Origin of the sequence: Mesorhizobium sp. M7A.F.Ca.US.008.03.1.1 (genome assembly GCF_003997495.1) — a bacterium.
Taxonomy (GTDB): Bacteria; Pseudomonadota; Alphaproteobacteria; order Rhizobiales; family Rhizobiaceae; genus Mesorhizobium.
In genome coordinates, this window is sequence record NZ_RZRU01000010.1 from 76,588 (window position 1) to 191,930 (window position 115,343).

General features: G+C 58.1%; 77 protein-coding genes and 23 pseudogenes (1 of these 100 running past the window's edge). 60 read left to right on the plus strand and 40 right to left on the minus strand.

Going from position 1 to position 115,343, the window contains the following annotated elements; all coding sequences use genetic code 11:
- Positions 1–157 precede the first annotated feature (157 nt).
- The 3 genes and pseudogenes from EOA16_RS15820 to EOA16_RS33165 form a co-directional block, all read left to right on the plus strand.
- Positions 158–1,891, plus strand: a complete 1,734-nt coding sequence (locus EOA16_RS15820) for a CocE/NonD family hydrolase (RefSeq protein ID WP_245455948.1) — start codon at positions 158–160, stop codon at positions 1,889–1,891.
- 498 nt (positions 1,892–2,389) lie between these two features.
- Entirely contained in the window at positions 2,390–4,156 is a 1,767-nt protein-coding gene (locus EOA16_RS15825) for a CocE/NonD family hydrolase (RefSeq protein WP_245455949.1), read from the plus strand.
- 88 nt (positions 4,157–4,244) lie between these two features.
- Positions 4,245–4,582 (plus strand): annotated as a pseudogene (locus EOA16_RS33165) (IS110 family transposase); the annotation flags it as partial.
- A 44-nt stretch (positions 4,583–4,626) separates the two neighbouring features.
- On the opposite strand, the pseudogene EOA16_RS15835 reads toward EOA16_RS33165, so the two are convergent.
- The 7 genes and pseudogenes from EOA16_RS15835 to EOA16_RS15860 form a co-directional block, all read right to left on the minus strand.
- Positions 4,627–4,819 (minus strand): annotated as a pseudogene (locus EOA16_RS15835) (transposase domain-containing protein); the annotation flags it as partial.
- 28 nt (positions 4,820–4,847) lie between these two features.
- Positions 4,848–6,911 carry a recombinase family protein gene (locus EOA16_RS15840; RefSeq protein WP_063169338.1) on the minus strand — a complete coding sequence of 688 codons (2,064 nt, stop codon included), beginning with the start codon at positions 6,909–6,911 and terminating at the stop codon, positions 4,848–4,850.
- Positions 6,898–7,200: a hypothetical protein gene (locus EOA16_RS32665; RefSeq protein ID WP_063169337.1), complete on the minus strand. Its 303-nt coding sequence runs from the start codon at positions 7,198–7,200 to the stop codon at positions 6,898–6,900. Before EOA16_RS32665 ends, EOA16_RS15840 begins: the two co-directional genes overlap by 14 nt.
- Before the next feature lie 49 nt (positions 7,201–7,249).
- A pseudogene (locus EOA16_RS15845) lies at positions 7,250–8,567 on the minus strand (IS66 family transposase); the annotation flags it as partial.
- A gap of 69 nt (positions 8,568–8,636) precedes the next feature.
- Positions 8,637–8,989, minus strand: a pseudogene (gene tnpB, locus EOA16_RS15850) (IS66 family insertion sequence element accessory protein TnpB).
- Positions 8,986–9,420 carry a transposase gene (locus tag EOA16_RS15855; RefSeq protein ID WP_063169336.1) on the minus strand — a complete coding sequence of 145 codons (435 nt, stop codon included), beginning with the start codon at positions 9,418–9,420 and terminating at the stop codon, positions 8,986–8,988. Before EOA16_RS15855 ends, tnpB begins: the two are co-directional and overlap by 4 nt.
- A 365-nt stretch (positions 9,421–9,785) precedes the next feature.
- Positions 9,786–10,990, minus strand: a pseudogene (locus EOA16_RS15860) (IS110 family transposase).
- A gap of 314 nt (positions 10,991–11,304) precedes the next feature.
- Here EOA16_RS15860 and EOA16_RS33170 point away from each other — a divergent pair.
- Positions 11,305–11,439 carry an IS110 family transposase gene (locus EOA16_RS33170; RefSeq protein ID WP_224570036.1) on the plus strand — a complete coding sequence of 45 codons (135 nt, stop codon included), beginning with the start codon at positions 11,305–11,307 and terminating at the stop codon, positions 11,437–11,439.
- 48 nt (positions 11,440–11,487) lie between these two features.
- Here EOA16_RS33170 and EOA16_RS15870 read toward each other — a convergent pair.
- The 3 genes and pseudogenes from EOA16_RS15870 to EOA16_RS15880 all read right to left on the minus strand — a co-directional run.
- A pseudogene (locus EOA16_RS15870) lies at positions 11,488–11,768 on the minus strand (integrase core domain-containing protein); the annotation flags it as partial.
- Positions 11,769–11,956: 188 nt separating this feature from the next.
- Complete coding sequence (locus EOA16_RS15875; protein WP_063169333.1) at positions 11,957–12,964, minus strand: ATP-grasp domain-containing protein; 1,008 nt, start codon at positions 12,962–12,964, stop codon at positions 11,957–11,959.
- Positions 12,965–13,735: 771 nt separating this feature from the next.
- Positions 13,736–14,065, minus strand: a complete 330-nt coding sequence (locus EOA16_RS15880) for an ATP-binding protein (protein ID WP_272482847.1) — start codon at positions 14,063–14,065, stop codon at positions 13,736–13,738.
- A gap of 2 nt (positions 14,066–14,067) precedes the next feature.
- Here EOA16_RS15880 and EOA16_RS33515 point away from each other — a divergent pair, with 2 nt between their 5' ends.
- Positions 14,068–14,373, plus strand: coding sequence for a hypothetical protein (locus EOA16_RS33515; protein ID WP_164548505.1), 306 nt, complete (start codon positions 14,068–14,070; stop codon positions 14,371–14,373).
- Between the two features lie 808 nt (positions 14,374–15,181).
- On the opposite strand, the gene EOA16_RS15890 is transcribed toward EOA16_RS33515, so the two are convergent.
- From EOA16_RS15890 to EOA16_RS15900, 3 genes are all read right to left on the minus strand, one after another.
- Positions 15,182–16,615 (minus strand): amidase, encoded by a 1,434-nt coding sequence (locus EOA16_RS15890; RefSeq protein WP_063169332.1) that lies wholly within the window; start codon positions 16,613–16,615, stop codon positions 15,182–15,184.
- A 79-nt stretch (positions 16,616–16,694) separates the two neighbouring features.
- A complete protein-coding gene (locus EOA16_RS15895; RefSeq protein ID WP_063169331.1) occupies positions 16,695–17,882 on the minus strand; it encodes a M20 aminoacylase family protein in 1,188 nt (395 codons plus the stop codon).
- Between the two features lie 409 nt (positions 17,883–18,291).
- The gene (locus EOA16_RS15900; protein WP_063169330.1) at positions 18,292–18,759 is read right to left on the minus strand and encodes an Lrp/AsnC family transcriptional regulator; all 468 of its coding nucleotides are present in this window, start codon (positions 18,757–18,759) and stop codon (positions 18,292–18,294) included.
- An 844-nt stretch (positions 18,760–19,603) separates the two neighbouring features.
- Between EOA16_RS15900 and EOA16_RS15905 the strand changes: the two genes are divergently transcribed.
- From EOA16_RS15905 to EOA16_RS33530, 9 genes and pseudogenes are all read left to right on the plus strand, one after another.
- Positions 19,604–20,782, plus strand: a complete 1,179-nt coding sequence (locus tag EOA16_RS15905; RefSeq protein ID WP_063169329.1) for an aminotransferase class V-fold PLP-dependent enzyme — start codon at positions 19,604–19,606, stop codon at positions 20,780–20,782.
- Between the two features lie 36 nt (positions 20,783–20,818).
- Positions 20,819–21,967: a M20 family metallopeptidase gene (locus EOA16_RS15910; protein WP_063169328.1), complete on the plus strand. Its 1,149-nt coding sequence runs from the start codon at positions 20,819–20,821 to the stop codon at positions 21,965–21,967.
- Positions 21,968–22,368: 401 nt separating this feature from the next.
- Complete coding sequence (locus tag EOA16_RS15915; RefSeq protein ID WP_063169327.1) at positions 22,369–23,547, plus strand: Xaa-Pro peptidase family protein; 1,179 nt, start codon at positions 22,369–22,371, stop codon at positions 23,545–23,547.
- A 973-nt stretch (positions 23,548–24,520) separates the two neighbouring features.
- Positions 24,521–25,999, plus strand: a complete 1,479-nt coding sequence (locus EOA16_RS15920; RefSeq protein WP_063169326.1) for an NAD-dependent succinate-semialdehyde dehydrogenase — start codon at positions 24,521–24,523, stop codon at positions 25,997–25,999.
- Positions 26,000–26,012: 13 nt separating this feature from the next.
- On the plus strand, positions 26,013–27,416 hold the full coding sequence (locus EOA16_RS15925; RefSeq protein WP_063169325.1) for an aspartate aminotransferase family protein: 1,404 nt from the start codon (positions 26,013–26,015) through the stop codon (positions 27,414–27,416).
- Between the two features lie 145 nt (positions 27,417–27,561).
- Complete coding sequence (locus EOA16_RS15930) at positions 27,562–28,455, plus strand: polysaccharide deacetylase (protein ID WP_224570030.1); 894 nt, start codon at positions 27,562–27,564, stop codon at positions 28,453–28,455.
- Between the two features lie 739 nt (positions 28,456–29,194).
- The gene (locus EOA16_RS33520; RefSeq protein ID WP_063169323.1) at positions 29,195–29,392 is read left to right on the plus strand and encodes an SDR family oxidoreductase; all 198 of its coding nucleotides are present in this window, start codon (positions 29,195–29,197) and stop codon (positions 29,390–29,392) included.
- A 27-nt stretch (positions 29,393–29,419) separates the two neighbouring features.
- Positions 29,420–29,701, plus strand: a pseudogene (locus EOA16_RS33525) (SDR family NAD(P)-dependent oxidoreductase); the annotation flags it as partial.
- Positions 29,689–29,895: an SDR family oxidoreductase gene (locus EOA16_RS33530; RefSeq protein WP_199489648.1), complete on the plus strand. Its 207-nt coding sequence runs from the start codon at positions 29,689–29,691 to the stop codon at positions 29,893–29,895. The pseudogene EOA16_RS33525 and the gene EOA16_RS33530, both read left to right, overlap by 13 nt.
- Before the next feature lie 400 nt (positions 29,896–30,295).
- Here EOA16_RS33530 and EOA16_RS33185 read toward each other — a convergent pair.
- A pseudogene (locus EOA16_RS33185) lies at positions 30,296–30,462 on the minus strand (IS21 family transposase); the annotation flags it as partial.
- 581 nt (positions 30,463–31,043) lie between these two features.
- Here EOA16_RS33185 and EOA16_RS15945 point away from each other — a divergent pair.
- A complete protein-coding gene (locus tag EOA16_RS15945) occupies positions 31,044–32,699 on the plus strand; it encodes an MFS transporter (RefSeq protein ID WP_063169321.1) in 1,656 nt (551 codons plus the stop codon).
- 269 nt (positions 32,700–32,968) lie between these two features.
- Positions 32,969–33,355, plus strand: a pseudogene (locus tag EOA16_RS15950) (transposase); the annotation flags it as partial.
- A 505-nt stretch (positions 33,356–33,860) separates the two neighbouring features.
- Here EOA16_RS15950 and EOA16_RS15955 read toward each other — a convergent pair.
- Both EOA16_RS15955 and EOA16_RS15960 read right to left on the minus strand, forming a co-directional pair.
- The gene (locus EOA16_RS15955) at positions 33,861–35,078 is read right to left on the minus strand and encodes a serine hydrolase (protein ID WP_063169320.1); all 1,218 of its coding nucleotides are present in this window, start codon (positions 35,076–35,078) and stop codon (positions 33,861–33,863) included.
- A 354-nt stretch (positions 35,079–35,432) separates the two neighbouring features.
- A pseudogene (locus EOA16_RS15960) lies at positions 35,433–35,810 on the minus strand (alanine dehydrogenase); the annotation flags it as partial.
- A 458-nt stretch (positions 35,811–36,268) separates the two neighbouring features.
- On the opposite strand from EOA16_RS15960, the gene EOA16_RS15965 reads away from it, so the two are divergent.
- From EOA16_RS15965 to EOA16_RS15980, 4 genes are all read left to right on the plus strand, one after another.
- On the plus strand, positions 36,269–37,111 hold the full coding sequence (locus EOA16_RS15965) for a transporter substrate-binding domain-containing protein (RefSeq protein WP_063169318.1): 843 nt from the start codon (positions 36,269–36,271) through the stop codon (positions 37,109–37,111).
- 60 nt (positions 37,112–37,171) lie between these two features.
- Complete coding sequence (locus EOA16_RS15970) at positions 37,172–38,146, plus strand: amino acid ABC transporter permease (protein WP_063170377.1); 975 nt, start codon at positions 37,172–37,174, stop codon at positions 38,144–38,146.
- Between the two features lie 94 nt (positions 38,147–38,240).
- A complete protein-coding gene (locus tag EOA16_RS15975; protein ID WP_135921822.1) occupies positions 38,241–38,984 on the plus strand; it encodes an amino acid ABC transporter ATP-binding protein in 744 nt (247 codons plus the stop codon).
- A 352-nt stretch (positions 38,985–39,336) separates the two neighbouring features.
- A complete protein-coding gene (locus EOA16_RS15980; protein ID WP_063170375.1) occupies positions 39,337–41,676 on the plus strand; it encodes a penicillin acylase family protein in 2,340 nt (779 codons plus the stop codon).
- Between the two features lie 830 nt (positions 41,677–42,506).
- On the opposite strand, the pseudogene EOA16_RS15985 reads toward EOA16_RS15980, so the two are convergent.
- Both EOA16_RS15985 and EOA16_RS32675 read right to left on the minus strand, forming a co-directional pair.
- A pseudogene (locus EOA16_RS15985) lies at positions 42,507–43,963 on the minus strand (MFS transporter).
- 155 nt (positions 43,964–44,118) lie between these two features.
- Positions 44,119–44,274 carry a hypothetical protein gene (locus tag EOA16_RS32675; RefSeq protein ID WP_164548527.1) on the minus strand — a complete coding sequence of 52 codons (156 nt, stop codon included), beginning with the start codon at positions 44,272–44,274 and terminating at the stop codon, positions 44,119–44,121.
- Between the two features lie 258 nt (positions 44,275–44,532).
- Between EOA16_RS32675 and EOA16_RS15995 the strand changes: the two genes are divergently transcribed.
- Positions 44,533–45,708: a Xaa-Pro peptidase family protein gene (locus tag EOA16_RS15995; protein ID WP_063169317.1), complete on the plus strand. Its 1,176-nt coding sequence runs from the start codon at positions 44,533–44,535 to the stop codon at positions 45,706–45,708.
- Between the two features lie 2 nt (positions 45,709–45,710).
- On the opposite strand, the pseudogene EOA16_RS16000 reads toward EOA16_RS15995, so the two are convergent.
- Together EOA16_RS16000 and EOA16_RS32680 are read right to left on the minus strand one after the other, a co-directional pair.
- Positions 45,711–46,342: pseudogene (locus EOA16_RS16000) on the minus strand (IS5 family transposase).
- Between the two features lie 85 nt (positions 46,343–46,427).
- Positions 46,428–46,598, minus strand: a complete 171-nt coding sequence (locus tag EOA16_RS32680; RefSeq protein WP_164548526.1) for a hypothetical protein — start codon at positions 46,596–46,598, stop codon at positions 46,428–46,430.
- A gap of 443 nt (positions 46,599–47,041) precedes the next feature.
- Between EOA16_RS32680 and EOA16_RS16005 the strand changes: the two genes are divergently transcribed.
- The 10 genes and pseudogenes from EOA16_RS16005 to EOA16_RS16045 form a co-directional block, all read left to right on the plus strand.
- The gene (locus EOA16_RS16005; RefSeq protein ID WP_063169316.1) at positions 47,042–48,205 is read left to right on the plus strand and encodes a M20 aminoacylase family protein; all 1,164 of its coding nucleotides are present in this window, start codon (positions 47,042–47,044) and stop codon (positions 48,203–48,205) included.
- Positions 48,206–48,267: 62 nt separating this feature from the next.
- Complete coding sequence (locus EOA16_RS16010; RefSeq protein ID WP_063169315.1) at positions 48,268–49,374, plus strand: ABC transporter substrate-binding protein; 1,107 nt, start codon at positions 48,268–48,270, stop codon at positions 49,372–49,374.
- 190 nt (positions 49,375–49,564) lie between these two features.
- Positions 49,565–50,653 (plus strand): ABC transporter ATP-binding protein, encoded by a 1,089-nt coding sequence (locus EOA16_RS16015; RefSeq protein WP_224570037.1) that lies wholly within the window; start codon positions 49,565–49,567, stop codon positions 50,651–50,653.
- A gap of 20 nt (positions 50,654–50,673) precedes the next feature.
- The gene (locus EOA16_RS16020; RefSeq protein WP_063169314.1) at positions 50,674–52,452 is read left to right on the plus strand and encodes an ABC transporter permease subunit; all 1,779 of its coding nucleotides are present in this window, start codon (positions 50,674–50,676) and stop codon (positions 52,450–52,452) included.
- 93 nt (positions 52,453–52,545) lie between these two features.
- Positions 52,546–52,719, plus strand: coding sequence for a hypothetical protein (locus tag EOA16_RS32685; RefSeq protein ID WP_164548525.1), 174 nt, complete (start codon positions 52,546–52,548; stop codon positions 52,717–52,719).
- Between the two features lie 319 nt (positions 52,720–53,038).
- Entirely contained in the window at positions 53,039–54,034 is a 996-nt protein-coding gene (locus EOA16_RS16025; RefSeq protein ID WP_063169313.1) for a succinylglutamate desuccinylase/aspartoacylase family protein, read from the plus strand.
- Positions 54,035–54,487: 453 nt separating this feature from the next.
- A complete protein-coding gene (locus EOA16_RS16030; RefSeq protein WP_063170371.1) occupies positions 54,488–55,741 on the plus strand; it encodes a methylaspartate ammonia-lyase in 1,254 nt (417 codons plus the stop codon).
- An 11-nt stretch (positions 55,742–55,752) separates the two neighbouring features.
- The gene (locus tag EOA16_RS16035) at positions 55,753–56,904 is read left to right on the plus strand and encodes a CaiB/BaiF CoA-transferase family protein (RefSeq protein WP_063169312.1); all 1,152 of its coding nucleotides are present in this window, start codon (positions 55,753–55,755) and stop codon (positions 56,902–56,904) included.
- A 133-nt stretch (positions 56,905–57,037) separates the two neighbouring features.
- On the plus strand, positions 57,038–57,940 hold the full coding sequence (locus tag EOA16_RS16040; protein ID WP_210326668.1) for a CoA ester lyase: 903 nt from the start codon (positions 57,038–57,040) through the stop codon (positions 57,938–57,940).
- Positions 57,941–57,964: 24 nt separating this feature from the next.
- Positions 57,965–58,089, plus strand: a pseudogene (locus EOA16_RS16045) (integrase core domain-containing protein); the annotation flags it as partial.
- A 55-nt stretch (positions 58,090–58,144) separates the two neighbouring features.
- Here the strand turns inward: EOA16_RS16045 and EOA16_RS33190 are convergent.
- Positions 58,145–58,519, minus strand: coding sequence for a zinc ribbon domain-containing protein (locus tag EOA16_RS33190; RefSeq protein ID WP_063169311.1), 375 nt, complete (start codon positions 58,517–58,519; stop codon positions 58,145–58,147).
- Positions 58,520–59,232: 713 nt separating this feature from the next.
- A complete protein-coding gene (locus EOA16_RS16055; RefSeq protein WP_063169310.1) occupies positions 59,233–59,580 on the minus strand; it encodes a transposase in 348 nt (115 codons plus the stop codon).
- 1,485 nt (positions 59,581–61,065) lie between these two features.
- On the opposite strand from EOA16_RS16055, the gene EOA16_RS16060 reads away from it, so the two are divergent.
- From EOA16_RS16060 to EOA16_RS16105, 10 genes and pseudogenes are all read left to right on the plus strand, one after another.
- Positions 61,066–61,467, plus strand: coding sequence for a hypothetical protein (locus tag EOA16_RS16060; protein WP_063169309.1), 402 nt, complete (start codon positions 61,066–61,068; stop codon positions 61,465–61,467).
- A 167-nt stretch (positions 61,468–61,634) separates the two neighbouring features.
- On the plus strand, positions 61,635–62,561 hold the full coding sequence (locus EOA16_RS16065) for a LysR family transcriptional regulator (protein ID WP_063169308.1): 927 nt from the start codon (positions 61,635–61,637) through the stop codon (positions 62,559–62,561).
- A 193-nt stretch (positions 62,562–62,754) separates the two neighbouring features.
- Positions 62,755–64,188: an NAD-dependent succinate-semialdehyde dehydrogenase gene (locus EOA16_RS16070; protein WP_063170369.1), complete on the plus strand. Its 1,434-nt coding sequence runs from the start codon at positions 62,755–62,757 to the stop codon at positions 64,186–64,188.
- Between the two features lie 27 nt (positions 64,189–64,215).
- Positions 64,216–65,739, plus strand: a complete 1,524-nt coding sequence (locus EOA16_RS16075) for a fumarate hydratase (RefSeq protein WP_063169307.1) — start codon at positions 64,216–64,218, stop codon at positions 65,737–65,739.
- 493 nt (positions 65,740–66,232) lie between these two features.
- Entirely contained in the window at positions 66,233–66,730 is a 498-nt protein-coding gene (locus tag EOA16_RS16080; protein ID WP_063169306.1) for an Lrp/AsnC family transcriptional regulator, read from the plus strand.
- Positions 66,731–68,132: 1,402 nt separating this feature from the next.
- Positions 68,133–68,993 (plus strand): DUF4231 domain-containing protein, encoded by an 861-nt coding sequence (locus EOA16_RS16090; protein ID WP_063169305.1) that lies wholly within the window; start codon positions 68,133–68,135, stop codon positions 68,991–68,993.
- 9 nt (positions 68,994–69,002) lie between these two features.
- Positions 69,003–69,509, plus strand: coding sequence for a TIR domain-containing protein (locus EOA16_RS16095; protein ID WP_063169304.1), 507 nt, complete (start codon positions 69,003–69,005; stop codon positions 69,507–69,509).
- A gap of 483 nt (positions 69,510–69,992) precedes the next feature.
- A pseudogene (locus tag EOA16_RS33195) lies at positions 69,993–70,413 on the plus strand (transposase); the annotation flags it as partial.
- A gap of 190 nt (positions 70,414–70,603) precedes the next feature.
- Positions 70,604–72,010 (plus strand): aminotransferase, encoded by a 1,407-nt coding sequence (locus EOA16_RS16100; RefSeq protein ID WP_063169303.1) that lies wholly within the window; start codon positions 70,604–70,606, stop codon positions 72,008–72,010.
- Between the two features lie 870 nt (positions 72,011–72,880).
- On the plus strand, positions 72,881–73,618 hold the full coding sequence (locus EOA16_RS16105) for a LuxR family transcriptional regulator (RefSeq protein WP_082826574.1): 738 nt from the start codon (positions 72,881–72,883) through the stop codon (positions 73,616–73,618).
- 175 nt (positions 73,619–73,793) lie between these two features.
- Here EOA16_RS16105 and EOA16_RS16110 read toward each other — a convergent pair whose 3' ends face one another.
- Complete coding sequence (locus EOA16_RS16110) at positions 73,794–74,750, minus strand: IS481 family transposase (RefSeq protein ID WP_063169302.1); 957 nt, start codon at positions 74,748–74,750, stop codon at positions 73,794–73,796.
- Between the two features lie 438 nt (positions 74,751–75,188).
- Positions 75,189–75,470: a DUF2285 domain-containing protein gene (locus tag EOA16_RS16115; RefSeq protein ID WP_063169301.1), complete on the minus strand. Its 282-nt coding sequence runs from the start codon at positions 75,468–75,470 to the stop codon at positions 75,189–75,191.
- A gap of 115 nt (positions 75,471–75,585) precedes the next feature.
- Between EOA16_RS16115 and EOA16_RS16120 the strand changes: the two genes are divergently transcribed.
- A complete protein-coding gene (locus EOA16_RS16120) occupies positions 75,586–75,819 on the plus strand; it encodes a helix-turn-helix transcriptional regulator (RefSeq protein ID WP_082826573.1) in 234 nt (77 codons plus the stop codon).
- A gap of 438 nt (positions 75,820–76,257) precedes the next feature.
- Here the strand turns inward: EOA16_RS16120 and EOA16_RS16125 are convergent, their stop codons facing one another.
- Positions 76,258–76,524 (minus strand): DUF2285 domain-containing protein, encoded by a 267-nt coding sequence (locus EOA16_RS16125; protein WP_063169299.1) that lies wholly within the window; start codon positions 76,522–76,524, stop codon positions 76,258–76,260.
- Positions 76,525–76,633: 109 nt separating this feature from the next.
- On the opposite strand from EOA16_RS16125, the gene EOA16_RS16130 reads away from it, so the two are divergent.
- The 8 genes and pseudogenes from EOA16_RS16130 to EOA16_RS16165 all read left to right on the plus strand — a co-directional run bounded on the left by EOA16_RS16130 (position 76,634) and on the right by EOA16_RS16165 (position 83,464).
- Positions 76,634–76,852, plus strand: a complete 219-nt coding sequence (locus EOA16_RS16130; RefSeq protein WP_029354714.1) for a helix-turn-helix transcriptional regulator — start codon at positions 76,634–76,636, stop codon at positions 76,850–76,852.
- A gap of 657 nt (positions 76,853–77,509) precedes the next feature.
- Complete coding sequence (locus EOA16_RS16135; protein ID WP_082826572.1) at positions 77,510–78,454, plus strand: DMT family transporter; 945 nt, start codon at positions 77,510–77,512, stop codon at positions 78,452–78,454.
- Entirely contained in the window at positions 78,451–80,433 is a 1,983-nt protein-coding gene (locus tag EOA16_RS16140; protein WP_063169298.1) for an argininosuccinate synthase-related protein, read from the plus strand. Before EOA16_RS16135 ends, EOA16_RS16140 begins: the two co-directional genes overlap by 4 nt.
- Before the next feature lie 221 nt (positions 80,434–80,654).
- On the plus strand, positions 80,655–80,882 hold the full coding sequence (locus tag EOA16_RS33535) for an aminotransferase class III-fold pyridoxal phosphate-dependent enzyme (protein ID WP_263485461.1): 228 nt from the start codon (positions 80,655–80,657) through the stop codon (positions 80,880–80,882).
- Positions 80,843–81,091: an aminotransferase class III-fold pyridoxal phosphate-dependent enzyme gene (locus tag EOA16_RS33540; RefSeq protein ID WP_063169297.1), complete on the plus strand. Its 249-nt coding sequence runs from the start codon at positions 80,843–80,845 to the stop codon at positions 81,089–81,091. The genes EOA16_RS33535 and EOA16_RS33540 overlap by 40 nt, the downstream gene beginning before the upstream one ends.
- Positions 81,092–81,399: 308 nt before the next feature.
- Positions 81,400–81,634, plus strand: a pseudogene (locus EOA16_RS16150) (aldehyde dehydrogenase family protein); the annotation flags it as partial.
- Between the two features lie 68 nt (positions 81,635–81,702).
- Positions 81,703–82,358, plus strand: a pseudogene (locus EOA16_RS16155) (IS630 family transposase); the annotation flags it as partial.
- A gap of 905 nt (positions 82,359–83,263) precedes the next feature.
- Positions 83,264–83,464: a hypothetical protein gene (locus EOA16_RS16165; RefSeq protein ID WP_244514237.1), complete on the plus strand. Its 201-nt coding sequence runs from the start codon at positions 83,264–83,266 to the stop codon at positions 83,462–83,464.
- 307 nt (positions 83,465–83,771) lie between these two features.
- Here EOA16_RS16165 and EOA16_RS16170 read toward each other — a convergent pair whose 3' ends face one another.
- The gene (locus tag EOA16_RS16170; protein ID WP_063169295.1) at positions 83,772–84,470 is read right to left on the minus strand and encodes an OmpW family protein; all 699 of its coding nucleotides are present in this window, start codon (positions 84,468–84,470) and stop codon (positions 83,772–83,774) included.
- Between the two features lie 38 nt (positions 84,471–84,508).
- Entirely contained in the window at positions 84,509–86,671 is a 2,163-nt protein-coding gene (locus EOA16_RS16175; RefSeq protein ID WP_082826571.1) for a prolyl oligopeptidase family serine peptidase, read from the minus strand.
- Between the two features lie 217 nt (positions 86,672–86,888).
- Here EOA16_RS16175 and EOA16_RS16180 point away from each other — a divergent pair, with 217 nt between their 5' ends.
- Positions 86,889–87,149 carry a hypothetical protein gene (locus EOA16_RS16180; RefSeq protein WP_095769041.1) on the plus strand — a complete coding sequence of 87 codons (261 nt, stop codon included), beginning with the start codon at positions 86,889–86,891 and terminating at the stop codon, positions 87,147–87,149.
- A 93-nt stretch (positions 87,150–87,242) separates the two neighbouring features.
- A pseudogene (locus tag EOA16_RS16185) lies at positions 87,243–87,443 on the plus strand (SMC-Scp complex subunit ScpB); the annotation flags it as partial.
- 161 nt (positions 87,444–87,604) lie between these two features.
- Here EOA16_RS16185 and EOA16_RS32690 read toward each other — a convergent pair.
- The 5 genes and pseudogenes from EOA16_RS32690 to EOA16_RS16210 form a co-directional block, all read right to left on the minus strand.
- Positions 87,605–87,841 carry a hypothetical protein gene (locus EOA16_RS32690; protein WP_063169293.1) on the minus strand — a complete coding sequence of 79 codons (237 nt, stop codon included), beginning with the start codon at positions 87,839–87,841 and terminating at the stop codon, positions 87,605–87,607.
- 116 nt (positions 87,842–87,957) lie between these two features.
- Positions 87,958–88,641 (minus strand): annotated as a pseudogene (locus tag EOA16_RS33200) (integrase); the annotation flags it as partial.
- Positions 88,642–88,884: 243 nt separating this feature from the next.
- On the minus strand, positions 88,885–92,418 hold the full coding sequence (locus EOA16_RS16200; RefSeq protein ID WP_082826570.1) for an autotransporter domain-containing protein: 3,534 nt from the start codon (positions 92,416–92,418) through the stop codon (positions 88,885–88,887).
- Between the two features lie 703 nt (positions 92,419–93,121).
- Complete coding sequence (locus EOA16_RS16205) at positions 93,122–93,754, minus strand: hypothetical protein (protein ID WP_063169290.1); 633 nt, start codon at positions 93,752–93,754, stop codon at positions 93,122–93,124.
- Positions 93,751–94,029: an AlpA family phage regulatory protein gene (locus tag EOA16_RS16210; RefSeq protein WP_063169289.1), complete on the minus strand. Its 279-nt coding sequence runs from the start codon at positions 94,027–94,029 to the stop codon at positions 93,751–93,753. The genes EOA16_RS16205 and EOA16_RS16210 overlap by 4 nt, the downstream gene beginning before the upstream one ends.
- Positions 94,030–95,004: 975 nt before the next feature.
- Between EOA16_RS16210 and EOA16_RS16215 the strand changes: the two genes are divergently transcribed.
- Positions 95,005–96,936 carry a potassium transporter Kup gene (locus tag EOA16_RS16215; RefSeq protein WP_063169287.1) on the plus strand — a complete coding sequence of 644 codons (1,932 nt, stop codon included), beginning with the start codon at positions 95,005–95,007 and terminating at the stop codon, positions 96,934–96,936.
- A 307-nt stretch (positions 96,937–97,243) separates the two neighbouring features.
- Positions 97,244–97,704: pseudogene (locus tag EOA16_RS16220) on the plus strand (OB-fold nucleic acid binding domain-containing protein); the annotation flags it as partial.
- Between the two features lie 512 nt (positions 97,705–98,216).
- Here the strand turns inward: EOA16_RS16220 and EOA16_RS32695 are convergent.
- Positions 98,217–98,713, minus strand: a pseudogene (locus EOA16_RS32695) (aldehyde dehydrogenase family protein); the annotation flags it as partial.
- Between the two features lie 611 nt (positions 98,714–99,324).
- Between EOA16_RS32695 and EOA16_RS16235 the strand changes: the two are divergent.
- Positions 99,325–99,663, plus strand: a complete 339-nt coding sequence (locus EOA16_RS16235) for a helix-turn-helix transcriptional regulator (protein ID WP_063169282.1) — start codon at positions 99,325–99,327, stop codon at positions 99,661–99,663.
- Positions 99,653–100,969: a HipA domain-containing protein gene (locus EOA16_RS16240; RefSeq protein WP_063169281.1), complete on the plus strand. Its 1,317-nt coding sequence runs from the start codon at positions 99,653–99,655 to the stop codon at positions 100,967–100,969. Before EOA16_RS16235 ends, EOA16_RS16240 begins: the two co-directional genes overlap by 11 nt.
- Positions 100,970–101,538: 569 nt before the next feature.
- Here EOA16_RS16240 and EOA16_RS16245 read toward each other — a convergent pair.
- Entirely contained in the window at positions 101,539–101,898 is a 360-nt protein-coding gene (locus tag EOA16_RS16245) for a hypothetical protein (protein WP_126066776.1), read from the minus strand.
- A 516-nt stretch (positions 101,899–102,414) separates the two neighbouring features.
- On the opposite strand from EOA16_RS16245, the pseudogene EOA16_RS33205 reads away from it, so the two are divergent.
- The 3 genes and pseudogenes from EOA16_RS33205 to EOA16_RS16260 form a co-directional block, all read left to right on the plus strand.
- Positions 102,415–102,948: pseudogene (locus EOA16_RS33205) on the plus strand (IS21 family transposase); the annotation flags it as partial.
- A 10-nt stretch (positions 102,949–102,958) separates the two neighbouring features.
- Positions 102,959–103,272: pseudogene (locus EOA16_RS16255) on the plus strand (ATP-binding protein); the annotation flags it as partial.
- A gap of 192 nt (positions 103,273–103,464) precedes the next feature.
- Complete coding sequence (locus EOA16_RS16260) at positions 103,465–104,094, plus strand: hypothetical protein (protein ID WP_063169279.1); 630 nt, start codon at positions 103,465–103,467, stop codon at positions 104,092–104,094.
- On the opposite strand, the gene EOA16_RS33545 is transcribed toward EOA16_RS16260, so the two are convergent.
- Together EOA16_RS33545 and EOA16_RS16270 are read right to left on the minus strand one after the other, a co-directional pair.
- On the minus strand, positions 104,060–104,188 hold the full coding sequence (locus EOA16_RS33545) for a hypothetical protein (protein WP_135907184.1): 129 nt from the start codon (positions 104,186–104,188) through the stop codon (positions 104,060–104,062). The two genes, EOA16_RS16260 and EOA16_RS33545, sit on opposite strands and share 35 nt — an antisense overlap.
- Positions 104,189–105,068: 880 nt before the next feature.
- On the minus strand, positions 105,069–105,524 hold the full coding sequence (locus tag EOA16_RS16270) for a transposase (protein WP_256748481.1): 456 nt from the start codon (positions 105,522–105,524) through the stop codon (positions 105,069–105,071).
- Between the two features lie 793 nt (positions 105,525–106,317).
- On the opposite strand from EOA16_RS16270, the gene EOA16_RS16275 reads away from it, so the two are divergent.
- Positions 106,318–106,833: a DUF2285 domain-containing protein gene (locus tag EOA16_RS16275; RefSeq protein WP_224570032.1), complete on the plus strand. Its 516-nt coding sequence runs from the start codon at positions 106,318–106,320 to the stop codon at positions 106,831–106,833.
- A gap of 784 nt (positions 106,834–107,617) precedes the next feature.
- Here the strand turns inward: EOA16_RS16275 and EOA16_RS16280 are convergent.
- The 4 genes and pseudogenes from EOA16_RS16280 to EOA16_RS16295 form a co-directional block, all read right to left on the minus strand.
- Positions 107,618–109,093, minus strand: coding sequence for an NAD-dependent succinate-semialdehyde dehydrogenase (locus EOA16_RS16280; RefSeq protein WP_095769043.1), 1,476 nt, complete (start codon positions 109,091–109,093; stop codon positions 107,618–107,620).
- A gap of 415 nt (positions 109,094–109,508) precedes the next feature.
- A complete protein-coding gene (locus EOA16_RS16285) occupies positions 109,509–110,774 on the minus strand; it encodes a pitrilysin family protein (protein WP_128311092.1) in 1,266 nt (421 codons plus the stop codon).
- Between the two features lie 9 nt (positions 110,775–110,783).
- Positions 110,784–112,088, minus strand: a pseudogene (locus tag EOA16_RS16290) (pitrilysin family protein); the annotation flags it as partial.
- Positions 112,089–114,038: 1,950 nt separating this feature from the next.
- Positions 114,039–115,343 carry the 3' portion of a HAMP domain-containing sensor histidine kinase gene (locus tag EOA16_RS16295; RefSeq protein WP_063169275.1) on the minus strand. 24 nt of this gene lie beyond the right edge of the window, so the window shows 1,305 of its 1,329 coding nt (coding positions 25–1,329); the start codon falls outside the window, past its right edge; its stop codon occupies positions 114,039–114,041.

The following is a 115,343-nucleotide window of genomic DNA, read 5'->3' on the forward strand; positions in this document are numbered from 1 at the left end:
ATGCAGATAGAATGCTGAGACCCGTCGAAATTGGCCACTCCATCTTGAATCAGTCTCAATGTCTGGGAGGCACTCTGAAGTGTGTAATGAACTAGGCCCGATTAAACCGCCAACGCCGCGATACGAAGTGGTTTTGCAGACCGGCTTGCGCGTTCCAATGCGGGACGGCGTTGAGCTCGCCACGGACCTGTATCGGCCTATTGGTTACACTGGGGAACTCGGGTCAATCCTTATCCGAACTCCATACGGTAAGACGCCCTATCGCTGTCCGGTTGAGCCTCGCCACAAAGTGGCAAGAATGTTTGCTGGACAAGGGTTCGCTGTACTTGTGCAGGAGCGTCGTGGCGTCTTCGATTCCGGCGGCGTATACGCTAGGGAACATATAGGGGACGACGGTTATGACACGCTGTCCTGGATTTCGCAGCAGCCATGGTCGAATGGACGCGTGGGCACATATGGGTGCTCGGCGCTTGGTATCGCGCAGGTTTTGCTGGCGCAGTTGTGCCATCCAGCCCACCGATGCGCAATTGCGCAGGGATCGGGCGGCGCGAACGGCTCTGCCGGAGGGCGATATCGCAACGGGGATCTCCGTCTCGGCGGTGCGGTGGAGGTTGCCGCGTTTGTCCCCTGGTTCCACCAAACCGCAGCGAAGGACCGGTCCCGAGTGCAACCGAAAAGCGATGAGGAGTATCAGCGGGCTTTCGCGTCGCTGCCGCTCGTCAACATGCTTAAGAGCCTTGGGGGACCGCCGACTGACTGGGAGGACTGGGTCTCGCGTGACCCAGGCGATCCCTGGGGGGATCGGAATGGGATGCTTAGCGAGGACTCGACCATCGACGTCCCAGCCCTGTTCGTGAACTCGTGGTACGACGTGGGGGCTGCCGACGCGCTTCACCAGCAGCGCGTTTTTAGTGCTCGCGGATTGAGCCCGGCGGCACGCGATCACCAACATATCATTCTGTCGCCAGCCACGCATTGTGGCACCGAGAGTCTCAAAGCCCCGACGGTTATCGGCGAGCGCGAGCTGGGCGACGCGCGCCTGGATTGCTGGCAGATCTACCTGGACTGGTTCGACTGCTGGCTGAACGACAAGCCCGACCGGATCGAGGGAATGCCCCGCGTCCAGTACTACGTGTTGGGTCGCAACGAGTGGCGTGCCGCGTCAGAATGGCCCCCTCTTGGTGTGGAACTGCAGCACTGGTTCCTCCGCAGCGGCGGGAATGCCGCGACCCGTCTAGGCGACGGGACTCTTGATGTAGAGCCTCCGAGTGCCGACGAGCCGGCTGACACGTTTACCTACGACCCTGGGGATCCGGCGCCGTTCTTGGGGATGGACGGCGGGAAGTCAAGTGGAACTACTATAGGACCCCGCGATTACCAGGACGTCCAGCTTCGTCCAGACGTCCTCTGCTTCACTTCACCGCCCCTCACAGAGGGCATGGAGGTTACCGGATTTGTCCGGGCGGTCCTCTTCGTCTCTTCTTCGGCCCCGGACACGGACTTCGTGGCCAGACTGTTGGACGTACATCCCGATGGCCGTGCGATTGACGTGGTGGACGGGATACTGCGCGTCCGCTATCGCGAGGGCTTTGATCGGGCTGTTTTCATGGAACCGAGCGTTATATGCAAAATCGAGATTGATCTCGACGCCACAAGTAATTGGTTTCCGGCCGGCCATCAAATTCGCCTGGAAATCACTAGTTCGGCCTTCCCGCGGTTCGACCGCAACCTGAATACGGGAGGTAACAACTGGGACGAAACTGAATGGGTAGTGGCTCGGAACACGATTCATCACTGCGAGCAGTTCCCCTCCCACGTACTGCTTCCTGTGATGACAGCGATGGGGTCCCATGCCGGCAAGGCGAATTTGAACAGCTTGCCGCCTGGCTAGCCTACCTCCACTATTTCAAACAAACGGTGATAACAAGCTGCGATCGGTCGGGGAGCCCGTCGCTTCTCACATCAAGCAGCTTGCCCCATCGGCCCGCGTCAATCAGCATGGAATGGGGGTCCATGGATCGGCACATAATGGCGGTGAGACTCACAATTGATGTTTTGCACAGCGGCGTAGGCGCGCTGTCACATTGATTTAAGCAATAGGGAAATTGGGGTGGCAACGCGCCATCATTGAGTGCCGGACCTGCTAGAGAAGCACGGTTGAGTTTCTTTTCAAACAACTTAGCAACGGCACAGAGTTCATCGTTGTACTGTGAATGCGACGAACACACCACCGTGCAGATAGAATGCTGAGACCCGTCGAAATTGGCCACTCCATCTTGAATCAGTCTCAATGTCTGGGAGGCACTCTGAAGTGTGTAATGAACTAGGCCCGATTAAACCGCCAACGCCGCGATACGAAGTGGTTTTGCAGACCGGCTTGCGCGTTCCAATGCGGGACGGCGTTGAGCTCGCCACGGACCTGTATCGGCCTATTGGTTACACTGGGGAACTCGGGTCAATCCTTATCCGAACTCAATACGGTAAGACGCCCTATCGCTGTCCGGTTGAGCCTCGCCACAAAGTGGCAAGAATGTTTGCTGGACAAGGCTTCGCCGTACTTGTGCAGGAGCTTCGTGGAGTCTTCGATTCCGGCGGCGTATACCCTATGGAGAATGAAAGGGACGACGGTTATGACACGCTGTCCTGGATTTCGCAGCAGCCATGGTCGAATGGACGCGTGGGCACATATGGGTGCTCGGCGCTTGGTATCGCGCAGGTTTTGCTGGCGCAGTTGTGCCATCCAGCCCACCGATGCGCAATTGCGCAGGGATCGGGCGGCGCGAACGGCTCTGCCGGAGGGCGATATCGCAACGGGGATCTCCGTCTCGGCGGTGCGGTGGAGGTTGCCGCGTTTGTCCCCTGGTTCCACCAAACCGCAGCGAAGGACCGGTCCCGAGTGCAACCGAAAAGCGATGAGGAGTATCAGCGGGCTTTCGCGTCGCTGCCGCTCGTCAACATGCTTAAGAGCCTTGGGGGACCGCCGACTGACTGGGAGGACTGGGTCTCGCGTGACCCAGGCGATCCCTGGGGGGATCGGAATGGGATGCTTAGCGAGGACTCGACCATCGACGTCCCAGCCCTGTTCGTGAACTCGTGGTACGACGTGGGGGCTGCCGACGCGCTTCACCAGCAGCGCGTTTTTAGTGCTCGCGGATTGAGCCCGGCGGCACGCGATCACCAACATATCATTCTGTCGCCAGCCACGCATTGTGGCACCGAGAGTCTCAAAGCCCCGACGGTTATCGGCGAGCGCGAGCTGGGCGACGCGCGCCTGGATTGCTGGCAGATCTACCTGGACTGGTTCGACTGCTGGCTGAACGACAAGCCCGACCGGATCGAGGGAATGCCCCGCGTCCAGTACTACGTGATGGGTCGCCACGAGTGGCGTGCCGCCTCAGAATGGCCCCCTCTTGGTGTGGAACTGCAGCACTGGTTCCTCCGCAGCGGCGGGAATGCCGCGACCCGTCTAGGCGACGGGACTCTTGATGTAGAGCCTCCGAGTGCCGACGAGCCGGCTGACACGTTTACCTACGACCCTGGGGATCCGGCGCCGTTCTTGGGGATGGACGGCGGGAAGTCAAGTGGAACTACTATAGGACCCCGCGATTACCAGGACGTCCAGCTTCGTCCAGACGTCCTCTGCTTCACTTCACCGCCCCTCACAGAGGGCATGGAGGTTACCGGATTTGTCCGGGCGGTCCTCTTCGTCTCTTCTTCGGCCCCGGACACGGACTTCGTGGCCAGACTGTTGGACGTACATCCCGATGGCCGTGCGATTGACGTGGTGGACGGGATACTGCGCGTCCGCTATCGCGAGGGCTTTGATCGGGCTGTTTTCATGGAACCGAGCGTTATATGCAAAATCGAGATTGATCTCGACGCCACAAGTAATTGGTTTCCGGCCGGCCATCAAATTCGCCTGGAAATCACTAGTTCGGCCTTCCCGCGGTTCGACCGCAACCTGAATACGGGAGGTAACAACTGGGACGAAACTGAATGGGTAGTGGCTCGGAACACGATTCATCACTGCGAGCAGTTCCCCTCCCACGTACTGCTTCCTGTGATGACAGCGATGGGGTCCCATGCCGGCAAGGCGAATTTGAACAGCATCGCTAGGTGTTTAGATTGTGGTATTCGGCTTTGCCCCCCGCCTTGAACGGGTTGTTTTGAAGTGCTGCGCTTCGAGATGATGACAAAACGTGGTCTGTGTGAACAGCCACAAGCATCAGGAAAGGAAGCGCAGCATGAAAAATTATGCCGGACTGGACGTCTCCGTGAAAGAGACCACCGTTTGCATCGTGAGAAGGGCGCCGAATTTGCCGAGAGATGAAGGTTGCTAGTCATCCGGACGATCTTGCTGACGCATTGAAGAACCCCGCATGGAATCTCGCCCGGATCAGGCTTGAAGCCGGCCCCTTATCCCAATGGTTGGTCTGGCGGCAGCCGGACTACGTGACCTGTATCGAGCCCCGTCATTCCAAGGCGTTCTCAAGGCACAGGTCAACAAGACCGACCGCAACCATGCTCGCGGCATCGCGCAGATATGCGGGTTAACCTGTTCCGGCCCGTGCATGTCAAGAGTAAGCGGTATTCTCGGGCCACGGCCTTGAGCTCGAGCTTGTTGATGTAGACCCAAGGCAGGAGATCGTCGATCTGGCTGTTGGGGTGGCCGTTGACGATCCTGGTGAGGACATCGGCGAGATAAGCCGAGCGGTTCGACACCATTGAGCTTGCAGGTTTCGATCAGCGAGGCGATGACTGCCCAGTGTTCGGCGCCGCCGTCAGAGCCTGCGAAGAGCGCGTTCTTGCGGTTGAGCGCGAAGACTGATTCATTATGCACCCCCTCTTCAAATGGCGGGAAACAGCGATTTCTGATTATCGTCGTTGATGATACGCGGAGATTTGCGCGCCAAATCGGCCTTGATCCGTTCATCTTCAAGGTCGCTGGCGCGGATCTGGTAGGGCGCGCCGCGCATGACCTGCTCGGCTGGTAATATGCCGTCCCTGACGAACCGGCGGATTTTGACGTGCGACACGCCAAGCTTCGCGGCCGCGTCCGACATGGTAAGCCACTCGCCGTTCTTGTCGGAAGACCGATAGCCGCTGATCTTGTGCACCGTGCGCAGGGATTGGACGCGTCGCGCCGTCCAGGTCTTTCCCTGACCCGTCTTCATGCCCATGCGGTTGAGTGTGGCGGCGATTTCGGCATCCGACCATCGCGTTGCCATGGATCGCATGACCGCCAGAGCCTCCTCAGGCGTACTCTGGCCATGCTCTCCGGATTTGGACTTGCGAACCCTTACCTGGGAATGCTGGCCCCCATGCCAATGGATGGTCAGGATCACATCGCGCGCGTCGTCATCGACGTCCGCCACAATGTCCTTGATGAGCGCGCGCAGCAGTTGCTGACGGAACCGCATATCGACACCCGGCGCATTCCAGGCGGCTTCGAGATCCTGGGCGAGGCCGGTGAAGTCAGGGATCGCGTCGACAGGCTCCATACGCTGGACTTCACTGAGCCGGGCCTCGCAGGTCTCCACGCGCCTGAGCCTAGCTTCCCAGTTCCTCTCGAGCTGGGCCGCTATAAGCCGGTTCTCCGGGTCGCAGGCGGCGTAGCGGCGCTCGGCGAGCGATGCCTCATAGCGTGCCTGCTGCAGGTCCATCTCGATCATCTGCCGCCGCCTGGCTTCGCTCTCCAGCTGCATCTGTTCAGCCTCCAACGCCGCCTCGATCGCCATCGGCGCAACCGCCTCCAAGGCTTCGCGGGCCACCGCCGCATCGGTGCGAAAGCCGTTGAACGACATGCATCGCGCCTGCGCCATCATGGTGTTCTCGCAACGATAGACCGGGTAACCTTGGCCACGTCCGGCATACGTGACAACCAGTCTTCGCCCGCATCGACCACAGGAGAGAAGACCCGGGAGCAACGCGCGACCGCCGCGGCCCGACTTGACGCCGCCGGCTTTGCCATAGGCGTTGGCGGCGAGAAGTTCCTGGTTCCGTTCGTACTCGCTCCATCCGATATAGCCTTCGTGATGCTCCTTGAGCACCACCGCCCAATCGCTGGCCGGCTTGTAATGACCATAGCTCTTGCGGACGCGGCCATCCACGATCTCGGTGCGCTTCTCGCTCTTACCATAGACATAAGCGCCGGCGTAGAACGGGTTCTTCAGGACGGAGATCACGTTGCGGTAGCGGACCGGAACCCAGGCGAAGGACACCATCTTCTTGCCGTCGGAGGGTCTGGGGAAATGCACGCCATCGTCGATCATCGAGATCAGGACCTGGCGGGCACTGCCGAGTTCGCGGAAACGCGCGAATATCAGGCGAATGGTCTCCTGCAGGCGTATATCGGGATCGAACCCGAGACCGTAATCCCGGTGCCAGACGTAGCCGAAGGGCACAGAGATGCGCAGTTCGCCGCGCTGTGCCTTGGCGCGGTCAGCTTCGTACATGCGAGCACGCAGCACCCCGAGTTCGAACTCGCTTATGCTCCCCTTCATGCCGAGCAGCAGGCGATCGTTCGGCAGTCCCGGATCGTAGACTCCGTCCAGATCGATCACCCGTGCATCGACTTCGCCGCACAACTCGAGCAGCCGATGCCAGTCCGGTCCGTTGCGAGACAGGCGGGACGCCTCCAGGCAAAGCACAGCGCCCACATGACCGGTGCACAGATCGTCGACCAGGCGTTCGAAACCGGGACGTTCCACAGCTCCACTTGCGGTGCGTCCCAAGTCCTCGTCGATCACCTCAACCTTGCGGAATCCCCAGCGCCGCGCGACGTCGACCAGCTCATATTGCCGACGCTGGCTCTCAAGATTGAGCTGCACTTGCGCCTGCGTGGACTGACGTACATAGACAACGGCCTTGCGCTTGAGGATGGTGGCCGGAATCAGATTACGGCTCGTCATCGCGGCTCTCCTCCGTCACGATACCGGCGGCGGCCATCAGCACATTGGCGAGCCGGGCGATCACGATCGTTCGTTGCGCTGCGCTCAGCCCGACTAGCTTGTGCGAGTCGAGCGCATGCTGAGCTGGCGAACGATCACGAGAGATCGTGTCGGTGGCGGCAAGGTTCTCATTTTGAGTCTCCCCGATGATGAAACCATCCGGAGAGCCTCGCCGGAAACGGCGCTGGATCAAGAGCTTGTTCAGTTCAAGCAGTGCAGCAAGCGACGCGCGCGGGGAGCCCAGATCCATTGCTGCGCACGGGACTTCGACCTCCTGCCCAACATGGGCAGAATGACCCCGAGATTGCGATCGGACGGATCGAGCGTTCGACGGTGTTGCTGTCGATCTCGATGCGGCCGTCGTCAAGGAAGTGCGAGAGGCCTTCCCAGCGTGAGAGCGTGTAGCGGATTGCCTCTGCGAGCTTGGTCTTCTGACTGATCAGGCCGAGCTTCTCACGCAGCCAGGGTTCGAGATCGGCGACGATGGCGCGGCTTTTGTCCTGACGCATCGCGCGGCGCTCGTTGGCCGATCGGCCACGGATGTCATCCTCGATCTTGTAGAGTTCGGCGATCCGTCTCAGCGCGTCACTGGCGATCGGCGCGGGACCGGCTGCTGCCAGTTCATAAAAGCGCCGACGGACATGCGCCCAGCAGAAGGCGAGCGTGACGCCGCTTTTGTCGGCCAGCACGCGATAGCCGCCATAGCCGTCGACCTGCAAGATTCCGGTGAAGCCTGCGAGATGAGCGATCGGACGCTCGGCCTTTCGGTCCGGCGCATAGACATAGGCGACGCCCGGCGGGTCGCTCCCCTCCCATCGTCGGTCATCGCGGGCATAGGCCCAGAGTTGACCTGTCTTAGTCTTGCCGCGGCCGGGATCGAGCACCGGCGCGGTCGTCTCGTCGGCGAAGAGTTTTGCCGAGGACTTCAGCTTGCCAAGCAGCCGCTCATGCACCGGACGCAGGTGCCAGGCGGCGCGGCCGACCCAGTCGGCGAGCGTAGAGCGATCGAGATTGATACCCTGCCGGGCGTAGATTTGCGCCTGACGATAGAGCGGAAGGTGATCGGCATATTTTGAGACCAGCACCTGGGCGACCGTTGCCTCGGTCGGAAGACCACCCTCGATCAGCCGGGCCGGCGCCGGAAGCCTGAACCACGACGTCCTCGCAGGCGCGGCAGGCATATTTGGGCCGGCGCACGACGATTACACGCAGCTGCGCCGGAACGATGTCGAGCCGCTCGCTCACGTCCTCGCCGATCCGATGCAAGCCATTGCGGCAGCATGGGCAGGCATGGTCCTCGATGTCGACGACCATCTCCACGCGCGGCAGATGGGGTGGCAGCGCGCCCCGGTTGGCCCGGCGCCTCGTGGCCTTTGCTTGCCGCTCGGCGGGAGCAGATTGCTCCTTCTCTTCCTCACCGGCGGCCTCGATCTGCTCCGCCTCTTCGAGCCCCAGCAGCAATTGATCCTCGGGGAGCGTCTCGGCACGCCGGCCGAAGCGGTGACGCTGCAATTCCTTGATGATCTGAATCAGACGGGCATTCTCGACGTCGTGCGCCAGGACCATCGCCTTCAGCGCGTCCGGATCGTCGGGAAGCTGGTCAGCCGTCATCGCCATGAACGGATCAGACCATATTCGCCGACAGCCCGCGACAGCGGAATCTAGGCTGATTCACTTCGTCGCGGGTCAGCCCGCCTGGGCTGGCACGCGGGTCCGGCGCGCCTCATGGACTCGCCGCCAGTCGAGACCTTCGAGTAGCGCCGAGAGCTGCGCGGCCGTCAGCCGCATCATGCCGTCATGCACTTTCGGCCAGCGGAACTCCCCATCCTCCAAACGCTTAGCAGGCAAACCCCGGTGCCATCCCAGAAGATCAGCTTGATCCGGTCAGTCCGCTTCGCCCGGAAGACGTAGACGGCCCCGCTGAACGGATCGGCCCCCATTGTCTCTCGCACCAGCGCCGCCAATCCCTCCGCACCCTTGCGGAAGTCGACGGGCTTCGTCGCCACCATGACCTTGACCGCACCCGTCGGCCCGATCACGACGTCGCCTTCAGCGCGCGGATCACTGCGGCCACCGTCTTGGTATCGGCGCCCCGGCCGACGCGCATCGCGATGCCGTCGATCTCAAGCTCGATCATGCCGGCATCTCGGGTGGCTTGCCGTTTCCGCTGCTTCGGTGAACGGCTGGCTGCAGGTTCCGCCGCCGCCACAACCGCCGGCACAAAGGCAGGAGAATCTTGCTGCACCGAAGCGGCCTGTTTGCGCGCTTCGCGGCGCCAGGCGAAGACCTGCTGCGGCCTGAGACCATAACGGCGGGCGACCTCGGAAATGATCGCATTCGGCTCCAGCGTCTCTGCGATGATCCGCGCCTTGTCATCCACCGACCAGTGACGCCGACCGCCGGCACCGTTGATCACCTCGAAACGCCGAAGCTGCCGCTCCGGGTCAAGCGTAAGGTCAAGTCCAGACACAAGCCGATCTCCGATCCCAATACAGGATCGGCAACCTCACAGATCGCGACCACTCCCGAAAGGTGGTCCGGAAACACCGCTCTGATGTCCGCTGTCAAGGTTTGGAACGCATGAGGTCGCCCGATCCGAGGAACGGCTGCTCATTCTGATGATCGCGCATGGGTGGGGAGGCGGAACTGAAGGACGTCGGTGATCAAGCTCTGATGCGCGGGTTGGCTACCGCATTCCCGATTGTGCGTCCGGGGCTGTTCCTATCTTACTGCGGGCGTCGGTCGATTTGCCGGCCACAAAGCGTCTGACGGGCATTCCCCTGCCGTGGTCCCGCCTCCGCCCATGCGCGATATGTGCGCCATCGCGGCGAGCGATCAGGTGACGCGCGCCTCCCTTGCGACTGCCCACATAAAGCCGACCAGTTCACGGGCGATCGCGGTGCAGACGACCGTTGTCCGTTTGCCCCGAGCGCTCAGCATGCGGTAGCGGGCTGTCAGGCGGGACTGCGCCTTCCAGGCGATCTCACGCACCTTCGGTGACGCCTGCTCCAACCGGTATAGCTTCGCCTTCCCGACCTTGGGCGGATGTCGATAGGTCCAGGCGCTCTCGACCAACATGTGGCGAACCCGACCGTTGCCTGCCTTTGTGATGCCGCCGCGCCGGACTGTCTCCCCGGTTGAGCGCTCGCCGGGGACCCGACCGAGATATCCCATGAGCTGGCGTGGGCTTTCGAACCGGCTGGCGTCGCCGACTTCGGTGACGAACGTCACGGCGACAATTAGGTCTACCCCACGCAATGTCTGAAGCGCCCACACGATCGGTGCCAGCGACCAGGCCGGGACGAACTCTTCGATCACACGCTCCAGCCGCTCGACCCGCTCTTTCGAGACGCGCACCGCCTCGACCATCTCCTGGAGTGCGATCTGATGCGCGGGATGATCGAACCTTGTTCCTGAAGCCAGCGTAGATAGCGCATCGTCCAGCTCTTCTTTCGCGGATAGCTACGGCCGTGCTTGAGCATGAATGCGCTCACCTGCTGGCGATGGACCCGCAGCGTCTCGACCGCGCCCGCCCGCGCGCGAACAAGATCCCGTATGGACTCGTGCCCTTCATCGGGAACCCACACCGCGGTCAGCTCGCCGGCGCGCAATAGTCGGGCAAGGGAAATGGCGTCTCGACGGTTCGTCTTCACCCGATCGCCGGGCTTCCTTGGTATCAATGATGGTGCAACCACGGTGCACTCGTGCCCGAGCGACCGGATCAGGCGATAAAGGCCGTACCCGGTCGGCCCAGCCTCATAGCAGAAATGCACGTAATCAAAGCGGCTGGCGATCCGGCCTATGACCCGCCGCATGCTGGTCGCCGACGCGTCGACCTCACCGAAGAACCGAACCTCTCCTTCCCGGCCTGCCTCCGCAATCGCAATAGCGTTCTTAAGCTTCGCAACATCGATTCCGACAAATGCTTCTCTATAATCCGCCACGGCTCGTCCTCCTGTGGTGAGGATCGGCTCGGCCCGTCCGAGCAACCCTCGGACGCGCAGTGTAGGGCGAGCCACCTCATCGGCAGAGGCGGACATACGGTCTTACTGTCAAGACGCTGACGACCCAGAATCGCCGGGCGCTGCTGACGGCCCTCAAGTCGCTTCAGGAAAAGGCCATCGCCATCGAGAACGACATCCGTGGCCTGTTTCGTAACTTCGGTCTCAAAGTTGGCATTGTCGACGGCCGGCAAATTCGCGGATCGCATCCGGGACCCTTCCGGTGACATTCCGGAACTCGAGACATCATGGAGACGTTGCTCACCGCCCGTCGGAAACTTTGCGAGCAGTTCACGGTGCTACACGAAAGACTGTTGTCGATCGTGAGGGGTGACACGGTTTGCAGGCGGTTGATGACCGTGCTGGGCGTCGGCCCTATCGTTGCACTGGGTTTCAACGCCACGGTCGATATTCCTGCCCCCTTCAGGAATTCGAAGGACGTGGGGCCGTATCTCGGTTTGACGCCGCGGTTACATCAATCAGGCTAGGATAATCGCGTCGGCAGGTCAGCCTAGGAAGCTTGAATGGGATTGACTTCAACACGCCGAATAGACAAGTCCAGGCATTTGGTGGAGCGGATTGAGAGTGAAGCGCTCGGGCTGGGAAGCCCATGCCTTGCAGATGAACTCGTAGGGTGAGACCTTTGAGGGCCTTCAGCCTGCGGCCGAAATTTGTAGGCCGCAACAAAGTCGGCAAGATGCCGACGCAGTTGGTCATGATCGTCGTAGTGGAAACGCTTGCCCGTCGCGTCCTTGATGGTGCGGTTCATTCGCTCGACCTAGCCGGTGGTCCAAGTATGCTTTGGCTTCGTGGTTCGAAGCACAGCGCGACGATGCGGCCCCCGAACGTGCTTGCGGGCTTCCTGGCGCCGCGACGAGCGCTTGCAGGCGCTGACGGTCGCTGGCCAAAACGGTGAAGGGGGATGCTATTGCGCATGCATCTAACTCGCACGCCAAACCGCAAAACGGAATCCCGAAATCGGACTCTTTTGATCCGATCAATCCACTATGAGACGCCGATTCCGAAATAGCGGGTGTGGGCGACATTGAGGATGCGATTGATCAAGCTTACGAAGCTGTGTCCGCCGGCCGTTGCAGCTGTGCCATAACTGGAGTGTATACCAAGGGCCGGCACCGAGTTCATCTCTAGGACAAACGGTTGGCCTGAGCGATCGATCCGGAAATCGACGCGGGCATAGTCCCGGCAGTGGCAGGCACGGAAGGTCGCAACCGAAATATCCCGTAACATCGTCTCAAGCCCGCTCTCGATTTTCGCCGGGCAAATCTTGGGCACCGCTGCGGCCGCCACGTACTTCGCATCCCAATTCATAACACGCGTTTCGCGGTCACCGAAGTCCTGCTCCACTAGAGGCAAAACTTCGGGCTCCCCGTTTCCGAGCAACGCAACGCAGATTTCCCGCCCCTCGATGTATTCCTCCACTAGCGCATCCTGAGCATGCTGCGTGACGATCACTTCGACGGCCTGCCGCAACTTAGAGTGTTCATGTATGATCTGCAATCCGAAGCTGCAGTCCTCCTCCCGCGGCTTCACTACCACTGGGAATCTCAGGTCGCCGGTGTTCTCGGTGCCGCGACGCATCACGCGAAAGTTCGGAGTCGGCACGCCCTGATCGCGGATGAGCATTTTGGTAATGACTTTGTCTCCCGTCAGCCCAATCCCGAAGGGGCTACATCCAGTGTATGGAACACCGGCCATCTCAAGCATGGCAGGAACATGAGTGTAACGCTTTTCGCCCTGAATTCCCTCCGCCAAGTTGAAGACCATTCCCGAGGGGCGACCTTGCGGATCAGGTGGCATGAACCGCTCGAGACTGGCGAGCAGTCCTTTATCGCCTTCACACACTACCGTCTCGTGGCCGCCCTCTTGAAGTGCCGCCACCACATCTTCCAACGTGCCGCTATGCGGCCAAGGCTGCGGCGGCTGCGGACAAGGCTGACCGAACCGGTTAATCACACCGTTGAAATCACTGTTCGTTACGATGGCTACTCGCATGAGCTATCTCCTTTGACGTTTGTCTGCTGTCACGAAACCAATGAAAACTGGATGGAGGCCAACCGCTATATCAACATTGACGACCTGCACGAGTACAAGAGGCTCGAAGCACCATGGCTGACCCTTTTCACAACCCCCTCCACAAACATAGGTCCACCACCCGGTTCCCTCTCCGGTTCCCGACCCTTTCCGCTGGCGGTGCTCTTTTTGCCCAAGTAGCTCGAAAGACGGCGAGTTGGGTTGCGGTACCATCAATAAAGCCTTATGCAGGGTTTATGCCAAAACAGATGATAACCGGCGGATGAGAGCGCTCCGACGCGAAATGATCGCTTCAAAAACCGTGCCAACCTCGCAAAATGCACGTCGGCCAGTGCTTTGAGTTTGATATCAAACTTACGGTCATATCAGGTACTAAACTGGCCCGCACAACCACTATGTCGCAGGCGCGACAAAATCCGACAGAGATCGTATCCCAGGGGACGAGCGGCGACCCATCCGCAGTCTTTTGACGCTCGCCGGTCCCTTACATCGAGCCCTGGCGTCCAGAATTGAAGTTGGGCGAAGGCGATCCGCATAATCGTATGCCCGGCCTGGCCGGCTTCAACGTGCGAGCGCTGCAGCAGTTTCAACAATGATGGCGAGTCGGCATAAATCTTCTTGAGAGGCTGGCGCTTAATCCCGGAACAAACGCGGCAATCAGCACTTCGCCTTGCTCATTTCGATGACGGCCATAGTGTTATTGCGCGCTTCAAAAGCTGGACAGCGATTCCGCTAATTCCCGGACAGCGTTTTCACAAAAGTCCGACAGTTCGTCGAGGTTGGTCCTCGGCAGCCTGGTTGCTGTAGGGCTGATTGATTTCGGTGTTCTCGGAGTCGGTCAAGAGGGCCGAGGCTTTTTTCTTCGGATGCTCTCGCCCTGAAGGGCGATGCGGTGTGCATTGTGCACGAGCGGTCGTGTATAGCGTCGGCGACCGTGCTGTCGTTAATAAGGTCGTGCCAGCTTGCCACGGGGACCTGGGCGGTGATCAGGGTGGATTTTCTCTGATAGCGCTCCTCGACGATTTTCGAAGAGGTGGAAGCGCTGCTGATCGGAGAGAGCATGGTTGCCGAAGTCGTCGTGGATGAGCCAAGTGGACACGGGTGAGCTTGTCGATGAGGCGGGGAAAGGAACCATCGATGCGTCGCTCTCGAACAGGATAACAGTGCGGCTTCGGAAAAGTCCGGACAGGCTTTCCGGTAATCTCAATGATGAGATCCGCGCCCGCCGTTCCAAAAAAAGGTTCGGCACGAAGCCCGCATTTTTTGCACTGGGCTTACGGCGTGCTGATCCACTGTTTCGTCATTACTATTCCCGAGCCTTGCAACCGAGCCGGAAGCGTCAGGCGAATGCAGGATTCCTGCGCTCGTAGAGCGTCCCAGCTTGGTCAGCACAACCTGACGATACGCGCCATCTTGGCGGCAAAGGCATTTGACGCAGCTGAATTGTCACGATCAGACGGCAGTTGGATCCTCATTGGATGGCCAGTGTTGCAAAAATCACAGGCTGGAGATCGGACTTGCGCCCTGGTGAATTTCCGCCACCGCATCGGGGTCGGTCTTCAACCCGGCAACTTCGACTTCCCAATTATAATAGAGACCGCGGCCGGGGCTTTGGCGGAGAGGGTCAGTCCTGGCGATGCCTCTCTCGAGCCGGCCTACATTGCAGCTGCCAGGCGGTTGGTTGAGCGCGGAGCCGTCGCGATAACCAGGGACTGCGGCTTCAGTATCTGGTGCCAGGCTGCACTGGCCACGTCTGTCAAACTTCCCGTGGCCATGTCGAGCCTGCTACTGGCGCCCACGCTCCTCCGGCAGCTTCCGGCCGGCGCAAAGCTCGCCGTCTGGCCGCAGACTCAAGACACTGCGGCGAAGAGCTGCTGGGCATGGATTCATCCGCAGGGGCAAGAGTAGCCATCGGCGGCATCGAAGGTAATACGCGGCCGGCTAGTGTTACCGAAATGGAGTCCCCGGGTTGCAGTCTGTGTCGCGACTTCGCGCCGCACATCCCAAGATTGACGCACTCCTATTTGAATGTACATTGTCCCCGATGGTGACGTCAGCAATCCGTCGTAGGACAGGACTGCCCATCTATGACGCCGCGCCCCTTTATCGAATGACATTCGCGTCCGTGGCTTGACCGCTTGGAGGCCGTCAGGTGCTTGAGCGCGGCAGTCTCAAGTTTTAAGGGGTGGCAGCGTGGAATCTGCTCCTCGCGAAAGAAGGAAGCCCCAGGCGACTTTCGATCGTATATGCCGCGGCTAGGACGGAGGTGTCGGAATAGCGCGCGCCGACCAGTTGTAGCCCGACGGGCAGCCCTTGATCATCCAGGCCCGATGGAATCGATGCTGCTGGTTGCTGGGTCAAGTTGAAAGGGTAGGTGAAGGGCGTCCAGTCCACCCACCCCTTGTAACTATCATCCGGCACATTTCGCCCGACGGGGAACGGCGCGATAGGCATCGTCGGTGTGACCAAGAGATCGTAATTTTCGTGGAACTTCGCCATCAGAGCGGAGAGCTCGAACCGCATCGCCTCAGCTTCCTGAAATTCGGTAAGGGTGATCTTCAGCCCGCGTTCGGCACCTTCCAGAAAGCCAGGATCTAGTAATTGTCTTTGCTGTTTGTTCATTCGTGACACAATACGGGCGGCGCCAGCGAACCAGAATGTAGAAAACACCTCCACCGGATCCGCAAATCCCGGATTGACTTCGGCCACCTCGGCCCCAAGAGCTCGAAGCTGGTCGATCGCATTATCGGTAACGTTTTGGATATCTCGCGCCACCTTGACATAGCCGAGGTTCCGACTGTAGCCGATCCGCAGGCCCCTGATGGTGGTCTTTGCTGGATCGGGGTCGAGACCTAGGTACGCCGGACCCGCATAGCCATCGCGAGCGTCCTTTCGTGCAATCACATTCATCATCAGGATCGCATCCGCAACGGTGCGGGTCACCGGCCCCAAATGAGACAGCGTTGTCATGGCGCTAGCTGGCCATTGCGGAACGATGCCGAAGGTTGGCTTGAAGCCGAAGGTCCCCGTGAAGCTCGCCGGTATCCGGATTGATCCCCCGCCGTCGCTACCCTGATGAAGAAAGCCAAGGTTGAGCGCAGCCGCAACTGCCGCCCCTCCCGACGACCCGCCTGGTGTCAGGTCAGGATTCCAGGGATTGCGGGTGATCCCGTAGACCGGGCTGTCTGTTACCCCTTTCCAGCCAAATTCTGGAGTGGTTGTCTTGCCCAGGATAACGCCACCGGTCTCACGGATACGGGCTGGAACAGGGGCGTCTTCAGTCCAGGGTCCCTCGGTGCTGCCGGACAATGAGCCACGTCTTGTCGGCCAGCCTCGTGTCAAGGTGAGGTCTTTGATGGTGGCCGGAATGCCATCTAGTACTCCGGCTGGTTCCCCCTTCATCCATCGACCCTCCGAGGCCCGGGCAGCAGACCTGGCCCCTTCGTGGTCGACGAGGCAAAATGCGTTCAGCGCCGGGTTGTTGGCGTCGATGCGGCTGAGACAGTCATCGACGACTTCAACAGGCGAGAGCTGCCGCCTTCGGTAGAGTTCCAGGCATTCGCACGCCGACAGACCCTCAAGAGATGTTGGCACGGATGAACGAGTTTTCATTTTACGAGGTCCGCTACATTCAAGCCTGGCATAAGACGGCAGTTATTCATTCGTTCTGCGGCCCTTGTCAGACCGATCATCAAGACGTCGGACGGGATCCCAACGTGTTCTCTACGAGCTTGATCCAGTACGATGTTCCATAAGGAATCGCCTCGTCGTTGAAATTGTAGGCAGGGTGATGCAGGCCGGCGCTGTCACCGTTCCCGCACCAGACGAAAGCACCCGGCCGCGCCTGCGCCAGGAAGGAGAAATCTTCCCCCCCCATTACCGGTGGCGTCTCGAGCACATTGTTTTCACCGGCCACGCCCTTGGCCGCGCTTCTCGCAAGGTCGGTCTGCTGGACCTCATTGAAGAGAATTGCGTCGAAGCTCTGAAATTTAATATCTATCTTCGCGCCGGTTATCTGGGCGATGCCGGCGACCACTTCGCCCACCCGCTCCTTCACGAACTTGCGCACCTCCGGCTTTAGCGTCCGCATGGTGCCCACCAACTCCGCTGTTTGCGGAACGACGGGGACTAGTCTCTGCCCGGACTGGAACTGGTGGAACGAAATTCCTGCCGAGTCGACAGGGTCAATGTTCTGAGCCAGGATATGCTGCAGGGCCGTCACAAGCTGAGCGCCGACCAGAATCGGATCGATGCATTCATGAGGCCTTCCAGGGTGCCCCCCTCGCCCTTCAATGCTAATTTCTATGCTATCAGTTGCCGCCATCACTGGACCTTGCCGGATTCCGAAGACACCTACCGGCAAGCCCGGACGATTGTGCATTCCGTAGATGTGCTCGATGCCGAACCGCTCCATCAAACCGTCATCTAGCATGGCAACGGCGCCGGTACCGATCTCCTCGGCAGGTTGGAAGATCATGACCGCCGTTCCAGCGAAATTCCGAGTATCGGCAAGATAGCGCGCGGCACCCAACAGCATCGCGGTGTGGCCGTCATGCCCACACGCATGCATCAAGCCCTTGTTCTTGGACGCATAGGGCAGATCGGTCGCTTCGTTGATCGGCAGCGCATCCATGTCAGCGCGCAATCCGATAACCTTTGGGTTACCGTCGCTCACGACGCCGTTGCCCTTGATGACGCCAACGACGCCGGTTTTGCCGATGCCGGTCGCGACGGCGTCGCAGCCGAATTCGCGCAGGCGCTCGGCGACAAATGCCGAAGTACGGGGGATGTCGAAGCCCAGTTCGGGATGTGCATGGATGTCCCGGCGCCAAGCCACTATCTCGGGGAGAAACTCTGCGACGCTATTGAGAATTGCCACGGGGACTTTCCTTTCTTGCCGGTTGCAGGCGAATTTCACGCTTTGTCCTTGCGAGAGCCGGGAGACCCGTTTCCGCGCTGCCGGGAGCACAGCATCCTCTGTGCGACGTAGGCACCCCAGCTATTCCGCCGACTGAAGCCGCTCCAATTAGCCGGGGACCGACAATCCTGAATTCCGCTCCGCCCAGAATGTAGCAAGTGCCAAAGAGCTTGGTTGCGCGAAGGGCGCCTTGGTCCCGCAGAATATCATCGTTTTTTGGTCATTGGCGCATAACACCTGCAGGCTGAGAGGAGGTGCCCTGGTATATATGCGGGACCATTCAAAATAGGACAGCCGACATTCAGAAGTGCGGGACAACTGCGACCCGCGGAAGGCGCGTGGTGGTTGCCTGGGCGGGCTCTTTTGAAGGCTACTCTTCAGCAATTGGCAGAGCAAACGACGCCTTGATCCGATCCATTACAACGATTGTCTTGAACCCCTTTACTTCAAGATGTTCGTAAAAAAAACGACGGGTAAACGCCTCGTACTCGGCCATGTCCTGAGCAGAGACCGTAATAATAAAATCCGCTTCACCCGTAACGTAGTAAGCGTTCATGATCTCAGGCGTCCGCCGAATTGCCTGCTTGAAACGATCGATGATATCGGCGCGATCGCGCTCGAGAGTGATGGATACCAGCAGGAGCAGGGGCCGACCGACGGCTTCCGGTGAAACTATGGCAACGTCCGCTTCGATGACGCCAGCGTCTCGAAGTCGCTTTAATCTCCGCTGACAAGCGGTAGCCGATAGTCCGGCAAGTTCGCCCAATTCCTCTGTCGTAAGGCGATTGTTGCGCTGCACGACGTTGAGAATCTTCCGGTCAATTCGATCCAGATCCATTCACAATCTCTGCTCATGATGATATCGGCCAATGCCAAGGCCGCCAGTCCGTACGTCCAAAATGTAGCAAGTGCCAAACGCCCTCTCGGCGCTAAAGTCGGTCCAAGTCGCAGAAAATCGGCGTTTCTTTCGCCATCTGCGCACAATACCGGCATAGTATAACTATCTGAGGGGTGCCGCTGAATCGATGGGCGTTGCTGGTGAGCAGTTGCGGGCCAGCGCAAGAACGGCAGATTCGATCGGGTGGGGGCGATCCCCGGTCGAAAAGATCCTACCGATCTCGTTGCTCAGGCGCAGAAAACATGAGTTGCAGCACGCTCGCATCAGTTCGAGGCAAGCGTGTTAGGGAGCGACATCACCAAGGGTGTCGGCGTTGCAGCATAAATCGGAGACCATGAGAGTCAGGCTATGAACCGGCCCCGGCTTTCGGATGCCTTACGGCCCTCGCGCGTCGGCCGCGAGTGAACTATGATCCGCATGGGTGTGGGGCTGGAGGAGAAGGTCGTCGGCTCAGTCAGGCTAACGTCGCTCCAAGCACTGGTAAGAAGCCCTATCCGCGGTCTGAGAATTACCCAAATTGATCTCTCGTGAGGCAGTTGTTGCAGCTGCATTCCGTCGAGACGCTTCAGTGATCCGCGAGAATGGCTCGCGATCTCTGCGTGAATCGCGGTTTGGCGCAGGAATGCGGCGTGGGAGACCGAATGTTAGACCAAAGTCGGCACGAGCACCGTGTAAAATGGGCAGGTCAGCGCAGACCAGTCTGGCGGCATTCTTACCCTTGCCGGAACGATCGCCTGAACAAGGTAGCTCAACCGCCGTCCGCACTCCCAGGAGAGAAAGCCATATGCTTCCCTTGGACATCCTCCGAAAGGAGTTTCCAGCCACAGCAAACGCCATCTACATGGATGTCGCGAACCAGGGCCTCATATCAAGCACAACATTGGCTTCAATCGAGCCTCATTTGAACAATCGGCTGCATGGCCTAAACGACGAAGAAAGAATGCTCGAACACGTCGAGCGTACTCGCGCTAGGTTCGCACAATTTATCAATTCAGATCACGATGAAATTGCAATTACCAAGAATGCATCGGAAGGCATCAACATCATCGCTAATGCGATCGATTGGAGAGATGGAGACAACGTCGTTCTATGCCCAAAATTGGAACACGCAAATAATATCTTGCCATGGATTCAGATCAGAGACCGCTACAATGTCGAGTTGCGAGTCGTAGAGCCGGATAACGGCTCAATTCCCCCTGATGCATTCGTAAAGGCGATTGATTCTCATACCCGCGTTGTTGCCTTGGCGACGGTGACGATGGTTCCGGGGTTTCGGACCGTCATGGAGCAGATATCCGAAGCCTGTAGGCACTACGGTGCATTTCTTTTGGCGGACGCGACGCAATCTGTTGGGATACTCCACACCGACGTCAATCGACTTGGCGTAGACGGTGTAGCAGTGTCCACTGTGAAGGGTTTGATGGGTCTTTATGGATCGGGTTTTTTATATTGCCGTAAAGAATGGGCCGATCGGCTGAGCCCGGCCTATCTTGCGCGCTTCAGCGTAGATTTCGGAAACGCGCCAGAATCAGCTCCGGTACCTAGTTTTGTAAAGTTGCGCTCTGGCGCGCCCCGCTTTGATATCGGGCATTACAACTTCCCTGGCATGTTGGCTGCATATGCATCAATGGGCCAGCTACTTGATATCGGAACCGAGGCGATCGACCAGAGCGTTACCTCACTCGCAAAACGTATGGCCACTGGTCTCTTAGATATCGGGCTTCCGGTCTGCGGCGGGCCACCAGGCGCTCACACTGGAAGTATCGTAGCCGTTGGCGATTCCAGCGATCTTGTTGAAGGGCGCCCAGTCGACGCCCGCATTCGGTCGCTTCACGAGCATTTCACGAAGAACGGGGTAATCGTCTCAATACGCAGAGGCATGCTCCGGTTTTCCCTGCATCTTTACAACACCGCCGATGAAGTCGATCGCGTAATCAATCTGGCCAAGAGCTGGTCGAAGTAAGAGCGACACGGCTAGTTCATGCACACAGGAGAGTACATGTCGACCCAGAGCGCCGAGACTATCGGACTTCTCCAAGATCTTATAAAGATCGAGAGCATCAATCCATCGCTGTCGCCAAAAGGTAGTGGAGAGCAAGGTGTAGCCAAGTTCCTCGAGGGTTTTTGCAAGGAGCGGAAGCTGGCTTACGGGATACAGGAGGTGGCCGATGGTCGCTCGAATTTCCTGACCTGGGTACCTGGGAAAGAACCCGATAGGCGTATTCTATTCATTGCTCATATGGATACCGTTCCTATCGATAGGTGGGAATCAGATCCATTCTCGGGTGAGCAACGGGACGGGCGAATATATGGGCGAGGTAGCTGCGACACAAAAGGCTCACTTGCAGCTATGTTGATTGCGCTTAGCTCACTTGGTGAACGGCAGCCCCGGGCCACGGTTGTTGTGGCAGCCAGCATTGACGAAGAGTACCGCAAACTTGGCGCCCGCGCTATAGCCGATTCCGGTGTCGCTTATGAGGGTGCGGTAGTCGGTGAACCCACCGAATTAGAGCTCGTTGTAGCTCACATGGGTTCTGTCCGCTGGCAAATCGAGGTTCAGGGTGTACCGGCTCATACGTCGAAGCCTCATCTCGGAGTGAACGCGATCACGGGCATGGCCAAGGTGGTATTGGCACTTGATGAGCACCATCGATCCCTTGTGTCTCGGGCGCAGCACCCATTGGTAGGGTCATCACAGCTGACCGTGAGCCTCATCGAAGGAGGTTTGGAACTTACCACTGTACCGCCGGTATGCCGTATCTGGGTCGATCGGCGTCTCATACCCGGGGAGCGGCCGCAGGACGCGTTGGCGGAGGTAGAAAGCATACTGGAAGGCCTTCGCCAGGGCGAAGACAAGATCAATGTTCGGTCATTGCTTCCCGCATTGGAAGACCCGCCTCCAATCAGTTCCGGGTCGAGCAAAATTGCAGCAGTCGCAGGAGCGGCTTGTGCCCACGTCGCGGGGACCGGAGAGCAGAAGGGAGCCACCGGCGGCTCGGATGCAAATCAGCTGTCATTGGCTGGGATCCCGTGTGTGATTATCGGACCCGGGCGTACTGCCCAAGCCCATACGAACAACGAGTTCGTTGAAATCGATCAACTGACCAAGGCTGCTGATTTGTACCAGAGAATCATGCTCACATATTAGGAGTGGCCGGCCTGATGGGGGTGCTCAAACCCCGTCCATTGGGCCGCGGACGCCCCGGATGCTGCATGAGCGTGGCGGCCGCAACGTCCCGATCTTCGCTGGTCTCGTCGGCGCTTCCCACGTAGATCTTGCCGCCCGTGCTTGAAATTCTGTTGCGACAGGCAGAGTGCGTCTTCACCATAGGGAGGGCATGATCTTCCACCGGAGACGCAGAGCCACCGAAAATTTGGCGCTCATATGCGGATAACGTACGGCAAGTGCCTAGGAAATGCAGATTTTCCGCGACAAGAAGAAATCCTCGGGGAAAACAGCCTCTTGTGACGTGATACGAAGAGAAAGTATGCGGACAGGACGAATGCCTGATCCGTTCGAGGAATGCCTGTTTTGAAGGACTCGACGAGATGAAATATGAGAAGCCATTTCCGCCCGAGGAGTTTCGGCGTCGTGTTCATGACGTGAAGCAGCGGATGGAGCGAGCGGGGCTGGACTTGCTGATCTGCCAGGATCCCGCGAATATGTATTGGCTTACCGGCTTTGACGGCTATTCGTTCTACGTGCCTCAGGTGGTCTTAGTGCATCTCCAGTCGGACATGCCCCTCTGGTTCGGACGTTTCGTCGATGTAAATTCCGCTTATATAACGACGGATCTGCCTAGAGAAAATATAAGCTCATTTTCCGATCATAGACTTCAACATCCAGAATTACATCCATTTGACGATCTTTGCGAGCTTATCAATTCGCGCGGCTGGGGATCTGATCGAATCGGTGTCGAGCTTAACGCCCACTTCTATACTGCCCGAGCACATCAACATCTCGTCAAAGGCCTTCCGAATGCAAAATTCTCTGATAGCCGCGAATTAGTCAATTGGGCACGGCTTATAAAATCTGACCTTGAACTAGTCTACATGAGAGAAGCGGGCCACCTTGCAACGCATACGATGCAGACGGCAATCGCTAACCTAAGGCCTGGAGTGCCGCAACATGAGGTCGTCGCGGAGGTGTACCGGGCCCAGACACGAGGGGTGGACGGTAAATATGGCGACTCTAGCGGTCCTCCTCTTATCCAGACTAGCGAACAAACGAACGCTCCGCACCTCAGTTGGACCGAGGAGCCCTTGCCGACCTCTGGCCTGGTTCTCATGGAGTTCGGCGCCACCCGACGCCGCTACTGTGCGCCGCTGTGCCGCACCGTCCACATCGGAAAGCCACCCGCAGAGGTCTCGCGTCTTGCTGAGGTTATAGTGGAAGGCGGGGATGCTGTGCTCGAGATGGCAAAGCCTGGTACCGTCGTTGAGGAGCTTAATGCGGTGTGGCAAGATATCCTCAAGCGGAACGGGTATATCAAGATAGGCCGCTCCGGCTATTCAATCGGACTCAACTTCCCGCCGGAATGGGGCGAACGCACGGTTAGTATTCGCGCGGGCGACAAGACCATCCTACAACCAGGAATGTGCTTCCATTTTCAGTCGGGGGTTAGGCTCGAAGGGTTCGGCGCCGCCATCTCTGAATCATTTATTGTAACCGAAAGGGGCGGTGAGCGATTGGCAGATGTTGATCGCCGCTTGATCGTCGTGGACTAGGTGATTTGGATGTGACCCAAATCGTTTTGCGATCTCACTGGGTCCGTTCGAAGCCGGTTGAAATTTGTTTCTGCGGCGAGCGGATGAACGGATCTAGCTTAAGGACGGCGCTGTCTGAGAGGTGCGGCATGCCCAACCTCTGGGACAGGAGAATCTCGCCTAGCACATGAGTTCTCTGCATCAGCGGAGATTAAGATCCGTAGGCCGAAATGAGCCACCTGTGACGCGAGCGCGGCGTGAACGTTGCCCCATTCTACAAATGCGCGGATGACGCAAGAGGACTTAGCTTTTGAGGAGCATTGAGGACGAGTTTACGCGCGCCTGAAGCGGGCTCTTGCCAACCCTGCGCGCCGGTGGGAACGCGAGTATGGTCCGCCCCGTCCGTGCAACACGTCGCGACATCAGCACACGTTGTTCCCGATAGATGGCTCGGCAGCGAAGCTCGCCTTTTGCCCGGGGCTCGCTTCATCCTTTTCTGCTGTTTCGTGCGACTTCACCACTTCACCAAGTGAATGTCTGGGTTATCGCGGGGACCTCAATTTCGGGACCCCAAGACCTCCTTCCGAATGAAGTCGTCCGCGATGCCATCGTGTCTGAAGCGGTCGCGGTCACCCTGCACAGTGCCGGACGAAAGTAGCCTTGCGGCGAGTTCCGTCTAAGATTCGAGGCGGTTGCGCCTGCGTCAGTGCGCCTGATCGGTGTCGGTCGAGAACTTAATGCCACGAGGCCAGATCGGGAACTCGGGATCGGGAGATCGGCGCTGGAACCAACTACTTTCCGCGCCGCCGGCGACCAGCGCGACCTTCGCTCGCGGTCGCTAAGCCTCCTGGCAAGTGAAGTTGTGAGCCGTGTCCAATTCTACGCGAATTGGCTGCTGTTTGCAGGAATGCAGCTAAAGGGGCATCAACTGCGCTGCCGATCGGCGCTGTGGCAGCAATAACCTAAAGGCATCAGCATACCATTGGAGTCTTAGATGAGGGGTACGTCAATCACGGCATTACGCAGGCTCAAACGGCCAGACCTTTTGCGTGGTGATGCGTATCTGAACGGCGCCTGGCTCTCCAAATCAGATACTCTTGCCGTGTTTGATCCTGCCAGCGGTGACGAGATCGCTCAAGTTGCGGCTTGCGCAGACGCCGACGTTGACGACGCGGTCCATTGCGCAAGAGCAGCGTTCCTCAAGTGGCGCGACATGCTTCCGTTACAGCGTGGTGCATATCTGCGGAAATGGGCGGCAGGCATGCGGGAGAGCGCCGAAGACCTGGCTGTCATCATAACGGCCGAGCAAGGAAAACCGATTGCTGAAGCCCGCGGCGAAGTTTCATACGCTGCCGGCTTTTTAGATTGGTTTGCAGGGGAAGGGGAGCGGGCTTACGGCGAAACGATTCCCAGCCATCTCCCCGCAAGCAGGCTGGCCGTGCATTTGCAGCCGATCGGGGTGACTGTCGCCATTACGCCATGGAACTTCCCAGCGGCAATGATCACCAGAAAGGCTGGAGCTGCACTGGCCGCTGGCTGCACAATGATTGTAAAGCCGGCACCCGAAACGCCACTGTCGGCCCTCGCGCTTGCCCGCCTTGCCGGGGATGCTGGCATTCCGCCCGGCGTGTTTCAGGTGATCACGGGCGAAGCTCCGCCACTTGCCAAACGGCTGTTGTTGCATACCCACGTGCGTGCGTTCTCTTTTACGGGCTCCACCGAGGTCGGCAGAATCCTTCTCGAGCAATCCGCGAAGACAGTGAAGAAAGTCTCGCTCGAACTTGGCGGCAATGCTCCTTTCATCCTTTTCGGCGATGCGCCGATCAACGCTGCGGTCGCCGGTTGCATGGCAGCCAAGTTCGCGACATCCGGTCAGGACTGTCTCGCGGCAAACCGGATTTATGTGCAGCGAGAGATTTACGAGCATTTTACGGAAAAATTTGCCGAGGCCACCAGTAAACTAAAGGTCGGGCACGGATTGGAGCCAGGTGTCGACATCGGTCCGATGACAAAGACGTCTGGTGCTGACAAATGCAGGCACCAGGTTTCTGAGGCTCTAGCAGCCGGGGCTCGAATGGTAGCAGGCGCACAGCACAATTCGCTTGGCGGGAACTTCGTCACGCCGGCCGTGCTTGCTAATGTGACCGATGACATGGTGATTGCGAAGGACGAAACGTTTGGACCTGTCGCTGCAATCCTGCCCTTCGACGACGAACGGGAGGTGGTCGCGCGAGCCAACAATTCCGAGATGGGACTTGCGGCCTACGTCTATACCCAAGATCTCAACCGAGCCATGCGGCTCTCCGACCGGCTCGAATATGGCATGGTTGCCGTGAATACTCCAAAATTTACGGGGCCGGGCATTCCGTTCGGCGGCTGGAAACAATCCGGCCTTGGTCGCGAGGGCTCAAGGCACGGTCTTATCGAATATCTCGAACCCAAATACCTCTGCATCGGCAACATCGCGGCCTGAAAGGAAGCATTCAATGACCATCAACATCAAAGAGATCACCGAAAAGGACCGCAACTCGGTCTTGCATCCTTTCACTCAGCTTAAAGATTTCGCCACTGGCAAGCTCGGCGACCCAACGATCGTGGTGACAGGGAAGGGGATCCGCATCCAGGACGCGCATGGCAACCAATTTATCGATGGCTTTGCCGGCCTATACTGCGTCAATGTCGGGTATGGCCGCACGGAAGTCGCCGATGCGATCTCGCGTCAGGCCTATCGCTTGGCGTATTACCACTCCTATGCGGCGCACACGACCGACGAGCTTGCGATCCTCTCCGATCGCCTTGTGAAGATGGCGCCGGGCAAGATGAGCAAGGTGTTCTATGGCATGTCCGGCTCGGATGCGAACGAGACCCAGGCCAAGCTTGTTTGGTACTACAACAACCTGCGTGGCAAGCCGACCAAAAAGAAGATCATCTCCCGTGAACGCGGCTATCACGGCTGCAGCGTCGTGTCGGGCTCGATGACGGGCATGAGCTTTTATCACGACCACATGGACCTGCCACTTCCGCAGATTGTTCACACGGGTGTTCCACATCATTACTGGGGCGCAACCCCGGGCGAAACCGAGCGCGAATTCTCCGCTCGCCGCGCCGCCGAGCTTGATCAGTTGATCGAGCGGCTCGGCCCGGACAACGTCGGCGCCTTCATTGGCGAGCCCGTCCTCGGCACAGGTGGTATCACGCCTCCGCCGGAAGGCTATTGGGAAGCGGTACAGACGGTCCTCAAAAAACATGATGTGCTGCTGATTGCCGATGAAGTGATCACAGGGTTCGGCCGCACCGGTTCCATGTTCGGCTCACAGCACTATGGCATCGAGCCAGACCTCATCACGATCGCTAAAGGTTTGACGTCGGCCTACTTCCCGCTTTCAGCGGCAATCGTCGGTGAGAAGGTGTATAAAGTCCTGGAGGATGGAGCCGACAAGGTCGGGGCATTCTCGCACGGCTACACCTACTCTGGTCATCCGATCGGCGCCGCCGCGGCCAACGCGGTCCTCGATATTGTCGAGAAAGAAGACCTCCCCGGCAATGCGCGTGACGTCGGCGCGTTTTTCCAGGCGCAGTTGCAGGAGAGGTTCGCGCAGTTGCCGATCGTCGGCGAAGTGCGGGGCGTCGGTCTTATGGGCGCAATCGAGTTCGTTGCCGATCGCGACAATCGGAAGCGTTTCGATCCGGCGCTCAAGGTAGGTGCGCGAATCTCGAAGGCCGCCCGTGACCGTGGTCTTATCGCTCGGGCCATGCCGCACGGGGACATTTTGGGCTTTGCTCCGCCGCTGGTTACAACCAAAGCTGAGGCGGAGGAGATTGTTGCAATCGCAGAAAGCGCCGTGCGCTCGGTTATGGATGAGCTTGTTCGCGAGAGTGAGAAAATCTGAATGAGTTGGGCCATCTTGTCGTAATCAAGGCGCAAACTCAAGCGACGGCCTGATCGGCTTGCGGGGCTGCCAGCTGAGCTGGTGCCGCGTTCCGCTCATTGAGTTTTCGGCGGAATTCAATGCAGACACTGCTCAGGAGGAACTGGTGGCCAATTCGACCGCACTCAATCCCTGGGAATGGCCTGAAAGCCATTGGCGGCGGCGCATCAACAAAGTCAGAGCGGGCAAGGCACTAAGACCAATGTGGCCCGGCGGTAAACGCTGTGCCTTCGCCATCTCGTTCGACGTCGATCATGAGTCGAACGAATTGCGCAGGGGAGGGCGATCGCTAAGCAGATTATCCTGGGGTCAGTACGGGAGCCGACGAGGGATGCCTCGGGCTTTGGAACTCTTGAGAAAGTACGACGTTCCGGCGAGTTTTTTCGTTCCCGCTGTGATCGCTCAGTTGTATCCAGACGAGCAACGCGCAGTTGTCGATGAAGGCCATGAAATTGGCATGCACGGCTGGATACACGAGCTAAACTCGGAACTGAGCGCAGAGAGCGAGCGCTCTTTAATGATGAGGAGTGCCGACACTCTTGAAAAAATCACTTCCAAACGCCCGACGGGAATTCGAACGCCTTCCTGGGATTTTTCCGACGCAACTCTACGGATCATACGTGAAACCGGATTGACATACGACTCATCCCTTATGGCCGATGATAGTTGCTATGAGCTGCTGGAAGACGAGGAACCCACGGGAGTGATTGAAATACCGGTCGAATGGATTCGAGACGATGCCACTTATCTTTGGATGAGTCCCGATGGGTCTTCACGGCCAGATTTATCAGTCGACGACGTGCTTTCTGTATTTATTCGGGAGTTCGAAGGGGCCTATCAAGATGCCGATTTATTTCAGCTGACTCTGCATCCACACGTCATTGGATATCGCTCACGGATCTGGATCGTAGAAGAATTAATTCGACGCGCCAAAGCAAAGGGTGACGTTTGGTTCGCCACACATCATCAGGTCGCCGAGCGTGCGTCCTCATGTCTCTGAAAACTCTCAGACAGGAACGCCGGTAGAGTGCGGTGTTCTTGGGGCGGCGCAAGCCGTCCTGCGCCTCGACCGTTGCGGCGGTCACCAATGGATTTGGAATGACGCGGATCATCCGCTGTCCGGTATTCGCTTTCAGAGCGGGTACAGTGGGAGTTCTTATCTTGGAGGAGGACTACAATCTTGATTGACACGACCTTTGCCGGAAAAACGGTGCTGATTACCGGCGGGTGGCGCGCTTGGCCCGGCCAGTGCCAAACTGCTGGCGGCGGGTGGAGCGGATTTGGTGTTGGCTGACCTGTCGCAAGAGGCTCTGGACCAAACTCTGGCCGCCTGTCCTGGTGCCCGTTGAGTTGTCTGCGACGTGACCGATCCGGCGATGCTGGAAGGGCTGGTCGACCTCGCCCGCGAGAGCTTTGGCCGGCCGGTTGAGGGCTTGGTCGCGGCCGCTGGCATTACGGTGCGATGAAGCGGCTGATAGACGTGAAGGGTACGAAGCCATGTTCAGCTTCAACGTCGGGGCCATTTGGCGAATCTGCAAGCTGCATCCCGCAGATGCGCGAGCTTGGCCGCGGATCGGTGGTGCTCTTCAGCTCGACTGCTGGTCTGCAGGCCTCGAAGGACGTGCCGATCTATTCGGTGACCAAGGCGGCGGTTGTGATGATGACTCGCACGCTGGCGCTGAACCACGCGGCAGAAATATCCGCGCAAACTGTGTCTGCCCCGGAACCATCGCCAGCCGTTGGCCGAGGCCGGCGTCGCCTTCGCCCGGGGAGAAGCGGCACAGGTCGAGCGCCGGACGAAGATCATCGCTGCGCATCCGATGGGCCGAATGGGGTTGCCGTCCGAGGTGGCGACAGCTGTCGGCTATCTGCTGGACGATGCGGCGGGCTTCACCATCGGCGCCGCGCTTACGGTCGACGGAGGCAGCCTTGCCTAAGCTCCGGTCAGAAACACTGTCGTCGTCACCGGCGCGGCGCGCGGGATCGGTGCCGCAACAGCGGCGTGGCTTGGCTCGGAAGAGGCGTGGGTGTTGCTAGTGGATGTTCTGGATAAAGTGCACGACACAGCTGCGGGCCTTGGCCAGACGGCGCTCGTCTGCGATCTGGCCATGCCCGACGCCGCAGGGCGGGTTCTGGCCGCCTTGGATGCCGCAAGGATCGAGACGCTCGACGTCCTCGTGAACAATGCCGGCATTGGCGGTTCGAAGTCGCTCGCCGATACTGACGATGCCTTTTGTTCCCGCTGATCGATATCAACTTGCGTGCAGTCATCAGCCTGACCCGCGAGTTGCGGCCGCGGATGCGCCAGCCGGGCGGGCGGATCATTAATGTCAGCTCGATCCTCGGGCTTACGGGCTATCCCGGAACGGTAGGCTATTCGGTGGCCAAGGCCGGGATCGCGTATCTCACGCTCCAGCAGGCCGGCGAGCAGGGCCTGTAGGGTATAACCGTGAATGCGGTGGCGCCCGGCGTGGTCCCCACCGACATGACTCGAGCGCTGCACGTACGCAGCTACCAACGCCTGATGGTCGCGCCAATCCGCTCGAGCGCGTCTCCTCGCCGGAGGAGCAGGCGGCGGTGATCGCCTTCCTGCTTCGGACGACGCGTTCTACGTCTCGGGCGCAGTGATCCCCGTCGACGGCGGCTCCCGCCTGTCACAGTAGAGAAGAATAGCGCAATTTAAGCCTATACACAGGATGGCCCTGCAATTCCCGGATGCAGACCGACTCTGCCGGTAACCGGTTCCGGTGGTCGATCCTGTTAGCGGCGCCATTACCCGGCGCACATTTGATCGCGGTGGTGGGCAAGTTGAATTTACCCTTCGCGCGCTTCCCAGCGATCAATATGGCAGTGTCGTACTGCTCGGTCATTGTCGCAACGGTCGCGTTCAGCGTCGGCGCGAACCACAGCGCCTTGGCCACACCAGGTTGTAGCAGACGGATCGCCTCAGTGACCCGCCGAAGAAGCTGAGGCCGTCAATCCAGTCGGGCAGCTTTTGAGTCAGAGTTGGCAAAGGCTGCTCGAACTGAACGACTGTTGAGGAAAGCCTTTGCAGGCGCGGCGGGCGCGAGCACCGCGGGGAGCCGCAAAAAGGCACGCGGAGAGCTCTGCTGAGGCTGCAGTCAACTCAGCGTCCTTGGGAGCATATTGAAGTAGTATTTGCCCATCTCTCCCTGTTATGGCGATTTGAGAAGCAAAAAGCCCGTTCAGCGTTTAGCTTGGAGAATGTGCCCACTGCACTGCTCGCCCGCGAATCACCGATATTATGCAGATTTAGGAGCTCGACGCCGATCTCCTGCATTTGTTGGCGAGGATTGCTGGAAGAGTACCCATTCAATGCACTAAAATCCTGGAGTGGTCTGATCCTCATATTGTAAGTGTAGGCTGGCCTGATGCGGCTGGTTCCAAGTCTTCACAAAGGTTCCAACTACGCCTCCTCCCAAGGCGCATCGGCCCGGCAGCGAGTTCAATCTCCTGCCGGGCGTTGTAACTATTTGCGCACATTGGCCGATTCGGACCTTCAACGGGTTGGGCGGCTGCTGGCTGTCGGAGCAATGTAAAACTGGCTCATAGGCAAGAGTTAGATTGATGAGCAGTCTTGCGGACCAAGTCGCCGATCCAAATTCGCCAGGAGCATTTGCGCCCCTCAGAAATCCGAGCTTTCGTTCAATCTGGTTCGCCACGCAGGTCAGCTCGCTCGGCTGGTTGATGCAGACTGTTGCCATCAGCTGGCTGATGGCTACGATTTCGACTTCCGATCTGATGGTCGCGCTGGTTCAGGCTTCTTCAAACCTGCCAGCGTTCATCTTATCCGTCTTCGCCGGGGCCTTGGCTGATAATTTCAGCCGGCGCCGGGTCATGTTCGCCGGCCGGTGCCTTATGGTATTGGCATCTGCGATGCTGACGGCTTTTGTGGTGCTGGGCTTTGTCGATCCGTGGATGATCCTCGGCTTCAGCTTCTTGATCGCATGCGGCGGCGCTCTCCACGATCCAGCCTGGCAGGCCTCGGTTGGCGATATGGTGAACCGACGCGACGTTCCCGCCGCCGTCACGCTCCTCTCCGTTGGCTTCAACACTGTTCGGACCGTAGGCCCGGCGCTCGGTGGCATAGTAGTTGCCTCTTTTGGGCTGATGACGGCTTTCGCCGTAACCAGTCTTACCTATCTGGTCCCTTTGGTAACCATATGGCGCTGCAAGTGGATGGTTCGCTCATCACCTCTCCCACGTGAGTCGATGAGGACGGCGATCTATGACGGGCTACGCTTCACGGCGATGTCGTCGGAGATTAAGACGGCGATCACTCGCGGAACCCTCTTTGGTCTGGCGAGCATCGCCATTCTCGCGCTGCTGCCGCTGGTTGTCCGCGACCAGCTGGGAGGCGGACCGCTCGCCTATGGCACGCTCATGGCCGGATTCGGGACAGGCGCCGTCTTCGCCGGCATCTCGAACAGCGTGTTCAGACGGAGCTTGTCACAAGAGCGGCTGATGACGCTCGCATGCGTCGCCTGCGCGGCATGCTCCCTTTCGCTTGCGCTGACTTCTTCGATTGCAGTGGCGGCAATTGCACTCGCCATGGGTGGCGCGGGCTGGGTCACCGCCTGGTCCGGGGTCGGCGTGACCGTGCAACTGGCAAGCCCGCGCTGGGTCGTGGGGCGCACCATCTCGATTTACTATGCATTGATCGATGGCGGCATCGCAGCGGGCAGTTGGGTGTGGGGCACGGTGGCCCAGAACCATTCACTGACCTTGGCACTGGAGGGCTCCGCTGGAGCCCTTCTGCTGGTCGCCGCCACGGGCCTCCTGTTTCCCCTTCGCGAGCGCCGCGAATCCGATCCAGATGCTTTGGAGGACTTCGACGCACCGGCAGTCGCCCTCAATCTCAAGCCAAGAAGCGGTCCCATCGTGGTCAAAGTCGAGTACCTAGTGCCCGAGGAAAATCGCGAAGCATTCCTGGAACTCATGCGGGCGCGCCGGCATGTGCACAGTCGCGTCGGCGCTCGTCATTGGACTCTCCAGCGCAACCTTCAGGAGCCTATGCAATGGATAGAGACATTCCGCACGCCGACCTGGACCGACTACCTTCGCCTGAACCATCGTCTCACGGAAGCAGACAAGGAATTGGGTAAACAAGTGCTGAAATTGCATGCAGGACAGCTTCCGCCTAAAATCATGCTTTTTATCGAGCGACCAACAAGCTCGGCCCTAAAGTCCGATGAATCAGCACGTTATTTTCTCCGACACTGACTCTTCGAGGTTAACCCCTTGTATCTGCACGCAGAGGACTTTGTGCGATGGAAGCGACTGAGCCTCGAACCGGATGGCCATCCGGTTCGAAGCAAGGCGAAGTCGCCCGACACCCCTCCGGCCACAACCGTGGGTGAGCCTGGGATCTTCGCCTTCGTCACGTACGACCGAATAGTCGCTTGGCTCCAATCGCACGCACAAGGCAGGTTACCGTGAACAAGACTATCTGTGGAGTGGATGTTTCGAAAGACTGGCTCGATACCCATGTCGTGCCGAGCGGAGCGGCGGGCCGCTTTCGCAACGATGCGGCAGGCATAGCCGAGCTTGCTGCCTGGTGTTAGGTCAATGGTGTCGAGCTCGTCGTCATGGAGGCCAGTGGCGGCTACGAACGGCTTCCCTTCCTGCTGTCGTGGGAGTTGGGAGTAGCCTGCGGCATGGCCAATGCGAGGAGCGTACGCTGATTCGCCGAGGCGATGGGCTTCCTGGAGAAGACCGACAGGATCGACGCCGCCGTCATCGCCCGCTATAGCGAGGTCAAACGGCTGCAGCCGACGCTGCCGCCGAGCGCGGCCCAGCAGCGGCTCAAGGCGCTGGTCGCCCGGCTTTCCCAGGTAACCGCCGATCTCACCGTCCAGAAGCAGCGCAAGAGCGCTGCCACTGATGCCGATACCATTGCCTGCGTATTCCGATGAAGCCGGCCACCGATTCCGATTTGAAGCCGGCCAGTCATTCCGATTTCATTCCGGCCAGCATTCCGATTTGAAGGCGGCCATTTTTCGGTCTGATCCTGGGTCTCGTTGATGTTTGGGTTGGGTTTTGTTTCAGGTCAAGCTGACGGATAAGCCCGAAAGCGGCACCATGCAAGAATACAATAGGTCCACCGGTTCCATTCTCGCAATACAAAGTCGCGACGGCCCCAATCAATATGCAATGTTCGGTGATCATTGTTTCCTCAGCAAAAGCGAGCCAGATCGGTCTGCATTATGCATATGGGAAGCGAGGCTTCTGGTATTTACTTCATAAGCGTAGCAGCGTCTACAGGCCTTTTGCGCCAATTGCCCCCTAGCCGAACGCAGGAATTCGGCGTAGGCGCCCCAGTTCTTCAACCGCGAATTTGCAGGAAATTCCTAAACAAGCGCGGTGACCGTCTAGTGCATCAAGTTACGCGCGGAGCATCCTCCCCAATGCCTGCATCTGCGGCCTTCTAATCCGATCAATGTGGTCGCAAGCGGGGTGCGACCCGAAGCGCGCAATCACCATCTCCGCCTTTGGCGCTATGTACAGGTTCTGGCCGTAAAGGCCCCGACCTTCAATAGCATCAAGCTCGTCGTGTGATACCCACCATTGGCTTCGGTATGTATAGCCGAATGGGAGGTCCGGCTTGGCGGGGTGGTCGAGATCTTGAAGGTCGTAGACAACACTCGCGGGAACCAGTTGCTTGCCATTACACGAGCCTTCACATCGCATCAGCTCGCCGAAACGCGCCAAGTCGCGCAACGTCACATTGAGTCCGCTATGCGCCCTCGGCATACCGTTTGTCGGGTCGATCTCGACATAGGCGTCTTCTTCGCAGCCCAGTGGCAACCATAAGCGCTCCTCCAACAGTTGTGCGAACGACCGGCCCGTTGCGCGCGACATAACCCAAGCCATAACATTGGTATCGACGCCTTTGTAGACAAATTTGCCGTGCGCCCCTTCCTTTCGTATGGTACGCAGGTATTCGCATCTATATGACTTGTCTACACTTGTGTAATCTTCAGTAAAAGCAACGTTAGTTTGCATGTCCATGACTTGGCGGAGCGTTGCATCTTCCCACCCTGTACCTCGTAATTCCGGCACAAACTGCGATATTGTCTTCCTGTCGTCGAGAATGCCCTCATGCACCAACGCCGCGGCTAGGGTGCCCGCATACGATTTGGTGATTGACTGACACGAATGTTGTACGTGCGGCGCGAGTGCGCCGAAGTATCGTTCGTATATGATCCGCCCCCGATGCAGGACCAAAATGCCGTCGGTGTAGGTGTCGAATAGCGCCTCCTCGAACCGGTTGGTGCGGTCGTCCATGTCGACGAACGTGAGCCCATCGATTTCGGTAGACCTGTTGCTGCACTCAAGCTGCGACGGTCCGCCCCGCCCTCGCCACACTTGGACTGTGGGCCGCAGCTCACGCATATGCGATAGCGACCAGCGAAGCTGAGGAAAGGTCCAAACAGTTTCATTCTCGAATGTTACACGCTTGTCTGGCGGCGGCGGCGCACCGCGCATCCAGCCAAATTCGCGAGGATCCGATGCACGGCCGTCCAGGTATTGCTGTCCGTCGAATTCGAGTACGCTCTCCGACGCGTTACCGACGGTTTGCCGTTGTTTGAATTCTGTCATACATGGGATCCAATTTCATGCCTAGGCGCCCCCGGCGCCAGCTGGCTATCGAGAGTTGCGACCCAACCTCGGGAGTTCGGACTGGACTAAATCACAACATGTTATGATCATAGCAGCGGCAGGCGCGCATTCTATGCGAAATGTCCTCGACAACGCAGCAAATCAGCGTTGTATTGCGGCCGGCGCATACTTGCGGCCCCGCTCTCGCGTGGCAAGTAGGACCTAACTTGCCGAACGCTTCCAGCTACAAGAGGCATGAGCCATCATGCGCAGTATGCCGAGTACATCTCGATTAAACCGGGTCCGAACGGGTTGACAATTGTAACGCGTCTCCGCTGTCCGAGCTACGATGAGTCAAAAATTCTCTGGTCTATCAACGATGTTGACCCAGAGGGATACGTGCGAACTCGCAAGGCAAGAAATCGCGAAATGGCATGGGCGACTCTGCATGTTGGCGACGCGATAGTGGATAACGCCGTCGCCTTCGTAGGTGGGCTCGGCTTGAGTCGTCGCATGCGACGTCTCGAAGCAACCGCCCTGGTCAATAGCGACGTCGACCAGCTCCGAGCCCTTCTTCATGCCGGACATCATTTCGCGGGTGACGAGCTTTGGCGCGGCAGCACCGGCGATCAGCACGGCCCCGACCACGATGTCGGCAGAGAAGCATTCTTCCTCGAGCGCCCCGACGGTTGAGTAGCGGGTGCGCACACGGCCGGCGAAGAGGTCGTCGAGATTAGGGAGGTCGAGATTAGGGAGGTCGAGATTAGGGAGAGAGAGGGGCTTGGACCGCAGTTCCCACGTGACCAGAGTCAGCCCTGCAAGGTGTAATTCAACGCGCCAGTCCAGTTTAGATCCTTCCAAACAAGACGTCTTGTGGCGATGCAATCTGCAGCCTTCGGAGTCCAGCGAGTTGGCGAGTTCGCCGACCTCTCTGAGGCCAGGGTATCCGTGCTTTGTGAAATCGCCAGAGCGATCCGGCGAAAGCCAAGGGTAGTTCGCAGGAAACCTGCATCATCGAACTCGATTTCGCTGAATGCCAACAATGCAGAGCGATAAGGTGTCGTTCGTTAAATGACGGACCGGGATGGGTCCAATCAGCAGGGAGCAATGGCGCACCGCTAAGACACTCCTCTCGGTGGCGACGAAGGTAGCTTTCAAGAAAATAAGAACGAGAAAAAAGGGAACTATAGATGAACAATCATGTAACGACGGTCGTAGTTGCAGTCTCCATGGCGGTTGCGTCGATGTCTTTGTCAGCCAAGGCTTGCGCCGGCGAAGTCCTTGATCGTGTGCTCGCGGCACAGACATTGACGGTAGCGGTCGGGTCCGACTGGGGAGCCTTGTCTCACTTGAACGACCAACATGAACTCGACGGTGATGATGTAGAGGTCGCGAAGGGCATTGCGGACTACTTGGGCGTGAAGATCAAATTCGTGACCCCGGGCTGGGATATCATTCAGGCAGGCCAGTGGGGGGGGCGTTGGGACATGGCCATGGGTCAAATGACGCCGACCAACGATCGCGCCAAAAAATTCGCCTTCCCGGCCATGTACTTCTACGAAGGCGAAGTCGCTGTCGTTCACAAGGATAGCAAAGCGACGAAGCCTTCCGACCTGGAGGGCAAGATCGTCGGCGTCCGAGCGGGAACTCTTGGCGATTTGTATGCCAATCACAAGCTCACACCGGCATGGATCGGCGCTAAGCCAATACAATATCAATTTACAGCGGGCCAAGTGAAGGCTTATCCAAGTGCTAACTCTCTTACGCTTGACGACCTGCGCCTCGGCGATGGTGTTCGTCTCGATGGCGTCATTACTGAAGGAACGACGGCGGCTGCGGCAATCAAATCTGGCTATCCATTGAAGGTTATTGGCGATCCCTTATTCTACGCCCCGGGCGCTGTCACAATCGAGCGTGGCGATAAGGAGTTTATCGACAAGGTCGCTGCCGCGGTCAAGAAGATGAAGGATGACGGCACTCTTGCTAAACTCTCGGTCAAGTGGTTCGGGGGGGATTTCAGCGTCGATAAATAACATGACACAATCGTGGGCGTCCCCTTCCCGGGGGCGCCTCTTCTTAGGAAGAAAATGCTTATGCTTTACCACGATACAGTTGAATCTGAGGTGCTCGTCCACAAGCCATGGTTTATCGGCTGCATATTTGCAATTGTGCTCGCGGTTTTTCTTATCTTCAACGTAGCGGGCACCACGATGGGCGAACTCCTACGGCCCGTGATTGGCGATCACGCACAAGTGAAGTTTTACAGTCGCATTGCGATCGCTTTTGTAATTGCCGCAATGTTCTGCCTCAACCTCGTGCTGATTGGTTTTGTCCCGCTCAAAATCCAAATCGGGATCGTATGGTTTGAGTTGGTGCTACTGTTCCTTTCGCTCTTCGCGGCATTTGACTTAAGCATGCCATTTATTTGGGCAAACCTGCCATTTCTAATTACGCAGGGGGTAGTTACTACAGTTTACGTATCAGCGATGTCACTGCTATTTGCGTCGGCTATCGCAATAATCGGCGCGATTGCGAAACTGTCAAGCAACGGCATGGCTTACGCGATAGTCAGCTTCTACACTTCATGCTTCCGGGGTCTGCCGCTTCTCATGCAGGTTTATCTGATCTACATGGGCTTGCCCCAGGTAGGTTACGTTATTAATGCCGTGCCTGCAGGCGTGTTGGCGCTTTCGCTATGCAGTGGTGCCTACATGACGGAGATCTTCCGTTCGGGCATAGCCAGCATCGATCGCGGCCAGTGGGAGGCATCCCGGTCATTAGGTTTCGGCTTTGCGCTCACAATGCGCAGAATCATTCTGCCGCAAGCGCTTCCGGTTATCATTCCCCCGATGGGAAACACGTTCATCTCAATGCTCAAAGACAGCTCTCTCGTTTCGGTTCTTGGCGTTTGGGAGCTGACGTATCTAGCTCACTCACTCGGCCAGCCAACCTTCCATACTATGGAGATGCTAGTAACAGCGGCAATGATTTATTGGATTTTATCCGCCTGCCTGGAACTGGTCCAATCCCGGATCGAGGACCATTTTGCCAGAAGTAAGAAGCGATGATCGTGAATTCATTGGTCAAGCTAAAAAAGACGTCTAAGTTGGTTCGGCCATTTTCAAGGCACTTACAGATGCGCCAATGAACAAGAGAGATGCAATATTGAGCGACGAAGTCATCGAAGCTAAGAATGTATCCAAATGGTATGGTGCCTTCAGAGCACTAACTGACATCAACCTAACCGTCCGCAAGGGCGAACGTATCGTCATCTGTGGGCCCTCAGGCTCGGGAAAGTCGACGCTGATCCGTTGCGTCAATCGGCTCGAAGCGCACCAGGATGGCGAGATTACCGTCACTGGGATTAGGTTACATAACAAAATGCGCAACGTAGCTGAAGTTCGCAAAAGCGTCGGCATGGTTTTTCAGCACTTTAATCTTTTCCCGCACATGACCGTGCTGATGAACTGTATGGCGGCGCCGATGTGGATAAAGGGCGTTCCAGAGGGTGAGGCTAGAAAGATCGCGCTTAAATTCCTAGAGCGCGTGCGCATTCCCGAACAGGCGAACAAATATCCGGCTCAGCTCTCCGGGGGACAGCAGCAGCGCGTCGCAATTGCCCGGTCCCTCTGTATGGAGCCTGCAGTCATGCTCTTCGATGAGCCGACCTCCTCGCTCGATCCAGAGATGGTCGCTGAAGTGCTCGAGACTGTGACCGGACTCGCACGCGACGGCATGACCATGGTATGCGTCACCCACGAGATGGGCTTTGCGCGCGCCGTGGCCGATCGAGTAATCTTCATGGATCGAGGTGAGATCGTCGAAGAGGGTACACCGCACGACTTCTTCAGAAACCCGCAGCACGAAAGAACGAAATTGTTTCTCAGCCAGATCTTGTCGCATTGAGGGAGCCATCCTTCAACGAGGCCGTTCGACCGAGTTACTGTGTATCGAATGCGTTGCCTCAGGCCAGCGAGACAACATGTGCGGATATTGTATTCGTACGTATTGGCTGACATACATCAGAGCGTTCTCGGCAAGCGCCTCGTTCCCGGAAGCGCGAGAGTAGGATCCCGCTGAGCTTGTGCGCAGCCCACCGTGCCAGTTCGCGTCCAGGCGCGCTGAGGATTGGCTCGCCACACATGATCAGGTTGCAAGAGTGCGGCCTCAACCCTCTGCCCGCAACCGACCACAATCTGCAGACGTCGTCCTCTGGCAGATTCCCGACCATCTTTGGGTGAACCAAACGGATCAACACATGTTAAAGAACATAACCTTCGACCGCCACAGCTCCGACAAGCTTAAGAGTGAGGTCACGATCGACATTGATAAATGGGGGGTTCCTCATATCAAGGCTCAGAACTTGCACGACCTATTTTTCGCGCAGGGTTGGAATGCAGCTCGAGACCGCCTCTGGCAAATTGATATTGCGCGCAAACGAGGTCTCGGTCTCCTGTCACGAGACTTTGGCCCCGGATATTTGGAGCAGGATCGGGCGGCGCGTCTCTTTTTATTTCGCGGAGCCATGAGTGCAGAATGGCAGGCGTACGGCCCGGATTCCGAAGAGATATGCTCAGCGTTTGCCGAGGGGATCAATTCCTACGTAGACAGTTGCCATGACGGTTTGATTGCCTTGCCACCCGAGTTTGGCCTCCTCGGTCACACTCCCGACTATTGGAAACCCGAAGACGTCGTTCGCGTGCGAACGCACTCACTAACCCGAAATGCGATTTCGGAGCTTCTGCGCTGCAGGGTGATGGCATTGGCAGGTGTGGAACGAGGTACCCGCCTCGACAGGTTGAGACAAGAATTGTCACCTCCGATAGCGCCACGACCAGCGGAGGGCCTTGACCTCGCCTTTATGACAGATCGAGTACTGCAGGATTTTCGCTTGGCAATCTGTCCCGTCTCATTCTCGAGGGAAAGACTTGCAGCAAGTCTTCAGGAAGCTGACCGTTGGACCCGCGTAACACCGAGTGATGAGATCATGCAGACGGTGTTCCAAGAGGGCTCAAACAACTGGGCCATATCCGCAACAAAAACCACAACGGAGCGACCAATCCTTGCTCTAGACCCGCATCGCAAGCACGTCCTTCCGTCCATCAGGTATCTTGTACACCTGAGTATGCCCGGGCTCGATGTAATTGGCGCTGGAGAGCCTATGATCCCAGGAATCTCCATGGGTCACAACGGGACAGCCGCCTTTGGTCTGACTATTTTCGGCGCTGACCAAGAAGATATTTATGTTTACGAAACCAAGAGTGAGGGAAATAAATACTTATATAAAGGGGCCTGGGAGCAGGTGAAGACTATACACGAGAAAATTCCAGTTCGCGCCCACACCGACCAGGAGGTAAAGCTTCAGTTCACACGCCATGGACCCATTTTAAACCAAAATGCTGAAAAAGACCGCGCCTTCGCACTGAGAACCGTATGGATGGATCCCGGCATGGCACCTTACATGGCCAGCTTGGCCGTAATGCGCTCTAAGACATTTTCAGAATACACCTCCAGTCTAGCAAACTGGGGTTGTCCTTCAGTTAATCACATCTATGCGGACACGTCGAATGTAATTGCGTGGAAACCGTCAGGTGCGGCTCCGGTCCGAAGAAATTGGGACGGCCTGCTTCCGGTTCCAGGAGACGGTCGGTTCGAATGGGAAGGGTATTTGTCACCGGACGATGGGCCGTTCGAGATGAACCCCGCCAAAGGTTTTGTCGCCACTGCCAACGCAATGAATGTTCCGGAGGAATGGAGTAGATCGCATCCTGCTTTTGGCTACGAGTGGTCTGACAGCAGCAGACATGATACCCTTCATACAACTCTCTCACGATCAGAGAAGATCTCGTTGCGGGACTGCATGTCGCTGCAATGTTCGGTGTATTCGCCGATAGCAGTTCGTATTCTTGCGAAACTAGACACTCTTCTCGGTTCGGTTGCAAACATGCCTGCGTTGCACTTATTTTCTAACTGGGACCGGCATTTGGATGCGAGTTCGCCAGCCGCCGCGTTCTTTGAGATTTGGCTTAGCAAACACCTTGGCCCGACAGTAGCTCGCTTAGAAAGCGCTGACGATGAAGTGTTGGCACTGCTCGTGCCTTTACAGCCTTCGGCCATAGCCTCTTGGCTCGAACAGGCAGAGCCTAGTGAAAAGTTGAAGCATTCCATAATGGAATCCCTAACTTCTGCCTGGAGTGAATGCATATGTCGATTTGGCGACGATTCTGCCTCATGGGCATGGGGCAGTATACATAAGCTTGATTTGCGCCACCCTCTGCAGGCACTGACGTCTGAACAATGGTCGTTGGGCGCCATAGCCCTCGGCGGAAGTAGCTCAACGCTCAATTTTTCGAGTTACCGAAGCGGCCAATTCTCTGTTTCAGAAGGACCGTCAGTGCGGATAATCATGGACGTTGGGTCATGGGATGACAGTCTCTTTATTAACAATCCAGGTCAGTCGGGTGTTCCGATCTCAAGTCATTATCGTGACCTCAATCACGATTGGCAACGGGGCGAATACAAGCCCTTGTTATATTCAGAGGAGTCCATACGGAGGGAGCTCGAACATAGGGTCGTCCTGTCTCCCGCTGACTGTTGAGGATGCGACAGTATAGGCCGCTTACCATTGTAGCAGGAACATATCGGTCGAACTCACCTGGCGGCAAGGTGAGGATCGACACTTTAGCGCCCGCCGGCCGACTTTGATATTGACAGCGGAACGCCCGGCCGGAATCTGGATGCGCTTGTGGGGCAATGATCCCGCTGGTGTGCGGCGACCACCCCTGATCGTCACGAGCAGGGCCGTCGCGGCCTCCAATAATGTTGCAGGAGACTTAGAAGCGGGATGTCCCGCATTGGCAATTGCTCTGCCTTGGGGCCATAGGGAAGAGGGGTAAGGTGCTGGCCCGACCACCGGAGAGCGCGTCTGTTACTACAAGGCTCGATCGCGGCCGCATCACGGCCCTCGGCGGCTGCCGATAACGCGCGCTTCGGGCGCTACCAGTACGCATTGGCGATAATCGCATCTGCTGTAGGAGAGCACTTGATTCGAGACTGACAGTGCGACGGTCAACAGGGTTCGCTATCATTGTCGAGCCGAGTTCAAGAATGGACACATACCTCAGGGAGGACCTTTCAGGGGGCAGACCATTGTCTGTCTCCTCATCCGAGAAACAAGCTAACCTCGCAGAGAGTGGCATCAGGGCAACACGTCATTGTCCTTCGATGCGACTGAATATCGACGACTTCAACGCGGCTTGCCGCCTTCGCGTATAGCCGCAGGACCTTGAATGCCGGGAACCAGCCGAGAAATGTTGGCGGTGGGTGAGCGCCTTTCATTTTTCAAGTCCGCTACATTCTGTCTGTCATATACCCGAAGGCGGCGATGCTTGTTGCCCGCCCGATGTGGTTAGCAGTTGACGTGCCTTCTTATGTATCTTCATTCAGCCTGCGGTGGCACGCTGGCCGTTTCGTTGAATGGCGGGGGAAAAAAGGCGTTGATGACTCAGGCTTGCGTGGAGCACTCGTGGGGCGCTCGATTGACAATGTTATTCGTGGAGAATGCTTTCCTTTGTGGAGGAGGATGATTCTCTCGTCCAGTTCCTTGTCGGCCTCGGTAAGGCGATGATTCAGGCGAAGGTAGTCGGTCCAGGTCGGCGTACGGAATGTCTCCGTCCATAGCACAGGCTCCTGAAGGTTGCGCTGGAGAGTCCAGTGCCGAGCACCAACGCGACTCTGTACATGCCGGCACCCGCGCATGGCGAGGAATTCTTCTAGATTTTCCACGAGTATGAGGTACTCGACTTTGACCACGATGGGGCCGCTTCTCGGCTTGAGACTGAGGGCGACTGCCGGCGCGTCGAATTCCTCCAAAGGGTCGGGCTCGGCCTCGCGACCCTCGCGAAGGGGAAACAGGACGCCGCTCGCAATGGAAGAGGCAGTGCCAGAAAAAGGGAGCACGCCGCACAGGCGACGCATGCCAGCGTCATTAGTTGCTCTTCTGACAAGCTCCGTCTTAATAGGCTGTTGGCGACGCCAGCCATGACGGCGCCTGTGCCGAAGCCGGCGATGATGGTGCCATAGGCGAGCGGTCCTTCGCCCAGCTGATCGCGGACAACCAATGGCAGCAGTGCGAGTATGGCGATGCCCGACAGGCCAAAGAAGGTTCCGCGGGCGATCGCCGTCTTGATTTCCGATGACATCGCTGTGAAGCGCAGCCTGTCATAGATGGCCGTCCTCATTGACTCACGTGGGAGAAGTGAGGAGCGAACCTTCCATTTGCATCGCCATATGGTGACCAAAGGGATCATATAGGTGAGTGTAAACATAGCGAAAGCCGTCATAAGTCCGAACGACGCAATCATGATGCCGCGAGCGCCGGTCCCACGGTCCGTGCAGTGTTGAAGCCAATGGAGAGGAGGGTGACGGCAGCGGGAACTTCGCGTCGGTCCACAATATCGCCAACAGAAGCCTGCCAGGCGGTATCGTTGAGCGCGGCACCACTTGCGATCAAGAAGCTGAAGCCGAAGATCATCCACGGGGCGATAAAGCCCAGCACCACTGAAGCCGTAGCATCGCGGATGCTATTACCATTAGGCATCGGCCGGCGAACATGACTCTTCGACGGCTGAAGTTGTCGGCGAGAACCCCTAGCGAAAATGGACAAAATGAAAGCGGGCAGGTTAGACGAAGCCTGCTCGAGCGCAACCATCAGATCGGAGGTCGGAACCGTTGCCATTAGCCAGCTGATAGCAACGGTCTGCATCAGCCAGCCAAGGGAAGAGACTTGAGAGGCTAAACCAGATTGAGCGAAATGTCGTATTCCTGAGCGGCGCAAACGTCTTCGGCGAAACTACATCCGCATCTGCGCCCGCCGCTTTGCTCATTGCTCCGACCGATTCGGTTCCGCCAAGCTTAACCACTTCGCGCGACACGATCCTCTTACACGTCGGATGCGCCAAATGCAGTCTTTGTATTAGTGTCATCTGGTAGCGAGATGCGGAGGTGGCGGCGGAGAGCCGTCGCTGGTGTCGCAGCGGCCTTACATCAGTGCAAACATGCTGTTGCGTGGCGCCGGCACAGTTCCCCCGGCGTCGGCGGCTTCGCCGGCAAGAATGCGAAGGCGCGCCGACTCGCTGCCAAGCTCAAGGTCGTCAGCATGGTTCTTCTGGCCGAGGCTGACGAGCTTGCCGAGCAACTCGGCGCCTTTGTCGGCGATCCTCTGGCGAGAACAAAGCTGTCGGAGACCAGCGTTGCCTGCATTGAGCGGCCGATGAAGGCACTATGCGCATCTCGCTGCGAGATGCAGCCGATATAAAAACAGCATTTGACGCTAGCCGCCAGGAAAGGGGATTGTCACCCCGCATGAGCCGGCGAAGCTTTTGTTCAATTTCGAACATGGACGCGATCGCGCGTTTTGCGCAACCAAACCACGACACACTGATTGAGGTGAGATATGGCGACGACACGCTCCGCAATTCCTCTGACTGGTGTACCGTTTCCGATATCAGAGTATGAGCGCCGGCAAAACAATGTGCTGGATGCGGTTGCTACGGCAGGCTTGGACGCAATCGTAGTAACGGCGCACGGCCACTTGAAGTATCTCAGCGGCTACGATGGGAGCGGTGGATATTTCGCGCCTTTCCCTCTTATTCTGATGCCGGGTCGGGTCCCGATATTTGTTGTCCGAGAATATGACGAGCAGGCAGTACGTTCATATAGCTGCATCGAGGAAATTGAAACCTATACACATCAGCCTGATTTTGGCAGGGTCTGCGCCGATGTATTGCGTCGACTCGGACTGGACAATAAGCGAGTCGGTTTCGAGCTTGGCTGCTGGAATCTCGCGCCCGCCGACGTGCGCGCAGTCCAAGACCAGCTCCCGGATCTGAAGATTACTGACGTCACCCGACTGGTCTCGTCAGTGTCAGCAGTGAAAGGAGAACTTGAGTTGGCGTGTATGCGCGATGCTGTTCGACTCACTGACGTGGCAATTCGAACCTTTCAGCAATCGCTTCGTCCCGGCATTACGGAGATCGAAATGGCAGCGGCCCTAGCTGCGGCGGTAACAAACGACCCCAGCAACGCCGCTGGGGATATCGGGCTTGCGCCGGGTACCATTTTGTTTGGAGAGCGAGTGAAGTTGCCCCATGCGCCAGCGACCCATCATCCTCTCAGCAACAACGAACCTGCCTTTCTGGAGATAGGGGCTTCGAAACACGGGTATACAGTGGGAATGGTTCGATGCGCAGTCCTTGGCAAACATCCCGAAACCGAATCTTTGCACGGCTTGGCTGAAGAGGTCATTGCGGCCCTTGTCTCCTCGATTCGACCAGGTGCTACGCCGGCGGACGTTCACGCTGCTGGGGGCGAGGTGTTGAAGCGATCTGGACGCAAGGGCGTCTTCCGCCAACGAACAGGATACCAAACTGGCATCAATTGGACTGAGCGCGGCGACCTAAGCCTGGAGCCCGATGTAAATGAACCACTCCGAGCTGGCATGACCCTGCACATGCCAAACATTTTGTGCAGCGAAAGTGGCTACCTATTTGGTGCCGGCGCACACGTGCTCGTGACAGAGCGCGGCGCGGAACTCCTGAGCGAAATCCCGCCAACACTTTATCGGGCGTGATGCTAGGCGGCGTGGACAAATTTGAGCCAGTATCTGGCGGTGGCTAGGTAGACCATTCCGAGGAAGCTATTGGCCAATTGATCGTAGCGGGTGGCAATGGCCCGGTTGATTTTGAGGTGGCCGAACATGCGCTCGATTCGGTTCCGCTGCTTGTAGAGCGCCCGGTCATACTCGATCTTCACGCGGCGGTTTGATCGGCCGGGTATGACGGGTTTAATCTTCCGCTCGGCGAGATCGGCGCGAATGGTATCGGCATCGTAGCCCTTGTCCGCAAGGAAGGCGTCCGGTGCACGAGTCCCCCTTTTCCGCCCGCTGCCGAGACATGGGCGCGAACTGTGGTGCTGTCGATGCTGTAGTGGCCGCTGTCCGCCATGACCTCGGCGAGCATTACCGCCACGGTCTCCCAGACCCCGGCCTCGCTCCAGCGTCGGAACCGACGATAGATGGTGTTCCAACTGCCGTATTTGGGCGGGACATCCCGCCATGGAGCGCCGCAGCGGAGCCGCCAGAGAATGCCGTTGATGATCGAACGATTCTGCTTGGGAGGTCTACCTCGGCCGCGTTTGTCAGGGTCGATGGGCAGCAAGCCCTTGAGAACACGCCATTCTGCTTCGGTGAGATCGCCCCTGCTCAAACCTGCCTCCAAAAAGCAGCCTTGAATCAATCCTCTTGGGCTACGTCAATCGCATCGACGTCCGAAATTCCGTAAGGCGGATATACTATTCCGCCAAGGTGATGGACAGTTCGAGAGGGCTGTCGCTATCCGCGAAAAATCGGCTGCCATCCTCAAACTCGATCACCACCTCTCCATCGCGGTGGCGCATGACACGGCGAACAACCTTGCCAATCAGCATCGACGTAGCTCGTTCGCTCTCTTCTTCCAGTGTCATTCCCAATGCTAACAACCCGATCGCAGGAAAGCGACCCTGCTAACATCGAATTTGTCCACGCCGCCTAGGGTCTGCGGTTTGCGGATTGAGTGGCAAAGCGCATGCAGTCCTGGAAAGTAGGTCGTGGGAGGGGGAGGAGTGTCGCGATGGTGACAGCTCTTCCTACTCAGACCTTTGCCATTGGCCGTTGCCAGCAGAGCCAGAGTTTATGATTGCCAGCACTTCGCAGCTGGTCCTCTAAGGCCGAAGCTTATCCATTTGAGGGCAAACGGCTTGTTATCGGGTCGCAGTCGCCGGCGCCAACACCGAGGCCTGAACGCGGGGCTATCTCGGTTCTAGATGGTTACGATATCCAAACTGCATTTGACGAAAACACCGGTGGCATCGATCATTAATTACGCACCGGCGCCTGATCCAAATTACTCAAATGCGGGAACGTGCCTATGGTTGGCGTTGACAGGTTCAAGGAGATCGAGATCGAAGCGATGACTTGGCGCCGGTACCTGCACGAGAATCCGGAGCTTGACTATCGGGTGAATGACACAGCGGCATTTGTGGCGGAAAAGCTGGCTTCCTTCGGGATTAACCACATCGAGTGCAGGATAGCTGAAACCGGCGTGGTTGCGTTGATCCAAGGTCAACTCGGAGATGGGCCCACTATCGGGTTGCGGGCCGACATGGACGCTCTGCCTATACTCGAAGCTTCAGGCAAACCTTGGACGTCGAAAAGGTCCGGACAGATGCACGCGTGTGGTCACGACGGGCATACTGCAATGCTCCTTGGCGCCGCGAAATACCTCGCCGCGACCCGGAACTTCAAAGGGTCCGTTGCCCTGATCTTCCAACCTGCCGAGGAAGATGGCCGCGGCGGCCAAAGAATGGTCCAGGAGGGGATCATGGACCGTTTCGGGATATCTCAGGTCTTTGGCATGCACAATTGGCCAGGCATGGAGGTTGGTGCGTTCGGCATTTGCGAAGGTTCGATTTTTGCCGCGCTCGACGAGTTCGATATTGTGGTCAAAGGCAGAGGGGGTCACGCGGCCGCTCCCCATCTGACAATTGACCCCGTCGTTGTTGCAGCTCAGATCATTTTAGGCTTGCAGACACTAGTCTCACGCAACACGGACCCCACCGAGTCCCTGGTGATCTCCGTCACAAAGCTGAACGCCGGACAAGCTTACAACATCATTCCCGAACGCGCGGAGATTGCCGGAACAGTCAGGACACTGTCACCGATTTTGCGCGACTTCGCTGAAAAACAGATTGAGGCGTGCGCGGAAAATATTGCACGCGCTTCCGGGGCGAAGGTCGAGTTTCAGCATCGCCGCCTGGAGCCCCTCACTGTCAATCATCCCGATCAAACGCGTCGGGCAACAGAGGTGGCGCGTGCTCTGGTCGGCCATTCATCGGTGAACCCCAAAGTCAAACCTAGTTTGGGGTCAGAGGACTTCGCGTACATGCTAGAGGCGCGGCCGGGGGCATGTATACTGCTTGGAAATGGATCGACTGCTGCTCTCCATAATCCAACCTACGACTTTAACGATGAAGCACTGCCATACGGCATTGGATACTGGGTCAACTTGGCCGAGGCTGCTCTAGCACCATGACATTGTCCAAGCAAAACAACCTTGGCTAATCAAGGCTGAGATCACAAGAAGAGGGTAACGACATGAAATACGAAATAAATCGCCGACGATTGCTGCAGGCGACATCGACCGCCATGGCGGCTGGCGCTCTGTCTTCAATTGCGGGCCGCGTTGCGGCCCAAACACCCAACCAGATCAACGTAGTGCTAGGCGGCGGCGATTGGGGAAAGGCTAACATTGAGGCTTACGCTAAGCCATTTGAAGCTGAGACCGGTATCAAGGTCAACCCAATCACCGACGACATGGGTATGGGACAGGTCGAGTTGATGGTAAAATCGGGCAATGTCACGGTAGATGTCGGGGCGCTTACGCAAGGGTCCGGCTTGGTCGCAGCTAAGAAAGGAATTCTTGAAGAAATTGATTACTCCTTGTTCAGGAAAGAAGAGCTAGACGGAATTTATGAATTTGCCAAGCAACCGTTTGGCGTGGCAAATTTGATTTACTCATATAATATGGTATATAGCACAGACGTATTCCCAGCTGATAAACCCCGGCCGACAAACTGGGCTGAATTCTGGGATGCTGATAAGTTTCCCGGCGTTCGCACCTTGGTGTCCGGCCAGTTTGGTTCAGAAGGACCCTGGGAAGAGGCCCTGTTAGCGGACGGTGTATCTCCCGATAAGCTCTACCCGATGGATATCGACCGGGTGTTTGCCAGTTTGGACAAAATAAAGCCGCACATCCGTAAGTGGTGGAGCAGCGGATCAGAGATTCAACAGATGTTGCATGATAAGGTCGTTGACATCGCTCAATCGTATGACGGAAGAGCTCTACTGTTGATCGATCAGGGCGCCGCGACGGAGATCAATCGAAACCAGGCGAAGCTGCAGTGGGATTATTGGGTCATTCCAAAGGGTTCACCCAACGCGAAGGCTGCGCAGAAGTTTATCGAATTCGCCACTCGCGCGGAACGTCAGGCAGCATTTTGCCAATTGTTTCCTGAGGGACCAAGCAACGGCAATGCGTTCAAACTTCTTCCCGAGAAAGTTGCGCGCAAGCTCCCTACCCACCCAGATTACATCAAGAGCAGCGTTTCCATCAACGGCAAATGGTACAATGAGGTAGGCCCCAGCGGTGTTTCCAACACTGAGATGCTTATCCAGCGGTGGAATGAGTGGATCCTGCAGTAGGGTTGGTTGAAGTGCGAAAGTCCGGTCGGGGTAACTCCATACCGGGCTAAAGTCGAAACTGATGCTGAAAATGTGACGGGGAGCGGGGTAGCCCACTAGCCTCTCCGCTCACGGCATCGGGTACGACGGCAGAAGGTACGGCAAATGCCTGCTAATGCACGCCAGCGATGGTGGAGGAGCCACAGTGAACATGCACGCAATGAATACCGCCCCCCGTTCGGAAGTTGACGCTGCAGATGTGAACCAATCGGTGCCACAAATTCAGTTCAGCAGTGTTACCAAGATGTACGGGAGTGTTCCGGCGGTCAGGGATCTGTCGCTGACCGTGCGTCGCGGCGAGTTCTTGACGATTCTCGGCCCGAGCGGCTCGGGTAAGACCACTACCCTGATGCTCTTGGCCGGCTTTGAGGCCCCGAGTTCGGGTGATATTATGATCGCCGGCCATTCAGTGGCTTCGGTCCCGTCCTACCGGCGCGATCAAGGAATTGTGTTCCAGAGCTATGCGCTGTTCCCGCATCTCACAGTGGCTCGAAACCTGGAATTCCCTCTCGAAATGCGGGGCATGGCTCCCGATCAGAGGAAGGTTCGGGTAGCCCGTATGCTTGAGCGCGTGCATCTAGGGGAATTCGGCGGTCGCATGCCATCCCAATTGAGTGGCGGTCAGCAGCAGCGCGTGGCGCTAGCCCGCGCGCTGATTGCCGATCCACCCTTCCTATTACTTGATGAACCGCTTGGCGCACTCGACCGTAACCTGCGTGAGCAGATGCAGATCGAGATGAAGAGCTTGCACAAGGAGTTCGGTATCACGACGGTGTGCGTTACGCATGACCAGGAGGAGGCGCTTACTCTGTCAGACCGGATTGTTGTAATGCGCGCAGGACGTGTCGAGCAAATCGATACACCAGAGGCCCTCTATGATCGGCCATCATCGTGCTTTGTCGCTAAATTTCTGGGTGAGGCGAACATTCTCGAGGATGCCTTGTTGCTGGCCAGAGGGGGCAACGCGCCGCAAATCGGCACCGTTGCGATGATAAGGCCAGAGCGCATCAGTGTACTTCCGAAGACTGCGGAGTGGGCTCAAACGGACCAGCGGCAATATGTTGCCGGTGCGGTCGACGATATGATTTTTGCCGGCCCTCTGCGAAAATACCATGTTCGCGTTGGCAACAATGTTCTCATCGTCCGGGAACATGTCGCGGCAGACCAACCTGTTTTCCAGCCAGGCGAGGAGGTTTGCCTCACGTGGCTGCGGTCAGACATTCGCTTCGTTTCGCCATAAGCGATTGATAAGGGATATCCATGAAGCTTTTGCGCAGAATGGCCAAGGTGCCACTTGGGTTAACCGCGCCCGCGTTCGCGCTTTTGCTTGTGGTTTTCGGTGCCCCTATAACCTTGCTTTTCCTAAGCAGTGTCAATGCCCCCGATTTCTCGTTCCAATACTACGGAGCGTTTTTCGCCCAGCCAGCTAATGTGCGGGTGCTCTTTCAAACGATAGAAATAAGTCTGGTCGCAACTGCCATCTGCTTAATCGTAGGCTATCCAACCGCGTATCTGATCGTCACGGCATCCAAGACTCTGCGCATGACGCTCATCGCTCTCGTGATCATCCCCTATTTGACCAGTGGGCTGGCGCGTACCTACGCATGGATTGTTATTCTTGGGGATCGCGGGGTCATCAACAACATCTTGCTGGACGTCGGATTGATCGATCGACCTCTGCAACTCATCTATAACCGAACCGCGGTCTATATTGGCATGGTCCACATCATGCTGCCGATGATGATACTTCCCTTGGTTAGTGCGATGATGGGGATCGATCGGTCCTTGATGGCTGCTGCACGCAGTATGGGAGCGGGACCTTTCACCGCTTTCAGGCGTGTATTTCTCCCCCTTAGCATTCCAGGCGCACGGAGTGGCTCGCTCCTAGTTTTTGTGTTCTGCCTAGGATTCTATATCACGCCGGCGGCACTTGGGGGATTGCGCGATGCCATGCTTTCAACCTTCATTGCGGCCGAGGTGAATAGCTCGTTCGATATTCCGCGCATTGCCGCTGCGTCCTTCATCCTTCTCGGGTTTGCCATTGTGGTGCTTTCCATGGTCGGGCTTGACCTCTCCGGCAAACAAGAGCAAAGCCAAACTCGAGCTCCGAAGGGCTCGATGTCCCGACTACCCATTGTTCTTGTTATCAAACGAAACTTCAGCGAAATTCTGCGTCCCTATCGTGTCAAACGGTGGACGGGACGGCGCTACGTGCCTGGGGCGGAAAGGCGATGGCCTAAAGTCGTCGCGATCGTTTTTATCGTTTTGGTGATGGCCTTTCTTTTATTCCCAGGGATAATCGTTGTCATCATGTCGTTCAGTTCCGGGGCATTTTTGCAATTTCCGCCTTCGGGCCTGTCGCTTCAATGGTATCGCTCGTTTTTCGGCGATGCATCTTGGAGCGGAGCAGCTTGGACCAGCGTCGAGATTGGTGTCGAGGTAGCTGTTATTTCTACTCTATTGGGAACACTTGCTGCTTTCGGATTGAGCCGAATAAGCGCAAGACTTCGCGGCGTGCTGACAATGATCATAATCACGCCTATCACCTTTCCAGTTATCGTGGTCGGTATCGCGACTTATCTGGGTCTCATCCAGATTGGTCTAATCGGCACAAAGGGTGGTATCGCCCTCGCTCACAGTATCGGCGCTGTTGGAATTGTGGTGGTGATCGTTTCTGCGACGTTGGCCAACTTCGATCGGACGTTAGAGCAGGCGGCCAAGAGTATGCGTGCCGGACCACTGCAAACGTTTTTTCGCGTAACACTGCCGTTAATCAGGCCGGGAGTGATCGGCGGCGCCATGTTCGCATTCCTCCAGTCATTCGATGAAGCGGTCATAACGTCTTTGGTCGGCGGTCTGTCGGTGCGGACGTTGCCCTTGAAGATGCTGGAGAATATCCGCCACCAAATCGACCCGACGATTGCTGCAGTCGCTTCTCTTTTGATGCTTCTGCCTTTAATCTGGATGCTTGTCCTCTATGCCGTCTGGTGGCGTTCTCGACCGAGCATGCAGCGAACATTACAGGAAGCCGCTGCCTAACTGGCGTGGCAGATCCACTTCCTGATGATGCGTCCGACCTATTCCTACGGACTGGCGACAAGCATCTGTTCGGGGCTTCAACGGGCGGATAAAATGGCCACCTGGTCCAAAACGGAAACCAGTAAAGCTCTTGCAATTATCATCTGGCACATGCGGATCAAGGATTCGGACTATGTCTGGGATCGGCCGGCCTTGCTCGCCAGCAAGCTCAGACCTGCCGATCCTCTTGCTGCGCGCCAGGATGGAATTCGAGGTCAACGGCGCTGACCGGATCGCACAGATCCTTCGCCCGTCTGAACAACGAACAGCTAGCCAACGTCAACCGGCTGATCGCGCGATTTCTGAAATCGGCTACCCACCGCGACTTTGACCTTCCTCCTCCCTTAGTGCACCGGGATCAAGGTGACGAACCAAGGGACAGGTCAGCAGAGCGAGCCCTGGTCATCTGAAAACGCGATGGTGCCGTCTCGGACATTATATTGGCGAAGTGGTGACCGCGTGTGCATAGTTCCAGGCGAAAAAAATAGCCGTGTACAAGACCATATGCCCGGTCAAAGTCGCCAGATCACCCGCAATAGGTTAAGCAATGAACGAAGCACCACATCTTACGTTTGATCTCGATGCGCATGGCGTGAGCAGAGGACACCTCGTTGTGCCGGGAGGCGCCGACCATGAAGAGTTCTCGCTTCCGGTTTTTAGTCTTAATAAGGGCGATGGACCGCGCCTTCTTATCACCGGTGGGAATCATGGCAATGAAATGGAGGGGCCATTAGTCGCGCGGCGGCTTATCGAGTGGCTGCCACAAGCGCAAACCAGTGGTAGGATCATCGTGCTGCCAGTGCTTAATCCATTGGCAGTTCAAGCATGGAGCCGCAATACTCCGCTTGATGGTTTGAATCTGAACCGCGTGTTTCCGGGCCGTGCCGACGGGTCTGTTACGGAACGAATCGCGGATGCGGTTTCACGCGTATTGTTGCCAAATGCCGACATCGTTTTCGATCTGCACAGCTTCGGCCCAACGTGGGATTTTCCCCCGGCGGTCATCACGCATCCAATTGCTGATGCGGATCTCATGGCTAAGACGCTCGCAATGGCAGCGGCATTTAAGCTGCCCGTAACATTGCTCTGGCAACATGACGACACGGCTGGGATGTTCGACAGTTGGGCACATAGCCTAGGGAAGGTATTCGTTTGCGCGGAATTCGGCGGTGGTACGGTTAGCGCAGAAGCTCTAGCGATTTATGAAGCTGGAGTTCGCAACGCGCTCGTTATGCTTGGACTCGTCGAAGGAAAAGTCGAGGACGTGTCTTTCCGTAACAAAAGGTCCAGTCAGACCCTTGAGACGCTGATATCAGACGAGTTGAAATCGCCCGCGCAGGGTATCTTCGAACCTCGCTGCTCTGTGTTGGATGAAGTGAGGTCGGGAGATCTTATAGGTATCCTACACTCTATGGATTCTGTTTCCGCTCCGTCCATTGACATCCGAGCGCCTGGGCCATCAATCGTCCTAGCCATAGGATCGGGCGCGCATGTCGACCGCAATGAAGGGGTAGCCATCCTTGCGCGGCCGCTGCATAACTAGAGGTACAGATTAGCCGCGCCTTGGCCAGCTGTAGTAACTCCGGTATGAAGGCACTGGCCTCGACTGGAGCTTATAGGCCAGCTCCTCGGATCGATCAGCGGCTGATCCTGTCTTCCAAAATCATGCCAAAAAGATTGCTTGATCCTTGATCGCTTGGTTTATACTAACCATGGTTGAAAGTGGCGGTCCGAGATGGGAGCTGGCCGGACGGATTGATCGCCTAGCTTCTGTTATGGAAGCAGGGGCGACGATCCGGCGCACCGCGACCAAGAGGGGAGGCGGACGGTGCCGTCCCCGCTGACGCCCGTAAAACAACTTTATCGTATCTTAAAACGAGATGGGCACGTTCGGGGCTTTATATTGGCAAAACCGATTCCGAACGGGGCATAACTTAGGACAGAGCGCGCAAATCCGGCCGCAGCTCATAGCTTGGCCAAACTCGAGTATAATTCAGTGCAGATCAAAGACGTCATTCTCACGCCCGGCAACGGCGCCTTCTTTTATGACGATCAAGCTGCCATTAGGGCAGGGGTTGGCCAGGACGGTTTTGTTTACGTCGGCGAGCCATTGACGCCCGGCTTCCGTGATATCCGTGTTCCGGCAGCTTGCTTAAGCGTCGGGCTTGTCCTGGAAGACGATATGGTCGCCTGGGGCGATATGATGGGAGTGCAATACTCAGGGGCTGGCGGGCGTGACCCCCTGTTTGACGTCGGAGCCATCATGGATCTCACGTCACGTGTTGTTGTCCCGCGGCTCTTAAACATTGATGCGTCCAGCTTTTTGACAGCCTGCTCCAGTGTCTTCGATCTCCATACTGGGAAACGACTCCCACTATGCATCGAATATGGGGTCAGCCAAGCCCTTTTAAGCGCTGCTGCCCATGCTGCGCGTCGTACCATGGCGGAGGTGGTTTGTTCGGAATTTTGCCTATCCATGCCGCATCGTCGTGTCCCAATTTATTGCCAGAGCGGTGATGCGCGCGAAATCAATGTCGATAAAATGATCCTGAAGGGGGTGGATGTGATCCCGCATGGCCTCATCAACTCGCGTAGCAAATTCGGCGTTGGGGGAGAAACCTTTCTGGATTTCGTCAAATGGGTGGCGCACCGCGTCAAGCAAATCGGCCAACCAGACTATTCTCCGGTGCTGCATTTCGATGTGTACGGCTGGATCGGTATGGAGATCGGGCTCGACGTCCAGCGCATCGCCGACTTCATCAGTAAGGTTGCTGACGCGGTTCCGGAGTTCACGGTGAATATCGAATCGCCAGCCGACTTCGGGTCTACGCCGGCGCAGGTCGAAAATTACGGGCAGATCGTCGGCATTCTGAATGCGCGCGCGTCACGTGCGCGCATCGTTGTCGATGAACGCTGCAACACCTTAGAGGATGTGCGTCTGTTTGCGGAGGCTAAGGCGACCCATCTCGTGCAGATCAAGACGCCGGACGTGGGCTCGATCGCCGACAGCGCCCGTGCGGTGCTTCTGTGCAAAGAGAACAACGTGGACGCCTATGTGGGAGGCAGCTGCAGCGAGACGGATCTCTCCGCGCGAGCGACGGTTCACATTTCGGTGGCAACACAGGCGGACATGATGCTCGCGAAGCCTGGCATGGGCATCGACGAAGGTCTTTCCATTGTAGGCAACGAACAAAATCGGTTGCTCGCCATGCTTGATCGGCGTCGGGCACAAAACCTGAAAGCCGCGTAGGAAGCGCCCTGATGCTAAACAGTCTCAAGGACATCACGGTTGTGGCGGTCGAACAGGCCGTTGCAGCTCCCTACGCATCGTCTCGCCTTGCTGACGCAGGCGCCCGGGTGATCAAGGTCGAAAGGCCCGAAGGGGACTTTGCCCGAAACTACGACAAGCTGGTGCGGGGGCAGAGCGCGTACTTCGTCTGGCTCAACCGGGGTAAGGAGTCGGTCTGTCTAGACCTGAGGTTGGAGGCGGATCGCGCCGTCCTCGACACGCTCATTGCCAGTGCTGATGTCTTCATCCAGAATCTAAAGCCGGGCAGCATAGAAAAACTGGGGTTCGCGTCCGCTGATCTGCGTCGACGATATCCGCGGCTGATCACCTGCGACATTTCTGGTTTCGGGGAGTCAGGGCCGTATTCCCATTTGAAGGCCTACGATCTGATCGTCCAGGCCGAAACAGGTCTATGCGCTATCACCGGCAACCAACAGGGGCCTGCGCGTGTAGGGGTCTCGGTTTGCGATATCTCGGCGGGCATGACAGCGCACAGCGCCATTCTTCAGGCACTGTACCACCGCGAGGTCACCGGCGAAGGGACCAGCATCCAGGTGTCACTGTTTGATGCCGTCGCCGACTGGATGAACGTGCCGGTTTTGCAAAATGATTACAGCGGCTACCAGACGGTACGCGCAGGCGTGAAACACCCGTCGCTCGCGCCGTATGGTGCCTATCGCTGTGCCGACGGCAAAGAGGTCATCTTTTCGGTTCAGAATGACCGCGAATGGGTGAATTTCTGCGAGAAATTCCTGAAGCAGTCCGGGCTCACACGCGCACCTGGTTTTGCTGACAATATGGAGCGCCTCGCTCATCGTGCGCAACTTGATGAGATCATTGAACAGCGGTTTTTTGAACTATCCTGCCACGATGCGATGCAGGAGCTCGAGGCGGCCGGCCTGGCATATGGCCGACTGAACGAAGTGGTGGATGTTTCAAAGCATCCACACATTCGCAGGGTGCAGGTTGGAACACCCGATGGAGCCGTCGAGACGATAGCGCCGGCGGCGATTTTCAACTCGGAGCTCCCCTCGCTTCGCCCAGTCCCGGCTCTTGGCTCTCATACCGAGGCTGTCCGCGAGGAGGTGCGGGCGCTTTTGCGCGAAAGAGCCGCGTCAGCGTGAGCGCGCGTTTCAGTAAGGTGAGACTGCTCGCGGTTTACAAAATGCCTGTGTACCTCGGATCATTTCAGCGCACCGGCCGCCTAGAAAGCTCACTGGCAGCGCCCGCGCTAAAATCGGCCGCAAAGGCGTCTCCATGATCAAGGACACCTTTGCGGCCGTTGAAGGCGCGATGTCTGTACCGCGCTGGAGATCCCTGCTCTTCGTTCCTGTTCACGTTCCGCGCTTTGTAGAGACGGCCCATGAGCGGGGCGCAGATGGCGTCATTCTCGACCTGGAGGATTCCGTGCCCCAGGATCGGAAAGGAGAGTCACGGCAGCAGCTTCCTGAATGCGTGGCAGAGGTGGGCCGGAAAGGCGCATCTGTTTTGGTCCGCGTGAATCATGGTCTGCGCGCCTTGGCGGCCGATCTCGATGCAGCCGTGATGGCGGGTGTTGACGCACTGGTTCTTCCGAAGACGGATTCGGCAGAGTGGGTTATAGAGATCGCGAATGCGGTTTCGGAACTAGAACGTGAAAGAAATCTTCCGCAGGGAGGCATCCGGTTCCTTGCCCAGATTGAGACCCCGGGCGCCTTGCAAAGGCTTGCGGCCATTGCGTCGGCGCATCCAAGGATGGTCGCAATGGCGCTTGGCCCTGAAGACTTCAGCGCCGCTGTTGGCGGCGCCCCAGGATTCGACCTTCTTTTGACGCCGAACCTTTCTGTTCTGTTTGCCGCCCGCGCGGCCGGCTTGCTCCCGCTGGGCTTCATAGGAAGCATCGGCGAGTTCTCGGACACGCATAAACTTCGTGAGGCCGCGGTGCGGGCGCGGCGGCTTGGCTTTGCCGGAGCTTTGGCGATCCATCCGACACAGGTGGCCATATTCAATGAGGCTTTCTCGCCAAGCGCCCAGGAGCTCGAGTGGGCCCATAAAGTTGTCGCGGCGGCAAATGATGCCGCCACGCGTGGACTGTCCGCATTCTCGTTGAATGGCAAAATGATAGATCCGCCAGTGGTGCGGCGCGCCCACGAGATCCTGATTCTTGTGGGCAACAACTGACTGGCCTGTTATCAGCGGCTGAACAGGAGCGAATGGCACTACACCGCGCCGGGCAAGCCGATGCAAAATGGCTACGCGATTCCCTCAACGGCCGAATGCGAGACGAGCTGTTGAACGATGGCCTGTTCTTCGGCCTCGACCACGCCCGCAGTGCCACTGCCGAATGGAGGCAGGACCTAAATCCTGTTCATAACACTCATCTGTCTATGTCATTTGAGTGAATAGGTTTTGCTGATCTGGATGCGATCCCATGGGGTATTTTGGGTTTTGCCGCGCGCGATGAACGATGCGCTGAGCCGCCGGTTCGTCAAGCGTTGATCGGCTGAAGACCCATGGACCGTCCGGCAGAGGATGAACGCCTTCGATCGACGCGAGTCCACCGAAGGCGATGCAACGCGGCTCGCCATTGTCAAGCAGACCACGCCAGCAGGAATAGCGCGGAATGTTGTGCTTGGTTCCCGTGTAGCGGACCGTCAGCTCGCGGCCGCAGCGCCGGCAGCGGACAAGGTCGGCGAGCAGAGCGTCGCCATGCTTGGGCGCCCCGTGATGCCGGCTCGTGGGCACGTGGTCGCTCACCATCTTGCGGATCGCTTCCGCCTTTCCCAGCCGACGTAGCCTTCGTGTGCACCCGGAATCAGCGCCAGCATCTCGCGCCTTACGGCGGCTGCGCGAGCGAATGGCGGCATCTGCGCGGTCTGCGCGTCGTGCGGGTTGGAGAAGATCGAACTGATATGTCGTAGGCTGGCGCGGTATGGACCTCTCCCCGGTTCGCTTCGTGAGGACCCGATGCTGCGCCCGAATCCTCCAATTGCGATGGGGTGTGGGAATTGGCCGTCGGGTCCTGCAGCAGTGTCACCAAGACGCCAAGCGTTCTGGGATCGATATGTGGGGCAGGGCAATGCGCCACGCGGTGCAGACCGCGATCAAACATCCAGGCCGGAACTTCCAGCCACCGATCGGAGGCGTGGCGGGAGAGACTGCAGCGGAAAACCTCCCGGTCGGCGTTCTCGATCACCTCATGAACGTGAACACAACGCCCGGCCCAAGGATGCCACGGATAAAGAAACTTGCGTTCCTCGGTCCTGTGGGTGTTCTTTCCTGGTGTTGTTCAACACCGTGAGGCCGCATTCCTCGCTCGCTATTTGACCCCGGCGGTCTTCGCCGGAACCCTCGCCGCAACCGGCTCCGACGCTGCACTCAATGAAGGCTTCGCGCCTCCGCCCGTTGCTCAAACCGCGCCATAACAGAAACGGCCGAGGCTAATCGCCACTGGTTGAAAGTTCAGTGGCAGGTCAGAGGGTCTGGCTCGACGGCCTTAGCTTCAGGCTATCCGGCCAATCCCGGCGATCACCCAGCGACACGATGACTGACCAGTGCTCAGCGCCACCGCCGGAGCTGCAAAAAGAGTTGCGTATGATTGAGCGTTCGACCACGTTGCTGTCGATCTTGATATGGCCTCGTCCAGGATGCGCGAGAGGCGCTTCCCAGCGCGAGAGCGTGTAGGGGATCGCCGCTGTGAGCTTGGTCTTCTGACTGATTTGGCCGAGCTTCTCTAGCCGCCCTGGGTCCAGTGCCGTGATGGTTGAGCACTTTTTGCCTGCGTGCAGCAAGGCCTCGTTGGCCTCGGCTACGGATGTCATCCTCGATCTTTTAGAGTTCGCGGATCCTTCTTAGCGCCTCGATCGGGCGCGGCATGGCAGAAGGCGAGCGTGAAGCCGCTTTTCGTCGGCCAGCAAGCGATGGCCCGCTATAGCCGTCGACCTGCAAGTTCCGGTAGAGAGCCTGCGAGATGAGCGATCGCACGCTGGGCCTTTTCGGTCCGGCGCATAGACATAAGACGCCCGGCGGTCCGCTCCCTCCCTAATCAGTCATCGCGGGCATAAATCCAGAGTAGGCCTGTCTTCGTCTTGCCGACCCCGGAACGAGCACCGGCGCGGTCGTCGCACGTCGGCGAAGAGTTTTGGCGAGGACTTCGGTTTTGCTAAAGCAACCGTTCATGGACCAGACGTAGGTGCCAGTCCGGCGCGGCCGACTACCGGCGCTGCCAGCAGCCTGGGCAAGCGAACCAAATTGTAGCCCGCCAAGTTATGCCGCGCCCGCGGTGGCACATCCTCGCAGCTTGACCTTGGCCATGCCGTCTGAGGTCTTGACTGACCGAACCCTCCTCTGACCCCTTAGGGCAGTGCTGACTGAGATCATAGCCCGGATGGCGCTTCGTGCGGTCATCGATCGCTATACGCGAGGCTTGTTGCTTTCTGCTCAAATGGGCGTTGAAGGCAACGCGCGGCGTGATCTTGCTCTTTGCAGGTCCTTGACTGGCGCGTCCTAGGCTTCGCCAGCGCCAGTCGATGCGCCGTCGCGGCGTCTGCGGTCCAACATAGCGAGAGCGGCATCACGCTCGCCTGTGCCAGGCCTGGGTATGAAACTTTCCAGTCAAGCCGGATTGGCCAGCACCTGGGTGCATAACCAACCTGTTGTCGCGGCTTCATTAGCATGAGGTGCCCGGAAACGAAGATACGTATGGACCCCGCCCCGCTTTCCAATTGAGCCTAGGGGCTGCTGATTCCTTCTTCGCCAAGGGTCGTGAACGGCGTGATCGACCAATGGATTAGGTTGATGGGACGATGAGTGTCGCCTCGGTCGAGCAATGGTGGATGAAACTGCGATGACATGTCCGATAGGATCTCTGTAATCGCCCTGCCTGACGCCCTGCCTTCAGGTTTTCGACATAAAATTTCACCTCGGTCACACCTGATCTTAATGTCGCCAGCGATCTAATCCAGTGTGCCAGGAATGAGGTACCGTACGGCCGCACTGCGAGAATGCCTTCTTCGCAAATCCCAGTCCTCGCCGTGACTGCTAGGTGCAATACTGCAAGCCAGCTGAACCAATTGAGGATCTGTCCCCTCATCGAGGCGCGGATTGACTTGGATGACGACGGGTCCAGGCTTCGTCCACGGAGTTCAATGTTCGTTGGCCCAGCTGAGGCCGTGAGCTTGCAAGCAATTCTGTGACACGTTGACGATACGATCATGCTCGTCATTAGTCAGCAGGGTTGGTTGGACAATTCACCTCTCGGAAGAGGAAATGGGGTGGCCGGCCGAAGTCCGCCAGCGGCAATAGCAATGACCTCCTTTCCCATCTTGTTAGCGCCGCTGGTTGCAATGGCGCTTGGTACTGAAGACTTCAGTGCAGCTGTTGGCGGTGCCCCAGAACTCGACCTGCTTTTGACGCCGAACCTTTCCGTTCTGTTCCCCATGCGGCAGTCTCGGCTCGATAGGAAGCATCGGCGATTCTTAGACAATGATAACTTCGTGGGGCCGCAGGCGATCCATTTAAACATCGATGGGGCTTTTCACCAAGCGCACAAGAACTCGAGGGACCCGTCGTGTCCTCGCGGCGAAAAAGATGCGACGGCGCAAGGCAAAGGCGCGTTCACATTGGACGGGAAGATGGTCGATCTACCGGTTATTCGAAGGGTCCGAGAAATCATCTCCATGGATCAGGGCGCCGAGTTGGCCGGTTGAAGCCTCGGCGGGTTGGGTCCATTCTGGACACATAGGTTACGGTTTTGGTCAAACCACACTGAGATGACACGACAGTTAGGCGTCATGTCGCTCTGCAATTATTGCTGTCGCGCCATCACATTTCGAGATAGATTACATCATTGCAGTCCGCCCTCGGAAGAGTACCCGTGGAAATCAGGCAGTTAAGATACTTTGTTGGCGTGGTCGAAGCAGGCAGTTTCACGAAGGCCGCTGGCTTTCTGAATGTCGCCCAGAGTGCGCTGAGTCTGCATGTGCGCCAATTGGAGGAAGGCTTCGGCACTCAGCTGCTGATACGCGACAGGACCGGCGTGAGCGTGACGGCGTCAGGAGCCAAACTCCTGGAGCGGGCGCGGGCGATTCTCAAAGAAATTCGAATTACCGAGGTGGAATTGACCAACACAGCCGCTTCCCCCGCCGGGGAGGTGACTATTGGCATTCCGTCTGGAGCTGCTCGCGTCCTGAGCGGTCCGCTGCTTGAGACGGTAAGACACGAACTGCCCAAGGTGTCCCTCAAGATGGTCGAGGGTATGACGGGACCGCTAGAGGAATGGATGGCGGCTGGACGCTTCAATCTGGCGGTTCTGTACCGCACTGCGGACAGTGTGGGGCGAATGACTGTGCTAGCGCGCGAAGACCTTTGTCTGGTGGTTCCGTCCGGCGAGCCACCGTTTGAAGATGCGATATCTCTGGCCGACCTGCATGCATTCCCCCTGGCGGTTCCCATGCGCAACAACAATGTCAGGCGTTCGGTGGCTGATGTCGTCGCACAACACGGTTGCGCGATGGACGTCAAGTTTGAAGTGGACTCGCTCTCAACGATCATCAACATGGTCGTAGAGGGAAAAGCGCATTCTATTCTCGCCCCGTCTGCCGTTCAGAAAGAAGCCTCTCAAGGGCTGGTCCGGACGGTCAAGATAGTCGATCCGGTAATTACCCGCTCCGTGGTGCTTGCTGTAAATCCCAAAGATGAGCGTTCTGCGGCCGTTTCTGCGGTCCGCAAGCTCATTCCGAAGGTCGCCAGAGAATTGATTGAGAGCCGGGGCTGGGTAGCATCGGCTCCTGACGCGACCTGAGAACCATCGATCTGTAAACAACGGCATGACTTCCTTCCTGTCGGAACAGATCGATCTGGATTCCAGATGGATTTAGGCACTAATCGATATTTGACCCGCTGCGACCATCGCGATGAAACTGGCTCAAGCGAGCTCAGCGGCTTCGAAAATTGAAACGGCGCTCGCATGGCCAGAATCACAAGTGGAGCCCGCGATGTCCCACGCCAGGAGCTACGAGCTCTTCATTAATGGCAAATGGCGAGCCGGTGGTAGCCGAGCCACTTTGCCGGTGATCAACCCGGCGACGGAGAAGGTATTTGCCTCAGTGGCCTCGGCTACGGTTCCAGACTTGGATGAAGCTCTTGCTTCGGCAGAACGCAGCCGCAAGGCGTGGTCCTCACGCCCCGCCAAAGAGCGTGGCGAGATCCTCGTCTCTGCCGCCAGCAATCTGGCTGAGAAAGCTGGCGCCGCAGCCAGGGACCTGTCGTCCGAACAGGGAAAGACGATTGCCGAAGCAACAGGAGAGTACGCGCGCGCAGTCGAAACGCTGGAATGGAATGGCCGGCATGCCGATGAGTTGTCGACCCCGATTCCGTTGGGTCCGAACAGGATGATCGTCCCGGAGGCCCTCGGTGTCGTCGCTGCCTTTACGCCGTGGAACTATCCAGCCGTTCTCATCGCCCGCAAGCTCGCCCCCGCGCTGGCGGCAGGCTGCCCGGTGATCCTCAAAGGGGCCGAAGAGACGCCAAGCGTGGCTGTCCATGTCGTGGAATCTTTGCGTCAAGCAGGGATACCGGAAGGCGTGGTCAACCTGGTGTTCGGTGTTCCTGTGCATATATCACGGCATCTGCTCAGTTCGCCAATTGTCAAAGTCTTGACGTTCACGGGGTCGACCGCTGTTGGGAAACAGCTGGCCACACTGGCCGCGAATAATCTGCAGCGCTGCATCCTTGAGCTCGGTGGACATTCCCCGGTTATTGTGTGCGAAGATGCCGACCTGGCAACGGCGATACCGGCTATTTCGGAATACAAATTCGAGTGCGCGGGCCAGAGTTGTAATGCGCCCAGCAGGATTCTTGTCGCCCGATCCCGCTATGAGGAATTCCTGTTCCGGATGACGGAGGCGGTCCGAAAAATCAGGATCGGTCCACCGGATGACCCTGCAACGCAGATGGGTCCCATGGCAAACGCGCGGCGAATCGAGGCCATGCAACGCCTGACCAAAGATGCGGTAGAGGGCGGCGCCCAAATCGAGACCGGTGGCATCCCCCTTGACCGACCGGGGTTTTACTGGCCGCCAACCATCCTGACTGGCGTACCGAAGGAAGCGAGAGTGCTTCATGAAGAGCCGTTCGGACCAATTCTCACCGTGGCTCCTTTCGATACGATCGAAGAGGCGATCGATGAAGCCAACGCCACGGAGTACGGTCTGGCCGCCTACTTGTTTACTGGCGCGGCCGATACGCAACAGAGGCTTGTGGGCGGTCTTTCTGCGGGCGCTGTTAGTGTGAATTACCTGAAAGGGGTTTCCGCTGATGCCCCTTATGGAGGAGTCAAACAAAGCGGCTATGGATATGAAGGCGGCGAGCAGGGGGTGCGAAGCTTCCAGATTCTGAAAATGGTCAATGGCCTCGGTTCATTTGGATAAAATCCGGTGGGAAACAGAACACGGACCATGGCCGGTAGCGACATCACAAGGAGCGTCGCCGACGCCCTTCAGTACATCTCGTACTATCATCCTCCAGATTATATCCGGTCTCTTTCTCACGCATACACGCGAGAACAGAGCCCGTCGGCGAAGAATGCCATAGGTCAGATTCTGCTGAACTCCCGCATGGCGGCCTTTGGGCGGCGCCCGATTTGTCAGGACACCGGACTTGTGGTTGTCTTCGCAAAGGTCGGCATGGATGCCCGCATTAAGTCAACAGCCAGTTTCGCGGATCTTGTGAATGAGGGCGTACGTCAAGCCTATCTCGATCCGGACAATCCCCTTCGGGCATCGATCGTTGCGGATCCCCTCGCTAGACGGGTCAACACCCGCGACAACACACCGGCAGTTGTCCATGTCGACCTGGTGCAAGGTAACCAGATTGAGATCACCATCGCCGCGAAAGGCGGCGGGTCGGAGAACAAGGCACGTTTTACCACCCTCAATCCCACCGCCTCCGTTTCCGACTGGGTGGTCAATACCGTTTCGACCCTTGGCAGCGGGTGGTGTCCACCTGGACTGATCTCTGTCGGCATCGGTGGTAGCGCTGAAAAGGCGATGCTGCTGGCCAAGGAGGCCATGAACGAGCCCATAGATATGGCGGAACTGATCGCAAGGGGGGCGTCAAGCGCAGAAGAGGGGCTGCGGATTGAGCTTTATGAGCGGATCAACGCGCTTGGTATCGGCGCCCAAGGCCTTGGTGGTCTGACGACAGTCGTTGACGTCAAGGTTGCGACCTATCCTACTCATGCAGCGTCCAAGCCTGTGGCGCTCATCCCGCAATGCGCCGCCAACCGGCACCTGAAGTTTACTTTGGACGGCTCTGGACCCATCAGCCTCCAGCCGCCCGATTTGCGCGAATGGCCCGACATCGGAGCCGACGAATTGAACCCAGCCGGCGTCCGGCGGGTCAATTTAGATACGCTTACGAAGGAAGAGACGGCATCGTGGCGCTGCGGTGAAACGCTCCTGCTTTCTGGAAAGATGCTGACGGGCCGTGACGCTGCCCACAAACGAATGGTCGAACTGATTGATGCCGGCAAGCCGCTCCCAGTCGATCTGAGGGGCCGCGTGATCTACTACGTCGGTCCCGTCCGGGCAGTGAGGAATGAAGTCGTTGGACCCGCCGGTCCAACAACCTCCAGCCGCTTGGACGATTTTACGGACAAGGTGCTCGCCGAAACCGGCCTTTTCGCGATGGTGGGCAAAGCGGAGAGGGGACCGGCGGCCATCGCGTCGATTGTAAGACACAGAACGCCATACCTTGCTGCAGTGGGTGGCGCTGCGTACCTGATTTCAAAGTCGATTAAGGCGGCGCGGATTGTCGCCTTTGAAGACCTGGGCATGGAAGCCATCTATGAATTCGATGTGCAGGACATGCCCGTCGTCATGGCTGTCGATGTTGAGGGAAACTCCATTCACAATTCCGGGCCTCTTGAGTGGCGTAAGCGTATGGCAGCCGACAGCATCGCACGCAACATCGGTGTTTGAGTCTTTCCGGTTGGGCGATTTCGGCCAGACCCGAGCGCCAAATTATCGGGCAAGCCATAAGACGAGCGGCATTTGCGGTGCCCTGCGCCTCGGCGAGCCGGCCAAGCAAGGCCTTCAATTCACCCTAATAGTTGAATGTGCGAGTGAATACTGCATTGAGTATGCCGTCCATGCGATCGAGGGTCGAATGCAGTCGCGCGTCTATCAAGTACGGCAGCGAGATTCAAGAAAATCGGTTATCTATTTATCATGGTCTCCGCCGCCGCCGACTATTCTCTCCAGCTGCACCATTGCCCCGTTGGGCGTTGGGGCGATAGCCAAATTACTTCTGCAGCTTTTCTCAGCGGATCGCTCACCCTCAGCTGATTTTCGTACCCCATTCTGGCACATCTCGGGCCTGGAACGGATGCCTTCCACTGCTACATTCGCTCGTTTCAATTGATGATAGAATTGATCGGCACACAACGCGATGTCATCGCTGAGAGCATAGGTTATGAAGTCGAAACCCGATCCCGTGCAACTCGACAGTTGGGACCTGCGGATCCTCTCCGAAATTCAGGCAGACGGTCGGATTTCAAAAAGTGAGCTTGCAAAACGAGTTCATCTTTCGGCGTCCGCCTGTTCGGAGCGGCTCCGAGCACTCAAGGCCGCGGGGATTATTGAGGGATTTTATGCGCGGCTGAGTCCTGCCCTCATCGGCGGCATGATCTTTGTGATGGTGGAGGTCGTGCTGGATCGTCATCGTCTTGAGGACCAACGACACTTCGAAACTGCTATCCAAGACATTCCGGAAATCCTGGACTGCTGGGCAATTGGGGGGCGCGTGGATTATCTGATGCGGGTCGCATCTCGTTCTATGGCCGCCTATCAGGATTTCATGGAGGGACTGCTGCAGGCAGGCTTGGGGATTGATCAATACTATAGCCTTGTCGTCACGAAACCAGTGAAGTCCAATTCACCGATACCTTTGTCCGCCCTGAGGCAACGGTAACCCAAAAGCTAAGTTTCAACGGCGTTTGGCACGGATCCCGTAGATTCGTCGGCAAAAGGCACCCATTCCGACGAAACTCAAGGGACATTTGCGGTATACTAATTGCTGGAAAAAGGTGGCCGAGCGCTATCCGCCAGTTGATCGCGAGCAAGGACGATGCGCTTGAGCAATCTGGAACCGATCTATTCCAGGAGAGGATCGAAGCAGCCATCGGACGCACTTGCCCAGCACGGTTACGGCGAGAAGCCAAACCGGATCGTGCCTGGTTGAGGAGGCGTCCATATCTAAGATGCGAAGTGCCGAAAAATGCCTCTACCGCTACTTCAAGGGGGGAACTTTCGCCCTGGATTGGCGATCAGTGGCGATTGAGCTTAGTCGCGGTCAGCGCATCCGTGTAGGGGGCGAAATCTACAGCGAGGGTTTGGCAAGCCGACGGGTAGCGGGAGTGCAAGCTGGCCCGCTCGGCCTTGGCGACCAACCCGGCCCTCGACGCCTGCGGACATTCGGAGATCGCGTTTTTACGTCCTAAGTTCGTTGCTGTTCGAGATTAGGAGATCGTCTGTCCTGTTTGACATTGCTGGTCTCCGCAGCCTTCTAAGCGAGGAGCATGGCTGTGCCGGGATCGCGTAGGTGGGTGACAAGGCCGGTCACTCCTGCCACCCGACGTGGTCTTTGAGAAGGTGGAGGTTGCGCTACCGGCTGGAGAGCATGGTGCCAGTTTTCACAAGACAAGGGTCGCTTAATCGAATGGGCGTCAAGTTCATAGATTGCGAACAGATCATGGGGGGATTTGAATAGTGCTACTGACCGAGGCAGAGCTGAAAAGAGTTGCGAATGCCAGTCGAGGACATAGAGCCGCATCGATCGTTCTAAAGGAAGAGACGGCCGCAGCTACAGCCAGATCGTCATTCGACGTTTTTCTGTCACATTCTTTCAAGGACGCAGAGATCGTTCTCGGTGTGAAGCGAATTTTCGAGGAGCTTGGGTTCACTGCTTACGTAGATTGGGTCGAAGATTCACAACTGGACCGCACAAAAGTCTCCTCGGCCACCGCCGAGTTGCTGCGGACCCGTATGAGGCAGTCAAAGACGCTAATCTATGTGCATTCAAACAATTCTCCAGGATCCAGATGGATGCCTTGGGAGCTTGGCTTTTTCGATGGGTTTCGGACCGCGGTAGCGGTTCTGCCCGTGGCAAAAAATTCTTCGGAAACATTCTCCGGGCAAGAATTTTTGGGCCTATACCCTTACATTGATGGGACAGGACCTGCATTCCTGTTTATGAACAGAGGGACCGCGCCTCGCTCAAGAATAGGCTCTGTAAGCTCGACTGCTAACCTCACGTTTGCCAAATCCTGGCTTAAAGAATTTACCGCCACAAAATAGACTGGTGTGCTTCAAAAATGAAATATCCTGGACTCTATAATAGCGCCGACGTGGCATCCAACGAGCAGCAGGCGACGTTTCTGCGCCTGATCCGGGCAGAGTACGTTCTTCTTTTTTTAGCGTCGGTGCTCTCTTTGGACTTGTCGCCATCAAAAGCCTATTTCGGTGTCTATGCTGCGGTATTTCTTTGCTCAATGGGAGTCCTCATTTTCCGGTCGGTCACAAAGCCCGAGCAGGTCTGGTATCAGGCTCGAGCTCTGGCAGAGTCGGTGAAGACATTGACTTGGCGCTTCGCGATGCGAGCACAGCCGTTCGATGACGCGCGCGCCGCTGACGCCAGAGCTGATTTTCGAAAGCTCATGGAAGGTATCCTTGATAGCAATCGTCACCTTGGTAGCGCGTTGAGCGGCACCGATTCAGCATCCCCCCAAACAACCGACCAGATGATGTCGATAAGGGACTCCCCGCTAAAAGAAAGAAAAGACCTATATCTGCAGAGACGAATCTGCGACCAACGGAAGTGGTACGAGAAGAAGGCGCGCTCGAACAAGAGGTCCGCGAAAGTCTGGATGGGCCTTGGTATTTTTGCATACGCTCTGGGATTCTCGTTCATCGTAGTACGCATCGCTGACCCCGCGATGCCAGGCTGGCCGACCGAGCCGCTAATTGTCATCGCCGCCTCCCTTATTGGGTGGACCCAGATCAAGAAATTTAACGAATTGGCATCGGCTTACACGTTGACAGCTCACGAGATCGGCTTGACTGCCGACCTTATTACGGACGCCAACTCGGATGAGGCATTCTCCGCCGCGGTGAACGAAGCCGAACTGGCTTTCTCACGGGAGCACACCCAGTGGGTTGCTCGTCAAAACAACTAAGAGACAACAATGGCATACAGCGATCCGACCTATGTAATATTTGACGGCGATGAAGACGCTTGGGCATACCGCTTTATGAAAGGGTGGAACGCCAGCGAGAATGTGAGTTTTGAATTCGCGAACGCTCACGATCTGGACAATATGACGAGCCGAGCACAGGACGAAGATTATGTTAAACGCAATCTTCGCAACAGAATGAATGGATCGAGCCAGGTACTTGTCCTGATCGGTGAGAAGACGAAAAACCTTTTTCGCTTCGTGCGCTGGGAAATGGAATTGGCTCTTGATCTAGGTCTGCCGATAATCGCAGCAAACCTTAACGGCTCGCGGCAACAAGATGTGAGCTGTCCGCCTATCATCAGGGACAAATGTGTTGTGCACGTGCCGTTCAAGATGAAGGCCATCAAGCACGCGCTAGCCAATTGGCCGAGCGAATTTCATCGGCTTTCAAACGCTCAGCGTGGCGATGGCGCCAGGAGCTATGGCGAAAGCACCTATCGCGATCTCGGCTTATAATCGCCACCTAAAAGCACTTAGCCGCCCAAACATCCTCGCCATCCGCTGGCGGCGACTAGCCTTAGCAACGTCCGCCAGCGTGTTCCGAGCTTGCCGAGCGATGATAAGAAGAGCACGACGTCCGATTTGCTGAGTTTGGCTGAAAGCTGCAGGTCATGTGCAACCTATTAGAGGAGCCCCGCTCGAAGCGTCGGATCGTCAGACAAGATCATGTCGCGCGAGGGCGCTGGTTTCGCGAGGAAAAGGAGCGGCTGTTCGATGTTTGAGGCTTGATCCAGCGTTTCGAGACTGCACGAGCGGCCAGCATTGATGGAGGCAGCTTTTCAGGCCGCGCAATTCTGTCGGCTCGCCCCCTCCTGCGAGCCGCAGCTCGGCTCGCCCTGCGCAGCAACCACGAATTTGCGATCGCAAGAAAGGCAACACGCTGACGATAGAACTTGGCGGCGCTGGTCGGCTGCGAATCAAGATGTCAATGGCAAGGAGCTCTCGCCGCGCGTCTTTGCCGGGCCGAACCTTCTGGCTATGCTCCTTCGAGAAGTCTGCCGAGCACCAGCCGCCGCACCGCCAAAGCTATCAATATGCGCGAGGGCACGACCTCAGCCTCTCAGCGCTGGCCAACCAGGTTGGAGCCTGTGCCGCGGCACGGAACCCGCTGCCTGCTGATCGAGGCGAATGTGCTTTGCCCCTGATCACCTCATTACCACCCTTGGGAAGGGCAAGACCGATCCGGACCGTCAGAATGTAAGGGATGACCGGCAGTTCGGCGGAACATGGCCGCCGGCGCTCTATCGTGCCTCGCGCGGCCGGCGGGAACAGCGTCCCGAGCGCTATTCATCCGTCAATATCGCCCGCTAATCGGGCACTATGCTGGGCGCATGCGCGTCGTAAGCTGTTCGTGTTTGCAGGACGCGCCCCCGACCCTCGGCTAAGGCGAAGGTGACGCCTTAGTTTTCACGGCAATTCGGGCCGATCCCGCGAATTTCACGGCGAATAACCTGCATTCCCGAGAAACTCAAGGGACGTTTCCGGTATGCTATTTGCTAAACAGGTGGCTGGCCGAGTGCCCTCCGCCAATTTATCGCGAGGAGAGGGACATGCGCTTGAGCAATCTGGGAACCGAGCAACTCCGGGAGAAGGATAGAAGCTTCGTCTTCCATCCTTCTACGCATCTGGCCAAGCACAGCCGAGGCGAAACGCCAAATAGGATTATGGCCGGTGCGGAAGGCGTCTATATCTGGGACACCGAAGGCCGAAGGAGCCTCGACGGTTTCGGAGGACTCTACTGCGTCAACATGGGATATGGATGCACGGAGATCGCCGAGGCCATTGCCAGGCAAGCACACGAATTGCCGTTCGCGCACGTCTATGCCAGCCAAGGTACGGAGCCGGTCGCCCTGTTGGCAGAGGCCGTGGTCGAGTATTTCGGTCAGAACATGCGAAGGGTCTATTTCGGCCTCTCCGGTTCCGATGCCAACGAAACCAACATCAAGCTGGTCTGGTACTATAATAACATTCTTGGCCGGCCCGAAAAGAAAAAGATCATCTCGCGAAATCGCGGCTATCACGGGTCTGGATTGGTCACGGGTAGCCTAACTGGCCTTCCCTTCTTTCACAATTTCTTCGACCTGCCTCTGGATTTGGTGCGCCATACAACCACGCCGCACTATTACCGCCAGGCGCGTGTCGAGGAGAGCGAGGAAGCGTTCTCCCGGCGCTGTGCCGATGAGCTTGAAGCCTTGATCCTGGCCGAAGGACCGGAAACGGTTGCAGCTTTTATCGGAGAGCCGGTACTTGGGACAGGAGGTATTGTGCCGCCCCCCAAAGGGTACTGGACGTCCATTCAAGCGGTGCTCGACAAATACGATATCCTTCTAATCGCGGATGAAGTGGTCTGTGGCTTCGCGCGAACCGGCGAGAAGTTCGGTTCCCACCTGTATAACATGCGTCCGGATTTCGTGACCATCGCAAAGGGTTTGAGTTCCGCCTACCTCCCCATCTCCGGGTCAATCATTGGCGACCGTGTCTGGTCGGTTTTGGAACAAGGAACTGAGAAGCACGGCGCACTCGGCCACGGCTGGACATATTCGGGGCACACGCTTTGTGCCGCAGCCGCGCTCGCCAATATTCGACTGCTTAAAGAAAAAAATATTCTGGAGCATGTCCGCGATGTTGGACCGTATTGGCAAGACCGGATGAAGGCCGAGCTGGCGGGACATCCCATCGTTGGTGAAGTTCGCGGAGTGGGTATCCTGTCGGCCGTAGAGATGATGCGGGACCCAAAACAAAGGATACCATTCGAACCCGACCTTCAGGTCGGGGTGCGCACTGCAGCTGCTCTGTTTGAGAATGGTGTCATCGGACGGGCCATGCCGCATGGCGACATCCTCGGTTATGCCCCCCCCCTGATCATTACCCGAAAAGAGATCGACATCATTGTCGACGCGACGGTAAAGTCGGTCGATACCACCTATCGCGCGCTGAAGGCCGAGGGTGCCGTATGATTTTGCGATCGCGAAGGAGCGAGTCCGGAGGCAGGCATGTCCCTGCGCGCTACTGCGCCGAGCAGACCCAAAACTGTTGAATTCCAGATATCTGATCTTGAGCATGCTCCGGGCTATTTCAGTCACGATTTGTAACCGAATCAGTTCTGCCGCCGCTGTCCTGTTGCCCAACGACCAGGACCTCTGTGCGGCGCGCCCTGCGGGTGTACCTCCCCGCCGGCAGGGCGCCCTTTTTGACCCACGTAATCAGTATCATTATGGCCCGTGCGGGATCGAGGGTCTGGTAAAGGTCATCTGCACGTTCCGATGCAGATTGAGCTTAGACGTGCCCTTTACATCATTGCAGCGGGCCATAATCATTGCGGTGAATTTTATCACGTCAGGTATATAGAAGGACGATACTCACACGCCACCCCGTTCACAAGGAAAGGCATTTTAATATTGTTGAGACGATTTGCCTATCAAAGAAAAGAAAGCATCGCAACACTTCTTTGCGGATCACGGCGCCCCGGGTGGGGGATGAGCGGCTATCCGAATTGTTATGCTAATGCCGACCCAAATTCCTGCAAAAGCTGGGGTCAATGATGGCTTTTGGTCAGCGCAGGATGATTTCTCCTGATTTGGTCGGTGCAGGGGCGGTCATGATTTAATGCATGGAGATTCTCTGATTGAGCTGTTGAGATCATGAGGCGTCTGCCAGACGCCCATCGGGTGAGCCCAGCATGATTGGGATGACCGACGAAGATCGAAAGTGTGGCAGCATTCTGGAGCCCGGTCAGCCCAGCGACGCCCGCGAATTCAATCACGTTTGTCGGGACATACACGACGCAGCCGGAAGGCGTGCAGAAAGAGGAAGAATCGAGCGCGACGATGACGAGGCACATGCCACTTGTTTTCGAGACATTCCTTGAAAGACTGTCACAGAGTATCGATGAGGCAGATTTCCGGGATGCCATGGCTGAGGCGGCCGGACGACTTGACCTAATCTTCTTTGCCTACCTCTCCTTGCCAGCACGGCCTTCCGGCAAACCGAGGTTAATTTCAAACTATCCACCCCGCTGGACCAGACAGTATCTGGAAAATCAGTATGAGAAACTCGATCCTGTGGTCTTGCGTGCTCGAAATGGCGGCTGCCCGTTTCACTGGGGATCGAATTTGGGAGGCGATAAAATGTCGCCGGCTCAACAGCAGCTATTCGATGAGGCGGCTCAATTCAGCATCTGCTGCGGTTTGACGATCCCAATTGTCGATCTCCGCGGCCGCATCGCTGCGGTTACTTTTGCCGCCGATGAGCCTCGTCCAGTATTTCTTCGGGTCGCTGAGCGGTACGAACAAGCTCTTCAACTGATGGCGGCCTGCTTTCATCGTTGCGTTCGCCGCAAATTGCCGAGCGATCGAACAGTGGATGGGGTTTCGCTGACATCCCGCGAATATGAGTGCCTGAGGTGGGCAGCGCGGGGTAATTCAGCCTGGGTGACCGGCCGCATCTTGGGTATCAAGCCACGCACGATCGCTTTTCATTTGGACAATGCCAAGAAGAAGCTAGGCGTGCGAACCCAAAATCAGGCTATAGCCCTTTTGGGGTCCGAAGGGTCCTCAATTGTCTGAGAAGCTTTTTGATCCCCTTGTGCTCGGGCCATTCGATCGCGCGCTTTGTATCGAGCGTTGACTGGATGCCGAGATCTTCTGTTCCGCCGGCTCGGGCGATGCAGCCGTATTCTTCCAGTCCGCGCCGGTGATCATAGTCTATGGGTGCTCGAGCGGGTGTGTCGTCGCTGACGAGCTAGTTGTGGAGCCTCAACAGGTTGTCCTCGGTTAGAGCGAGGCGACTGATAGGTGTTTTGGACTTTAGGCTCCCGTGGGGACGGTGCCAATTGTATCTGTGCAGCCAGACCGGCAACTCTGCGGCGCGGTGATCTGAAGTCGGATAAGCGATGGCATAAGCCCATTCGCGCAGTGCTGTCTGGATGAAGCGCTCGGCCTTGCCATTGGTCTTGGGTGTATAGGGTCTTGTCCTGACGTGCTTGAGGCCGAGATCGCGGCAGGCCTTGGCGAAGGCCTTTGATCTGTAGCAGGAGCCGTTGTCGGTCATGACGCGGGCTATCGTGACGCCGAGGCTGGCGTAGTAGGCCACCGCCGCCTTGAGGAAGGCGATGGCGCTTTCTTTTTTCTCGTCGGGCAGGATCTGCGAGAAGGCGATGCGGGAGGCGTCGTCGATGCAGACATGGACGAACTCCCAACTGCTGCCGCGCGAGCTGGCATTGCCGGTGCGCTTGCCGGTAATGCGATGACCGATGCGCTCGAAACGACCGAGCTTCTTGATATCGATATGGATCATCTCGCCAGGATGCTCGCGCTCGTAGCGTCGGATCGGCTCGGCCGGTTCGATATCCCGCAACCGCGACAGTCCGGCACGCTTGAGAACCCGGCTAACGGTGGCGGGCGAGACGCCGACCTCATGGGCGATGTGCTTGCCGGTCCAACGTTGCCGCCGCAGCGCCATGATGCGCTCGGCGATCAACGCAGCGGTGGCCTGCGGCATATTGGCGGGCCGCGAGGAACGGTCGATCATGCCGGCCCGCCCTTCGGACTTGTAGCGCTCGACCCAGCGCGCCACGATCTTGGCCGACACGCCGTAGACACGCGCCGCATGGGCTTTGGAGAAAGCGCCTTCTATCACCGACAGCGCCATCTCCTCTCGACGCAGCGGTGTGAGACGGGCATTCTTATGGATGTTCATTCGGACCCTCCGGTGAGTGCTGAAGCTTGGTAACTCCAGTCTCCCCGGTCCGGTCCGAATGGACAACCTCCCGAAAGCTCACAGCTAGTCGTGCGGTTATATAGTTTCCGAGGATGGCCCGCTTGCATACCTGCCTGCCGGTAATCTCTAACCCTTGACTTAGGGCGATGGCTATCGGTTATGCGGCTTGAAAGCGAAGAGGTGGACCCTTCGTCGAGCGCCGGTACGATATGGAGTGCTGCTCCGGGCTAATACCCATCCAGACAGAGCGGAACCTTCTATCACGTCAGACGCTCGGACAGTTGCCAAACCCCGATTTCCTGGGAACTGAATTGTGCTCGCCACCGGGTCCATTTTGCCGGCGCGTCTGTGGTGCAGGCCCCGATCAGCCTGACCAATGGCACAGGAACGCTTCTATGACCGAGCACTGCGAATTTGTCAGCTGGCGAACAATTCCTTGTAGCCGCTCGTCACCATCCAGTTCGCACGGTCGAGATGACTACGAAGCGCCTTCCTGGCGCGCTCCGGTTCAAGTGCCGGATCAATGCCGAGGATCAGTTGGGCCATTTCCTCTTCGGGCGCCTCATCGGCTGAGGCGTCCAGGAGCCTCATATAGATGGTAAAGTGCGCCCTGTCGTAGGCGGTAAGACGGTCAGACCAAGGGACTTCGTCGAGCAGTGTTGAGCTTTGAGTCCTATCTGTTCCCGTTGATTGATTCATGTCTGCCGCGAACCTCGCATGTTGATCGCTGGATCCAAGGCAGAATATCCCAAAATGGGATAATCCGAAACGGGGATTAGTCGCTGAGCCGGTCTCTACCTGCCGGTTCACCTAAATGCCCAAATCTCTTCGATCTCCCCGCCACCAGCGGTTTCTGGCCCAGTTGATCTCACTGCGCAATGTCAAAGGGCTGACGCAGGCGCAGGTGGCTGAGAAGCTTGGTCGTCCGCAATCTTTCGTGGCGAAATATGAGGGTGGCGAACGGCGTCTCGATGTCATTGAGTTTCTCGACGTAACTGCGGCCCTCGATGCTGATCCGTGTGAGATTCTGTTGAGCCTGCGCACGTAGTGGGCGCCCGCGCCCATCACCGCGCGTGCCGTGTGCCGGTGGGTCGAGCCCCGATTTTCTTGGCTCTGGCGTCTCGACCATTCCGCTGCGCCTCCTAGCGCGTCGTTAGACTCTCGCAATTCGCTCTGTTTTGTGCCTTTCTCAGCAGGTGGCGCCGCATCCTTCTAGGCCCGCCGCGGCGTCCCGCAACCCTTAGCCAGCTGTGAGCTTTCAGTAGGTTGTCCATCCGGCCCTTCGGATGCGGTGCGGCTCAGACGGCGGACCCGTTCCTGTCATGATTCGCCGCCGCACCCATTCCTGGGAAGCAGCCATTGGCGAGCGGAGGACAAAATGATGAGACAGCGAAGCGCTGGGCCATCCGCGCTGTGGTGATACGTCGATGCATGGCGGTTGCGCGACTTCGTTGCTTGAAGCGAAGCGACCGCACCGCCCATTTCGTCAACTGGCGAACAAATCCTTGTAGCCGCTCGTCACCACCCAGTTTGCACGGTCGAGATGACTGCGAAGAACGTTGCGTGCGCGCTCAGGTTCGCGTGCCGGATCAATGCCGAGGATCACTTTGGCCATTTCCTCTTCAGTGGCGTTGTCGGCCGAGGCGTCCAGGAGCCTCATATAGGTTGTAAAGTGGTCCTTGTCGTAGGCTGTAATGCGGTCCGACCAGGGGACCTCGTCGGCGAACGGCGTGTTCGATCTGGGCTGCAACATCGCTAATTCTATCTCCGGCCAATGGACCCGCGAAGCCCTGTGCCTGCTAAATGTGGATTACATATTATAGTTGATAAACTCAAGCCGCCTGATCCGCTGGCTTGCGTGCATGGATATGCGCAAGTTGGTCGGACGGAATGTGCAGAGGATCAGGCAAAGGAAGCGCCTGACGCAGGAGCAGCTTGCGGAGATTTCCGGGTTCAGTCAGCAGTACATCAGCGGCTTGGAGAAAGGCCGAAGAAATCCGACAATTATCACGATCTATGAACTGGCATTGGCCCTCGGCGTCAGCCACATGGATCTGGTTCGGCCCGACAAACAGGCATGATACACCCGCCCTCCAAGTAGCTGGCCGCCTGATGGCGCGCGCCGGGTGCTCGTGAACCCAGGCTTTTCTTAGGGTCCCCCGGCAGCCCCTGCCATTTGGCTCGCCCTGGCCCGGCGCACCCTATTGGACAGTCGGCCGCTGCGGTTTTTGTCAGCCTTTCCTGGGGCGGTCGGCATTGCCTTTTAGGCCCGCCGCGGCCTCCCGCAACCTTCGCTCTCGCTTCAGGTCCTTCTCTTGGTTACGATCCTTCGGATGCGGTTCGCCTCTTTCAGCGGGCCTAATCGCTTTCTGCCGCCCACCCCACGGGGACAGCCACGCGAGACTAGTATGGAGCGTTGCGGTTAGCGCACGAACAGCAAAGGAACTGAAAAAACAGGCAACTGTCGAAGCATGGCTGAACCAGCCATCGTGTCGGCATCTTGGAGCCGCGTGTTCGCCTTGAGGCCCTGCCGGTAGGATCCCTGCAGTTGAAGTCATTGTCGGCATTCTGACAACAATGGACATGAACCGCCGAACTATCAAGGCGACCAGGTTGTTGTCTAGCAATGGTTTTCCGAATCGGCACGGCACTTGCGTTACCAAAAACAAGTACGCCGCGGCACGGATCGCCCAAGAGGCTGAACGACCTGATCTGTTTGACCCTCGCAGCAGGGGTGGATGGCTAACACAAAGGAAACTTTGAAGGTGGACGTTTTCGAAAGTTCTCCAATACCTGTCAGGAAAACACGGACGCCATCTTTCTCGGTGGATCTAGCCTTGCTGGGAGTCGCATTCGTTTGGGGGGCGAGCTATCCGGTCGGGAAAGGCGCACTGTTCTACGCGCCGGTTTCGATACTTGTTCTTTATCGCTTCCTGATTACTACGATCATTACGGCAGTGGCTGCAAGACATGAGATCGCATTGGTCTCCTGGGGCGATTTCATCCGCGGCTTCGCATTGGGAACAATACTTTTTTGCATCTTTATTGCTGAAACTTACGGCGTTGCATCGACAAGCGCAATGAACACGGCCTTGATCATATCGCTTTGTGTGATTTTCACGCCGAGCATCGACTATGGGCTATCACGGCGACTTCCACCTACGGGCATTTTGGCAAGTGCTGCCATAGCGTGCATCGGTGTCGGCATTCTCACTGGCGGGATCAGCAGGTTCAGCCCGGGTGACGCGCTTGTCTTGGGGGCCGCGATTCTGCGAGCGGTTATGGTCGTTTCCACCAAACGCCTTCTGGCCGGCCGGCAGATTTCATCTGCAGCCCTGACGGCCATCCAAGGATCGACGGTGGCAACACTTACTTTCGTTTTGGCCGTCGCTCAGTTCGGAATTTCAGGCCTTGTTGTGAGGGCCACCCTTCAGTTTTGGGGCGCTGTTGCCTTCCTTGCACTCTTCTGCACCCTCGCTGCATTCTACATTCAAAATGCCGCAGTGAGAAAATCCACACCGACACGGGTTGGCTTCTTGATGGGAACAGAACCTTTTTTTGGTTTCGTTCTAGCGCACCTTCTTCTGAATGAGCCTTTGACAGTACCGAGCTTGATAGGCGCAGGCCTCGTCCTCGCTGCGACGTTTGCTGGCATCTGGTTTGAGAGCAGGACATCCAAATGAACCCCATCTTGGCTTCCACCAAACCCGCCATCGGCGGCATTTCGAGTTTTGAAGATCTGGAGGCTTTTCCGGACCGAACCGCACCAGTTGCAACCATGTTCAGCGGCGGTCTCGACAGCACCTATCTTCTCTACAAGCTGCAAAGCCTTGGCTTTGCGAACATTGAAGCTGTCGCAGCGGATGTCGGAACGCGCATCGATCAGCCTTTGTTGGAACGGACGGCAGCCATGTTCGGCGCGCGCTTTGTCTGCCTCGAAGGGCGGGATGCCTTTGTCGAACAAGGCGTGAAATCAGCCATTCGAGCCCACGCCAAGTACCTTGGCATCTATCCGTTGAGCAGTTCGTTGAGCCGTCCCATAATCGCATCTTTGGTTGTTAATCATGCTAGGTCAATCAACTCACGGCTGGTTCTTCATACAGCAAACCTTTCTCAAAACAGTCTTCCGCGCCTTAACAATAGCATTAAGCGCTCAGGATTTTCCGGCAACTTCGGCAGTCCGTATGAATGCTCTGTGATATCCCGACAACAGAAGACCTCCGACCTGTCCAAGTGTGGAGCGACTTTTGTGGCGGACCGCACGTGGAGCGCGGACGAAAACCTCTGGTGTCGGGAATTCGAGTCGGGGCCTTTGGAAGATCCCGAGAACTTTTCCATCCCCGAGGAGGCATTTGCTTGGACGCGCCACATTCCCGCAGAGCAGCCGGTAGAGATCAAACTCGGGTTTGCAGACGGAAGTCTCGTGTCAATTGATGACCGTGATGTTGCATTGGTCGACGCAATCCCGTTCCTGAATAACACGGTCGGCAAATTCGGGCACGGCCGCTTTGTCGGGCTTGAACACATCACAACCGGCCAAAAGGTTCTCGAAGTCCGCGAGGCCCCTGCCGCGGCCATTATCTTCGACGCGCTGCGTCACCTCGAAACCGCTTCTCTTGACGTGGCATCAATCGTTTTGAAGCAAGGGCTTGAGCAAGCCTGGTCCCAAGAGGCGGTTTCAGGTGCATGGGGCAGTACTATTCACCAGATGTGCGAACGGGCCATTGCATCCGCCCTCGAGGGCGTTAGCGGGAGCGTCAGCTACATAGTCGATCACACACGCTTTTTACCTCGGTCGATCCGAGCCAGGACGCCGAGATACATTAGGGACCGCGACCTTTGGGAATACCAAGCCGCAACCCACATAGCGTTGTCCAAAGCGTTCCGTCCTCGCCAAGTCACCAAAAGGGAGACACCCGTGGAAAACAACGCACCCCAGGCGCCGGCCAACCTCAGTCAACAATGCACTGACGGTCTGGTGACAAATGGATGGTGGTTTTCAAAAGGCGAGCGCGCCGAAGCCTGCTTTGGCATCGAAATTGATGCAGCCTGGAAGAACTTTGCTGACCATTGGAATCGACTTCTTCTCGATGAATACATGCGTGACGGCGGAACATATCGTTACCGGCGCTATAGCGCTTTTGAATATGACGCGACTGACGGAATCTTTAGGCTCCTACCCCACGCCCCCTACGAACAATCAAAAAGTGTCAATCATCTGAATGGCGGCTTCAAGCGCCACTTCGAGCCCCTTGAAAACTCCTTTATAGACCATCCCGTCTTAGAAAAGATTCTGACAGGTTTCTGCAGAATTCTATGTGAAGCCGCCCGACATGATCGTTGGAATATCAAGATCCATCCCTACCGGATTGTCGCGCGCGATGGTGTAAATGGCAAACCGGCACCCGAGGGCCTTCACCAGGACGGGGTGGACTTCATTGCTTGCTATATGATTGGGCGGGTCAACGTCACCGGCGGCATGAGCATGATCACCGACGCCTCAAAGGAGTTCCTCGGCGAGGTCGAAATGAACTCCCCGAATGATTTTGTGATCTGCAACGACCGCGAAACCTTTCACGATGTATCGTCGATTGTGGCCGAAAACCTGAAAATGCCGTACGCTTATCGCGACGTCCTTGTGATCGCCTTCGAGAAATTATAACGCCCAGCGCGCCGAGAGCATTTTCAACAAGGTTCAATACTGCTTGGTATCCTCTCGGGTGTTCCTGGTGCGGGAACAATGCAGGATTAATTTCTTGCATCTAAACACCTAGATAGCAGTTTCGCCTCTCTGGTATGATGGTTTTTGGCCTCGCGGATCTCGCGTAATACGAATGACCGTGGACACCCCCGATCTTCGCAAGAAAGTGAGAAATTATCCTCATGCTGTCCGACGAGGTGGTCTGCGGCTTCGGAGGCACCGGGAACTGGTTTGGTAGCCAGACATTTGGGATGGAACCGGACATGCTCTCGATCGCCGGGGGGCTTTCATCCGGTCACCTGCCCATTGGCGGCGTCATTATCTCGACAAGATTTATCAATGCGCCGCTGACGAGGCCCACAAGGTCGGCGTGTTCGGTCACGGTTTCACCTACTCCGGTCATCCGGTGATAGCGGCCGTCGCCGCCGAGGCGATCAGGATCTACAGCGAGATCGATTTCGTGACCCAGGCGCGTCGTCTCGGCGATCACTTGCATGGAGCCCTCGCGGACGCGCTCGGCGACCATCCGCTTGTCGGTGAAGCCCGCGGCCGCGGCTTCATCGCGGGGGTTCAGATCGTCGAGGATCGTGCGCCCGTCGCGTCTTCGCGCCCGAGCTGAGGATCGGCGATGTCGAGCGGCGGTGCCGCGAGCACGGCGTCATGATCCGCAATATGGGAGAAGTGCTTGGAATCTGTCCGCCCTATATAATCACCGAAAGCGAGATCGACCCCTTGGTTGACGGCATTCGTTCTGCACTCGACGGCGCCGCTGCTGCGAATTCCCGGGTCGGTCGGGTGGCATGAGTTCCAGCATTAAGACCGACTGCTTCACTTCAGTGGATATTATCGAGCAAACGCTCACCCGAGGGGTGCACTTCATCCGTGTCCGGTACAAAACGTCACCCATGTCTCAGGTCGGGCACGCCGCTCGCCAACGACACCGAGTTCGGCCTCGCGGCCTACTTCTACACCGGCGATCTCGGTCGCGCCTTCCGCGTGATGGAAGGACTGAAGTACCGGCGTCAATGAAGGCCTGATCACCACGCCGGAGGTGCCGTTCCGCGGCGTCAAGGAATCGGGCCTCGGCAAGGAAGGCGGCCTCCAGGGCATCGTGGATTATCTCGACACCAAACATGTCTGCATCGGCGGTCTCGGCGTCTAGTGGTTCCCGCCTGACATAGGAGTCCAATCAGAGATTCCCTTTCTGGCCTGCGCGTGCGAGTCTGGCGCATGCGCACAGGAAGATCGTTCACCGTTTCGTCGGCCGATCGCGTCCGTCTGACGGCGCTGATCAGGGATCGCAACGCCCCGCAAAAGCATGTCTGGCGCGCCGAGATAGTGCTTTTGCCCGCCGACGGCGTCGGCACCGGCGAGGTCATGCGCCGCATCGGCAAGTCGAAGACCGACGTCTGGCGCTGGCAGGAGCGCTTTGCCGCGGAAGGCTGTGACGGGCTGCTGCGCGACAAGACGCGACAGTGGCGCATTCCGCCGCTCGGTCCCGATGTCGGCGAGCGCGTCGTGGCACTGACGCTTGCCGATCCGCCGGGCGAGAGGACCCACTGGACCGCCGACATGATGGCGCAAGCCGCCGCAATCAGCGCCAGCGCCGTCAGGCGCATCTGGAAGGCGCATGGTCTCGCACCCCACCGCTGGCGCCAGGTTCAAGCTCTCCAATGATCCGAAGTTCGTCGACAAGTTGCGCGCCGTCGTCGGCCTCTATCTCGATGCGCCGGCCCATGCCATCGTTCTGTCGGTCGATGAAAAGAGCCAGATCCGGCGCTCGACCGCACCCACCCGGCCTGCCGATGAAGAAGGGGCGGCTCGGTACGATGAGGCACGACTACAAGCGCAACGGCACCACCACCCTGTTCGCCGCCCTCAACGTCCACTATTGTCCCGTTGACGAGAATATCATCTTAGTTGCTTGTAAAAATTTGTTCTCCACTTCCGTCTCCATCGTATCTCAGTCAACGCGATGGAGCAGGAAATGACTACAAACATTGTGAAACTGGAAGAAGGCAGGGCAATCGGCTCTAATCGTGACGTGCCGCTGTCAGATCATGAGGCGGAAGCCCTAGGGCATCTTGCGGTGGCGCTGAGTGGCATTTCGACGACCATTCGGTCCGCCGCCTACAAACACGCGCTAAACTCTAGTCACGCGATGAAGCCCCTAAAGGAGACGGAGGACGCGCTTACCGACTACGACGCCTTGGCGAGGGCGGCGGGCCGAAAGCAGCCGAAAGCGGCGGAGGAGGACGACAGGAAGGGGGACGCCCTAGCGAGAGAGGCCGCCGCACAGGTCAGCAGGGTCGATCAGACCCGATCTTCCCGCTGGAGCAGACCGCGAAGGGTACCGGTGGCATCAACGGACTACGTTCGGCAGGTGGTCATGGCAGATAGTCAGCTTGGAGCAGTGTCGGCACTGGTAAACGCGCGGCGAGTGGCTCCAGAACGCTTCCATGCTTCTGTTCCCAGTGTAGATAATAATCCGGATGCTCCGCTTCTGACCTCTTTTTCGGACTATCTGAGCAGGGTGTGCGGACTGGAGTCAAAGTCCCGCGAAGGCGTTCTCCTGGGCAGCCGCCGCTTTCTGGATTGGTTCCATCACCACCATTCCCGGCCAAGCCCTCGGCGCGTTGACGGCTGAGCATGTCCTTGCCGCTGTCGAACATCGGCTGTCACTATCGGCGACCTCCGGTACCCGCACCGGCAGCAACTTCTCACATCGTATTGGGCTGGCCACCACGACCAGAATCTCGCGCGCGTCGTCCCCAGGACGCCCCACTGGCGTTTGGCTCATCTAACCCTCGAACTCGGCTACGGCCCGTCGACGGTCTTCTTCACATGGGTCGGATTCGACGAAATGGACGAGGTCACAGGCGACGGCCATGCTGAACTGCTCGACGACGGCTCCATCGACATCACCTTCTATCACAACGGCGACGAGGCAATCCTCAAGGCCAAACGGGACACTTCTTCAACGGCCTGCTAGGAGATCCGTGTTCGCCTTGCGCTGACAAAGAAGCTCACACATGACGTCCGGGAGACGATGCTGGCAAATGGTCTGGCTGAAGCATTCCACCCACAATACCAAAGCCCGTCCCGATCCAAAGCGCTTCTAAGCACTCCACCTCAGGCGCAAGGCCGGTTGGCCAGTGCATCTTCTTGGTCCGCCGGAAGAGAACCCCGCCCGACAATAGCTTCATGAGGTCTTGCGCTGCAGTGTCGACCGTAAAAAAGGGCGCGCGAGGCGCCCTTCATTTAAACCGGCAGTCGGGAAGCAGACTTCACTCTGATATTCAAAAGCGGTAGGTGACACCTGCGCCTATCAGCCAGGGATCGAGCTCCGCCTTCCCCGTCAGCTTCGCGCCGGTCACCGTGACGTCGAAGTCCGGCTTCAGGAAAAGCTTCTTCACGTCGAAGTTGAGGCCCCAGTGCTGGTCCACCATGTAGTCGAATCCGACCTGCAGCGCCGTGCCGAACGTGTTCTTCACCTTGAGAGCATCAGCGCTGCCAGTGTCCTGGTTGTAGAAGATCGTGTAGTTCACGCCGGCGCCGACATAAGGCTTGAACGCGCCGAGATCGGTAAAATGGTACTGCAACGTGAGTGTCGGCGGCAGCAGCCAAACTTTGCCGATGTTGCCCAACCCTCCGATCGTCCCTTGGCCCGCGATGTTGGCATAAGTGGTACCGAGTATGAGTTCGGCGGCGATGTTGTCGGTGAAGAAATACGAGATATCGAGTTCCGGCGTCACCGTGTCCGAATACGAAAGACCGGAGCCGGGAAGCGTATCAACGTAGCCCAGATCTTTCGTAACGACGCCCAACGCCCGCAGGCGGACCTGCCAAGGGATTGGCGCTTCGGTGACCGAGGCTCCCGTCTCCGCCAGGACGGTCTCTGCTTGCGCAGGCTCCGCGGCGACGGCCTGCTGTCCCACCATGATCAGGGCCACCGCCGCTGCTGTTGCCCGCGCTACGCCCATTCGCGTTCTCGCCATGAGATTCACTCCTTGATGTTCAGAAAGGATGCACTGCACTATTTCGTCTCCTGCTCGAATGAATTGTTGATGGACCTCAAATGCCCCTCTTGCGTTGCAACGCGTTCCGCCGTCTCCGGAGGGTGATCGTTGAAGCCGATTGCGCTGCGGAGAAAATTGGTGCCTAGACTGATGAATGCGGCTTGCTCCCGATTGTCCTCGCCGCAGCCGTGCCCGCCTGCGCTGGCCTCGTAGAAGTAAGCGGGATAGCCAAGAGCCTGCAGTTTTGCGGCCATCTTGCGCGCATGGCCCGGATGGACGCGGTCGTCGCGTTTCGTGGTGGCGATCAGGATAGGCGGATAGGGCTGTCCCGGCGCTGCGGCGTGATAGGCGGAGATTTCCTTCAGGAAAGCCCAATCGTGAACCTTGTCCGGATCGCCATATTCGTCGATCCAGCTCGCGCCCGCCAAGAGCTTGGTGTAGCGACGCATGTCGATAAGCGGTGCTGTGCAGAACAGAGCCCCGAAATGCTCAGGATAGCGGGTCAGCATGTTTGCGATCAGCAGGCCGCCATTTGAGCCACCCTCGGCGGCAATCCGCCTCGGCAGGGTGATGCCCCTTCGCACGAGGTCGGAGGCAACGGCGGCGAAATCGTCGTGGGCGAGACGCTTGCCCTCCCTGCGCCCGGCTTCGTGCCAGCGGGTGCCGAACTCGCCGCCGCCGCGGATGTTCGCCTCGACACACGTGCCACCGCGCTCGAGCCACAGCTTGCCCAGCGGGGAGTTGTAGTAGGGCAGGAATGATACGCCGAACCCGCCATAAGCGGAAAGGTGAATCGGAGCATCTCCGTTCCCGTTCGCCGGACCAACCTGCGTATAGGGGATCAGCTCATGATCGATAGAGACTGCCTCGTGGCGCGTGACCACCAGTCCGGATGCATCGAAATTCTCCGGGCTGCGCTTCAGGATTGCTGAAGCGCTGAGAGACGGCGCGGCATTCAGATCGAACAGCAAGAGCTGCGGCGGCGTGATCGGATCCTGAGCACAGATCAGGACCTCTCCATTGGTCTCGTGAACTGCCGCATCGAATGACCAGACGTCGACAGTACCTTCGGCGGGCAGGGTGTTCAGGACTCGGCGCGTCCATTCCTGGTGGCCGGGAGTGAACATCTCGAAACGCGGTGCGAGATTGACGAGGTAAGAGATAATGAGCTTCCCGTCATTCCAGAAGAATGACTGCATGGAGCGCCTTTCCCCTGGTTGAAACAGGGTCTCAAAACGGCGTCCGCCGGCGAGGAAAGTGGAAAGCGAGATGACGATCAGCGCGTCGGCGGGATGGGTGGTGCCTCCCACCGTCCAGGGCTTGCGCGGCCTTACCGCCAGCCAGTCGCCGAAGACCCGCCACGACGCGTCGCGAGGAAGATCGATCTGCCTCCTCGGCCCGCTCCTATCGCCGATCCAGCTGATCTTCTCGAAGAAGGCCGGCTGCTCGATGAACCAAAGGCGCTCGCTGCGGCCGGTGCGGTCCGAATGACCAGACACTTGGAAGCTTTCGAACCCGGCCTCGAAGATTGCCGGCGTGGTGAGGGGATCCGCGTCACGCTTCCACAGTCGAACTGTGCGCGCATAGCCGGAGCGGGTGGCCATGCCATTACCAAGCGCACTGGAAAGCAGAAGCGTGTCAGGGTCCAGCCAATTAACGTAGCCTTTGGCCTCGGGGAGGTTGAAGCCGTCGGCGACAAAGCTCAGAGAAATCAGGTCGAATTCGCGATGCACGACCGCGTCGCTGCCGCCGCGCGACAGGCGCAGAACGGCTCTTTCCCGTCTCTCCGGCTCGATGGACGCGCCGTCCCAGATCCAGTCCTCTCCGTCGCTAGCCGCGAGAGCATCCAGATCGAGCAGTAGCTCCCATTGGGGATCCGCCTTCATGTAGGCGGCAAGGGTGGTCCGGCGCCACAGTCCGCGTGGATTACCGTCATCTCGCCAGTAATTGTAGAGGTACTGACTACGGCGCGCGATCAGGGGAAGATTGTCGCGATTGTCGAAAATGGCTGTCAGAGCCGCGCGGTCGCGCTCGAACTGCGTTCCACCGAAGTGCTTCAGAGTCCTTGCCGATTGGCCGGCGGCCCAGGCAAGTGCCCGCTCGCCCTCTACATCTTCAAGCCAGACATAGGGATCGTCGTCGGGAGCATCAAGCGTTGGACGGACATCAAATGCGTTCATGTCCGGACAGCCTTCAGAAAGAAGGGATAGAGGCTTCCGTCGGCTCGGGAACGCTCAGTGTCGGTAGCGGCGCCCACATGTTCGAAAAGCGTGATCATTGATGAGTTCTTCCAGTCGGTGCGGCATCGCAGTGCTTTTGCGCATAGGGCCGCAACCTTCGTGCCAACTGGGAAAATCGTTTCGGAACAATGCGATCGCTCTGGAAGCGTTGTGTCACATGTCCGACATCGTCGAGAATCCGACAACGAGTGCTCCTCCTAATCACCGGATCAACCTCCGGCGCCAGTCGTGGACACTGTGCAGAACTCGAGAAGTGAAGCTCATTGGAGTGAACCTGGTTGACGCCCAACATCTTCGCTCTGGAGCGCTTCACGCACACGGATTCATGGCAGACACCATGATGCGATCGATGCTGTTAGAGACCAAGCTGGCTGCGCCTGTGAGTTTCAGCCGCCAGCTGGAAGCAGCGGAGTTCTGAGGAGAAGGGTGGGGGGCCCAAGCCCTGCCGCAATCTTGGCCTGCACCGTCCCCTTGATTGTTGTGGGTCAACGTCTGCCTGCCCGCTGAATTTGGCACGCCTTACACCTACGTCACGACCAAGACCTTCCTGTTGCACTTCGGCCTCGACACACTGCGGGATTTGCCCGATTTCGAGGCGATTGAGGTTGCCGCGCTGCTCAGCAAGGAGAAGCTGCTGGCGGGCGATACTCCCATCGGGCTGGTGAGTGGTGGAGGAGGTGAGGAGCGACACTCCAAGGCCAGGACGGGCTAGCGCAGCAGATACATGGAAGTAATCGCTTGATATGAGCGGTTGAGAGTCGAATCAGGGAACTATGCGATCACTATCGATAAGAGGTGGCAATATCGATCGTGATTGTATCGGGCCACTCTACGGCGAAGGAGGCGGCAACTTGTGTCTCCGACCCGAAACGATTACCTTGCGGCCATTATGAGCAAGCATTTGGCATCCGTCTTGACGACGTGAACGCGCCCTGCAGCGTACAGCTGGACGACGCGGCGCTGGCCGATTGCTTTGCGGATCTCGATTTGGCCAAGCAGCATCCCGCTCATGTCAGCGCCTTTCTCGGCGAGGTCCCTCTCGCCCAGCAAGTCGAGTTCGCAACCGCGCACCACATTCGCGGTCGACGAGATGAAGGCTTTTGCCGCCAAGTTCTCTGCCTGGTCCGGCGAAAGCTATCCGCTCGCCGCATAATGGCTGGACATGATAGCCGACGCCCGTCCCGAATGGCGGCGGCTTTTTCGTATTATATCGACCTGATCGACAAGATGCGGCGGAACAGGGGTCCACGTGCGATGCGGCCAAAGCGGATCCAGCTCTCGAGCGCGACTACGGGGTAGGTGTGGTCGCTGGAGCCGCGGCCGACCTCGACCTCGCGCCAGCCGGTCTTGCCGCGCAGGGTGACCAGCAGCCCTTGCCGTCAAAAATCTCGATCCAGCTGGCGCCATCGCTGTTGTCGTCGCGCATGACGTCGAGACCGACGATCTCGGAGCGCCGCAGGCCGCCGCCACAGCCCAGGAGCAAAATAGCGCGGTCGCGCAGGCCCTGAGGTCGTGGCCGAGCGTGGCGATCATCGCCAGCAGATCGTCGCCAGGACCGCCTCTTTCTGCCGCGGTGGCTTTGCGTGCTTGCGGCGAATGCCGGCAAGAACCTTATAGATATGCCGCTCCGCGCGGTCCAACGGCCGGCCGCGCTGGGTAAAGTTCCAGGCGAGGCCGGAAAGCCGCCGCTCGATGGTCGCAAACTAAAGGGCAGGGGCGCCACGCTTCGGATCGCCGGCGGCGGTGCCCGAGGCACAGGCGCTGATATTGAGCCTGATCACCTTCGAGCCCGGAGGCAGGGGATCGAAGCCAGCGCGCCGGCACCAGGAGGAAAAATGCCGCCAATCCTTGGGGTAGGCGTCGCGCGTGTTCTCCGAGGTGGCGTTGTAGCCCCTCGCGGTCTCGACCAGTTCCTGGACATGCGCCGGGACTCTTTGAGCCGGGTCTCCATCTCCTTGTAGAGCTTGTCAAGCTCGCCATCGACTGGCTTCAGGTCGTCGATTGAACATTGCGTCATCATAGGCTTTGTGCCTTGTTGTAGCAGGCATCGTCCGTTCGCGCGGCGGACACAGACATCACCGTCGCTGAGCCGAGAACGACGGTAAAAGAAAATGCACTCACTGACTTCATAACCAATCTCTTTTGCGGGTGATTTAGAAACGGACGCCGAGCTTGGCGCTGAACCCGTGTGTCTGGGCATCCGAGGCGATCTGTCCCTGATAGGCGATGCCGAACGTCGCGTTCTCGGTGATGTTTACGTCAAGCCCAGCTTCGAGCAGAGCTGCGTTCTTTGCGATCGGCACGCCCTTGATGGCGAAGGAGGAACCGCCAGCAAAGGCAAGAGCGGTATCCGGCCTGACGTCGCCGAAGGCGTGGCGCCAGCCAAGACCGCCGCGCGCGGTAGCAGTCACGGTGCCGAGGGTCAGTACCGTCGACGCACGCAGACCTAGCGTGGTAAACGCCGTGTCGCTCGAGCGATCCCCGCTCGACAAGGCGGCTGCGCCGCCATTCTCGGTGAAGCCATCGGCGTCAAAATTCACATAAGCGAGATTAGCGTAGGGCTCGAAGGAAGCCGAAGCCGTATTGATACGGTAGCCGAGCTCGCCAAAGGCCTGGAACGTGCCGGCGTCGTAATCGGCCGAAAGGCTGTCGGCGAAGCCTGGAAAGACCACGGACCTGCCGGTCTCGATGCTGTGCCAGGTATAGGCAAGGCCGGAACGAAAACCGAGATTGCCGTTCTGCGTGCCGGCAAAAAGACCGAGATGGTAATTCTCGCTCGAGCCCGACGACGCGCGATCGTCCGCCTCCAAGGAGGTATGGCTGTAGCCGCTGATGAGGCCGAGCCGCCAGCTTTCGCCGACAGCCGCGTCACCGCCAGCCAGAAAGCCGCCTGTCGAGTGATCGAGACCGGCGGCATTGCCGTCGCTGTCGAGATGACCCCAGGCGCCGAAGCCACGGCCCCATACGGCGAAATTCTCACTCGTTGCCGGGGCCAGTTCCAGACCACCCAGCCCATAAGTCATCACCGGAACGCTGGAGGCACCGACGCCGTCGAACGCCGCACGGATCCGTTCGCTCGCGGCATCGCGTACAGAATGACTGTCCTCGATGAGGCCGCTATGAATGGAAGCATGAACCTCGCCTGATAGCATATCGAAAGCGTTGCGGGCTTCCGGCGCCGTCAGGAACAGGATGTTGTCCTGGATCGGATTACCGCTTCCAAGCGCCTGAGCCGCTGCGGCGACCGAGCGTTGATTGAAGGTGCTGGCTACATCGGCAAACGCCGTCGATGTGCGGCTGATATCGAGATAGACATTGTTGGCATCGTAGACGAGCTGGAAATCGACGAAGGGCGTCGCGTCTGTCGCCAGAGCCCCCGTCAGCCCGCCATAGGTGCCGCTTACGCCGCCTGCTGCGGAGAGCAGAGTATATCGGGCATCGACCGATAGCGTTCCCTGCCGCAGCAGCTCGATCTGCGCGCCGCTGTCGATCGCCGCTGCTCCGCCAACATCGATGAGATCGGACGACCTTGCGAGGTCGACCTGATAGATCGATCCGGACTGCTGCGCGAAATCGCCCGTGACAGTCAGTGTGGTGACGATCCTGCTCGGATCGGTCGCACTGCCAGGAGCGACCGTGCCGCCCTCGGAAATGGTGACCGCACCGTAGGTGCCGCCGCCTGCGACGACACCGCCGCTGTTTGCGATAGCCGTGCCCCCGATCTGCCCGTCATTCCCGAGAAAGCCGGACGTGGTCGCATCATGGGAAAGCACACCTGTATCGGCAAGCAGCAATCCCGCGCCGGAACCGACCGTCGTCATGCCGGAAAAATTGTTCTTTCCGCTCAGCGTTTGCACGCCACCGGCAACGAATAGTTTGCCGCCCATATTATTGTTATCAACGTCGAGGTCGTTGATGCTGCCGGCGAACGTGTCGTTCGAATCCGTTAGCACCAGGGTACGCTTGCCCAGTTCGACCGTTCCGCTGCCACTCAGGCTACGAATACGGGCATCGTTGTAGGCGTCGGAGATTCCCCAATAGTCGCTGCCATTTCCATGTTCGGAGATATCGAACGTGCCGTCTGCAACGACTTTCGCTGACCGTTGGATGTTGCCGAGCCCCGCAAGCGAGAGATAGGCATCCTGAGCAATATTCGTCTCGCCGGTGTAGGTGTTGACATTCGTCATCCGGACCACCGTCTTTGTATCAAGCGTCAGCGATCCGGAGCCGGAGACGACACCCGCTATGCCGAACCCGCCCTCATTCCCCATGCTCGTCGTGATCCTGCTCAGACCGGTCCCTTCGGGTGCGGATGAATCGGTAGAGAAGTTGCTGGCAGTGACGAAATGTGACGTATAAGCGGTATACTTCTTCTCCAGATCGAAAATGACCGATCTGTTTTTGAAGAAGTCAAGACCGGCAACAAAACTGGTCTGGTCATTGGGTTGTTCCGTCGTGCCGCTGGTGTAGGTGAAGTCGATATTGTCCAGCCTTACCGGATCGCCATCCGTTCCTGCGATTGTAACGCTCGGGATGTTGCCCGATGCGCTTACGATCTCGCGTTGCTCATTTCTCCGAACATTTTTAAGTTTGACGCCCGCATCCTGAAATTGCTTCAGCATCGCATCACTGATCTCCAGACTGCCACCGCCCGGTGTGCCGGTGTCGAGCAATACCGCGGTCTTGTTGGGGTCGGTGATTGGTGGGGCTCCATCCTTAACCGTGTACTGCAGATTGTAGCTGCCTTCGTATTCGGTCGAGGCATTGGCGCCAGAGCCAGGAAAATTCTGATAAGAATCCTGATCTTTTTCCTCGGGTTCTCCCCATGGCATGGCATTAGTATATTGGGCCCGGAGGCTTGGATTGAGGTTGACAATCGTGCAGGGGGAACAGCCAGGCGTTTGGTCGCTCTCGGAATCCGGATTCACATTGGCGGAGACCACGTAGCCAGACCTGGTGACACTGCCCATCATGCCCCAGACACTTGTCTTGCCAAGAAAATCGCCGGCCCCGAATGTACCTGCGAAATCGCCGCCTTCGTCTGCCATCTTGCCAGCGGTCATTTTCGCCCGCTGCTCCTTATCGGCGTGATAAGGTTCTTGGAGATCCTGACCATACATATCTTTAAGTCCATCCGTCACGGATCCCGGCGTGCACTTAAGATTGTTGTCCTTGCAATACGCATGGGTATAGACAAAATCGAGAATGCGAGCAGCCCGGTATTTCTTATCGCTTACAGACGGCCCGTCGATTGTTATCTTTTGATCTGGATCGACATATGTAAATTTATCAATTTCCACGTTCTGAAGCTTATTACCATACGTTCCGTCCCCGTACGTATATACGTAAGGCGTGTCGGCAATCGGGCGGACCCCGGTCACCTCTGACCCGATCTGCGTGTTGAGCTGGTCCGAGCCCGTGTCGAATACGTATCGCTGCGCGTTGCCATTGTTGATCTTGGCCCAGATGCCCAGGCGGTCATGGCCTTCCCCGACATACTCCAGCGGGATCGAAATCGGGTCGTCGGCCAACGCTTCTCCAGTTGGAAATGCTACCAGACCCACCCCGAGAGACACAGCCGGCAGGAATACCGTCGTCATCGCGGTGGTTGCCGCCAGAAAGTTCTTTGTCCTGAAACAAGCCTGCATACCTGGTCCTCGAAAAAGTCTCGCAAACTGATTGTTCATTGGAACGGCCTCCTGAATTGTTTAACGAGACCCTTTATGGCGGCCCTGGCTGACAACAGCCTGAAAGCTGCAAGCGGCCTGCGAGAATGGGGCGATCCTGAATGACGACAGGTGCTGTCAACAATGGATGAGTGCTCGGCCTGAAAGCTGAGCACGCTTTATGCTCAGGCTGCTGACAAGGCCAAAGCAGCGTAAGTGCGGAGTGAAATCCAAGGTCCACATGGGTCGTCGCGCTTCCCGTGCGCCTGGGAAGGCGCCGGCCCGGCCAAGCTTTCCCAGATCGTCCGGATGGCGCACAAGATACCGGTTCAGGTCGATCGAGATGGAGGCCGAGGCGTATGCCAAGGCGGTCGACTGCCTGACGAAAGATCAGAATGCGTCGCTGGCGCTCTACGATTTCCGCCGGCAGCGAGCTCAGCTCCTGCCGGGCATCCGTGTTTACTGGCGACGAGACACAAGATGTGCCCAAATTGCCACCAGACCGTCACCTGCGATGAGTTTCGGCAACTGATTTTGTCCTTTCAATCGTCGCCACTTCCTGGCCGCGGCCAACATGGGCCACTCGAAGGCAGCAGACTGGCGGCTATATGGACGGGCTGTGAGCCCGCACCGGAGACATTGGCGAAATCTACGATCTCTATAGCAACGTCAAGGAGAAGCGCGAGGTGTGTGCAGATGTGGTCAAATCACATCGAATGGCTGATCAAGCAGGCTGCGGATGACGCTCTGGCGGCGTAGCTGCTGGCATGGGCGGAAGATGCGGCGCAACAATCGTCAGAGCCTCATCGAATTGGAGATCATGCTTGACCAGCAAATGCGCGGCCAATGCTTCGATGGCTGACCAGTGATCGAGTACTAGCCGGGCCGTGCGATCTTCGATCCGCCTCCAACGGGGGCGGCGCGGCATCAGGAACCGCAACTCACCATAGATTCGCTTGGCATCCGCGTAGTCGCTGCTCCCCTCATTCCCATCGGACGCATTCATCGCCATATCGCGCGGGTCCAGATAGCCTTCGAATGCGGATTCTGCAAAAGGACCTGCCAGACACGCAACTATCTCTTGGATCGCTTCATCGCGTTGGAAATGTCGATCCATATCGTTCTCGAAAATCGGCTTTAGCTCCGAGGTGAATCCTTGCGCTGAATAGAAAACCGTGCCTTCGACAAAACCACCGCACTCTCCGTCACCGGCGTCGGGGTAAATACTAACACTTGAGAAAGCAGGGAGTTCACGGTCGTCGTCGAACATCTGACGGTGCAAAACGATGGCGGCCACCGCGTGCCCGGCTTCGTGATGCGCCACAGACGGGAGAAGATATTGGGAGGCTACATTCATGCGGTGCGGCTCTCAGATCTAGTTTCCATCCAAGCCCTGATATCGGATTCAAGCCATGCGACTCGGCCGGGGGAGATGCGACGCCGCTTAGGGAACAGGCCTGCCTTCAGAGTCGCGCGGTCGCGCTCGAACTGCGTTCCACTGAAGTGCTTCAGGGTCTTTGCCGACTGGCCGGCGGCCCAGGCAAGTGCCCGCTCGCCTTCCACATCTTCAAGCCAAAGATAGAGATCGTCGTCGGGAGCATCCAGCGTTGGACGGACATCAAATGCGTTCATGTCCGGACAGCCTTCAGAAAGAAGGGATAGAGGCTTCCGTTTGATCGGGAACGCTTAGTGTTGGTAGCGGCGCCCACATGTTCGAAAAGCGTGATCATTGATGAGTTCTTCCAGTCGGTGCGGCATCGCAGTGCTTTTGCGCATAGGACCGCAATTGTCGTGCCAACTGGGAAAATCGTTTCGGAACAACGTGATCGCTCTGGCAGCGTTGTGTCAGATGTCCGACATCGTCGAGAATCCGACAACGAGTGCTCCTCCTAATCACCGGATCAACCTCCGGCGCCAGTCGGTGACACCGCATTCCTCTGTCTTTCCAGGAGACGGCGTGGACATCAATGCCGTTCCTCACCGAACCCGCCTCCTAGCCCTTCGCCCATACGTCACGGCCGCCCCCCGGTTTGGCTTCAACCTGAAGGATTACGGCGTCCTCTTCGCAGAGAAGATCGGGTTGTTCGTGGCGCGCGCAGCGGAGCCCAAGGAGCTTTTCTGGGTTGCGGATACTGGCATGTCGATATTACGACCGTGTGTCCTTCGACAAGCTTGGTGGCTTCTTCAACCAGAATCTCGCCGCGGAGATCGAATCGTTATCTGCGCCGCAAAGTGCGGCCGGTGAGCGGCGTGGCCCTGCGTTCCAGTTGGCCACGGTCCTCGCTGGGACGAGCAAGTAAATGGCTTGCGCAGCAACGGTGCGATCACACCTGGAGCACGGCGTCATCAGGAAAGCGCCATCCTTGTGCGCCCACGACACCCTGGTCGCCATCGGCCGCATCGCGGGGGGGCACTGTGGGCGATAACCATTCATTGATCTGGGCGATTGAGGGTTCTGCCGGGGCGCTATTGCTGCTCGGTAGGGCTGCGGGCTGGCGAGTCTACCAAGGCGAGCAACGACAGGCGAGACGGCAGACATTACGTGACGGAACTTGATATTGCAGTGCAGCAAGCGTAGAGCACCGCGCGCTTATCGGAGTGTCGTCCATGGCCCTTACCAATGCTGGTAACGAGGCAGAACCTGTCGAACAATCGAGCCATTCTGAGGTCGAGCAGCACAGCACCAAGGCGCTGATGTTGGGCGCACTAGGTGTCGTTTATGGCGATATAGGCACCAGCCCGATCTATGCATTTCGCGAGGCGTTGCATGCATCAGCGGGTGGCAACGTCGCCAGCCGTGGCGACATCCTCGGCGTACTCTCGCTGATCATCTGGTCCCTGACGATCACCGTGACGATCAAATACATCATGTTCGTGCTCCGCGCCGACAATCGAGGCGAGGGCGGAGTGCTGTCGCTTATGGCGCTGGCGCGCAACAGTTTCCCGACCTGCTCTGCGGTGATCCTCGGCATCGGCATCGGCATCGGCATCGTCGGCGCGGCGCTTTTTTTTGGCGACGCCGTCATTACGCCGGCAATCTCGGTACTGTCGGCGGTCGAAGGTATGAATGTCGTCACGCCGACGTTCCAGCCCTATGTGGTGCCGCTGACACTGGCCATCCTGGCGATCGTGTTTGCGGTACAGCGGTTTGGCACCGGCGGCGTAGGATTGGTGTTCGGACCCGTTACCGCGCTGTGGTTCCTGGCCATCGGCCTTTCCGGGCTCAACCACATCATGGACGACCCGGAAATCCTGCTGGCAATCAGCCCGCATTACATCGTGTCGTTCCTGGTCAACTCGCCTGACGTCGCCTTCGTTACGGTTGGTGCAGTCTTCCTCGCCGTCACCGGAGCCGAGGCGCTCTACGCCGACCTCGGCCATTTCGGCCGCAAGCCGATCGTGCTCGCCTGGCTGGCGATCGTGTTCCCTTGTCTGTTGCTCAATTATGTCGGGCAAGGCGCCTTCGTGCTGGCAAATGGCGGCGTTGTCGGTCATCCGTTCTTCGAGATGAACCAGGGCTGGACGCTTATTCCGATGGTCGTGCTTGCCACGGCGGCGACCGTGATCGCCTGCCAGGCGGTGATCTCCGGCGCCTTTTCGCTGACCAGGCAAGCGGTACAGCTCAACATGCTGCCGCGTTTCGTCATCCAGCACACGTCGGAAAAACAGTCGGGCCAGATCTATCTGCCGCGCATCAACCTGATGCTGGCGCTGGTGGTGATGCTGCTGGTGGTCGGCTTCGGCGAATCCAGCCGGCTGGCCTCGGCCTACGGTATTTCGGTGACCGGCAATATGCTGGTGACGAACATACTGCTTTTTGTTGTGATGACGCGCATCTGGAAATGGCCGCTCGGCGTCGCGATAGCCTTAATGGCGGTGTTCGTCTTCATCGATACCGGCTTCTTTGCAGCTAACATCGTCAAGGTATTCGAAGGCGGCTGGGCCTCGCTTGCCATTGCCGCAGTGATCGTGATGACCATGTGGACTTGGATAAGAGGCAGCAGGTATCTATTTGACAAGACGCGCAGGAACCAGATTCCGCTCGATTTCCTTGCGGGCAATCTGTTGAAGAAGAAACCGCAGCTGGTGTCCGGTACGGCCGTGTTCCTGACCAGCGATCCCGCCAGTGCGCCGACCGCGTTGATGCACAGCCTGAAGCACTACAAGGCGCTGCACGAACAGAACGTCATCCTCTCTGTGGTGACGGCGCAGCAGCCCGTGGTGCCCGACAGCGAGCGGATCAAGATGGAAACGATCAATGAGCTGTTCATGCGGGTGACACTGACCTTCGGCTACATGGAACAGCCTAACATCCCGCGTGCGCTGGCGATCTGCCGCAAGCAGGGTTGGAAGTTCGACATCATGACGACGTCCTTCTTCCTGTCGCGTCGCTCGCTCAAGGCGTCACCCAACTCCGGCATGCCGGTGTGGCAGGACAAGCTGTTCATCGGCTTGGCGCGCACGGCCGCCGACGCGACGGAGTATTTCCAGATCCCGACCGGACGTGTGGTCGAGATCGGAACGCAAGTGGCCGTTTAGGTATGCCCGGTTAAGCAGAATCAATTGGCATTTCGCGAGCCGGTGAATGCCTGACCGGGCGGAGGCCACGATGCTTGCGCCAAACTGGGGTCCGGTTCCAGGCCTGAAGCTTCCGGCCCCGAAAGCCGTCCTTTACGCCTGCGATCATTTCCGTTCCGCATTGTCTTGCCGACCCACCAGTCGAGATGCGCTGAAACGACCTCGCCGGGCAGCAACTTATCATTTGAACCTAATCGATGTGCCGCAAGTCCGACCTTCATTCTTCAGTTCACAGGCTAGCGTTGCCAAAATCGGCGTGCCGCCTAACCGGCGCCGCACCGTGACCTGTCAGGATGCTATGCAGGCGCGAGGCAGAAGCTGGCTCGAGGCCGCCGGCCTGGTGCTGGTCCGGCAGCGGCCGGGCTCGGCCAAAGGCTTCATGTTCCTCTGGAGGATGAGACGGGTGCGGCAAACGTCGTCGTCTGGGTCAAGATCTCTCGAGAAATTCCGGCGCGTGCTTCTTGCTTCGGCCATGCTCGGCGTCCGCGGACGCATCCGACGGAAGAGGAGGTGGTGCACCTCGTCGCCCACGAGCTGACCGATCTGTCGGCCGGGCTGGCCAGCGTGGGAAACCGCAAGACGCCGTTTCCGTTGCCGCACGGCCGAGGGACGAGGCTCATCACGGCGGATCGGGCATCGATCCGCGCGGCATGCCGAAGGGGCGCGACATCGTCGATGCAGTATGACCATATCGACCCTATCAAGTTCAAGACGCGTAACTTCCGGTAGCGCTTCCGGAGGCCACTTCAGCAGCATGTTGTGCACACTTTTGTCGGACCCTGTTAACTGCCGATTGGCAGCAGGTCACCCCGTGCCGGATCCCAAATGTCGTCGCTCTCAAGCGCAACGACTGCCCGCACCCTTTTTAAGTCAGCGAGCACCTCCACCGCCGGACGCCGCCCCGTTTCCTGAGCCGCGGCGTAACGGGTGTATTTGTGACTGTCCGGCTCAAACCACTTCAACGATTCCAAAGTAGCCATGGCATCGCCCTTGCGGCTGCGCGTGATGCGAATGATCGTGATCCCATCCTAAGCGCTCGCGTCGAATGGAGACACGCTGCCAACGCTTCATCTGCTCTACCCCATCTTTGTTCCAAGGCGGTCGGATCATCTCAATGAGCCCTGCCTCGGGGTGGCCAAAGCATGCATATTTATCGTTCGGCCCCGCATCGAATTATCATCTGCGATGTGGGACTCGATCTTGGGTTGGCGACGGCTTCGCTCCGGGAGTAGACGTCGGACCACTGATAAGTGCCGGACCTTCTCCACAATTTCTCGGCGGACTCATCGTGAACGCTCGATTGGACGTAAATGCGGTTCGCGGAAACGCAGGTCTGGCCGGCATTGCGGAACTTCGCCTGGACCGCACCGTCAACAGCACCGTCAATGTCGGCATCATCGAAGATGATGAAAGGTGCATTGCCGCCGGTTTCAAGGCTGACCTTCTTGATCTGGTCAGAGCACTGACGCATCAGCAGCCGTCCGACCTCGTTCGAACCGGTAAAGCTGATCTTTGGAATTGGTGCAGAGTTCACGGCCCACGCGATCACCTTCGGACGCATAGATCAGGTTGACCACGCCATCGGGAAAGCCGGCCTGATGGCGAGAGCAAACATTGCACCTAGCCACGCCACGATAAGATCGAGCGCGGCTTCGTTGCGTGCGGGTCTGTGGTCAGTGGAGGGCGGAGGAAAAGCGCTCGGCGTGCTCGCCCTCGCGATACCACTGGTTCGCGCCGGCAAGCGCCAGTTTCTGAGGCAAATCGCCGAACAGCTGGTAGAGCCTTACTCTCAGGGCTTGGCATCTATGTCGCCTACGACCGCCACATGCAGCCCGTCGCGTGCGAAAGCGGCTTTGTGGAAGGCGCTTAGATCGGAGGGCGTTACGCTAGTCAGCCTCCCTTGGGCGGTCTCGAATACGGATGCGTGCGTAGATTCCGCGCCGCCAGGCCAGCTCGGCGATCGCATGAGGTTCGCGCTCATTGGCAATGATTTCGGAGAGAAGCTGGGCGCGTATGCGGTCGAAAAGTGCTGGTGTAGCCGGATGCGGGTCCCGCCGCCGAGAATGTCGGCCAGCAGTCGAGCGCCGCGGCCCCGCACCAGGGACCGCCCATGAATGACTCATGCGAGGCGTCTCAAGGCTGTCCGCGATCCAGCGCCAGATCTCCGCCTCGCCCGAGACGCGCAGAGCTGGCCGGTTGTGCAGGAGCCGTCGGCAATATCCGCCTTCCTCGTTCGGATGGGTAACGCTTGCGATACGGAGTCTTGACTTTGGCAGTCGCTCTGTGACATTACCTATATAAAGTTCGAAAGAAGGCGATATGGATCATGCATAGGTCACAGAGACCCGAATGAAGGCAACGTATAAACGCACCTATTCGCGCTACGCGATGGAAGCGCTTGGCCTTTTCGGTAAGACCATCCGGCTTGGCCGGATGCAGCACCGGTTAACCGCACAGGAGTTAGCCGAGAGAATCGGTGTTTCACGCAGCACCCTGCAGCGCATCGAGAAGGGCGATCCCAAAGTCGAAATCGGACTGATGTTCGAAGCTGCTGCCATTGTCGGTGTGAAGCTGTTCGATGCCGACGGCAATGGCATCACAGCCCTCACAGGCCGCATGGACGATCGCATCGCGCTGCTGCCGAAGCACGTCTACAAGGCCGGCAAGCAGATCGTCGATGAGTTCTAAGGTCCCCAAGTACGACGAAGCCTATGTCTGGGTCTGGCTGCCGGGCGAGACCGCGCCGGTTGTCGCCGGGCGGCTATATGCCCATGACGGACTCGTCAGCTTCAACTATGGCAGGAGCTTTCGTGAACTGGGAAGCGCGATCCCGCTTTATCTCCCGGAACTGCCCCTGAAGGCAGGCGAATTGCCTTTGCTTCCTGGCCTAACCATGCCGGGATGCATCCGCGATGCTGCCCCTGATGCCTGGGGACGACGGGTTATCCTAAACCGCAAATTCGGTGTGAAGGGCGATGAAATCGCGCGGCTCGATATTTCAGAACTGACGTTCTTGCTGGAATCAGGCTCGGACCGCATCGGCGCGCTCGATTTTCAGTTTTCGCCAATGCATTACGAGCCGCGCGCACTGGCCAATGCCACTCTCGAAGAGCTTGTCCAATCGGCGGAGCGGGTAGAGAAAGGTATTCCGCTCACCCCCGAATTAGATCAGGCGCTGCATCACGGCAGCTCGATCGGCGGCGCAAGGCCAAAGGCGCTGATCGAGGGTGACGCCGTCAAGCATGTCGCGAAATTTTCCTCGTCTGCCGACCTTTACAGCGTCGTCAAAGGAGAATTCATAGCCATGCGGCTTGCCGCCTTGTGCGGCATCAGAGCGGCATCCGTCTCGCTCGTTCGCGCCGCAGGCAACGACGTGTTGCTCGTCGAGCGATTCGACCGGATCAAGGTCACGGGCGGCTGGCAACGCAAATCCATGGTCTCAGCGCTGACGATGCTCGCGCTCGATGAGATGATGGCGCGTTACGCCAGCTACCAGGATTTGGCGGAGATCATTCGCCACCGATTCACCGCGCCGTCGGAAACTCTGCGCGAGTTGTTCAGCCGCATTGTCTTCAACATACTTTGCGGCAACACCGACGATCATGCCCGCAACCATGCGGCATTCTGGGACGGCGCTAAGCTCACCCTCACGCCTGCGTACGATATTTGTCCGCAGGCCCGCAGTGGCCAGGAGGCCAGCCAGGCCATGCTCATCAGCGGCAATAACCGCATGAGCCGGATAGCGTCCTGCCTTGAAGCGGCGCATCACTTCCTGCTCAGCGCGCCGGAAGCTCTTGCGATTGTTGAAGGCCAGCTCCGATGCATTGCGGAGAATTGGCCGCGTGTCAGCGAGGAAGCTACGCTATCCGGCACAGATCGCAATCTGTTCTGGGGCCGACAGTTCCTCAATCCCTACGCTTTTACGGCGCTGGAAGGAAGCGCCGACGTTCTCCGCGCTCTGGCTGACGAACTACGCAACAGTGTTCACGCCTGATCCGGCGCTGGATTTCGGACAAGCTCGGCAAGCGCAAGACGCCCACAATATCGACAACCCTTGCCGTGCCAGGACGAAGATTGAACAAACGGCTCTTCAACAGTGACAACGTGCACTGCGGAGAGATGTGGAGCTGACACCGCAAAAGCCCAAGACGCGCGACTTCCCGCGATACAACTCCACATAACTGAGCGTCTACAAGCGGTGCAGCCAGCCAAACATCCAGCCATCAAAGCGATGATCGTCTGATCTTTTGCCGATGACATCACGTCGGGGAAGCCTTGTTCGAGCGCTTGCCGCTTCATATCGATACCGGCCTGGGCGTAGCGCATCGTTAGTTCAGCCCGAGTGGCCTGGCCATCGACTGATGGTGGCGATGTCAACACCCGCCTTGACGAGGTGGATGGCCGTCGTGTCCCGCAAAGGGCGATGATGGATGCTTTTTTCCGCCATGGTGGTTCCTTCGCCCGCAGCCATGTGTGCGCAGCAAGTATGGAACACCGAACCGGGTGAGCAGTGTGGGGCGGTCGTTGCTTTGCTCGGCGGGACAGGGCGATACCAGACGAAGGTCACAATCGAAGATTCAGGATCCCTGAACTCGTGCATCCGTATTGAACATCAGCGAAAACAGAGCGTAATCCCGCTGTCCAGAAGGCGTGCGGCGGACGATACGCGCCAGGACGCTCTTGATTTCCGGGCTCATCGAGATATTCGACAGGTGCCACCCACGCGCCCTCTTGAAGGGAAGTGTCACCACCAGTTGCAGCGTATCCTAATATTCGGGGTGCTCCGAAATCAGGAACCGCGCAAAGGCATGCATCGCCGCCAGCCTTGCATTGCGGGTCGCAACTGCCACGCTCGACCTCAAGTGATGTGAGAAAGCTGCCCATCCTGTCGGTATTGATGTCGGAGACCGCTTCTTCTTTCAAGAATATCTTCCCGCTCTCCCGCGGCATGAGCCCGTGGCATGCTTCGGCCCAATGCTGTGGATTGATGTTTCTTCATGCCACAACCTCGCTGACGAGACCGCCGAAAGCCCCTTCAAAGCGGTCGGTGGCGATCTCTCGCAGCTTTGGAAGGTAGTGCATTGATTTTTCGTGGAATGGGGACCCTGTTTAAAGGGTGATTTTCGTCCAAACGGGACCCCTTAACGATGGGGTCATCAAGATGCCTCCGGCTTGATCGGAGGCATTTGTGTTTTGGATGTTGGTTTTAGAGACGATTGCAAAGATACGTCGGCTGTCGCTGGTCCAGGGGAAGTCGATCAAAGCGATCTGCCGTGAGCTGAAGATCTCGCGCAAGGTGGTGCGCAAGGTCCTGCGTTCTGAGGAGACGCAGTTCCGCTACGAGCGCAAGCACCAGCCCTATCCCCGCATGGGAGCTCGGCGTGAGACGCGGGACCGGCTGCTGTCGGCGAATGCGGCCAAGCCGCAGCGGGAGCGGCTGCCGGTCGCTTCGACGGCTTCCATTGCATTCCCCCGTCGGTGTCGAAGACCTGCACGGTGCGCTTCGACAACAACAAATACTCGGTGCTGTCGAGTGCCGTCGGTCGGCCCATCGAGATCCATGCTTATGTCGATCGGATCGCATCCGCCAGAGGATGGCGTGGTCGTGGGAGAACACGTTCGCTCCTTTGGCCGCAACGAGGTCGCCTACGATCCCTGGCACACGGCGCGCGCCGTTCCTTGGCTGGGTCGTGCGGTCGGCAATGGAGAAGGTGCGGCGCAGCTCAAGGCGGTTGATGACGTCGACCGGCAGATGGTGTTGATCCTCACCTGGGTGCTGACCGACGGATTGAGCGCGGTCGAGGCCGCCTGTCAGGAAGCCATCGAGCACGGTGCATCGTCGGCGCCGGTGATCCTCAACATCCTGGCCCGCAGCCGCGATCCGGCGCCGGGCACGATCCTTTCCATTCCCCAAGCGCTGAAGCTAGCTCACGAGCGGTCGCCGACTGCACCCGCTATGACAGTCTCAGGAGGACAAACAGCCATGGAACGCACCGAGGTACTGGAACTGATGGGAGCGCTGAAGCTCTACGGAATGCGCAGAGCCTATGACGAGATCATGGGCGCGTCGCCATCAAGCGACGGCACGAGCCGCCCAGGATTGTCGGTGATCTCTTGCAGGCCGAGATATCGGAGAAGCAGGCCCGCTCCATCAAATACCAGTTCGCTGTCGCCAAGTTGCCGCTGGCCAAGGACATCGACGACTTCGACTTCGCCGACACGCCGGTCACCCCCTGATGCGCGATCTCGCCCGGCCGCGCCTTCGTCGCCGATCAGCGCAACATCGTCCTGGTCGGCCGCCTTCACGGGTCACCCAACTCGCGCGGAAGGTCGACCGCATTGCGACGGGCGCGTGTCGACTTCCCAACAATGTCAGACAGGAGACGCAACGCTATCGGAGCGATCGCATTGCCCGAAACGATTTTCCCAGTTGGCACGACAATTGCGGTCCTATGCGCAAAAGCAAACTAGACCTGAGAGCCGCACCGCATGAATGTAGCCTCCCAATATCTGCCGCTTGTGGCGCATCACGAAGCCGGGCACGCGGTGGCCGCCATCGTTTTGCACCGTCAGACGTTCGACGACGACCGTGAACTCCCTGCTTTCTCAAGTGTTAGTATTTACCCCGACGTCGGTGACGGAGAGTGCGGTGGTGTTGTCGAAGGCGCGGGTTTTTATTCAGCGCAAGGATTCACCTCGAAGCGAAAGCCGATTTTCGAGGACGATATGGATCGATGTTTGGAACGCGATGATGCGATCCGGGAGATAGTTGCGTGTCTGGCAGGTCCTTTTGCAGAATCCGCATTCGAAGGCTATCTGGACCCGCGCGATATGGCGATGAATGCGTCCGATGGGAATGAGGGGAGCAGCGACTACGCGGATGCCAAGCGAATCTATGGTGAGTTGCGGTTCCTGATGCCGCGCCGCCCCGATTGGGGGCGGATCGAAGATTGCACGGCCCGGCTAGTACTCGATCACTGGTCGGCCATCGAAGCATTGGCCGCGCATTTGCTGGTCAAGCATGCTCTCCAATTCGATGAGGCTCTGACGATTGTTGCGCCGCATCTTCCGCCCATGCCAGCAGCTACGCCGCCAGAGCGTCATCCGCAGCCTGCTTGATCAGCCATTCGATGTGATTTGACCACATCTGCAACACCTCGCGCTTCTCCTTGACGTTGCTATAGAGATTGTAGATTTCGCCAATGTCTGTCAAGGACGCCGCCTTGTGATTCAGTATGTGCTCGATGACGTGTGGCAATACCTGCCGCCTGCCGAGATTTGTCGCGAGCGTCCTGCGCAGATCGTGAAGGGTCCAGTTCTCCAAAGCCACCCCGTCAGTATTGACCTTGCCGTCTAGAGCCTTCTTGCCCTTCGCGTAGCCTGAGAAGTGGCTTCTTTCGTTGCCCCTCGCAGGGAAAAAAACGTGTCATTGGTCTTCGGTACCGTCTGGGGGACCGACACCGCCAGTGTGGACAGCGGAATAAGCGTAGGCTCTTCGTTCTTCGTGCGGTCACCCGATAGTTCCATGTTCCGGCTTCAAGGTTGAGGACCAACGCATCGCGGCAACTTCCGTACGCCTCTGTCCGGTCAGAATGAGCAGCTTGACGATGGAGCCGAACGAATAGCCGATATCGCCCGGTTCGGGCTCACAGCCCGTTCATATAGCCGCCAGTTCGGCATCGTTCACCACTCGCTTGCGCTTGACGATCGGGGCCGGATCCGGATTTTCCAATCCCTCGCGGGGAAACCGCGGATGAGCCGTTGCGGCGGTTTGCGACACCAGTTGAAAAATGCCCGCATACACCAGAAGGCCGTGTTAGCCGCTTGCGGGTGACCCCCGGCGACGATCTTCTTGGTGATGTTAGCAATGTCGGTGTCGATCACATGGTGGATAGAGCGACTCCCGAGGGCAGGCACAAGATACCGGTTCAGGCTGGCCTCGACCAGTGCGGTGTTTTGAGGGTCGTTACTCGGCGGCCTGGAGGTGACCGCCATCGCCGTCCTCGGTATCGTCAGCGCTGATATGCGCCTGATCGGCAAGGAAGGCTGGCAGTTCCGATGGAGCTATGCTGGAATTTGGGTGACGAGGCTGATCAAGCGGCGCTCTGCGGCTTCGTTTCGATGACCTGGATTCCGTCCAGGAACCTGGCACCTGCGATGAGTTTCGGCAACTGATTTTGTCCTTTCAATCGTCGCCACTTCCTGGCCGCGGCCAACAGCTTGAAGACCATCAGCTGGGCGGTTTTCGAGGATAGCGAGCCCTTGGTACGCACCGTGCGATAGCGAACGGTTGCAAAGACGCTTTCGATGGGATTGGACGTTCGCAGATGATCCCAGTGTTGGGCGGGGAAATCGTAGAGCGCCAGCGACGCAATATGATCTTTCGTCAGGCAGTCGACCGCCTTGGCATACGCCTCGGCCTCCATCTCGATCGCATGCGCAAGCAATTTGCGCGCGCCGCTGCGAAGTACATCCGTCAGGGTATCATCGATTTCGTCGGGCTGACGAAGGCGAACAATGTGTTGATAGTCTCGTTCATGGCGTATCACTCTCCTTGAGAGGTACTGGCAGGCTTCATCACCCGCCTCGATACGCCGCTCTCCTCAAGCCGCCATCATCCAGTTTCCGCCATGGCTCCCCCTGATTGATCCGCTTCACCTGTGCAACTGCACAGGCTGCCCTAGCGGGGAGATTGGCCTCCAATGGCGAAAGCTTGCCGCAGGAGACCCTCCGATGACCGTGCCTATGGCGCCGCCGCTACGACAACTTGCCGACAAGCAGCGTGCGATCCACTGCCGCGCTACTGCGCCTTCAAGGGACGTCTGGATCGCGACGCAGGAGCCGATGACCGTTACGGGATCAATTCCAGGTCGCGCTGGCCGTCGCTGTGCCAGTTCGACGGTCTGGTGGCAATTTGGGCACATCTTCTGTCGCCGACAGTGGCGATGGCTGACGCTTCAACGAAACGGGGTCTTCGACGTCTGCTGCCTTCGCCGATGCTTTGCGAAGTGGCATAATGTTTCGACGCACGCAGGCGCGGGCAGGGGATGTCAGTCATGAATCTCCTGACTGGCGCGGATCAGGCCGATTGGCGGGATGAAAGATCATACGACTACACCGCTGGCCTGACGCTGCGGGAGTGGGCTTGGGAGTTCTTACGCCGCAATCCAGCGTTCCAGCGCGATCTGACCGCTGCGCGCCAGCATTGCAAGACTTGGTCTCTCCAATCCTTTCTCGATATGGTCGCGTCGGCCGGCGACCTGTCACGCTGGGGTGTTCTGTTTCGCGGAGTCTTGTGGCCGCGCTTCGGTCGTATTCTGGTGTCCGCTCTGGTGCGTCCATGTGCTGCCGGTCATTGCGGAACGGTTGCCTGCCTCGTCGCCGACACCGCCGTTCGAACTCTCGGCATTGCCCTGTCGTGCAATCGTCCTGCTGGCGCCCGACAAGAGCCAGCATGTTCTTCTTCGCAATGCGGACCACGCGCTGCAGCTCGCCGTCTCGGGCGCGAATATCCTCCACCCTGTTTGCCTGCATACGCAAGCCATCTGGCCCGCGGTGCTTTTAAAGCATCGACTGAGGGGACTGGAGTGCCTCAATGCTCTCAGTCTAGGGCAACAGTTGCCCCCCCGCTTGTTTGCGCCGGAAAAGCGCGGCGTTCGTTTGTCCTTCGTTCTTCGTGCGCTCGACGGTTCGCTCGCCGGAGCACCTCATCGCGAGCTCGCCGAAGTTCTCATCGGTCAACGGCGCGTCCATGCCGACTGGGCGGATCCTCGCGATCATCTGCGCGACCGCATCCGTCGGGCCGTCTCGCGTGGCCGCGCGCTCATGAATGGTGGCTACAGAGATTTCCTAATTTGAAAAGCGACAGTCCGCGCTGTGCGTCGGTGGATGAACGTTCGCTCGCAGCTGTACCCGTCACCAACAGTTCGCCCGCCGACAGGACTGCATGGCGCCTTGCAAGTGCGCTCTGGTCTAGCTTGTCGATGCCGAAATGAGATGGGCGAGGGTGCCAAGGCGGTGGTTCATTAGGGCCGGCCTCGACCTGGACGCACATCATTGGTCGGAAAGCGGCGTGCACCGCAATGTCGCCATAGCAGCCAAGATCCTTTGAGGCCGGACCTGCAGTCCTGTTGGACCGGCGGGTGCAACAATATGGAGGGATCTGAGGCCTCACACCGTTCCCTGGTCGACAGCTCGGTCAACATAGCACCCACCGCTTGATTATGGAAATGGTGTGCCTGGAGTGCAGCGAGTAGCGGCTTGCTGCGCACTGTCCTAAGAATAGCAGTCATGACCCGTCTGGGGTTCTGCAACACGACGATTCAACCGCTTGGGCATTGTCGCATATCCCACAATGTAGAATGCGCAACAGGGCAAAAGCTGATCCATCGGCGGTTTATCAATGCTTTTTGGCTTGGCACGGCACATGCAACGCAATCGGCAAAAGGCGCACGAACTGAGTGGCCCATCGGCCCTAGGAGCGCTGACTTATGCCCTCCCAAGGCATGTCCGGCCCGACAGCGAGCTCAGTCTCCTGCCGGGCATCCGTGTTTCAGGTCAACGGCGTTTGGAACTTCCAATTAGGTGGCGGCATTGACCGCAGGCCGCCCCCCGGTGGGGCGGAGAGACAGTGCAGCAGGTTTCAAATCCCGCCCATGCAAAGATATTTCATTTCCAGATAGTCCTCGAGGCCATGACGGGAACCCTCCCGCCCGATGCCGGATTGTTTGATCCCGCCAAACGGTGCCGCCTCCGAGGACATGCGTCCCGTGTTGATGCCAACCATGCCATATTCCAGAGCCTCTGCCACACGCCAGACCCGCTTCAGGTTTGAGGCATAGAAGTATGCGGCGAGGCCGTATATCGTGTCATTGGCCTCGCGCACGACCTGATCCGCATCGTTGAAGCGAATGATCGGCGCGAGCGGCCCGAATGTCTCCTCTTGCGCGACTGCCATGACGCTGGAAATCTCGGTGAGGACCGTGGGTTCGAAAAACGTGCCATTCTTGCCGATACGCTGGCCCCCGCATCGTATTGTGCCGCCTTTCGCAATGGCATCTGCGACGTGAGACTCGATCTTGGCCAGAGCATGCTTGTCGATGAGCGGTCCGATGTCCACTCCGGCATCGAATCCGTCGCCAACCGACAAGTGCCGGATTCTTTCCACGAATTTCTTGACGAACTCATCGTGAACGCTCGATTGGACGTAAATGCGGTTCGCGGAAACGCAGGTCTGGCCGGCATTGCGGAACTTCGCCTGGACCGCACCGTCAACAGCACCGTCAATGTCGGCATCATCGAAGATGATGAAAGGTGCATTGCCGCCGAGTTCAAGGCTGACCTTCTTGATCTGGTCAGAGCACTGACGCATCAGCAGCCGTCCGACCTCGGTCGAACCGGTGAAGCTGATCTTTCGAATCTTGGAATTGGTGCAGAGTTCACGGCCCACGCGATCACCTTCGGACGCATAGATCAGGTTGACCACGCCATCGGGAAAGCCGGCCTGATGGGCGAGGGCGAACATTGCGCCAGCCACGAGCGGCGTCTGTTCAGCGGGCTTGAGCACGATTGTGCAGCCCGCAGCCAAGGCCGGCGAGATTTTGCGCGCCACCATGGAGGCCGGGAAATTCCATGGCGTGATCGTGCCAACAACGCCGATGGGCTGCTTGATCACTAGCATTCGGCGGTCTGTCGAGGGTGCCGAGATCGTCTCGCCATAGACGCGATTGGCCTCCTCGGCATACCATTGCAGATACGCCGCCGCATGCGATACCTCTGAAATGGCTTCGGCAAGCGGCTTGCCCATTTCCGCAGTCAGAATCGCGGCGAGATCGCCTGCATGGTCGATGATCAGCTGATGCCATCGCCAAAGAACGTCGCTACGTTCTCGGGCCGTCAACGCGGCCCATCCCGACTGCGCAACATAGGCCTTGTCTACCGCAGCACGTGTCTCCTCCACGCCCATATCGGGAAGCTCTGCCAAAACTTCGCCGGTCGACGGATTGACGACCTCGAACGTCTTATTGCCAACTGGTCTGCCGAGTGCCGGCAGGCGGTCGATGGCTCCAAACAGGTGCGGGGATTTCAGACGGCGGATCATCGGCAGGCACAGGGGCAATACCGGATTCCTCCTCAACGCAGCGAACATCCAGGTCGACAGGCCGTCAGTGTGTATTCTGCACCAGTGGGTTCGTCGTAGGGCCTCGGCAAAGCAGCTGGTAGACCACGCTAGCCCGATGAAAAGACAGCAGTTTCGTTAGTTTGAGTGCCCGCGGTTCATCAATTGATGGATTAAGCAGTCGGATGTTTGCTTCATCCACCATGCCTGCTGGTGGCATGCGACTGAATTCTGCAAAAAGGCGGCATACATGCTGAGGAGCGCCATTTCGGCGAGAGGCCGCCGGACCGCCAATGCCGCGCAAGGTCGGCGAAAACGACTCCGCGCGTCTGCATGATCTGCTTGGCCCACGGGCCTCCACATTCGCTCTTCCCACGAGAAGCCCCGATGAAGAAGGAAGGTGAGATGAGTTTCTTTACTCATCCTTGCCGCCCAGCGGCGGGCCGACCACCAAAATGGCGGGCTCGGCCGAAAGCAGCTTTTTGGCCGCCGCCTTGACCTGTTTGAGCGTCACCCGACCGATGCTGCGGGCGCGACGCTGGTTGTAGTCGACGTCGGCCTTGTGAATCTGCAAATCCAGGAGCCGGTCTGCAATCGAGCGGGTCGAGCCCAGTTGGTCGATGGCATAGGCGCCGATCAGGTGCTTCTTCGACGCCTTGAGCTCGGCCCCGGTCGGTCCTTGCTGCGCCATCTGCTTTACCACATCTCGCACGATGCTCAGTGTTTGGGCAGCGCAGTCCGAGCGTGTCTCTGTCGTAACCAGAAGCGAGTCAAGGGTTAGTTCAGAGCTGACGTGATAGGCAAGGCCGCGTTTTTGACGTACCTCCTCGTAAAGGCGGGAAGTCAAGTATGAGCCGCCAAGGATGTCGTTCAGCAGCACGGCCGCGTAGAAATCCGGCGCGCTAGGCTTCACGCCAGGCCAGGCCAACGTCAGCGAAGTCTGCGGCAGGTCGTAGTTCTCCTCCACCAGTTGACCGAGTTTCGGCGCGACATCGTAGACGGGGACGAGGGTTTGTTGCTCAGGCAAATCACCAAACAGCTGGTCAAGCCTTTCCCTCAACGTGTTCGCGTCAATGTCACCCACCACGGCAATATGGAGCCCGTCGCGAGCGAAAATGGCCTGGTGGAAGGCGCGGAGGTCGGACGGCGTGATGCCGGGCAGGCTCTCTTTTGTGCCTTCTCCCAGCCTTGAACAAGGATGCGCGCCATAGATCGCGCGCAGCCATTTGCGCTGAGCGATGGCGTTAGGGTCTCGCTCGCTGCCGACGATGCGGGAGACAATCTCGGCGCGGACGCGATCGATCGGCCCCTGCTCGAAGCGCGGCGCGTTCAGCGCGAGCCGAAGCAGGCCGAACGCCGCGTCCTGCTTTTTGGAAAGCATGCACATCGATCCGTAGATGTCGTCGCTTTGCGCGTCCAAACTCATTTCGGCGCCGGCATGGTCGAGCTTCACCTGGAAGGCACCGCTGTCGTAATGGCCAGCGCCTTCGATGAACAGGCCGGCCATCAGTTTGGCCATCCCCTCCTTCCCGACCGGGTCCTGCTTGGTGCCGCCCTTGAAGGCAAAGCCGATGTTGACGATTTCCACTGTGTGGTCCTCCACCAGCCAGGCGATGATGCCCTTTTCGGACTTCACCTCCTGGATGTTCATCGCAGCATGGGGCCGAGCGCCGAGCGTCATCTCTTGATTCTCCGTCTTGGGCAAGAGATAGCCCGTGGTCGAACGGTCGAACGCGAGATAGCGGGCGGCAACTGCTTTGATTTGCTCGGGGGTAACCTTGCGGATGCGATTCGGCCGTTCCTCGACATCCTTCACGGTACCGCCGGTGGCCAGCGTCGAGCCGTAGATGCTGGCGAGCCAGTCCAGGTTGTCTTCCGCAAAGATCATATTGAGCAAATAGTGGTCCTTGGCCTTGCCTAGTTCCTCGTTGCTGACACCATCCTCGGCAATGCGGGCAACTTCGGCAGCGGCCGCCGCTTCGAGATCAGCCAGCTTGGCATCGCCGCGCGGTGCGCCATAGATGGCGAACTTGGTGTCGTCGAGCATAGTGCCCTGGAAATAGACGCGGGCGCTGGAAGCGATACCTTGCTGGACAGCGAGCGCCTGGTAGAGCCGGCCGCGGTTACCGCCGCCGAGAATTTCGGCCAGCAGGTCGAGCGCTTCGGCCTCGCCCGGCTTGGCGGTGTGGTAGGACGGCACCACCCACTGCGTCGAAAAACTGGGCACGCTGACGCGGGCGTCTGAGAGCGTGACGGTGCGCCTGGTGTTCTGCTCGGGCTCAACCGGCCGGATGCGCGGCGGCAGGTCAGGTCCGCGCGCCACCTTGCCATAGGTCTTTTCGGCCAGCGCCCGCACCGTGTCCGGTTCGACATCGCCGGCCACGATCAGCACGGAGTTGTTGGGCCAGTAGTACTTTTCATAGAAGACGGTGGCGTCGACGCGGTTCAGCTGCTCGATCTCCTGCATCCAGCCGATGATCGGGATGCGATAGGGGTGGTTCTGCCACAGCGTCGCGTCGATCTCCTCATGGAGAACGTCCTGCGGGTTGGTGTCGGTGCTTGAGCGGCGCTCCTCGATGACCACATCGCGCTCGGTCTTGACGACATCGTCGGTCAGGATGAGGTTTCGCATTCGGTCGGCCTCGAAGCTCATCATCAGCTCGAGCGCCGACGGCGCCACTGTCTGATAGAAGGCGGTGTAGTCGGAGGAGGTGAAGGCGTTGTTGGAGCCGCCGATCTCGAACACTGCGCGGTCGAATTCGCCGCCCGCATGGTTGGTCGTCGCCTTGAACATCAGATGCTCGAAGAAATGGGCGATGCCGGATTTGCCCGGCGGCTCGTCGGCGCTGCCGATCTTGTACCACACCATGTGGGTGACGATCGGCGCCCGGTGGTTGGGAATGACGACCACCTCCATGCCGTTGTCGAGCACGAAATCCCTCGCCTTGCCGTCCTCCCATGCGACGGGGATCGGAGCCGGCCCCGCGCCGACCAACTCGGACGCAACGGACGTCCTGCGAAGCCCATGAGTGCGGGGCTTGCTTGGTAGTTCTGGTAGGGAGAGTGGGGTTATGGGCTGCGTTCCTGGCAAAGTGATCTGTTCCTCATTTTGAAGGATCTATGTCTCCCGAACGCCTATTGGGAGAAAGTGGATCGGCACGCGACGCCGAGCCACATGAGCCGTCAGCGTGTTGCTGGGCCTGACGCGAGCCTCATCTTTGGATGCGTCCGGGAAACTTTCGGCATGGTGAGGCCATGGGAAGTCTGCTCGTTATCCATTGGGTGTTTGCGGATACCTGAGCATGCCCCGTGCCAAGTAAGAAAGCCCCGATTCGCAAGGTTTGATCCAACCTTGATACTTGCGATATCCGACATTGTCGGGCATCCGACAGAAAGCGCCTTTCGCCGGCGCGCCGGCTATGACGCTCGCCTCCTCCGGCGTGACGACGATCCTTTGGCGGGCGCCGCGCACACCGATCTGCCCGCCTATCAGCACCGCGACATCGAAGGACAGCGCGATCGTGACTGGATGGGTCTTACGCAAACATGCAGCAGTGCCACCGCGATCAGGACTTCATCCGCCCCACAAAGACCCGAGCGCGAGGGACGACGTGTAAGGCAACATGTCATCCTCGATAATGATGCCGCGCATAAAGAGGTAAGGTCCCTCGTCGTACCGGCGAGCCCCTTCGCTGGGTCTCGCGAGGGTCTGGTTTGCGAACGTCGACCGACAGCATCACGGCATGGGCGGCCCCATCGGTAGGCAAGCATTGACCGTGCCATCAGCGTTGAGGCAGCGCAGAGCCCAATTTCCCGGTGCCAGCCGGTACGTTGGAGCTTCAACTGTGGCCAGCCAAGCGGGCCGAGGCCGTGAAACTCCTGATACCCTGGACCGTCCGGATTGCAACGCACGACGCCTTGGTCTCGCGCCAACGTCCATTGACGCTCAGCGAAGCATCATGCGGACGAGCTGGGAAAGCTTGGCCGGGCCGGCGCCTTCCCAGGCGCATGGGACGCGCGACGACCCATGTGGACCTTGGATTTCACTACGCACTTACGCTGCTTTGGCCTTGTCAGCAGCCTGAGCATAAAGCGTGCTCAGCTTTCAGGGCGAGCCTCTTTCATGTTGATAGCATCTGTCGTCATTCAGGATCGCCCCATTTTCGCATGCCGCTTGCAGCTTTCAGACTGTTGTCAGCCAGGGCCGCCATAAAGGGTCTCGTTTAACGCATTCGGGAGGCTTCATCACTCGACCACATTAATTTCGGGCCGTTCGCCGGCGCTCCGAATGGCACTTAACACCAGATCCTCTCCAAACCCGTGATGATCCAAGAGGAAAACGAAAAATCCCTAAATCATAAAAAAGCACCGATACGGTCGGCTCCAGGCTGATGAAATTGCGGTCTCACTGGCCACGCACGATACTTGCGATGGCGATGGCCATTGCAAAGGCCGGTCAAGCACCCAAGACGCTGACAAGCACGCCTCCGACCAAAGCTCGATCGTTGGCAGCCTTTCTAGCCGTATACTTGGGGCATTTTGGGACGGCGATCCGGACGCCGATTAAAACCTGCCGGTCGTCTAAATGGAATGGTTGGTCCGGGTCCTTACTGGACCTGCGCCAACCCGATCGGGCCGGCGCACAGGGGCACCCAGACAATTGGACACGTCGCCTTTGCGCGGCGGCTTGCACTTTCTCGGATGGCCTTTTTTCTCCCCGGGCGAAATCGAGCGAGCGGTGAGGCGGAGCCTTCGATTTTGCCGATCATGTCGTGTCGCTTCGATCGAACTGCTCAGACGATGATAGCGGCATTGATTGCCGCGGCCGAAATGCGTTGTGTGAAGTACGATTTCTACGCCGTATACATACTGCCGTACAGTTCGCCCTGTCAGCAGCCTTGCCAGCAATCCGCCCTGTGTCCAACTGTCGTCGAATTCACCGGTGTCATTGAGGAATTCGTATGATCGCCTCGAAACCATCATTGCGACCGCGGGCGGGCGACGCAAGCTCTAGACTGCCACCGATCCGCTGGATAACCATGTTAGCGATATGTAGACCAAGGCCTGAGCCCGCAGCAGGAGTAGCACCACGACTAAATCGCTTTGTAAGCCCTTCGAGGTCGGGGAGGGGCACCACCGGTCCGGCGTTTGCAATAGCGATGGTTCCATCAGTTTGGACGGAAACTGTTGTCGGAACAGTGGGCAGTCCATGTATCAGCGCATTCTCGATCAGGTTACGAAGGAGGATCCCAAACGCATCGACATCCACTTTGCGCATCAAAGTGGGGCAGCCGTCGACGTTAAGATGCAGGCGTCCGGCATATTGCGGCTTTTTCCTCAGGTCATCGATTTCCAGCCGAACCGATCGGACAAGATCGATCGCGTGATCCGCCATGCCAACCCCCGATTCGGCTTGAGCGAGCTGAAGCACTTTTTCGACAAGGCGGCCAAGGCTCGACAGCGCTTGCTCGATGCCGCGCGCACGCATTTTGGCCGACCCATTGGGAAGCTCGGCCACTAATCTCTGCATCTGAGCGATTGAACCTGCGATCGGCGTGCGCAGTTCATGCGCACTGTTTGCGGCGAACTCGCGTTCGGCCTCGAGAGCCGCCCGCAGACGATCGAGAAGCCGATTGACGGATGCCGCGATTGGAGCCAACTCTGCCGGGAAATCGCCCAAGTCCATTGGTGACAGATTGCCGCCGTCGCGCGATCCGATCTGCTGTCGCAGTACCTCGATTGGCCGCAGCGAGCGCCGGATCACGATCCACCAAACAGCTAAGCTAAAGGGCAGGAGCACGAGTGTCGGAAGGAAGACAAAAAGTGCGCCCTTCGCGATTGTGGTACGGCGGCCATCAAGCGGTTCGGCCAACTGATGATACACGCCGTCTTGGATCTCCTCTGTGTAGACGCGGTAATCAGCGTTTCGCCAAAAGCCGTTACTCAGGGGAGCATCAGGGAAGGGCTGCTGACCCTCTTCCGGTTCAGAAATAAGCACTACCCCGTACTTATTAATAACCTGCTCACGATAGGTCCAGTACTTTTCATAAGTTGGCAAGTGGTTATTGTATTGATCAACGTGTTTTCCATTCAAGACCTTGATCAGCTCTGGTTCTCTGTACTCTGCGCTCCCCTGGAGCAAGTCATCCGAACTTTCGTTTACATTATTGCAAAAAATGAACGCAGCAATGGTTGGGGCGGCGATCCAAACCAGGAGCGTTGCCCCGCCTAACCACGATATCAGCTTTCT

Bases quoted from the DNA above. Each gene is read 5' to 3' on its own strand.
- EOA16_RS16070 (WP_063170369.1), top strand. From the start codon at position 62,755: ATGTCCCACGCCAGGAGCTACGAGCTCTTCATTAATGGCAAATGGCGA.
- EOA16_RS16235 (WP_063169282.1), top strand. From the start codon at position 99,325: ATGAAGGCAACGTATAAACGCACCTATTCGCGCTACGCGATGGAAGCG.
- EOA16_RS16130 (WP_029354714.1), top strand. From the start codon at position 76,634: ATGGATATGCGCAAGTTGGTCGGACGGAATGTGCAGAGGATCAGGCAA.
- EOA16_RS16135 (WP_082826572.1), top strand. From the start codon at position 77,510: ATGGCTAACACAAAGGAAACTTTGAAGGTGGACGTTTTCGAAAGTTCT.
- EOA16_RS15825 (WP_245455949.1), top strand. From the start codon at position 2,390: ATGCGGGACGGCGTTGAGCTCGCCACGGACCTGTATCGGCCTATTGGT.
- EOA16_RS15905 (WP_063169329.1), top strand. From the start codon at position 19,604: ATGCTTCCCTTGGACATCCTCCGAAAGGAGTTTCCAGCCACAGCAAAC.
- EOA16_RS16060 (WP_063169309.1), top strand. From the start codon at position 61,066: ATGACCTCCTTTCCCATCTTGTTAGCGCCGCTGGTTGCAATGGCGCTT.
- EOA16_RS15965 (WP_063169318.1), top strand. From the start codon at position 36,269: ATGAACAATCATGTAACGACGGTCGTAGTTGCAGTCTCCATGGCGGTT.
- EOA16_RS15875 (WP_063169333.1), bottom strand. From the start codon at position 12,964: ATGCGAGTAGCCATCGTAACGAACAGTGATTTCAACGGTGTGATTAAC.
- EOA16_RS16205 (WP_063169290.1), bottom strand. From the start codon at position 93,754: ATGAATGTAGCCTCCCAATATCTTCTCCCGTCTGTGGCGCATCACGAA.
- EOA16_RS16215 (WP_063169287.1), top strand. From the start codon at position 95,005: ATGGCCCTTACCAATGCTGGTAACGAGGCAGAACCTGTCGAACAATCG.
- EOA16_RS16210 (WP_063169289.1), bottom strand. From the start codon at position 94,029: ATGAACGCATTTGATGTCCGTCCAACGCTGGATGCTCCCGACGACGAT.
- EOA16_RS15820 (WP_245455948.1), top strand. From the start codon at position 158: ATGCGGGACGGCGTTGAGCTCGCCACGGACCTGTATCGGCCTATTGGT.
- EOA16_RS16180 (WP_095769041.1), top strand. From the start codon at position 86,889: ATGTCCGACATCGTCGAGAATCCGACAACGAGTGCTCCTCCTAATCAC.
- EOA16_RS16200 (WP_082826570.1), bottom strand. From the start codon at position 92,418: ATGAACAATCAGTTTGCGAGACTTTTTCGAGGACCAGGTATGCAGGCT.
- EOA16_RS16140 (WP_063169298.1), top strand. From the start codon at position 78,451: ATGAACCCCATCTTGGCTTCCACCAAACCCGCCATCGGCGGCATTTCG.
- EOA16_RS33170 (WP_224570036.1), top strand. From the start codon at position 11,305: ATGACCGTGCTGGGCGTCGGCCCTATCGTTGCACTGGGTTTCAACGCC.
- EOA16_RS33190 (WP_063169311.1), bottom strand. From the start codon at position 58,519: ATGGTGAGCGACCACGTGCCCACGAGCCGGCATCACGGGGCGCCCAAG.
- EOA16_RS16025 (WP_063169313.1), top strand. From the start codon at position 53,039: ATGAACGAAGCACCACATCTTACGTTTGATCTCGATGCGCATGGCGTG.
- EOA16_RS15840 (WP_063169338.1), bottom strand. From the start codon at position 6,911: ATGACGAGCCGTAATCTGATTCCGGCCACCATCCTCAAGCGCAAGGCC.
- EOA16_RS16120 (WP_082826573.1), top strand. From the start codon at position 75,586: ATGCCCAAATCTCTTCGATCTCCCCGCCACCAGCGGTTTCTGGCCCAG.
- EOA16_RS15995 (WP_063169317.1), top strand. From the start codon at position 44,533: ATGGCGACGACACGCTCCGCAATTCCTCTGACTGGTGTACCGTTTCCG.
- EOA16_RS16170 (WP_063169295.1), bottom strand. From the start codon at position 84,470: ATGGCGAGAACGCGAATGGGCGTAGCGCGGGCAACAGCAGCGGCGGTG.
- EOA16_RS16125 (WP_063169299.1), bottom strand. From the start codon at position 76,524: ATGTTGCAGCCCAGATCGAACACGCCGTTCGCCGACGAGGTCCCCTGG.
- EOA16_RS16010 (WP_063169315.1), top strand. From the start codon at position 48,268: ATGAAATACGAAATAAATCGCCGACGATTGCTGCAGGCGACATCGACC.
- EOA16_RS16015 (WP_224570037.1), top strand. From the start codon at position 49,565: ATGCACGCAATGAATACCGCCCCCCGTTCGGAAGTTGACGCTGCAGAT.
- EOA16_RS16075 (WP_063169307.1), top strand. From the start codon at position 64,216: ATGGCCGGTAGCGACATCACAAGGAGCGTCGCCGACGCCCTTCAGTAC.
- EOA16_RS16095 (WP_063169304.1), top strand. From the start codon at position 69,003: ATGGCATACAGCGATCCGACCTATGTAATATTTGACGGCGATGAAGAC.
- EOA16_RS15980 (WP_063170375.1), top strand. From the start codon at position 39,337: ATGTTAAAGAACATAACCTTCGACCGCCACAGCTCCGACAAGCTTAAG.
- EOA16_RS15880 (WP_272482847.1), bottom strand. From the start codon at position 14,065: ATGCTCTCTCCGATCAGCAGCGCTTCCACCTCTTCGAAAATCGTCGAG.
- EOA16_RS16055 (WP_063169310.1), bottom strand. From the start codon at position 59,580: ATGACATCCGTAGCCGAGGCCAACGAGGCCTTGCTGCACGCAGGCAAA.
- EOA16_RS15915 (WP_063169327.1), top strand. From the start codon at position 22,369: ATGAAATATGAGAAGCCATTTCCGCCCGAGGAGTTTCGGCGTCGTGTT.
- EOA16_RS15970 (WP_063170377.1), top strand. From the start codon at position 37,172: ATGCTTTACCACGATACAGTTGAATCTGAGGTGCTCGTCCACAAGCCA.
- EOA16_RS16115 (WP_063169301.1), bottom strand. From the start codon at position 75,470: ATGAATCAATCAACGGGAACAGATAGGACTCAAAGCTCAACACTGCTC.
- EOA16_RS15900 (WP_063169330.1), bottom strand. From the start codon at position 18,759: ATGGATCTGGATCGAATTGACCGGAAGATTCTCAACGTCGTGCAGCGC.
- EOA16_RS15945 (WP_063169321.1), top strand. From the start codon at position 31,044: ATGAGCAGTCTTGCGGACCAAGTCGCCGATCCAAATTCGCCAGGAGCA.
- EOA16_RS15925 (WP_063169325.1), top strand. From the start codon at position 26,013: ATGACCATCAACATCAAAGAGATCACCGAAAAGGACCGCAACTCGGTC.
- EOA16_RS16240 (WP_063169281.1), top strand. From the start codon at position 99,653: ATGAGTTCTAAGGTCCCCAAGTACGACGAAGCCTATGTCTGGGTCTGG.
- EOA16_RS16110 (WP_063169302.1), bottom strand. From the start codon at position 74,750: ATGAACATCCATAAGAATGCCCGTCTCACACCGCTGCGTCGAGAGGAG.
- EOA16_RS15955 (WP_063169320.1), bottom strand. From the start codon at position 35,078: ATGACAGAATTCAAACAACGGCAAACCGTCGGTAACGCGTCGGAGAGC.
- EOA16_RS15910 (WP_063169328.1), top strand. From the start codon at position 20,819: ATGTCGACCCAGAGCGCCGAGACTATCGGACTTCTCCAAGATCTTATA.
- EOA16_RS16020 (WP_063169314.1), top strand. From the start codon at position 50,674: ATGAAGCTTTTGCGCAGAATGGCCAAGGTGCCACTTGGGTTAACCGCG.
- EOA16_RS32685 (WP_164548525.1), top strand. From the start codon at position 52,546: ATGGCCACCTGGTCCAAAACGGAAACCAGTAAAGCTCTTGCAATTATC.
- EOA16_RS16035 (WP_063169312.1), top strand. From the start codon at position 55,753: ATGCTAAACAGTCTCAAGGACATCACGGTTGTGGCGGTCGAACAGGCC.
- EOA16_RS16105 (WP_082826574.1), top strand. From the start codon at position 72,881: ATGACGAGGCACATGCCACTTGTTTTCGAGACATTCCTTGAAAGACTG.
- EOA16_RS16005 (WP_063169316.1), top strand. From the start codon at position 47,042: ATGGTTGGCGTTGACAGGTTCAAGGAGATCGAGATCGAAGCGATGACT.
- EOA16_RS16040 (WP_210326668.1), top strand. From the start codon at position 57,038: ATGATCAAGGACACCTTTGCGGCCGTTGAAGGCGCGATGTCTGTACCG.
- EOA16_RS15890 (WP_063169332.1), bottom strand. From the start codon at position 16,615: ATGAAAACTCGTTCATCCGTGCCAACATCTCTTGAGGGTCTGTCGGCG.
- EOA16_RS16100 (WP_063169303.1), top strand. From the start codon at position 70,604: ATGCGCTTGAGCAATCTGGGAACCGAGCAACTCCGGGAGAAGGATAGA.
- EOA16_RS32680 (WP_164548526.1), bottom strand. From the start codon at position 46,598: ATGACACTGGAAGAAGAGAGCGAACGAGCTACGTCGATGCTGATTGGC.
- EOA16_RS32665 (WP_063169337.1), bottom strand. From the start codon at position 7,200: ATGGATCTGGGCTCCCCGCGCGCGTCGCTTGCTGCACTGCTTGAACTG.
- EOA16_RS16090 (WP_063169305.1), top strand. From the start codon at position 68,133: ATGAAATATCCTGGACTCTATAATAGCGCCGACGTGGCATCCAACGAG.
- EOA16_RS16080 (WP_063169306.1), top strand. From the start codon at position 66,233: ATGAAGTCGAAACCCGATCCCGTGCAACTCGACAGTTGGGACCTGCGG.
- EOA16_RS16285 (WP_128311092.1), bottom strand. From the start codon at position 110,774: ATGACGCTCGGCGCTCGGCCCCATGCTGCGATGAACATCCAGGAGGTG.
- EOA16_RS33535 (WP_263485461.1), top strand. From the start codon at position 80,655: ATGCTGTCCGACGAGGTGGTCTGCGGCTTCGGAGGCACCGGGAACTGG.
- EOA16_RS16175 (WP_082826571.1), bottom strand. From the start codon at position 86,671: ATGAACGCATTTGATGTCCGTCCAACGCTTGATGCTCCCGACGACGAT.
- EOA16_RS15920 (WP_063169326.1), top strand. From the start codon at position 24,521: ATGAGGGGTACGTCAATCACGGCATTACGCAGGCTCAAACGGCCAGAC.
- EOA16_RS16260 (WP_063169279.1), top strand. From the start codon at position 103,465: ATGAATGTAGCCTCCCAATATCTGCCGCTTGTGGCGCATCACGAAGCC.